This window comes from Anaerozeibacter quisquiliarum, assembly GCF_051162045.1.
Taxonomy (GTDB): Bacteria; Bacillota; Clostridia; order Christensenellales; family Aristaeellaceae; genus Anaerozeibacter; species Anaerozeibacter quisquiliarum.
In genome coordinates, this window is the sequence record NZ_JBISDI010000003.1 from 1 (window position 1) to 113,432 (window position 113,432).

Sequence of the window (113,432 nt, forward strand, 5' to 3'; positions counted from 1 at the left end):
TCTGGCTTTACCCCTACGAATAGTTTAGAGCCTCAAAATGCGCAATCCCAAGAAGCTGATCGTGCTGGACATGAACGGCATACGCTTGAAAAAGGCCGAGGAATTTGGCGCAGACGAAGTGCTGAACCCCGGCAAGGTCGATGCGATTTAGCGGGTGCTGGACCAAACGGACGGCTATGGCTGCGATGTGTACATCGAAGTCACGGGGCACCCCAGCTCGGTCGGGCAGGGCCTGGAGCTGATCTGCAAGGGTGGGCGCTTCGTGGAGTTCTCGGTATTCAGTGCGCCGGCGACCGTGGATTGGTCGATCATCGGCGACACCAAGGAGATTGTCATCTACGGCTCCCAGCTCAGCCCGTACTGCTATCCCTCCACCATCGAAGGGATTGTTTCGGGGAAGTTGCCGACGCAAGGCGTGGCCAGCCACGTCTATCTGCTCGAAGAGTGGGCCGAAGCGTTCCAAATGGCGGAAAGCGGCAAAGTTATCAAGGTTGTGCTGAGGCCGTAGCGCACAAAACAAGGATTTATTCGAAACACACATTCGATTTTCCACAATTACCGGGCAGCCTCGATACACCCCTGCGAGGTTGCCCGCCATTTCTCTCCCTGCCTACACCCCCACGGCCTGCCGGAGGGTGTCGTCGATTTCGCCCTCGAAGAAGTGAATGTATCGGTTATAGGTAATCTCCACGCTGGCGTGGCCGAGGAGCTTCGAGATGACCTTGACCTCTACGCTCCGAGCGTATAGATTCGAAGCGAAGGAGTGTCGGAGTGCGTGCAGGCCCCGGTGCTCAACCTCCGCCGCTTCGCAGGCCTTCTCCATGGTGGCGAGCAGATTCCGGTAGCTCAGGTGCTTGCCGGTCTGGGTGGCGAACACATAGGGGCATCCCGTCACTTGCTGGGCTTTTAGGTGCTGGATGGCCTCCAAAGCCCGGCCGTTGAGGGGAATCGTCCGCTTGCCCGAGTCCGTCTTGGTGGTGCGCTGGACGGTGTTCTTCCCGTTCACCCGAACCATGTTTTTTGTAACCTTTAGCGTGCGCTTCTCCTCGTCGATATCTCCCCATTCCAGCGCCAGCGCCTCACCCGCGCGCAAGCCTGTCTCCAAGATAAGGACGGCTCCCCATCCGCAGCGGAAGCGGAGCTGTCCGTTTTTTTCCTCGGTAAAGGCGGCCGCTAGTTTCTCCTGTTCGTCCTTTTCGTAGGGGAGAACCACCTTGGTGTTGTGGGCCATGGGCGGCATCTGTACGCCCTGCGCGGGGTTGCGCTGAATCACCTCAGTCAGCATCGCGTGCTCCAGTACCTGGCTGAGCAGCAGCTTTTGCTTCTTGATGGTGGACGCGCTCATGTCCTCCAGGCGGTTGACGTACTCCTGGATATCCTCCAGCCGAATCGCCCGGATGTCCATCTGGGCGAGTTCGTCCTTGCAGAGGAGTTGGAGGCAGAACTGGTAGCGTTCGTAGGAGCTTGGCCTGATCTTGCCTTTTTTGAACTTCTCCAGCCAGTTCAACATGTAGTCGGCCAGCGGCATGTATTTGTCTGGAGATGTGGCCTGGGGGATTCTATCGGAAGATTGAGCCTGCGCTCCGCTTTTTGGCCGCCCTTTCTTTTTCTCAGGTTCTACCTTGCCGCCCTGCGCCAACTGGAGCGCCTGGAAGCGTTCGAGCACTTGCTCCTTCGAGTTGCAGGTGATGAATTTCCGCTTGCCGTCCACATCACGATATCCGGCCTGGTATCGCCCGTCGGTGCGTTTGGTGATCTTGCCCAGCTTCAAGTGAACGATGGCCACTGATTTTCCCTCCCCGCCTTTGTTGCCATCCGGAGAACCAGTGACATGATAGATCACTCGGATCACAGTATCCACTCGCTTTCAGATCGTATTCGGATCATAATCGGCATCATGGGGTGAGAAAGGAATCGCCGGGATTTGTTCTGTATCCACAAACAAATCCCGGCGAGGCGCGATGGCTATCGAACATAGTTGGTGATCGTCTGGGGCGCAACGAACCCCTCGCAGCCGCGCACCGTGATGTACTCCTCAAAGCTGGGCATGAACGTCGCCTCCTCGGTTTTGATTTTTGATTTCCAAAATGCACGCGCGACAGGGCGGCCCGCTTCGGCACGGTAAAGTGGTAGAGATGTAATGCCCCCTACCGGTGTCCCCAGCGGTCGCCGTCGCGGGCGGAGATGCCCGAGTGGCAAGGCTTGCACAGCGCCATGAGGTTCTCCTCGTCATGCGTCCCGCCGCGAGGGAGCGGCAGGATGTGGTGCACCTCCGACGCGGGCGTCGCTCTTCTGTGCGCCAGGCATTCCGCGCACAACGGGTGCGCCGAAAGGAATCGCGCGCGAATCTTCTGCCACCGGTACCCGTAGCGCTTCTTGGAAGCCGGGTCGCGCTCGTAGCGGTTGTAATGGGAGGACACCAACTTCCGGTGCTCCGGGCAATACTGACGGTCGGTCAGCGCCGGACAACCGGGGTAGCCGCAGGGATGGCGGGGCCTCTTGGGCATAGCGTCCTCCATACGGAAAGCCCCTGCGGTTTCCCGCAAGGGCCTCTTGATCTGTTTGGTCAGTTTTCATAAGAGCACATTGGCGGCTCTCATTCAATCACATTTCCTCTCATCCTTGGAGGAGCCGAACAACCCAGTCGCCAGAAGGAGCTTCTTGAGGGGCTTGCATCGGTCGCAGGTGTAGCGGATGTCGGAGCGGTAATTCATGGCGAAGAACTCCCGTCCGCAGAACTGGCAGCGCGGGTAGTAGCCGCTCGGTCTGTTCGGCCCGCTCATGCGGATGCCGTCCCGGAGTGCGTCGTGATACCCCATCCGTTCAATCCTCCACCATGTACGAGAGCACATTGGCGGCTCCCATACAATCACATTTCCTCTCATGTGGAGGAACGAGAAGGGGAACGGCCACGGCGCGGAGGGCTTGATCGTGCATCCGATAGGTATGCTGGATACTGTACGCCATCGCCACCGCGATTTGCTCCCAAGTCTTGAAGCACAGGTATCGCAGCTCCAACAGGGTCTGGTGCTCGGGCTGTTCCACCGCGCCGATCACGGCCCGCATTTCCCGTTTGAGGTCAATGAGCCTGTCGATCTCGGCGTTGATCTCGCTTTCAGATTCCACGATCTTGAGGATAATGTCCTCCATGCGGCAGACGTTCGGGGAATCCGCGCGCGGCATGTCGGAAAGCGTGCCGGTGGCTTTGGTCGCCAACTCCCGGAGGGCCATCACCTGCTCCAGCTTTGCGTTGATGCGCTGGTCGATCCGGTACGCTTGGGAGAGGTATTCCTTGGCGGTCATTTCACCGCCTGTGGCTCTATTCATAAGGCTCAACCTCCATTTGTTTGAGTATCGCGGCGACCTCCGCCGCCGAGGTGACTTTGAAGGCTTGTCCTCTTGCATTCCTGATTTTTTGTATCGTGATCTCTTGAAGCTTTGTCAATTTGCCGGGGGCGGTGCCCCTTCCGCCTGGGGTCTTGACCTCGAAGGCCACGAACCTCCCGTTAATGCAGGCAATGATGTCCGGGGTGCCTGCGACTCCATACATGCCGCCGTGCTCTTTCCACGCATAGCAGCAGGGCGTTTTCTTGAGCAGCCGCAGGATCGCGGCCACGATGTCGCGCTCGGCCATATCATCATCCATGCCAGGAGACCATGAAAACCACGTGTTTGGTGGTTCCTTATATTATCTCTCTTTTCTCTATATATTTCTTTATTTTAGTATATATAGAAGAAATCGAGATCACGTGGTTTTCGTGGTTTTCGTGGTCATCCGCTACGCCTGCGGTCTCCCTTCCTCATGGAATTGGATGCCTTTCCAGGCCCGGCGCTTGGAAATTGGATCGCGCGATTCCGTGGCGCTGGGAAACGCGGTGGCAAGGTCGCGGATGAACGCCTTCTCGGATAGCGGCTTGAGCCCGGTTTCGATGCAGTACTCCCGGTAGCGATGATACAGCTCCGACCGCACAACGTAGCCATTCGTGGCTTCTTCGCAGTATTCGTCCGCGAAGGAGAGCACGCTGTTGCTGTCGATCCGGTAACGCTGCAGCTCTGCACGGGTCGCCTCAGTTTCCGAGAACTCATAGTTCCGCGCGATCAGGCGGCGCAGCCCGCCCAGCGCCCACATGAGAAGGCCATCGCGCTCCGCTGCCAACTTGTCCAGAAGGTTCGGGTCGCGTCGCGCCTTGGGCACGGAGTGATCGAACCGGATGATCACGAGCCTTCGGTAAAACCCCTCGCTCCGGTCGCCGTAATTGCGTGGGATTTCGTTGCAGGAGAACAGGAACCGCGCGTAGGGCTTGAAGGAGAACGGATCCTTGTTCTTGCGTTCGGCCGTGATGTAATCCTCGCCGGTCAGCGCCTTGAATAGCCCGTTGTCGTCAATGGCTTTCGAGGGCAGGTCTGCGAAGATATTGGCCAGCTTCCCGAACAACTCCGCCTTGTTGAAGCGGTCGCCGAGGCTCTGCCACGCGATGTTGCTGACGTTTTCGCTGCCCAGCAGGATTTCCTGGGCCACCGCCAGCAGCGTGGACTTGCCCGCGTTCGGGGCACCGACGAACACGAAGGACTTTTGCGCCTTGTTGATAGGGATCAGGAGATATCCGAAAATCTCCTGCATCAACTCGATCTCAGGTTCTCCGAGCACGCTATGCAGGAAGGCGTGGAACTGCGGGCAGACAGCGTCCTCGTCGTAGGTCGCACCTAGTTGCACTGTGGAGTAATATTTCGGCGTGTGGGGCTTGAAGGAACCGTCGAGCACGTTGTACAGGCCGTTGCGCGCGTTGATGATGAACGGGTTGCTGTTGATCTCCCGGACGGGCTTGCGGATCAGCATGCGCCACTGGCCGACCACGTCGTTGATGGCGTTCAGCGTCGCGGAGCGGGTGATCATGAATCCCCGCGCCTTGGCTGAGGCCCACAGATCCTCATAGGCGTGATAGACGCCGCCGTCATAACCGTAATAGCTGCCCGCGCCATAGAACGCGTTCACGTCTCCAGCCAGATGATTGGCCAGCACGCCGGGCAGAAAACGCAGCCCGCCCTTCTCCGTTGGCTCATACCAGTCCGGCAGTTCATCGCCCGCGCTTTCGCGCTTGGTGTCCTTGGCATTTTTCCAGGCGCGGTACAGTTCCTTCTGCAGCCCCTCCAGCGGCTTTATATCCATGGCTTTCAGGCCGAAATGCGGGCGCAGCTCATATTGCAGGAAGGTTGCGGCCATTAGCGCATCCACGTTGTAGAGGTGGTCCTGCACGAAACGCTGGGCCGCCAAGGCATCCTCGACCGTCTTGCCCGTCGTCGGGATCTCCAGGAGCAGCGTCCGGAGCGTCTCCAGGTCCAGAGGCTGATAGCACATGGCGGCCGGCGCCTTGCAGGCGCAGGTGCCATCCTGCAGGTGCGAGCAGACAAAGCCCTTTTCAGCGATGGTCCTGCAAGTCATGGGCCGGGTGCCGGACTCAAGAAAGTGCTGGATTTTCTCCTGCGTTTCCCCGGCTTTGTATCCGGGATAGCCGGCAGACAACGCATGGATGGCTTGCTCGCCGTCCTCGAACACCGCAAGGTTGGTGATCATGGCATACCAGTCCGCTTCGGACAGCGTGGCGGCGTTTTCCGCGCAATGGCGGATGAATTGGCAGCGGCGGCGGACCAGTGCCAAACCCTTTCTGGTGCCATGCAGCGCAGAATCGGCGAGGCGCAGCGGCATTTCCACCTCGATCTCGGGCAGTACGGCTTCCAGCTCAGCTTGAGTGTAGCGCAGTTCCGGGTTGAACTTGACGCAGTCGACCATGACCGGCTCCAGCTTGCAATGGTTGAAGCCCGGAAGCCGGAGCACCCGGCTTTCATTGACACAGGTGCGGTCGCCGCCGAACTGTGCGGCCAGGCGCTTCTGCACGCGACGGAACGCGGCCACATCGGCGTCGTGCAGAAGCCAGTAGGTGTGCAGGGACTTCCGTGTTTTGACGATGATGGACGGTTCCAGCGGAAACGCCTCGATCCGCGCCCACTGTTCCTCCAGCGGAATATCGTCGCACTCCATGAACTGCGCGTTGACGCGGATGATGTCCGCGTCCTCGTGCCCGCCCGCATTGACCACGAAGTAGATGCCGCGCATGAGCGCGTTTTGCTCCTTCAGCATGGGAACCATGGCGCCCATCTGGGCGAGCGTCGTTTCCAGCTTCATGCCCTTGAACACGACGCCTTCCTTTCGATCGGCAAACACGCGCAGGCAGATTTTGTCGATGGGGTCGAAGAAGGTCGGAGGAACTCTTCCACGGGGATATTCAGCGGCTTCATACCGGCACCTCCTTGCAATCATCGGTGAAATGGCGTACAACCATGTTGCGATGGCGCGCGCGGTTCAGTTCCCGCTTCATGCCCTCGCTGAGGGTATCCCCGAAATACCACACCTCCCGGCAATGGCAGAGCAGGATCAGGCCCATGTGCAGCGCCAGCTCGCGGGTCTCCTCGGTTTCCTCGCCCGGCAGACGGCCTCCGTCCATGAATTGGGGGAACAGCAGATGCGGTGCGACGGGCAGCGCTCTCTGCGTCAGGGCAAAGGCGCACTAGCGCCGGGCATTCCGAACATTTTGCTCAACGTCCCCCGCATACGGCGAGCAGATGTAGGTAAGCGGCATGTAGCCGAGGCACTTGGCGCGTTCCCCGCGGATGATGTTTTCCAGCGCCTCGCAGGCCGTGGGATCGACGTACCCCGAAGCGTTTTTCATGAGTTCGTTGTCCATGGTCACTCCATCTCCGCCATGTGCCCAAAGTCCGGCCCGCAGGCGGTCTCGGCCACGATCGGCACGTCGAATTCCAGGAAGGGTTGCGCCTCCATGCGCGAGCGGATGAACGCCACCGCCTCATGAAGCCGGTCGGCGGGCAATTCAAACACCAACTCGTCGTGGATTTGGAGCAGCGGTTTCAGCCACGGGCGCTCCGGTAGCCCGGCGATGATGGCGGCCAGTGCCAGCTTGAGGATGTCGGCGGCGGTGCCCTGGATCGGGGTATTCAGCGCGCAGCGCTCGGCGTAGCTTTTCTTTCCCCAATCCTGGGACCGGATGCCGGGCAGATAGCGCCGCCGGCCCAGGAAGGTCTGCGAGTATTGGCGGATGGTGGCAGCTTTCTTCGCCTGCTCCTGCCAGCGGGCCAGCGCTGGATACCCAGCCTTGAGGTTGCGGATGACGCCCTCGCAATCCTCCAGCGTCGCCGCCAGCCCCGCCTTGAATTTCAGCGTGCGCTGGAGGCCGCGCGCGAACAGGCCGTAGAAGACGCCGAAGTTGACGTTTTTGGCAATCGTCCGGCGCTCTTTATAGTCGAGCGCGCCCTTGTCCACGGCCTGCGCGTAAGGGATGCCAAAGATGACGCCGGTGGTCTGCGCATGGATGTCTCCGTCGGTGCGGTAGGTTTCCAGCATCTTTTCGTCCCGGCAATAGAACGCGCCGACGCGCAGCTCAATTTGTGAAAAGTCGCAGGACACCAGCACATGACCTTCGGGCGCGACGATGAAGGAGCGGATGCCTACCGGGTCGTTGGTCTTGCGCGGGCAATTCTGCATGTTGGGGTTCCGCGCAGCAAACCTGCCTGTCTCGGTGGCCAGCGGCATGAGATCGGGATGAATGCGCCCGGTTGCCGGGTTGACAAAGCGCAGATACCCGTCGATGTAGGTCGTTTTGAGCTTCGACCACTTGCGGTATGCCTGAACCAGCTCGAACAGAGGCACAAACTCCGGGCGGTTCTCCACGCACCATTCCGCGAGCATCACCATCACCTGATCGTCGGCGGCCTCGGCGTTCTTCCCCGTCGTTTTCAGAACCGGCAGGCCGAGGTCTTTGAACAGGTAATCCTTGAACGCCTGAGTCCCCGCATTCGCGCCAATGTCAACGTCGCCGATTAGGCTGTGGATTTTGGCCTGCAGGTCAATGAGCCGGGCAGCGCACTCGCCCTGTTTGCGGATCATTGCTTCCTCATCCATCAGCAGGCCGTTGTACTTCATCAGGCCGCAATAGACAGCCGTGGGCGATTCCACCTGCTCCACGATGAAACGGTGCCTGGGGAGGAAGGCATCGAACCATTGATTGAACCGACGATACAGCCGGAGCGCATAATCGGCGTCGGCGCAGGCGTAGCGGATAGTTTCCGGGTCGTGGGAATCCATCTCGTCGAAGAACCGGCCCTCCGTCACATCCTCGAAGGAAGGCAGCTCGTCGCCCAGCAATTCCGGCACCAGCTTCTTGAGACCACTGTCGGAAAGGCCGCGAAATTCAAAGGTGTTCTTCAAAGTAAGCTGCGCGGCGGCAATGGTGTCGTAGCACGGCGGCTGGAGGATGATGCCGAGGGCATACAGGAACATGCTCTCGAAAGCGAGGTTGTGCGCCACCTTCATGACGGTGGAATTCATCCAGAGCGCATCCTGCAGGAAGGGGATCACCTCGTCCGGGTCGGCGTTACCACCGCCGGCATGCTTCAAGGGAACATAGATGGCGCTGCCTGGAGCCACCGAGAGCGAGATGCCTACGATGCAGGCGCGGTGCGCATCCAGCGCGGCGCGGTTGTCTTCCCGGTATTGCAGTAATGGCGAGGTTTCAAAGTCGAAGGCCACGACCGGCGCGCCTTGAAGATAATCTTCAATGGCCCGCAGGTCGGTTTCCATTCGGTAACTCAGTCGGTAACACTCCTTTCGGATTACCGGAGGATGGGAGGAGGCCCACCCTCCAGCGCTTTTGTTCAGCGCAAGGGACGGGGCGCGGGCTCCGCGTCCATGATCTCGCCGGTTTCGGGGTCGATGGCCTCCACCGGGGCAGCTTCGTCCTCATACCCGACGCGCGTGGCGAACTGCTTCACCTGCTCGGCCATCGAAAGGATCAACGGCAGCTCCGCGTCGGTCAGCGGACGATCCACAGCGAACTGTGCCTGCGAGTAGGCGATGCCGCCCGCGTTGACCGCCTTCTTGAGTGAGAAGCGCGTCACCACGGAGCAGGATTTCCGACCCTTGCCCAGCAGCCGCTTGATGTACACGCTAAACTCCTTCATGGAACCGGTGGGCAGCGTCAGCACCAAGGGAATCATCTCGCCTTCGCGCAGGATGAAGATACGGCGCTTGTTCTTGCAGGCTTTGCCGCCGTTCTCGCCGCTGCCGAACTGGTTGAGAGGGCATCGTGCGCAAACCCCGCCGGGGTCGCCGACGCCGGTCACGCCGTCGTAGCTGCCGCAATCCGGGGGATTGCTGCCGCCCACATACTTTTCGCGGTAGTAGGTGAACAGCGGGTGGTGGAACAGGATCACACCGGTGAACTCCTTCACCGTATCGGTTTCGCCGGGCAGCGCGCCGGGCACCTCGAACACGGTGCCGCCGGCGGCGGGGATCGTCACCCGGTCGAAGGTGATGTTCATGCCGACCATTTCCTCGAACAGCGCGTCGGCCAGATTAAAATTCTCCAGGGAGGTGTAGCTATTGGTGATTCTAAGCTCGTTCTTGCTCATGCCGAAATCCTACCTTTCTTTGTTCAGCGCGCTTTTCGCACGCCCACAGTCGTTTTCTCGAATACGTTCACGAGGCCGTCCAGCCATGAGGGGAGCGAATCGTCGTTCTCGGAAATCTGCTCCTTTACGAAGGCCGAGAGCGAATTTGCGTTGACGGTTTCGTAGATCAGGTCGCCGAAGCCCTCGGCGCGGAGCGCGCCGAACAGCTCGTCCTTCATGCCCTCCGTGGCAGAGGCGCGTATCTTGGTGGTCAGGCAGAACATGGTGCCCGCGCGGGTAAAATTCTGCGTCTCGGTTTCCATCATCACCGTGGAGAGGTGCCAGTCCACGTTGTCGATGTCCATATTGACCTGCTTCAGCTCGGCCTCCAGCGCGTCCTTCCGGTCGCGCAGGGCTTTCAGCCCGTCGGCCAGATCAAAGAGATGCTCTTGTTCCATGTATGACTCCCTCCAGTTCTCGAATCCGATTGTGCGCCGCCTCGAGCGCCGCCTCCAACTCGGAAACTCGGTTTTTGAGGCTTTCGATGATGCTGTCCCGGTGGTAGATCTCGTTGTGCTGGCGGTACTTATAGGCGTCGAGCTCGCGCTCGGCGCGGATCGCGCGATCCAGATCCGTTTCGCGGGCGGGCGCAGGCGCAAATTCGTCGGAAGCGGTTTCCGATTGCGGCCGGGGCTTTGCAGATCGAAGCTCTTTGTAGGCACCAAATATGGTCTGCCGGCCGTGATCCAGTTCGTCGATCACCGCCTGCGATCCATGGTCGGCCACATACTTTGCGCGGTCGTACTGTTTCGCGCTGAGACCGATTTTCGGGCCAATCTTATCGCGGGTTCTGCCCTTCTGGGAACCCTGTGGCCGTCCGACCACAGGGTCAGGCTCCTTCTTCCCGGCAAGCATGCGCTCTTTTGCCTTGGCCTTCTCGATCTCTGCGATCAGCCGGGCGTAGTCCATCTTTTCGGAGAAGGTGAACGCCTCGCGCTGCTCGTTCTCGCTGTGTTCGATGAACAGCGCGGCCTCGGCGTCCCTGGGTGCGGCGACCGTCGCCTCGATTTCCGTCCAGCCGAGCGACTGCGCCGCACGCAGTCTGCGAAGCCCCGCGAGCAGCTGGTAGCCACCGTCAACCGTCATCACGGTGATGGGGTTGATCAGACCGTTTTTCTGAATGTCCGCCGCGAGCTCCTCAATCTTTGTGGTCTGCTTTCGGATGCGCGCCGCGACCTTGATGCTTTCAATCTCGATTCGCATGATCAGCCCTCCATTTTGAGCCGCTTCCTGCTGTTCGCGACAAGCCCCTTGTTGTAGTGCCGGACCAGCACGCGGCAGAACCCCTTGCGCATGGCCGGGTCGGACGAGGTTCGGTTCGAGTGGCCCGCCTCGGCAAGGAAATCCTGCCAGATCTCCGCGATGCTCTTGAAGCGCATCCGCTCTGCGAACTGCGCGGGGCCAAACCGATGTACGAACTCCGCTGTGCCCACGAGGAACTCGCGGCGGGTCACGTCGTTGATGCCCTCCCAGGTGGCACGCAGCAGTTTCAGCGTCTCGTCGAGCGTCTGAACCCCGTAGACCGTGCAGATGGTCGTCAGCGCGAAGATCGCGGGAATGTTGTTGAAGCCCCGGGCCGACATCCCAACCGTGAACCCATTGGCGCGGGTGATCCGGTCGATCTGGACGCACAACTCGTCACCGGCCTCTAGGCCCGCCTTGAACAGGCTGTACTTGGTGAGCGGCCGGGTGTTCTGGTTCTGGGTACGGAAGTAGTCTGCCTCGTCCTGGTAGGTGAGCCCGGTGAGCACGTTGCACATGGCATGGGTGTACCCGATCTTCCGGAGGGCGGCCACGCGGTGCGCGCCGTCGAGCAAGTGGTATTTACCGCCGCGCTCGCTGACGATGGGGAGTCCGAGCTTCGCCTCGTCGAAGTGAGCGGCAATCTTCTCGACCTGGGCGGTGCTGGTCGGGCGCTGGTAGCCGCCCACTTGAAGGACTCCCACGGGGAGCAGGCGGATGGTCTGGTTCGTTGCTCTTTCGGTCATGATCTTGTCCTCCTGTTTATGGGTTAAATGGATTTCGTCCGGCGCGGTAGTCGTCCACGAGCGCTTTTGCGAGATTGGCCTTGTCATGGAGCGCCCGGAGCACCTTTTCGTCCACCGTATCCCTGGCGACCAGGTGAATGTAGGTGCAGGGCCGGTGCTGCCCGACGCGGTGGATGCGCGCGCGGGTCTGTTCGTAGTTCGACATGGAGTAGTCGAGGGAGTAGAACACCATGGTGCTGGCGGCGGTAAGCGTGATGCCGAGGCCTGCCGTGGCAATCTGGCCGACGAACACTGTGACATTCGGATCATTCTGAAAGGCCGCCACCTGCGCATCTCGGTCCTTGATCTCACCGGAGATTTGCGCGTACCGGATGCCCTTCTTGGTCAGCAGCTTGCCGATGGCGTGGATCTCCGGGATGAATCGTGCGATGACCACGAGCTTTTTGCCATCCTGCTCAGCGCTGTCGAGGATATCCGAAAGCGCCTCTAGCTTGGCGGAGGATACCTGCTCGGTGGCCGAGGTTTCGTCGCCGCCGAGGAACCCACCTGTGAGTTGCGACAGCCGCAGAAGCCTCGTCAGCACGTTGGTCGCGGTCACGGTGTCGCCAGCCAGTTCCGCATAGCTGTCCTTGACGAGTTGGCGGTAGATTCGCATGGCGGCAGGCTCCAGCTCCACGCGCTGCACGATGTCCGTGGTGTCGGGCAGGTCGAGGCATTCCGCCTTCGTCGCCCGGTACGCGATGGAGTGCAGGCGCTCCGTGAACTCCGGCTCCATCGACCGCTTCATGACCGGGGTGTGGTTTCCGTAGCCGGTCATGTCGAAGTAGCGGTTGCGGAACAGGTAGAAGCTCGGGCCGTACACGCGCGGGTCAGCGAATTTGTACTGGCTGAATACGTCCACGGGCTTGTTCGTGATGACGGTGCCGGTGAGGAGCAGGCGGTACTTCGCCTTTGCGCCCAGCCGGTGCAGCGCCTTCGAGGCTGCGATGTTGTGGGTCTTGATCTTGTGCCCCTCGTCCGCGATGATAAGGTCGGGTTTCCACCGGCCCAACTCTGCCTCAAGCCGCCACGCGGATTCGTAATTCACCACGAGGACTTGGAGCGCAGTGCCGTTCATGTGCCGGATGGTATCGGTTTTCCGGGCGGTGGTACCTTCGAGCACGGTCAGCGCGTAGTCGAAGGCGGCGAATTTGGCGAACTCGTCTGCCCATACGCCAAGGATAGACAGCGGCGCAACGATCAGCAGGCGCTGGGTGTGCCCGGCATTCCACAGCGCGCCGGTGATGGCGATGGATGTCAAGGTTTTGCCGGTGCCCATTTCCATCAGGAGCGTGGCCCCGCCGCCCTGTGTCAGCCTTTCCAGCGCGAATCCCGCCGCCTTGGTCTGGTGCCGATAAGGAGCCGCGCGAATTGGAAGTATCATTTCGTTCTGCAATGATATCGCCTCCACTCTGTTTTTTCGGCGCCATTCATATGCGCCATGTGCATGGTAGCGGATTTTGAACCACTCAAACAGGGCAGCTGCTGCACCCCTACAAAAGCCTTGTACCATAAGGGTTTTCACTGTATTTGGCATCAAAAAAGGCCCCAAAAGGGCCAAAATAGGGGCGGCGGCTGCACCCCTCGGGAAAAGAAAAATTGCAAAAAATACCGGGCATTTTGCCCGGCAGCATGTGATTTGATTTGTGTTACGCGATGGAGTTCAGGTTCAGCGGCTCGAGTTTGTTTTCCTTCAGGAATCGCTGCACATCCTCGATGCGGTCCATGAACAGGCAGTCCAGGATATACCGATATGCCCGGTGCTCCGAAATATCACGCAGTGTAAGTCCGGCCCGTGCGGTCAATTCGCACGACAGCCACGGCGGCAGATGCAACCCGACGCACAGGGCGACGACTTGATCCATCGTGTAGTTCTTGCGCTCTGCACGCCTGAGGCGCTTGATGGTGTCCACAGACATGGACGCGGATTCCGCCAGTTGTTCGATGGTCATGCGCTTCATCTTCATCAGCGCGATCAGCGCTTCGTGGAATGTGTCCGGCAGGCTGCTTACAATGTCGCTCATTTCCGCGAAGCTGACGGGTTTCGTCCGACCCTTGTCGTTGTCGCCCAGCATGAGGTAATGGCGGTTGTATTCCTCGTCGCTGTTGAGCGTGCCGAAGCGGTATTCCGCGACGCCGCACTGCTCGTACACGCTGATAAAGCGCAGGCAACATTCGTCCACGTGGGCGTTGGCCCATTTGGTGAGCCGCGCTCCTGCCGAGGTGAACACGACATACTTCGGATCGTTCAGGCACAGATGCCCGTCCACATAATTCAGCGCCCCTTTTGCCATGACATGGCCGAGCTGGATCAGGCGCGCCCGGACGCGGTATTTGGGAAAGCTGTTCTCGCGTGCAATCTTTCTTGCGATAAGCTCCATTCTGCGGCCGAGATGCCAGCCCTGAGGGGACGTTTTCTCCAAGGCGGCGCTGATTTCCGTCCGTATTGAGGAGGCCGGCATCCTTGATTTGCAGTAGTCTCCTCTGAGACGGTTCTCCTTAGCCCTAACCATCGGCAATCGGTTTTAGGCATATACATGGAGTATCATTGGCATACCTTTATTACGATGGCGGAATAATATTATACAATGATAGCCGGGATATGGGTTGATAATCCTTGGATAATGTGCTAAGATATCGGTTATCTAGAAAGGCGATTATGTTAGAGTCACTGCCTTAAAAATGGATTATATTGTGACCTAAAGTCCTTTTCCTATGCATAAAGGGATTTGGATGCTCTGTGTTATAATATCATAAGAACAACCAGCCAAAATCGGAGGGCGTCGGTATGTTCGATCAATCGACGGCGACACTGTCGCTCTGGGCAAAAAAGGCGAGGGATGGCAACCCTCATTGGCTGCCGCTCGTCGTTCACCTCGCGGACAGCGCTGCGGTCGCGGAGCGCCTATGGGACGGGTGGCTCTGTGGGGGTGTCCGGCGCGCGGTCGAGCAGGCGTCGTCGACCCCTGAGGATACCAGGCGGCTGTTTATCTTTTTGGCGGCGGCGCACGACATCGGCAAGGCGACGCCTGTCTTCCAGGCCAAGAGCTCCGCATATATCCCGCTCGATCTCGATCTGCGCATCGGGGAGAGCATCCTCGCCGCGGGTCTCCCCACCCGACCCTTTCGGGAGTTCTCGCATCCATCCGCCTCGCCGCATGCGTTTGCCACGCAGCTTCTTTTGCGGCGCGAGGGCGTGAGCGAACAGGTCGCGGCGATTCTCGGCGCGCATCACGGCAAGCCTGCCTCTGGCTTTTCCATCGTAAATCATCCAATCGAGGCACATCCGACGAACTACCATATGGGTCCGATCGGCAGGGAGGCATGGACATCCGTCCAGCGCGAACTTTTGCAGTCTGCGCTACAAATGGCCGGTTTTGAGGCGCCGGAAAAACTACCTGTTCCCAATTTATCCGCGCAGGTACTGCTGAGCGGACTTCTCATCATGGCCGATTGGATTGCCAGCAACGAGAGATTGTTTCCCTATATTCGCATCGAGGACAATGTGCGCCGCCTCGATTCGCAGGCGCGCGCGGATGTGGCGTGGGAGAAACTGCGCCTCCCGGAGCCCTGGGAAATCAGCCACGATTGGATGCAGCCGGAGCTGTTCTACCCATATCGCTTTGGCGTTGGCTTCGACCCGCGCCCGATGCAATTGGCCGCGCCGACCGTCGCCCTTAACATCTATGAGCCGGGCATCTGCATACTCGAGGCCGCCACCGGCATCGGCAAGACGGAGAGCGCCCTCGCGATGTCGGAGGCCTTTGGCAGCAGGGCGAAACGCAGCGGCGTGTTCTTCGCGCTGCCCACGCAGGCCACGTCCGACGGCATCTTTCCGCGCGTGCGCAAGTGGTTGGACGCGCTGGAGGACGGTGGGCATGCGATGGTTCTCGCCCACGGCAAGGCGCAGTTTAACGAGGACTATCGCGCGCTCTTTGAGGGTGGGCGCGGCATTTACGATGAGGATGCATCCGGCGCTTATGTGCACGGCTGGTTCGAGGGCCCGAAAAAGGCACTTCTCGCGGACTTCGTCGTCGGCACGATCGACCAGTTGCTGTTGATGGCGCTCAAGCAGAAGCACGCGATGCTCCGGCACCTTGGGCTTGCCAACAAGGTCGTAATCATCGATGAGTGCCACGCCTATGATGCGTATATGAGCCAATACCTCGACATGGCGCTTCGGTGGCTGGGCGCGTACCGCGTGCCGGTGATCGTGCTCTCGGCGACGCTGCCCGCGAAGCGGCGCGCCGCGCTTGTCGAGGCGTATCTGAACGCAAAAAAGCCTCCTTCGGGACGGCGCGATGTGCTTGGGCGCGGAAATCGTGCGCCCGAGCAGGTTCGGGAATGGGCGGACAGCCGCGCCTATCCCCTGATGACCTACACCGACGGGCGCGAAATCCGCAGCGCGGCGCTGCCCGACGACGGGAGTGCGCACGAGGTATCGATACAATACATTGACGAAGAAGGGCTGGCGGACAGGCTCTGCGCGCTTCTTGCGGACGGCGGCTGCGCGGGCGTGATCGTCAACACCGTTCGGCGTGCGCAGGCCGTGGCGCGGGCGATGCGCGCCCGCTTCGGAGAAGAGCGGGTAATGCTCCAGCACGCGCGCTTTCTCGCCCCGGATCGCGCGCGGAACGAGGAGCAATTGCGTGGCGCGTTGGGGAAGCCCACCGAAGCCAAGCGGCCGTCGCTTTGTGTCGTCGTCGGTACGCAGGTTCTGGAGCAATCTCTCGATATCGATTTCGATGTGCTGGTCACCGACCTGTGCCCGATGGATTTGCTGATCCAGCGCATGGGCAGGATGCACAGGCACGACCGGGAGCGGCCCGAAAAGCTGCGCCGCGCGCTCTGCCTGATTCTCCGACCCACGGGTGGAGGTTTTGAAGAGGGCACGGAGCAGATATACAAGTCCTACCCGCTGATGCGCACGCAGGCGTTTTTGCCGGATCACATCGTGCTGCCGCGCGATGTGCCGGGCCTTGTGCAGGATGTGTACGACGACGACATACCGCCGCCCATAGAGCCCCCGGGCTATGCGCAGGCGAAGGAGGAGTGGCTGAACCTGACCGCGCGCAAGGAGCGGCGTGCCGACGCATTCCGCATCCATCCGCCGTGGGATGGGCCGGGCAATGTGCTCACGGACTGGCTGAACGCGGGCGCGGAGGAATTGGAGGGCGGGGCGGGCCTCTCCGAGCAGAGGGGAGAGGCAAAGGTACGCGATTCAGATGAATCCTTCGAGGTGCTGCTCTTGATCGAGTCGGGCGGGAGGCTGCGGTTCCTCCCGTGGATCGAGGGTGGGCGAGAGATTCCCGAGGGCGAGATTCCCGACCGCCTCGCGCAGGCAATCGCCCGACAGCGCCTGCGCATGCCGCAGCCGCTGTGCGCGCCCTGGGCCATCGAGCGGACGATCAAGGAGCTCGAGGAGATCCATGCGGAACGCTTCGCCGCCTGGAGCGCATCCCCCTGGCTCAAGGGCGAGCTGATTCTGCCAATGGATGAGAATTGTACCATGCGGCTGGGAGGCTATTGTTTGCGCTACGACCGCCTAGACGGCCTTACCTATGAAAAGGAGGAGAAACGCGATGGGGGATAGGGAATTCAACCTTATCCGAGAGAGGTGGATACGGGTGATGCGGCCGGACGGCGCGGTGGAGGAGCTATCGCTGCTTGAGCTACTGCGAGATGCGCACCGATGTCGCGGCCTCTGCGGCGAATTGCCGACGCAGGATGTCGCGATGCTGCGCCTGCTGCTGGCCGTGCTGCACGCGGTGTTCTCGGTCTATGAACCGGAGGGGGAGTATGTCGAGCTGCACAATCCAGAGGAGGCACTCGTGCGCTGGAAGGCGCTGTGGGAGCACGGTGCATTTCCCTACGAAATTCTCGAGGCGTATTTGACGCATTTTGAGGAGCGCTTTTACCTGTTCCATCCGACGCGACCGTTCTATCAGGTGGCGGGGATCGATAGAGGCACGGAGTACGCCTCCGCGAAACTCAACGGCGCGCTGGCCGAGAGCGCGAACAAGGTGCGCCTTTTTCCGCTGCGCACGGGGAGGGAAAAGGAGCGATTGCGCTATCCCGAGGCGGCGCGCTGGCTCCTATACGTCAATGCGTTTGACGACACATCCTCGAAGCCTTCGGTGCGCGGCGCGTCGATGCCGAGCCCCGGCGTGGGCTGGCTCGGCAAGCTGGGGATCATCGTCGCCCTCGGGGGGAATCTCTTTGAGACGCTGATGCTCAATCTCGTGATGGCGCGGGATGCGGCGCAGAATCTCTGGGGTGAGGAGCGGCCGGCCTGGGAACTAGAACGGCCGCACGCCGCCGAGCGCACCGAGATCCCACTGCCCGACAACCTCTCCGAGCTCTACACGCTACAGTCGCGTAGATTGCTTTTGAAGCGGGAGGGGGAGTATGTCACCGGCTATTTGCTTCTCGGTGGGGACTTCTTCCCCAGGGAGAACGCACTCGTGGAGCCGATGACCGTTTGGCGCCTGGATGCCAAGAAGACCCCGGCGGAGTATCTGCCGCGCCGACACGACCCCGCGCGCCAGATGTGGCGGGACTTCTCCGCACTCTTTTCCTCCGGAGATTCGCGCAAGTTGCCCGGCATCGTCGAGTGGCTGGTGGAGCTTCGCAAGCGGGACTGGATTTCGCGCGCGCAGTTCCAATTTGAGATCACGGGCGTGAAGTATGGGGACAAGGACTTCTTTGTCGACGATGTCATGCAGGATTCAATCGCCTTCAATGCCGGGCTGCTTACGGCGATGGGCGACGCGTGGATGGGGCGCATCGTTGAGGAGATCCAAACGATCGAACTACTGGTGAACCGCGTCGGGCGGTTGGCGCAAGATCTTGCCAAGGCGGCGGGGGACAGCGATGGCGGCCACGCCCGGAACATGGCCAAGGAGCAGGCCTATTACCGGCTGGATTTGCCGTTTCGCGCGTGGCTCGAGGGCATCGACCCGGCAGAGACCGAGATCGACGCCGCTTGCGATGCGTGGTGGGAGCGGGCGCGCGGAATTGTGCGTGCGCTCGGTGCGGAACTCGTGCACCGCTCCGGTGCGAATGCCTTTGTCGGGCGGACGATCACCGAGAACAAAAGATCCCGGCGCTATACGGCGCCGGAGGCATACAACTGGTTTCTTTACGGCACATCCAGCCGGGAGGCATTGAAGGGAGGACAGGACGATGGCGGACGAGGCAAGACGGACGGGGCTGTTCGTAAGCCATAGGATCAAGGCGCTCGCGGGCGGAGGCGAATCGGCGATGCGCGCGACGCTGGCACAGCTTCGGCGCGGAATCGGCAAGCCACCGGGAAGCGCGCCGGAACTTTGGAACGCAACATTTCAGGGCCTTCCGGAGGACCTGATGGGCGCGGGCAACAAACCCACGCGCGCCGAGTGGGCGGTGCACACCGCGCTCACGCTCTATGCGCTGCACCAACAGGGGAAATCCCCGCGGGAGAAGTCCATGCACCGGCAGGGGCACCGGCTGGGCATGGCAGTGCGCGATCTGGTGCATGGAGAGGACGAAGAATCCCGCATCAAACGCCGGTTCGACGCCGTCGCGACTGCGGGCGGCCTGATCGAGCTCTCGAACCATCTGCGGGGGCTGATACAGTTGCTAAAGAGTGAGGATATTGCGCTCGACTATGCGCAATTGACCGAGGACATCTACCGCTATCAGTTTTCCGGTGCGCGCGATTCCGTGCGCCTCAACTGGGGCAGGGATTTTTATCGTTTCAAACAGGCGCAGGATGGCGAATAAAGGAGGAATTTCTATGAACGGCAACGAGAGGTTGTTTCTGGATGTACATGTGATACAGACTGTGCCCCCGAGCTGTGTAAACCGCGATGATACCGGCAGCCCCAAGACCGCCTTCTACGGCGGCGTCACACGCGCGCGCGCATCGTCGCAGAGCTGGAAGCGCGCCATGCGCATGATGTTCCGCGATACCTTCACCGAGGACAGGCTCGGCTATCGCACGAAGAAGATCGTCGGCCTCGTGGCGGAGGAGATCCGCAAGCTCGGCGACGAGAAGCCGGAGGCAAGCGCGCGGAAGATTCTCGAGACCGCGGGACTCAAGATCAAGTCGGAAGACAAGGGAACCGACGCCCTGTTCTTCATGAGCGCCGCGCAGGCGCAGGCACTGGCGGAGCTAATCGTGCAAAACCCGAAGGCGGACAAGAAGATGGCGCAGGCGGCTTTGCGGGAGAGTCCGAGCGTGGACATCGCGCTCTTTGGCCGCATGGTGGCCGACGATCCGACACTCAACAACGATGCCAGCGCGCAGGTCGCGCATGCCATCTCGACCCACAGGGTAGCCAATGAATACGATTACTTTACCGCCGTGGACGATATGTCGCCCGAGGACAACGCCGGCGCCGGCCACATCGGCATGGTCGAGTTCAATTCCGCCACGCTCTACCGCTATGCCACCATTGCGGTGCACGAGTTGTATAGGCAGCTCAAGGGTGGCGCAATCGACGTGGCGTGCGAGTTCGTCCGCGCGTTTGCAACCTCCATGCCAACAGGCAAGCAGAACACCTTCGCCAACCGCACGCTGCCGGACGCGATGCTCGTGACCCTCAGGACGGATCAGCCGCTGAATCTCGTCGGCGCGTTTGAAAGGCCGGTGCCCGCGAGCGACGAGGGATATGCCGCCGCGTCTGCAAAGCGGCTCTCAGCGCATGCGATGGAATCGTACATGAGCTTCGCAGGCGAGCCGGAGGCGGCCTATGTGGTCGGCAAGCTGCTGAGCGATCTCGGCGAGGCCGTGCCCATGTCCTCGGCGCTGGACGCACTCGCCGTCGATCTCAGTGCGCGCCTGACGGGCGAAGGAGCGGCCAAATGAGCACGCTTTTGATGCGGCTGGCCGCGCCGATGCAATCCTGGGGCGTCGACGCAAAGTACGACCGCAGGGGAACAGAGCGCGCGCCGACCAAGAGCGGCGTGATCGGGCTCGCCGCGGCGGCGCTTGGCAGGCATCGCCATGCGGGTATCGAGGATCTCGCCGCGCTGCGCTTTGGCGTGCGCATCGATCGCGAGGGCGTGCTGCTGCGCGACTATCACACGGCAAAGAGCAGCAAATCCGCCTATGTGACAAACCGCTATTACCTCTGCGGCGCGATCTTTCTGGCCGGGCTCGAGGGGGAGGAAATGCTGCTTCTTGAGATCGAGCGCGCGCTCACAAGCCCCCGGTTTCCGCTGTTTCTGGGCAGGCGTTCGTGCCCGCCGGAGGGCAGAATATCGCTCGGCCTGCGCGAAGGATCGCTGGGCGAAGCGCTCGCGAGCGAGCCGCCGCTTGCAGAAGACGGGCAATCCCGGATGCGCATTCAAATGGATGGAGAGGCGGGAGGGGATGCGCGCTTCGCTTGCGATGTGCCGCTGTCGTTTGATCAAAGGCGGCGGGAATATGGATTTCGGAGCGTATGCGAGGCGTATGCCGCGTCGAACACAACGCCCGCGCAGCCGCCGACGCTGCACGATCCGATGCGCGAATTGGAGGGATGACGATGTATCTATCGAGAATTGTCCTCGATGCGGGCAGGAGCGAAACCATGCGGCTGATGGCATTTCCAAATCTGCTGCATGGTGCGGTGGAAGGGTGCTTCAGCGGCGCGCGGCGGCGCAACCTCTGGCGCGTCGACGCCCTCGGCGGCCAGCCCTACCTGATGATTCTAAGCGAAGTGCCGCCGGATTTTGAAGCGCTTGCCAAGCGATATGGCAGGGAGGGTCTCTCGCCCTCGTGGGAAGTGAAGCCATATGACGCATTTATGAATCGCCTCGCCGCTGGCCAGCGATGGCAGTTCCGTCTGCGCGCCAACCCCGTGCGCAGCAGCACGCGGGAGCGCGAGGGGGAGAGGAGCCGCGGCAGGCTGTACAATCACGTTACGCTTGACCAGCAGAGGGCCTGGCTTGTCGAACGCGCCGAAGCGCACGGATTCGCCGTGGAGGAGAATGCGTTCGATGTGGTGCACAGTCAGTGGCACAAATTCCGCAAAGGCGGCGGCGAGGTGTCGTTGCTTGCGGTGACCTTTGAGGGCAGGCTGACCATATCCGATCCCGCGCTATTCCGGGAACTGCTCGCGGGGGGCATCGGAAGGGGCAAGGCATATGGCTGTGGCCTGATGACGATTGCGCGCATCGGAGGGCGATGAAGGTGGCGGATATTCCCGGAATTGAGAAGCCCGATCTGCATGTGCTGCCGCAGATTCGCGACAGGATGTCCTTCCTGTACCTTGAACGCTGCCTGATCAACCGGCAGGATGGGGCGATCACCGTCGCCGATGCGCGGGGCACGGTGCACGTTCCCGCAGCATCGCTCGGCGTGCTGCTGCTCGGCCCCGGCACTTCGATCTCGCACCGCGCGATGGAATTGATCGGCGATACCGGAACCAGCATCATTTGGGTGGGCGAACATGGCGTGCGCTTCTATGCGCACGGCCGCCCGCTCACCCATTCGTCGAGATTGCTCGTCCGGCAGGCGGAACTGGTCTCGAACATGCGCCGGCGCCTCGCCGTCGCGCGCAGGATGTATCAGATGCGCTTCCCGGACGAGGATGTGTCGACCCTTACCATGCAGCAGCTGCGCGGACGCGAGGGCGCGCGCATTCGCGCCACCTACAGGGCGGCCTCCCGAGAGACCGGCGTGCCTTGGCATGGGCGCGAATATGACCCGGCGAACTTTGAGGCCGGTAATGCCATCAACATGGCCCTCTCGTCGGCGCATGCCTGCCTCTACGGCGTCGTTCACAGCGTGATCGCAGCGCTCGGCTGCTCGCCTGGGCTGGGTTTTGTGCACACCGGGCACGAGCGATCGTTCGTCTACGACATCGCCGATCTCTACAAGGCGGAAATCACGATTCCCATCGCGTTCAGGGTCGCGTCCGAAAACCCCGCCGACGCCGGCGGCGTCACGAGGCGCGCCGTGCGCGATGCCATTTCCGATGGCCGCATACTTGAGCGGATCACAACGGATGTGCGAAAGCTGCTGTTGGGAGAGGAGGCCGCCCTTGAGGAGCCGCAGGCCAATGTGCTCTATCTCTGGGATGAAAAGGGCGGATTGGCCGCGAGCGGGAACGCCTATGGGCGGGATATGGATGCCATGTTCCTGCACGCAGATGCGGTGGGAAGTGGTACGCTGGTGCATAGTGATTGAGGTGGTGAAGCGATGCTCGTCCTGACGCTCACAGATTGTCCTCCCGCGCTGCGCGGGGATCTGACGAAATGGCTGCAGGAGATTGATACAGGGGTTTATGTGGGGCATGTCAGCGCTCGCGTGCGGGAGGAGTTGTGGAAGAAGGTTTGTGACAATGCCAAATGCGGCCGTGCGACGATCGTGTTCAGCGCCCGGAACGAACAGCGAATGGACTTTCGCGTGCACAACGCACGCTTAAAGCCGATTGACTTTGATGGGTTCAAGCTGATGCTGCGCCCTGCGCCCGCTTTTACGCCCGTCGCAGAGGTCAAACCCAGCCATAGCAACGCGTCGAAGATGCACATGGCCCGTGCGATGAGCGGAAAACCGCGTCGAAAAAGCCCCGCCCTAGAGCGATATGCCGTGATCGATCTTGAAACGACGGGCCTTTCGCCCGAGCACGATGAAATCATTGAAGTTGGCGCACTGATCGTCTGCGCAGGACAGATCGAGGCGGAATTTCAAGAACTCCTGCGTCCCAAAGCGCGCATTTCGCCGGAGATCGAACGCCTCACGGGGTTAACCGGGGCATTGCTGGAGGCGGAGGGCAAGACTCTGCAGGAGGTAATGCCGGCATTCCTGCAATTCATCGGCCCGCTGCCGGTCATCTCGCACAATGCGGAATTCGACTGCAATTTCCTGCGCGCCGCATGCGGAGATTGCGAATTGCCTCTGTTTTCGAACCCATCCATCGACACATGCGAACTGGCAAGGCGGACGGTAAAGGACGTCCCCGATTGCAAACTGCAGACGCTGGCCGAACACTTCCAACTGACCGTGAGTGCAAAGCACCGCAGCCTAGCGGACTGCCTGACCACAAAGCAGCTCTACGAGAAACTAAATGAAATGAGGGGATAAGCTTTCCAAAAAGGTACGAATTTGTTGACTTTTCCAAGCCTGCTCCCCGCGTGTGCGGGGGTGATCCTGCAAGACCACAGGTCGCAGCATGGCGTGAATACTGCTCCCCGCGTGTGCGGGGGTGATCCTTGGATAACACCGTCCACAAGCTGCGCATTTGCCTGCTCCCCGCGTGTGCGGGGGTGATCCTCCAAGGTCAATCGCTCGGCTGTCACCCAACAGCTGCTCCCCGCGTGTGCGGGGGTGATCCCAAGTATTTCCCATTGGCACCTCAAGATAGCCGCTGCTCCCCGCGTGTGCGGGGGTGATCCCATATAGGAAATGACGTCACGATTGTCACGCTGCTGCTCCCCGCGTGTGCGGGGGTGATCCTATCGCGTCTACCCGCCCTAGCGCGAGGAAATGCTGCTCCCCGCGTGTGCGGGGGTGATCCTTGTACGATATGCTTGCAGTTTTTATAAGGGACTGCTCCCCGCGTGTGCGGGGGTGATCCCCAGTGGGAAAAAGTAAGGCGGATGTTACAGGACTGCTCCCCGCGTGTGCGGGGGTGATCCCCCGAGCACATCGAGCGATGGCTTGGCGACCTGCTGCTCCCCGCGTGTGCGGGGGTGATCCTCCGACCAAGATGGACTACATTGCCGGTGAACTCTGCTCCCCGCGTGTGCGGGGGTGATCCCCAATGTTCCCACGCTTCGTCTATGTTATTCGCCTGCTCCCCGCGTGTGCGGGGGTGATCCTTCGTATACCACCGGCTTTGCGGCGTCGTAGTCCTGCTCCCCGCGTGTGCGGGGGTGATCCTTCGTATACCACCGGCTTTGCGGCGTCGTAGTCCTGCTCCCCGCGTGTGCGGGGGTGATCCCGATGAAGCTAATCAAAACGGGTCGTGCAAGTCCTGCTCCCCGCGTGTGCGGGGGTGATCCCTGTATCCGCAAGTCGTGATCCATGGCGTTGGCCTGCTCCCCGCGTGTGCGGGGGGTGATCCTCTTTTAGGCTATCTGTTGCTTGTACTGGCTAACTGCTCCCCGCGTGTGCGGGGGTGATCCTCTTTTAGGCTATCTGTTGCTTGTACTGGCTAACTGCTCCCCGCGTGTGCGGGGGTGATCCCGCCGCCAAGGTGGCAATGATACAGCACTCATGCTGCTCCCCGCGTGTGCGGGGGTGATCCTCGCGACTATCGAAGCAATCGCCAACGCAATGGCTGCTCCCCGCGTGTGCGGGGGTGATCCCTGCGACAGGGCCTCGGCTGTCGTTCGGTCAAGCTGCTCCCCGCGTGTGCGGGGGTGATCCCCCCATGTTCGTACCGCTTGTGATAGTATGGCTCTGCTCCCCGCGTGTGCGGGGGTGATCCTAGGCCAGTGTCAAGAACCAGCGCGCCGGAAGGCTGCTCCCCGCGTGTGCGGGGGTGATCCCGCCACCGACGTAGACGTATGGCTGCCGTGGTGCTGCTCCCCGCGTGTGCGGGGGTGATCCCCGCTGGAGTACAGGCATTGAGGACTTGGATGCCTGCTCCCCGCGTGTGCGGGGGTGATCCTTTCTGCATCAAAGGGCCAGGACGGTTCATACTCTGCTCCCCGCGTGTGCGGGGGTGATCCCGCGATCACAATCGAGATGGCGGTCATGATCCACTGCTCCCCGCGTGTGCGGGGGTGATCCTATCGTCAGCCGTCCAGTAGTCCGTACCGCGCACTGCTCCCCGCGTGTGCGGGGGTGATCCTAAGAGAGTGGAGGACACTGGAATGAACACGAACTGCTCCCCGCGTGTGCGGGGGTGATCCTCGCCGGGCAGCAGCTGGGGGATATAAGGGACGCTGCTCCCCGCGTGTGCGGGGGTGATCCCCGCGCAGGATCGGCGGCGGACAGGACGGTCACCTGCTCCCCGCGTGTGCGGGGGTGATCCCTGTATCCGTATGTCGTGATCCATTGCGTTGGCCTGCTCCCCGCGTATGCGGGGGTGATCCTACCGCATAAGCAAACGGGTTAGCCGCCACCTTCTGCTCCCCGCGTGTGCGGGGGTGATCCCGGGCATTGGCCACCATTGGCGCATATACGCGTCTGCTCCCCGCGTGTGCGGGGGTGATCCTCCACCACCCGCCGCACGATCAGCCGCCACAGGCTGCTCCCCGCGTGTGCGGGGGTGATCCCGGCATACGAAACTTGGCAGGCGGGGCTGCACACTGCTCCCCGCGTGTGCAGGGGTGATCCTATGCGGATCAACAAGACGTTGCGAAGCCCGTCTGCCGATTGGTCGCTGAAGTATGTGCTGAAAGCCTTGGCCATGTGGCTGAGTTTCAACTCCCGCAGTTTGGAGGCGGTTGCTTTGTCGAGCATCAGTCCCGCCCCCTTCCAAAATAGGCGGCTCCCCGCGTGAAGCCGACATTGGACGGCTTGGCGGGTTCTGATTCCTCTTCGAGGATCAAGTCCTGCCCGGATTTGAGGATTGTCTGGACGCTTTTCCAGCTGGGGCGCGGCGAGTAGCGCAGCGCCTTCGCGCAGGCGGCGTCCAACCGCTGGGGAGCGTATGTTTCCGCCATCTGGAGAAGGCCCATGCAGGCCTTGTACCCCTGCTGCTCCACCTTGTGCCCTGCGAGGATCGCTTCCACCATGCCGGCGGCGCTCGGCCCGATCTTCGCCGCCCACTTTCTGAACCTGTCCCCGTTCCACTCCAGGAATTTCCGCTGGTTCGGGGTCAAGTGGTCGTCAGCGGTGCTGTACTGCCCCTTGGGGCCGTACAGGCGCGGATGGGAGCAGATGCGGTTGCCGTCGCAGAGGACTTCGACCGCATACCGCGTGAGCCGCACATCCACCTTGCGCTTGATGTAGTCGAATGGCACGGAGTAGTTTTGGAAATCCACCTGGATATGGCCGCCTAACTGAACCGTGGCTTTCCGGTACTCCGCCAGTTCGAACGGATGGCTCGGTAGCTTCTGCAGATAGGTCTTCTCCTGCGCGAACAGGCTGGCGCGGCTGCCCTCCTTTTTCTGGAACGGCCTTTCGACAGCTAACGCGCGCCCAGCCCGTATTCAGTCTTCGCGTCGCGCGTGTCCATTCCACGCGACGCCCGTGTTCAGTCTTCGCGTCGCGCGTGTCCATTTTCACGCGACGTATTCATATCATTTTATAGCAGCCAAGGAAACCATCATCAAAGCAAGTACCTCCAATTGGGTTGTACTTCAACTTTGGCTACGCTGCCGCTCCAGCTTATCGCGTTCATGCCGGGCTTCCTTGAGCTTGCGGATCGCCTCGTCGTCCTGCGCCAGCATCAGCTCAATGCGCCAGTCCTCGTGGGCGAGAAACTCACTGGTCGGTATGCGAGTTCTTGTCAGAGTCTTTCAAGCCCCTGCATCAATTCTCGTATAAACATCCTCGTTTTTCGATTCGCGGGATTATTGAGCGGTTACTCCTCATCTTCTCGCCCCCGTACAAACCCGTTTCCCTTATTGTACAACAGGGGCTTTCTGAGGTGTCGAGCTTGGCCGATTCTTATGCGTACGACTGCCCGAATGTCATGCGAATGGGTGACCGAATGCTGTGTGATTGGCTGCCCGAGTTGCGTGCGAATACTCAGTTCAAGTCCGCCGGAATACGCAGACAAGGTCGAACGCAGCCACAGGGAGGACCAGAAGCGTTTCTATACCACCCACCGCTTCTTCTCCCTCGCTGACCTCGGTGAGCAGCTCGCTGCTCACCAAGCCCGCTCCAACAACCTCCCGATGCGCCCTCTTTCCTGGCGTCTCCCCAAGGAGGTCCTCGCTGCCTTCACTGTCCAACATGTTTGACAATCTTACAGTAGCTATAATAAAAAAGACGAGCGCCTCCGCCATCCCAGCAGAGCCGCCCGCCTTGTCGTTCCTCATGCCCCAACTGCCTGCCGAAGCGTATCATCTCCCCACTATTTTTCAGGGAAGATGATTTCTAGCTCCTTATCATTTTTGTCCCAGGAATCCCATATCGATGAATCCCAAGGGACTTCACCTGTGACCCTTTGCTCGGGTATTGTTTTTGCGCGCCCACCTATGCTTACCTTGAAGTACTGCGGATCGTAGGTATACAGAAGTTCCTCTTTGTTGTCTGCCTTGAATGTCATCGTGCTTTTCGCCTGAAAAGTGGCACCTTCAACAGCATGATCCATGCTTCTTTCTATCGTCCGATCAATCTCTATTATTTTATAATCGTCAACGTCGGTGAAATCCATGGGAATCTTCCCGCGCCCCATCGTAAATATATGAACGCTGTAATGCTCGGGCTCCATCAAATCTCGGTAGATTTTTGTGCATGAACCTTCATTGTTATAAGTCCACTTAAATCCGATCTCTTCATTCACAGCCGAATACAATCCTTCGATCCAATCTTGGTATTTATCTGGTATCCCTTCGTCAAATTTGCTCATTTCATACTTGATTTCAATTTCGATATGACCTATATATTTCCCCTCAGGCCCTCTCGTAACCCCCTTGTCATCTTTATCGAGCGACATATTAACTGTCCACGTTTCCAAATTGCCTGGTATTCCAAAGAAAGTAAAATATCTGTTGTTCATCGCATCCACCATAGATATTCTCCAGCCCTGGGGAAGTTCGTCTGCCATAAACCCCAAGTTTTCGTTCAGTTTCTTGTAAAAATCCATCAGCAGCCGGTTAGCGTTTACGGCATCTGCTCTGTCTTTCCATTTTTGCTTATCCTGCTCATACTTTTCTGATAAGAACATCAAGCCCTCGGCGACCTTCGTTACGGGCCCGCCGACCTCACCCAATATCAAATCAACCGTCTTATCTTGCAGCGCGTCCTCTGCCGTATCCAGAATAAATTCATCCAGCGGACGATCGTTCAGACCAATAATATGCTCTATGACCTCCACGGGCGTATCAAGGTTTGTCGCCTTCAGAATGAACTCGCGAATTTCCTTTCCTACGCGTTTTGAGTCCTCTACTGTAAAGGTATTGTCGCGGGTAACCTTTTCCACCAAAGCCGCTGCCTCGCCAATCTCCGCCTCGGTTTTTTCGAATTGTTTCAGCGTTTTCTCGATGGCTTTTTGAATATCTTCTTCTGTTGGCTGCCGCAAGCGAGCCAACTGCCCTTCAAAAGAAAGCTTGCCCACTGTGAAAATGACGGGATAACGCTCTGACAAAAGAGGCTTAATCTTGCTGCGGTCAACACCTTGGGGCGGCGCACCATGCGCCGGAACAGCAATTGGAATAAGCAGCATCAACAAAACAAGTACGGAAACCAATCTTTTCATCATGGTGAAACCCTCCTATTTCTGATTCTGTGTACGAGACCGCTTAGACCTGCAGCTTGCCTCCGCAGCCGCCGCAGAACTTGGTGCCGGGTGGATTCTGCTCCCCGCACGAGCCGCATTTGCCGCTTGACGTTTCCGCCTGCGCCAGATTCTGCCCACAGTTATTGCAAAAGCGAACGGTTTGCGCGTTTTTTGCGCCGCATTTGGGGCAGGGTTTCAAATCCATCGAGGCCCCGCAGTTGTTGCAGAATTTCCCTGCACCCGCAGGCTTCCCGCAGGTTTGGCAGACAGTGGTTTTGCTGTCAATCTTGCCCTGCCATACGGTTGTGGTCTCACTTGCTTCTTCGATATTGCGCCGCATAGCATCGGCGCGGGCTTTTGCTACTGCAATTTCCTGCCGGGGGGCGCAGTTGGTGCAGAGCCCCTCGTCCTCGTTATGACAGGAATCGCACGCATAGCTGTTGCAGGAATGGCAGCGGTGGAAATGCCGTTTTGCTTCGTTCTGCCCGCGCTCGAAGGCTTGCTCGTGTTCCTTTTGCCAATCGGGTGACTGACCATGAAATCGCTCCGATAGAATATCCGACGCGCGGCTTGCACCCCAACCTAAGTTATGGAATGCACCGCCCGCCAGATTGCCCAAAATATATGCTCCTTCCCCGATGCCGCGCATAAACCCACGCTTTTTGTAGGTGCTGCTCTCGATAAAGCTGGATTTGTAGCCATCGTTGCAGATGTCGCAGTAAAAGGTGAACTGGAATCCGGCATCGGTTGAATTGTCCTCGTAGTTTCGCGTAAATGCTTGTAGCACGATTATCTCCCTCCAACTTATCGCTTTATTTTCTTACCACAGGTCGTGCACTGTGTATTTTCAAAGAATTGCACATCGCCGCAGCGGGGATTCACGCAGGAAACCAGCAAACTTGCGCCGCAAGCCTCGCAACACTCACCCACAAATGTCTGCTGCTTACAGGCGGAGCAACTTACATAGAGCGGTCTGCCGCAGCCGGAGCAGAGCATCTGCCCTTTTTGTATCTCACGCAGGCAGGTCGGACAGTAATATCCAAATGGGTTGCGACGATTGCATTTGGCGCAAAGGCGTGAATCCCGTTCGATCAATTCTCCGCAATGGATACAGGGCTGCTTGCAACTCGCCATATCATTACTCCCCGCTTTTCATATACTGGATACACACGGATTTTTCCGAACCCTTATAACCAATGTTGATATAACTAGCGTTACTTGAACCATCAAACTCCATGTGCTCGTCTTCCAAGTTCTCGGGAGATGGGAGATTCCTAAATCCTGCATTTTCAAGTTCTCCAACGTAGTTCCTCACCGCATCGGCGCTATCCACGATTACATCAACTCTGACAACATGGTCATCTTCATCGATTTCGACGCTTTTGATATGTCCCTTAAGCTCAGGAACGCCGGGCAAATCTGCGGAAGGCCATGCCTTACCCTCGCCCTTGGGCTTATCGCTGCCATCGGAGATTTCTTTTAGCCCCCTAACGCTCAAGTGTACGGATGATCTTCCGGTATCCGGGCCCATGGTTAGTTTGAGGATCGTTGCGATATAATCAATATCGTTTATCTTGGCGGAAACGTTATATCCATCCCCAAATTCCGTCGAAGAGAAGTTTTTGCCATCCTTCAGTGCGGCCTTATAAAAGTCCCGTAGCGTTTCGAGGGAACTGTCACTGAGATATGTGATTTCGTATGCCTTTGCCGGCGGGTGTTCGCGTCCATCAACGATCACGGCACCATCCGGAAAGAGCCGAAAATCCTTGGGCAGATAGTCCGGAAGCGTTATCATAGACTTAAGTTCCATCGTTGCTTTCCCTCCAGTTTCTTTGTTTCCCACAGGTTCTTTTGTTCCGCACCCGCCGAGCGCCAACATGAGTGTAGACGCTAAAATAAAAGATAGAATCCGTTTCATATAAAATACCCCCTCATCGTTTGTCTTGATTGCTCTTTTGAGCGGCTCGCCTTGCGGCCTCCAGCCTTTTTCGGATCGGGTGCTGTATGTCCGGCCACGCCTCCTCAAATTGTGCGCTGGTCAGTCCGGTCATACCTTGTGCCGAAGCACATGCGGTACAAATGCCGATGCCATTGCCTTTTCCATCGTCGATCAAAAAGCAGTCCTCGCATGCCCACTTGCCGCAGATGCCGCAAAACAACAGCTTCCGGCGCAGATTTAGGATCGTTTTGTCGCGGCTGTGAAACCACCGTTCCCTTTGTTGTTTCGCCTGTCCGCAGACAGCACAATGCGCCGTAAAGGTTTGGGTGGACGAGTCATATTGGATTTGCCGCTCAAACGCTTGCTGCGATGGCCGCATAGGGGGCGTTAACCCTTTACTGCTCAATGGTACTCACCCCGCTTTCCCGCACGAATGCTACGGTCAGAATAGCACGTTTCCCCAGGGAAACCATCCATAAGGTATGGATGAGACGTGCAGTTCTCTGAAGAAAACCAGCATTCCGTTGACTGAACCTGCCCGATCCACTATAATATGGGCATTGAAGAAAAAGGGGGCAAGAATGAATCGCCATCCGATGCTCGCCCTGAATGAAGATAAGCGGCTAAGCGTGGGGTTACCATGGCTCCTTTGCCTTTCTATGTTTACAACGTGGCAGATGGGGGTCATGCTGTTTTCCGGCAAAACCCTTTCAATCGGAGCCAGAACGCCGATCCCCTTTGCGGTAGACAGCGGGGTGATCGCCACCCTTGTTGCGGCAGGATTTATTTTAGACATTCTGTTTCTGGTCTTCTTACAGCGACACAGCGTGATGGCGGCAAGGATAAGCGTCGGCACTGCCTTACTTTGCGCACTGATGCTCTATTTGCCGCTCGCGCCGTATATGGCAGCGACGCTTTTTTATGTACAAGCCTTATGCTGTATCTTTTTGATCGGTAGCCTAATGGCAGTCATCGTCAATCTGCTTACGGAGAAAACGGCGATTGAGGAAGTGGTCATTTCCTTGATTTCCTCCGGATGTTTGATCGCCATCCTGCAGAATGATGTGGTGCCCGTATCCTTTGGCGTATTTCATAGCTTCATGATCGTTGCCCTTATCATGCTGTTGCTATTTTTCTGTAAGATGCCTACAAGCATTTGGCCAGACCATGCGAAAAAATCTGACGGCCTTGTCAAGCCGAAGGCATTTATGGTTCAGCTTTTTGCGCTGATTGGATTCTCGTCGGTCATTGCGTTGTTTGGCAGTGCTGTTGCATACAGCGTGAAACATGGCATCTCCGTATACTACCTGTCCTCCGCTGTCTGTGGCATAAGCCTTGCGGCGCTTTGGAAAAGGCTTCACATCGTGCCTCTGAAAAGTGCGGCGGCCATGATCGCCGTGGGAGCGTTCGGCTTTCTCCTAGCCATTGCTTCGCTGTATATCCCTGTGCTGGCACTTCCTGCTTGCGCGCTGCTCGGTGCGGGCTGGATTGTTAGCTGTATGTCATCCTACCTCGGCGTTGTCATGGCGCGGCAGTATCCCTCCCGGTTCATTACGCCGGGCATCATGGGGCTTGGGTTCGCGGCATCTCTGATACAGGCGGCGTTGCTTGACGCATTGCGCGACAATCTGACTGTTCTATATGTAGTTTATCTCGTCATTGCCGTTGCGCTTGCTATTCTATATCTGCTGTTGGAACCATATTTGGAATATAGCCTCCGTAGTCGCACATTGGAGAATTTGATTGGGGTTGTTGCGGAGAAAGCGGACGAGGTCACCCAGCCGGACCCTGCCCCCGCATTGGTGACCGTCAACGGATCGGATGACGCACCGCAAATTGAGGAGGACTCCCTTCATGCCCTGCGCATGAGGACCTTATTGCAACACACGCTCTCCCCGCTGACTCGCCGCGAACATCAGCTTGCGGATTGCATCATGCGGGGCTTGCGCCGCTCTGAGGTTGCCGAAGAAATGGGTGTGAAACCTGAGACGATCACCAAGTACACCAACCAGATGTATAACAAGTTTGGTATCCACAGGCGACAAGACCTTTTCAAGCTTGCCGAACAGCTTGACCGCGAATGGCCGGATGAGGAACAGTTGTGAAATCCTTCGTTAGTGCATCAAGTCAAAAAAAGGCGAGCGTCTCCGCCGTCCCCAGCAGAGCTGCCCGCCTTGTCGTTCCTCACGCCCCAACTGCCTGCCGGAGGGTGTCGTCGATTTCGCCCTCGAAGAAGTGAATGTATCGGTTATAGGTAATCTCCACGCTGGCGTGGCCGAGGAGCTTCGAGATGACCTTGACCTCTACGCTCCGAGCGTATAGATTCGAAGCGAAGGAGTGTCGGAGTGCGTGCAGGCCCCGGTGCTCCATGGCCGCCGCTTCGCAGGCCTTCTCCATGGTGGCGAGCAGATTTCGGTAGCTCAGGTACTTGCCGGTCTGGGTGGCGAACACGTAGGGGCATCCGTGAACCTCCTGTGCCTTTAGGCGTTGGATGGCCTCCAAAGCCCGGCCGTTGAGGGGAACCGTGCGCTTGCCCGAGTCCGTCTTGGTGGTGCGCTGGACGGTGTTCTTCCCGTTCACCCGAACCATGTTTTTTGTAACCTTTAGCGTGCGCTTCTCCTCGTCGATATCTCCCCATTCCAGCGCCAGCGCCTCACCCGCGCGCAAGCCTGTCTCCAAGATAAGGACGGCTCCCCATCCGCAGCGGAAGCGGAGCCGTCCGTTTTTTTCCTCGGTAAAGGCGGCCGCTAGTTTCTCCTGCTCATCCTTTTCGTAGGGGAGAACCACCTTGGTGTTGTGGGTCATGGGCGGCATCGGTGTCGAAGGAGTCGAAGTCTTTGAAAGTGGGGATCTGCGCCTGCTTGATTCTGCGCTCCTGCGCCTTCTGCTCGCGGTAGGCGACTTCACCGCGGAGGCAGTCAAGCAGGTAGAATACTTCAAATCCAAGCCTGAACCGCCTCGGCTTACGCCTGTGATGCTGCCGCTGAAATACAGCCTGGTGGTCGCCAGTCAGCGTCCGATCCAGGCCTACTCTAGCCTGCTGAAAAGCGGTGATCCGCGTTGAATCCCGTCGTTGAAATCCGCACTCTTGCCAAGCAGCTCGCCCTCACAAACCTTGCGCAGCGCCCGTTCGATTTCCTCTCTGAGCCCGTTTCCAACGAGCAGTAGGGAATTCTTCAGCCGACGGCTGAATCCAGTAAAGCCATATCAGTATACAGCCATTTACCCTTGCCATCAGAATTGCCCCCGAAAAAATAAACACCGATGTCAAACATCGGCGAAAGCCCCCGTATTTGCTGGGTTTGTACGCTCATCTAGGACTTTCAAGACCAGCGCCTTCAACCACTCGGCCATCTCTCCAAGGCAAAAACCAGCGTAGATCATTATAGCAGGGTTTTTAGGCAAAGTCAACGCCCAAAATGGGGTTTTGGCGGGTCGGATGGGGTGTTTTCGGAGTGGGTTTGGCGGATTCGCGCATATATCGGCGCGATTTCGACGGAATTTGGGTGGATAAGGGCAGTTTTGGCTTGAGAGCGCTGGTCTGGAAGGTCTATGCTACCGAGAGATAAGACCAGTGAATTTCGCATAATTGCATAAAGTGGGCGACGATGCCTGATGTCCCGTGATGTCGGGGGGATTTTCGGTTTTTGCGGGTCGGTATTGGGATATCGGGTGGCGGTGATGCGCAGACCACTTCATCACGGGTCTTTCGGGTCGGGGAAACTTGTGAAAAGATCGAATAAGACCAGCACCCTATATCCAATCCCTCAATCCGATCCTTAACGGCTGGCCTCCCCTCCTGGTATCCTTGCACCATGAACCAAGAACCACAGGCCAACAGAATGGTCAGGATATAGCGCATGCGAAAGGACGTGACTTGCCCATGTGGAAATGCCCGAAATGCGGACGGGCATTTAAGAACGCAGAACAGGATCACTTCTGTGGCAATATCAGCACCATTGACGACTACACCGCCGATCAGTCCCCAGATGTTCAACCGCTTTTGCACGCCATCCGCGAAACCATCCGTGCCGCCGAACCGGAAACCATCGAGAAAATGTCGTGGCAAATGCCTGCCTTCCGGCAGGGTGAGAATATCGTCCATTTTGCGACGCGCACCAAGCATATCAGCATCTATTCCGGCGGCGAAGCAACCGCCGCTTTTGCAGAGCGACTGGTGGGATATAAAACATCCAAGGGGCAGTTCAGTTTCCACTTGGCAATCCAATTGACCATGCGCTGATTGCCGGCATCGTGCATTGGCGTGTGGAACAGGCGAAAAGCGGCAAATCCACCTTCGCCGAGCCGACTGCGAGGGAGCGGTATCCCATGCCGGATTATATCGCCGCTGCGCTCGATCATCACGGTCTGCGGGTGCGTACGATGCTCGTCCACCGTATCAGCGCAATGGCTACATCGGATGGATCACCCGCGCCAAACGCGAGGAAACACGCCAAAAGCGGCTCTCCCAGATGTTGGACGAATTGCAGGCAGGCAATGCTTATATGGGCATGGGGTACAATGCGAAATGAAGCCGTTTGATTGAGGCATATATGACGAAGATCGGGATAAAAAAGTCGGCGCGTGTTCTGGAATTATGGGATGACTCGGTGGTGCTGGTGACCTGTTTCCCGGCGGGGCTGGGGCCATCATCCGAAGGGCACAAAAAGAAGGCGGGAGACGGTAAAACGCCAGAGGATGAGTACTGCGTGTGTACCCGAAACGACAACAGCCGCTACTACCTCTCCCTCGGCATATCCGACCCAAACAAGTCAGATGCTGAAGCGGCGCGTGACAGCGGCCTGATCGATCAACCCACTTACGCTGCCATCGTCCGCGCCATCGACGAGGGTAAGCGGCCCCCCGTGGGGCACGAAATTGGGCGGCGAGATCATGATCCACGACCACGGCAGTGCCGGTGACTGGACGGCGGGATGCGTGGCCGTGGACGATCAGTCTTGTCCCGCCTTGAAGTTGTACAGCGGTTTGATTGCCCGGACAATTTCCGCTGTGTCGCCGATATTGCGGATGATTTCCTCCATCGGCTTGTACGCGAACGGCGATTCGTCGAGGGTGGAGCGGTTCACGGTGGTGGAGTAGATACCCTTCATCGCCTTTTCAAATTGCGAGAGCGTGACCTGTTCCTTCGCGGCGAAGCGGCTCATCAAGCGGCCTGCGCCGTGCGGGGCGGAGCAGTTCCAGTCGGCGTTGCTGCGACCTGTGCAGATCAGACTGCCGTCGCGCATGTTCATGGGGATCAGCACCCTTTCGCCCGCCTGTGCGGAGATCGCGCCCTTGCGCAGGATCATGGTGTCGAGGTCGATGTAGTTGTGTACGGTTGTGAACTGTTCGGCGATCTTAAGTTTCACGCGCTTCTCAAGTTCGTGCGCGATGGCCCTGCGGTTCAGGTCGGCGTAGCGCTGCACGATGGCCATGTCGTGCAGGTAGTCGGCGAGCGGCTCTCCCTCAAGATACGCCAGCACCCGGTCTGCGCCCTTACTTGTGCGGTTCAAGTTGTCGGCGGCCATGTTCTGATAATGGTCGCACACCTGCTTGCCGAGGTTTCGGCTGCCGGAGTGGATGACGAGGTATAGCCGCCCCTCATCGTCTTTATCCAATTCAATAAAGTGGTTGCCGCCGCCGAGCGTACCGATGGAGCGCGCCGCCCGGTCGAGATCGACATGCTTGGCACAACGCAAAGCGCTCAGGTCGATCTCATCATTGTAATGATGGGGCGTTTCCCGAACATCAAAGCCCGCCGGGATGTACGCGTGAATCGCCTTGTCGAGTTGGGCAAGCTCCAAGCGCTTGTCCTTGAGCAGCACGGTCTCCATGCCGCAACCGATGTCCACGCCGACGAGGTTGGGCACAACCTTATCCGTGATCGTCATGGTCGTGCCGATTGTGCAACCCATCCCGGCGTGAACATCCGGCATGATGCGTACCTTGCTGCCCGCCATGAACGACTGACTCAGCAGATGCTCAATCTGCGTGATCGCACTCAGCTCGGCGGTGTCGGTGAAGATCTTGGCAGTTCCGAATTGGCCTTGAAATTCGATCATTGGGGTTCCTTTCTTATGGATTTGGCAAAGAGTCAATGGTTATTTCCATGCATATGTCATGCGTATTTACAGTGCCATCAAACATGATTCTATCGTGCTCGTACTCACGCAATGCCGTCAGGGCTCGCTGGAGGGCAGGGTGTTCCTTTCCCTTTTCGACCAGTGTATGAGCGCATACTGCTGCAGGGCGGCGGTTTAGAATCTCTTGGTATCCTCTAATCCCCAATTCTTGGTTTATGGTGAATGCTTCGCCGCCAAACCTGCCATTGCAGAACACATCATAGGCATAATTGGCATAAAAGAACATTTCGGATATGATGCCGAGTTTCTTGTTGCCGCCTGCCTTGAGTTCAATCAAATGGAAAGCATCACCATCAATCCCCCATAAGTCAATCGCAGATTTGCCGCCTGTGAAGATGTTGTTGTTTGATTTGACGTCGCTCTTAAACAATCCGACAGGCAATTGTCGATGCAGATCAACCTCCGGCAAGAAAGAGACGCCCATTTCCTCTAACACTTTCTCCACTTGTGCTTCCAGCTTGTTTGAATCACCCTCGTCATTTTTTGAATTCGGGACATTGTTGATGGTTCTTTCATCTTTCAAGAGTTTCTTCAAATCGTCTGCCTTTTTCTTGATTGGCTCGCTCAATTTGAACCAACCAAAGCCCTCGGAAAACCGAAGCGCTCGGTAAAGAAAGCGGCCATAGTGTTTGTGTGGAAGTTGATCGATGTCCTTAAGATGAACCCCTTCCTGCACATCAAGCAAGACCTCCCTCTGGGTTTTTTCGTGAAACAGCAGCACCCAAGTCTCAAACGCCGCTTCGTCCTCCTGCATATTGGCGTTCTTCTTGTTTGCACAACCAACCGCTCTTTCGCTCAGTTTGATCACAATCCGCTTGCCGTCTTGCTCGCAGTGGATATGTTCCGGGAACTTGGGGACATCAATCGACTTTGCAACTTCTTTGCTGGTCATAAGAAACACACTCCTCTATAATTTGTGATTAACAAAATTATACCACAAACACCCATGACGCGCAATGGATTTTTTAACAATTCACCCCACCGCCACATCATCAATATACGCCGTCGCATCGTTCAGCACCGTCAGCCAGAACTTCGCGCTCTCGTTCTCCCCGATGTACATGCCCAACACGTCTCGGTGCCCTCTCATGTCGAGGCCCAGGACGAGGTATACCGCCTTTTCACGATCTGACCTTCTACGAACGTGGAAGTGCACCGCATCCATATAAACCACCGCATAGATTTCCTCAAGCGGCCGCGCCTGTCATTCCTTCACCACGGGGAGAATCTTGTCCGTGATCCGGCTGATCGTCGTGTCCGATACCGAAAGACCGTAGATCTCCCGGATGTGCGCTTCGATATCCCCGGTCGTCATTCCCTTGGCGTACATCGACAGGATGGCCTCTTCGATGTCGCCGCTGAGCGTGGTCTGTTGCTTCTTGATCAGCCCCGGCTCGAACTCGCCATTCCTGCCCCGCGGAACCTGGATTTCCACGTCTCCGTAGCTCGTTTTGAGCCTCTTCTCACTGTGCCCGTTTCGGCTGTTATCCGTATCTTTGTTCCGATAATCGTACCTCGAGTAGCCTAGCTGCTCGTTCAGTTCGCCTTCCAGTCCCTGATCCACGAGTCCGCCGATCATCTCCCGAAACAGTTCCCGGATATCCTCCACGGATTGGATCCCCGCTCCCGCCATGAGCGTGCCGAGCTGCTTGCGCAACTCCGCTCGTTCCGGCGTCATTCTCCGCTTCCCCATGCGCCTAACCTCCATGCCGGTTTATTCTACCACAGCTTGGAGGTTTACTCAAAATTCGGGACGGTCTCTCAATGGCTTCAATCGTCGCGCAGTATCCCTTTTTGACATGCCGTCCGCTTTCCTCGCAGTCCTCTCAGGGCAATTCCTCCACCATTCGGTATCCCACGCCCATTTCTGTCAAAATGTATTTGGGCTCACCGGGGTTCACTTCTATTTTTCTTCGGATATTGGCCATGTTGACGCGCAGCGTATGGCTGTCGCCCGAATACAGGCCCCATATCTCCCGCATGATATAGTCATGCGTAAGCACTTTCCCCGCGTTTTTTGCAAGCAGCGCCATGATTTTGTATTCGACGGGCGTCAGGTGTATCTTTTCTCCTGAAAGAGAAACCGTCCGCTTTTCATAATCGATTTCAAGCTCGCCAATGGTGATTCTCTCCTCGCCGCTGGGGGCGGCGCCTATGCTTTGTGGGCTGTGCCGAATCGCCGTACGGATTCTGGCCAACAGTTCCGGGGTCCCGAAGGGCTTGACGACATAATCGTCCGCACCCAGATCGAGAGCCTCCACCTTTTCGCGTTCGTGTCCGCGTGCCGATACGATCACGACGGGGATATTCGACCATGACCGTATCCGCTTGAGAACCTCCACGCCGTCCAGATCCGGCAAGCCCAGATCCAGCAAAATGACATCGGGCACGTAAGAAGCAGCCATGGAAAGCCCCTCTTTTCCCGTGACCGCTCTCATCGTCCGGTAGCCATTTGAGTCAAGGACCGCCAGGATAAAGTTGCAGATAGCCGCCTCATCCTCCACGACCAGAACCACGGGTTTTACATCCATGATCATCGCTCCTTTTAGACCAAGGGCAGGGTGAGGCGGAATACCGCACCACCCTCTTTCCTGTTTTCAGCCTCCATTTGACCGTTGTGCGCCTTGACGATCGTCATGCAAATGGATAGGCCGATGCCCATTCCCCTGGAGGAATCCGGGCTTTTGACTCCGTTGGGCACATAGCTCGTAAACAGATAGGGGAAATCCTCATCCGCGATCCCTTTCCCATGATCCAAAACCTCAAACTGAGCTGAATCGCCTCTTTTCTTTAGATGCACTTCGACGGGCGCCGTACTTGGAGAGTACTTGATGGCGTTTTCCAAGAGATTGATCAGCACCTGCGCAATCAGGGTCGCGTCCATAGGAACCTCCAGAAGCTCCTCTGGTACGCGAACATTGACAGCACGCTGTGGAAACCGCTTTTTGATACGACTGACCGCTTCCGCAACCACTTCCTCTGCCGCTTCCGGATGTTTCGTCACCTTTGACGCAGTTTCATTGATTCTGGTCACCGATAGAAGATTCTCCACCATGCGAATCAGCCACTGGGCTTCCTCCTGGATGTCGGCGTTCAGCTTTTCCCGGATGCTTTCGTCAAGTGATTTGCCGTTTTCACGGATGGCGGAGCTGGCACCGAGAATGCCGGCAAGCGGCGTGCGCAGGTCGTGGGCGATCGCGCGCAGGAGATTGCTGCGCATCTTTTCCTTCTCCGCCTCGACGATGATGCCGCGCTGCTCATCCGAGAGATTTTGACGCTCCAGCGCCATGGCCACTTGCGAGGCAATCATGCGCAAAAACAGGCGGGCGCTGTGATCCAGCGTGCCATTTACACAGGATACCCCCAAAACCGCCAGCGTGCGCCCCTGCGAAATGACAGGCATGTAAAACGCCACTGCGCCCATCAACGTATCAGTTCCCGCGCCCGCGTATTTTTGATTGACAAATACCCAATGGGCGACCGCCTTTTCGTCGGCGGAGTTCAAAACAGTGGAATCGGCATCCTGCGCGGCCTGCAGAGCGCGGCCATCCGAACCCTGTTCGGGGTCCGTGGTGAAAAAGACGACTGACCGGTCAAACAGATTGACAAGGTATTCGTTTGTCAGGGCGACAATATTGTCGAGCCCGCGCGTGGCGAGCAGTTTTTTGCTGATTTCATACAAAACCTCGGTACGGTGTTCCCTTTGCACCGCCAGCTTCGCCTGTGTTTTAACCCGCACCGTCAGCGTGCTTGTGATCAGTGCGGCGAATAACATGATGACGAAGGTGATCGGGTAGCCTGCCCGGATGGCGTTAAAGGTAAAATAGGGCTCTGTAAAAAAGAAATTGAAAATCAGCACGCTGATCACGGAGGCGGCGACACCGTACGCGTATCCCTGAGTGATCCTCGAGATAATCAAAACGGAGAGAATGAAGGCCATAATGATATTTTGATCCCCGATGTCCAGCCTGCGCAGCGCAAAGGAGAGCAGCGTAGCAACCGTCAGAAGACCAAGCGTCTTGGCCGCGTCCACCCAGGAAAAACTAAAATCCAGATTGCGAACCGTCTGACGAGGCCTTCTGTAGCCGGCCCGCGCCGCGCCGCCGGGTATGATATGCACTTCGATGTTGGGCAAAAGGGAGATCAGCCTGTCCTCAAAAGCCATCTCAAACAGGCCCCTGATCGTCTTTTTGTTTCTGCTTTTGCCGACCACAATGTTGGTGATTCCGGAGAGCTTCGCATACTCAGATACGGTAGCGACAATATCGTACCCGGTCAAAGTGACGACTTCCGCACCAAGTTTTGTAGCCAAGTCTATGTTTATGCGGATTGTCTTCTGCTGCTCCTCGCTGAGGCGTTCGCTTTCAACGCTTTCGATATACAATGCTGTCCAGTGCGCGTGGAAAGCCTCTGCCGCCCGTGCCGCCCATCGGATGCATCTTGTGGACGAGGGGGAAGGGCTGATGCAGACAAGCAGCTTCGTATTCGCCATTTTATCCAATACGCGCCGCTCGCTCTGGTTTTCATTGCTAACCCTGTCCGCCGCCTTGCGCAGAGCAACCTCGCGCAGCAGTTGAAGGTTCTCCCGCGTAAAGAAATTGCGCATGGCCGTTTGGGCTTGCTCGGGGCGGTATACCTTTCCTCCTTCAAAGCGCCTGAGCAGCTCGTCAGGTTCGATATCGATCAGCTTGATTTTTTCCGCGCGGTCAAAGACGTAGTCCGGCACCGTCTCCTGAACCCTGATCTTTGTGATGTTCTCGACTACATCGTTGAGACTTTCCATGTGCTGAACATTGACGGTCGTATACACGTCGATCCCGGCGCTGAGCAGTTCCTCAATGTCCTGATACCGCTTTCGATTGCGCACGCCTTCCGCGTTCGTATGGGCCAGTTCATCCACAAGGATCAGATCCGGCTTGCGCCTGAGCGCTTCGTCCAGATCGAACTCCCGCAACTCGATGTTCCTGTACAGGATCTTCCTGGGCGGCAATGCCGGCAAGCCCGTAAGCAGTTGCATGGTTTCCGGGCGGGTATGCGGTTCGATATAGCCGACCAGGACATTTACGCCGCATCCGTATCGCTCCCGCGCCTCGTCAAGCATGGCGTAGGTCTTTCCGACACCCGCCGCATATCCAAAGAAGATCTTCAGCCGTCCCGGCCGCATGTCCTGATGCGCCTGGATATCCTCCAGTATGGCGTCGGGATCAGGCCGCCCGTCCATTCCATTCATTCCGCTTCACCGCCCTTCTATCGAATATCATACCACGTTTGCCCGCTACAGTAAGCCATCCAGCGCCAAATTCACCTTGAGGATGTTGACGGCAGGCTCGCCCCAGAAGCCGAGGAACCGTCCTGTAGTACACCTTTCAATGATTGCCCGCACGGCATCCTCGCTCATGTTCCGCTCACGCGCGATGCGCGCCACCTGATAGGCCGCGGCCTCGGGTGAGATATGGGGGTCGACGCCGCTTCCGGACGCGGTGACCAGATTCATCGGGATATCCGTGTCATTGTCTGGATCAATAGAATGCAGCCATTGGATGCGATTTTGGACGAGTGTTTTCTGCGCCTCGCCTACGGGCGACAGATTGGTCGTACCCATCGGACGCCCGATGAGGTATTCCGGCCTGGTGAACTCCTGCGCAATGAGCGCGGAGCCATAGGCTTTTTCCGTTCCATCTTCCATTTTCACCGTGATAATGCTGCCGTTTGCCTTGTGCCCAAATGCTCCCTGTGCGATTCCAGTCACAATGCCGGGGTAGATCACGCCGCACAGAACGGTCATGATCGCAAGGAGGATAAGCGCAGGCCTCAGCGTTTTGATCATATTCTTCACAAGTCATCCTCCTTAGGCGATGCCGCACGCGGTTAGCAGCATGTCGATCAGTTTGATGGCGGCAAAGGGCGCCGCGATACCACCCAAGCCGTAGATCATCATGTTCCGCTTGAGCAGTTTCCCGGCCGGCAGCTCCCGGTATTTCACACCCTTGAGCGCCAGCGGAATGAGCGCTACAATGATCAGTGCGTTGTAGAGGATCGCCGAGAGGATCGCGGTGGTGGAACTGGTCAGTCTCATAAAGTTCAAGGCGGTCAATTGCGGGTAGATCCCAAAGAACAATACTGGTATGATTGCGAAATACTTCGCCACGTCGTTCGCCACGCTGAAGGTGGTCAGCGCGCCGCGCGTCATCAGAAGCTGCTTGCCGATACGCACGATGTCTATGAGCTTGGTGGGGCTGGAATCCAAGTCCACCATGTTGCCCGCTTCCTTTGCCGCCTGAGTGCCGGTGTTCATGGCGACGGCTACATCGGCCTGCGCCAATGCCGGCGCATCGTTGGTGCCGTCTCCCGTCATGGCCACCAGATGTCCTTTGGCCTGGTACTCGCGAATAAGCCTGAGCTTCGCCTCGGGCGTCGCTTCCGCCAGAAAATCGTCCACCCCTGCCTCCGCGGCAATCGCGGCCGCGGTCATGGGGTTGTCGCCGGTAATCATGATGGTCTTAATGCCCATCTTGCGCAGATCTCCGAAGCGCTCCTTCACACCGTTTTTGACAATATCCTTGAGATGCACCACACCCAGCACTTGACCGTTTTTTGCGACTACGAGAGGCGTACCGCCGGAACCCGCCACGCGCCGCACGATCTGCTCACACTCCTCCGGATATTGGCCATCCCGCTCGAGTACGAATGCTTTGACCGCCTCGGCGGCGCCCTTGCGAATCTCGTTTCCCTTATAGTCGATGCCGCTCATCCTCGTCTTGGCCGTGAATTCCACAAAGGTGGCGTTCAGCCCGGAAAGCTCCCTGCCACGTATACCAAATTTTTCCTTTGCCAGCACCACGATGCTTCTTCCCTCGGCCGTTTCATCGGCGAGCGAGGAGAGCTGGGCCGCGTCCGCCAGATCGCGCTCCGGCACACCGCCGACCGGTAGGAACTCGCTTGCCTGCCGGTTGCCCAAGGTGATGGTACCGGTCTTGTCCAGAAGCAGCACGTCCGTGTCTCCGGCGGCCTCAATGGCGCGCCCGCTCATCGCCAGCACGTTGGCTTGGTTTAGCCGGCTCATGCCCGCGATGCCGATGGACGAGAGCAGCGCGCCAATGGTGGTCGGGGCAAGGCAGACCAGAAGCGCAATAGCATTGGTGACGGAAATGGCGGAGCCGGCTCCGGCCTGGGCGCTTGCAAAAGCCGAGTAAGGCAGCAGGGTGGCCGTGACCACGAGGAAGATGATGGTGAGGGTCACAAGCAAAATCTGCAGCGCGATCTCATTGGGTGTCTTCTTCCTGAACGCGCCCTCCACCATAGAGATCATCTTGTCGAGAAAGCTCTCGCCTGCCTCCGCCGTCACGCGGATGACCAGCCAGTCGGATACCAAAGTGGTTCCCCCGGTCACGGCGCTGCGGTCTCCGCCTGATTCGCGGATAACGGGCGCGGATTCACCGGTGATCGCGCTTTCGTCCACAGAAGCCGCACCCTCGATTACCTCGCCATCCATGGGAATCTGTTCCCCGGATTTGACATAGACGATATCGCCTTTTTTCAAGTCGGCGGACAGAACCTCGGTGAATTCGTCCACATTCGCCTCGGACTTGAGCTTCCTGGCCTTAACGTCCTTTCGCGCCTTGCGAAGGGTGTCGGCCTGCGCGCGCCCACGGCCCTCGGCAATCGCCTCCGCAAAGTTGGCAAACAACACGGTAAACCATAGGATCAGGGAAATGGCGAGAATATAGCCGCGGCTTTCATCTCTGATCCCGGCAAAGGACAGGAAATAGAGGATGGTCGTCAAAATTGCCCCGATATAGGCCACCAACATGACGGGGTTTTTCACCTGCACGCGGGGCGCGAGCTTTGCGAAGGACTGCTTCAGCGAGTCCACAAGCATGCCTTTGTTGATGCTTTTCTTTTCCATAAATACACACCCTTTTCTATCGTGCGGAGAAATAATCGGCAATCGGACCAAGCGCCAGCGCCGGCAAAAAGCTCAGCGCAGCGACAATGAGAATAATCCCGATCAATAGCCCGACAAACATGGCGTTGCTGGTGGACAATGTTCCCTCGCTGACAGCTACCGTCTTCTTTTGCGCCATGTTCCCCGCCAGGAAGATGGCTGCCGCCATTGGGACAAAGCGAACCAGCAGCATAATGATCCCGCCCGTTACGTTGGTAAAGACCGTATTCGCGTTGAATCCGGCAAACGCACTGCCGTTGTTGTTGGCCATGGAGGAAAAGCCGTACAGGATCTCAGAAAACCCATGAGCGCCGGGATTGGTCAGCCACGCCGCCGCCTCCGGCATCACGACGGCGGCAGCAGTGCCGATCAGCGTAAGCAGCGGAGGCATCAGCACGATCAGGCATACCATCCTCATATCGTAGGGCTCGACCTTTTTCCCCAGGTATTCCGGCGTACGGCCCACCATCAGCCCGGCAATAAAAACGGTCAGAAGCACAAAGGCCAGCATTCCGTACAATCCGCTCCCCACGCCGCCAAACACAATTTCACCCAACTGCATCAGGAACATGGGGATCATACCGCCCAGCGGAGTGAAACTGTCGTGCATCGCATTGACGGAACCGTTGGATGCCGCGGTGGTCGCCGTGGCCCACAGGGCGGATGTACCCACGCCATGGATTACCTCTTTGCCCTCCATGCTGCCGGATGACGCCACACCCGCAAAGTCCGGTGCGGTGAATACCTCGCTCACCGTTACGGCCGCGAGAGAAGCCACAAACAGGATCAGCATGGCGATATAGATCGCTCTTCCCTGTTTGCGATCCTTGACCGCCTTCCCGAATGCCACGCAAAGCGCAGCCGGAATCAGCAGGATGGACAAAAGCTGGATCAGGTTGGACAGTGGCATGGGATTTTCAAGCGGAAAGGATGAATTCACGCCGAAAAATCCGCCGCCGTTTGTGCCGAGCTGTTTTATCGCGATCTGGCTGGCCGCGGGACCCAGCGGTATGCTCTGAACGGCGCCGCTCTCCAGAGCCACAACATGCTTATAGGGTGCAAGCGTCTGCACCACGCCCTGGGACACCAGCACAACCGCGACGATCAGGGAGAGCGGGATTAAAATGTACAGCGTCGCCCTCGTCAGATCCACCCAGAAATTTCCGAGGCCATTCTCCTTTTTGAGCACAAAGCCCCGGATCAGCACAAACAAAACGGCGATCCCAGTTGCCGCGGACACGAAGTTCTGGACGGTAAGCCCCAGCGTCTGTGTCAGATACGAGAGTGTGGACTCGCCCGAGTATGCCTGCCAGTTCGTGTTGGAAACGAAGCTTGCGGCCGTGTTAAAGGCCAGATGCCAGCTTGGCCTCTCTATTCTCTCAGGGTTCAATGGCAATATGCCTTGCAGCATTTGAAGCATCCACAGGAAGATGAGGCAAACAGCACTGAACACAATGACCGACAACGTGTATTTCCTCGCGCCCATTTTCTCCTCGCTCCGGATGCCCATGACCTTATAAACTCCCTTTTCGATCGGGGCGAGTGCCGCAGACAGAAGCACTCTTTCTCCGGCCATTACCTTGTGTATATAGACGCCCAGTGGAATGGACAAGCCGATCAACAGCACAAGATAGAATATGTCCTGCCATACATAAAGGCTCATAGATTCTCCCCCCGAAACAAGACGTAAAACAGATAGGCCAGTAGGGCGAGGCCGCTCAGGCCTGAAACCGCCAATACAACTCCCATGGTCTCAACTCCTCAATAACGCCCGGATAACACGACTCGGAATGGGTTCTCCAATATGACGAATATCTCACGTAAGCCTCTCATCCCTTTGCCGTTTTGCCTTCGTTTCGTCGCGAGTGACCCGTACAGAGCATTGAACACTGTAACAGCTTGCTCACTCAGCGTGTGGATTGATCCGCCACTGAATGATGCACAAAGCGAATAGGATAATGACGATCGCCCAAATGACAATTCCGATCCAATCCAAGACCAGCCCCCTAACAAACTTCTGCTCCATCGGAATGCACCAATCGCCGGACTGATAACCGCGCTTCCGGTAATTGAGATTATGTCAGAATGAAGATCAAGGAGGCGTCAATCTAATGAGCCCAAGCGTCAAGAAAGCGTCCAGATATCGCCTGGATATTCATCGCGCCAGCATAGTCCGCCTCCCGCTCATCGATCTGCGTGTCAATCTCCCGCTCCAGCATCGTTTGGATCGCCTCCCCGAGCAGATCCTTCAGCGCCTCCTGCAGGTCCGCCGTCGCCCTTACGTCGTACGGTCTTAATCAGCTCTGGCAAAAGGGCTTTCTTCTCACCCGGGATCGCATGCTTGCTTTTCCGTGGCATATTTACGCCTCCTGTGTATTATTCTTCCACGGAAGGCATCCTCTTTCACAGCAAATTTTGAACAGGCTCGAAGCCTCGGTAAAACCCCTTATGCTACTATCCTGAATCGGTATCTTCCGTTAGTTAAGAGCGTTAGTTGCACAACTTACGTGCGAACATCGGCGCCGCTTGCTTTAATACGTCGTTTCCATCCGCGGCCGCTGATTCTCTTTCCGGAGCCGGTCGCGTTGATCCGCTTCGCCCATTTGTCAAACGCGGACGCGGTCAGATCGTATTCCTGGATGATCTCGCTTTGGGGTTTGCCGTGGTTCAAGCGCCGGGGCGTTCGCATCGAGTGCGTGCAGACCGACAACGGCTTTGAGTTCACCAACCGTTTCTCCCCTTCAAAGCGCGCATCCCCAACACTCTTTGAAGAAACCGCCGCTGCCCTCGGCATTCGCCACAAGCTGATCCGGCCCCTGCACGCCCAGGCACAACGGCTGGGTCGAGCGTAGCCACAGAGAGAACCAAAAGCGTTTCTACGGCGCACACCGCTTCTTCTCCCGCCCAGACTTTTATCAGCAGCTCGCGGCTCGTCGATCCCGCTCCAACAATCTCCCGATGCGCCCCCTTTCGTGGCGTCCCCCGAATGACTTCCTCGCTGCCTTTTCGGTCCGACATGTTTGACAATCCTACAAAAACGGGATTTCGGTGGACCTGGTGGGGTGCTTTCGGGCTGTTTTGGCGGGTTGGGATGGTTTTCGGGCGTGATTGGGTGAGCAGTATTGATCATCCTAGATAAGATAAATGGGGGAATTTGGCGGAAAAATAAGTGATACCAAGCGAGAGTGCTTACAATGAGTGATGTCAGCGGATGCCAGGGGAATAATTAGACTCTTGTATAACAAAAAGGACTCAGTCATTTTACCTTAGACTGAGTTCCTTGCCCGGTATCAAGTTGACTTGGGACTCTATCAGGAGTTGACGACGTTGGTAGGCTCGCCCTTTAGGAACGCGGCCAGATTGCCCACTGCGATGTCCATCAGCCGCTTGCGGCTCTCCCTGGGCGCCCAGCTGATGTGCGGGGTGATCAGGCAGTTGGGCGTGTGAAGCAGCGGGTTGTCGGCGCGGATGGGCTCGACGGAGACCACATCCAGCCCCACCGCGTAGACCTTTCCGCTTTCGAGCGCGTCCGCCAGGTCCTGCTCCACGATGAGAGGCCCGCGGCTGTTGTTGATGAGGATGACGCCCGGCTTCATCTTCTCGATGGTCTCTTTGCGGATGATGCCCTGCGTCTCCGGCGTGAGTACGCAGTGAAGCGAGATCACGTCGGCCTCAGAGAGCAGTTCGTCCAGCGAAACGTATTCGGCGATCTCCGCCCCGGCGGGGCTGGGGACCTTGTCCACGGCGATCACCCGCATGCCCAGGGCTTTCGCGACACGGCCCGTGCTTTGACCGATCCGGCCAAAGCCGATGACGCCCATAGTCTTGCCGGAAAGCTCAATGAGGGGGTAGTCCCAGAAGCAGAAATCCTTGCTCTCCGTCCAGCGCCCGGCGCGCACCGCGTCGGCGTGGTGCGCCACGTGGTGGCAGATTTCGAGCAGCAGCGCGATGGCGTACTGGCCTACGGCGTCGGTTCCATAGGTCGGCACGTTGGCGACGGGGATGTTCCGGGCCTTGGCGGCCGCCGTGTCCACCACGTTGTAGCCGGTGGCCAGCACGCCGATGAAGCGGATGCCGGGGCAGGAACTGAGCACTTCTTCCGTCAGGAGCGTCTTGTTGGTGTAGACGATCTCCGCGTTCCCGATGCGCTCCTCTACGAGTTCCGGCGGCGTGCGGTCGTACACAGTCAGTTCGCCCAAGGCTTTCAGGCCGTCCCAGCTCAAGTCCCCGGGATTCAGCGTATATCCGTCCAGCACAACGATTTTTGGCATTCCGTTTCGCCCCTTTCTCAAAGACGGCTTAAGGGCGCCGCCGTGTATCCACATTGATTGTACTGCGGCGCCCTTGCCGCTTCAGCGCATATTGGTATTACTCCGGCTGGCGAGATTCCAGGGATATCGCATCGGCCACCGAACGCATTTTTGCGCCTTCGTTTGTCCAGAACTGCCGCAGCACCGCGAACTGATCGCCCAGGCAGAAGTGCCGGACGCCCAGGTCGATATAGTACTGTGCGGCATCGACGGTGGGTATTTCGCAGCGTGGCTGGACGCCATGTTTCAGTGCGACCTCGATCATGCGTCGTTCGGCGGCTTTCGCCTCCGGGACATGATCCGCGAAATCGACACCCATGCTCATCGAGTAGTCCGATGGCCCAAACTGTACCATATCCACGCCAGGAACGGAGCAGATCTCCTCGATGTTCTCCATCGCCTCGGCTTTTTCAATCATGAAACACAGCACGACTTCGTTGAGCCGTTTTGCATGCTCCAGTTGGGACATATGACTCTGCGTACCGATAAAGCGGCGGTTGGGGAAGCCGAACATGCCGCCCAATTCGGGGGTTTCGGGCTTTAGCATCTTCACGGACTCGGCCACCTGTTCCGTGTTTCGGCAGTCGGTGAAAAGAATCGCTTGAAAGCCCGCCGCGACGGCCTTCTGGGCAACATAGCCGCGGTTCAGGAAGTCCACCTTGATCATCGACCCCATGTCGTGCAGTTCCGCCGCCCGGGCCAGGTTTTCCAGATCGGCTTGTGTGAACGGCGCGTACTCGGCGATGAACTCGGCATAGTCGAAATGCCCGATTGCTCCCAGTGCCTCCATATAAAACGGCCAAGTGCTCCACAGACGTGTCGCGGTGGAGGGAAGATTTTGATTCAACAGGCGCCGCAGTTTGTTCTCCTTCATGTCACCCTTCCTCTCATCCTGAAGGGCGCCCCTCCAAAATGGAGGGGCGCTTGATGCCGTCACGGATTGAGCCAATTGGCTGGTTCTTTGCCGCTCATGACGTCGATGATGACTTGTGCGTCAAAGTAGCTGACGGCGTCGAAGGTCTCCTTGGTGTCGCCCGCCTGGTGGGGGGTGATCACGATGTTGTCCAGCGCAAAGAGTGGATTGTTCCGATCGGTGGGTTCGACCTCAAAAACATCGAGACCCGCTCCGGCAATCCAACCTTCCTTAAGCGCCCGATAAAGCGCGCTTTGGCTGACCACCGGACCCCGCGCCACGTTGACCAGGATCGCGTCCTTCTTCATTTTGCGGAAGACCGACTCGTTGAAAAGTCCGGTCGTCTCCTTCGTGCCAGGTACGTGTAGCGAAATAATATCGCACTGGCTGACGATGGTGTCGAAGTCGGTCGGCGTGACGTGGAGCCGTTCGGCGGCTTCTTTGTTGGGGGCCATGTCGTAGGCCAGGATATCCTTGACACCGAAGCCGGACAACAATTTTGCCACATTCTGCGCAATGGCGCCGAAGCCGATCAGTCCGTACACTTTGTTGTGGATGGTACGGCCCGCGTTTCGCATCCAACCGCCCTCACGGGTGGTCTTATCCAGATTGATCAGGTTGCGGTATACCGCGAGCGCTTGAAGGATGGTCATTTCGGCGACCGAGTCACTGTTCATGCCCCGGGCGTTGCACACCTTGACGCCGTGCCGCTTGGCCGCTTCGAGGTCGATGGACTCAACGCCGATGCCAAAGCGAGCCAGCACCTTGAGCTTGGGGCACGCTTTGATGAGCTCCTCAGTCCACGCATCGCAGCCGACGATCGCGGCACAGATATCGCCGCCCACCGCCTTGATTTCATCCGGCGTCATGACGAGCTCACCCTGATAGGTGAGGACTTCAAAGCCGTTGTCTTCCAGCAGCGCCTTGGCCCGCTTGCAGTGCGTCTCAAACAGTGATTTCGGAATGGTGTTTAGTACCTTATGTTTCATCGTGATACGCTCCTGTCCCTTGTTGGTTTATCCCTTGACCGCCCCTGCGGTCAGGCCCGCGATGATGTAGCGCTGGAGGAAGAACGAGATGACGATGATCGGCAGTGTGATGACGACCGACGACGCCATGATGCCACCCCAGTCCACATTGGAATAAGAGATGAACTGGTAGATCGCCAGCGGCAACGTCAGCGTCTTTGTGGAGCTCAGAATCAGCGCGAACATGAAGTTGTTCCAAGAGAAGATGAACGCCAGGATGCCACAGGTCAGGATGCCGGGCGACGCCAGCGGCAGCAAGATGCGCGAAAACGCACCAAACTTCGAGCAGCCGTCAACCCAAGCCGACTGTTCCAGTTCCTTGGGCAACGTTTCAAAGTACGGGATCATGATCCAGATGATCAGCGGCAGCGAGACGATCAGGTGGCACAGGATCAGCGCAGTGTAGGTACCGGTCAGGTGCAGCTTTGAGAACATCGTGTACCACGGTACCAGGAATGAGATCGCCGGGATGATGCGGATCATCAGGATGATGCCGGAGAAGAAGTGCATTTTCTCGCGCGCGATCGAATAGGAGGCCGGAAGGCCCATGACAAGCGCGATGATGGTCGACACGAAGCTGATGATAAAGCTGTTCAGGATCGGCGCTACGAAGTTGTACTTCACAAAGACGTTGTAGAAATTCTTGAGCGTTGGCGTGAAGCTGAACATTCTCTTGACGTTGAGGATCTGCGCATTGGTCTTGAAGGACGCCAGCAGCATCCAGACCAAAGGGAACAACACCGCTACAAGGATGACGGTCACCAGCGCGTAAAACAGGATTCGGTTTTGAAGTCTCCTCGTGCGCGAACGGGCAAAGGCGTTCATTAGATATCCACCTCCGTCCGGCTCTTGATCTTGATGGTCAGCGCCGCGATCATCATGACGATCAGGAAGAAGACGATCAGCGTCGAGGACGCTTCCCCAAATTCCATGAATTCAAACGCCTGTCGGTAGGCGAGGATGTTCATCGTCTCGGTGGAGAAACCAGGGCCGCCCTGCGTCATGGAATAAAGGATGTCAAATGTCTTGAGTACGTCGATCAGCCTTAACAGCGCCGCCGTGTAGATCGTGGGGCGCAGGAGTGGCAGCGTGATTTTGGTTGTCGTCTGGAACGGCGTCGCGCCATCCACCAGCGCCGATTCGTAGGATTCTGTCGGGATCGCGGACAAGCCAGCCAGCACGATCAGCATGACCATCGGCGTCCACTGCCAGATGTCCACCGCGACCAGCGCGTACAGCGCGTTGGCCGTGGAGCCCAGCCAGTCGATCTTCGGACCGCCAAGACCGCGGATGATGTAGTTCAGGATGCCGATGGACGGCTCGAAGATCAGCTTCCAAACCATACCGATCGCAACCGGTGTCGCGACCATCGGCAGCAGGAACGCGGTCTTGGTCAGGTTTTTGCCCTTGAAATTACGGTTTAGGAACAGTGCGATCAGAATGCCCAGGGACAACTCAAAAAACAGCGCGATTATTGCGAAGATAAAAGTGCGCCATGCGGCCATTGGGAAGCGGCTGGACGTGAACATCTCGGTATAATTGCCAAGGCCGATATACTCCCATGGAATGTTGGCCGACATGCGCCAGGAATGGAAGCTGAGGATCAGTGTATAAATAATAGGGAACAGCACCATCAAAAGCACAAAGATGATGGTGGGCACGGTGAACAGGTACTTCAGGTTCCTGTCCGCCCAACTTCCGGCTTTTTGCATGTTGCTTCGCCTCCATTTCATCAGCGTAGAGCCCTTGCGGTGCTCGGTTCGCCCCGAGGCCACTGTACGGGCGACCTTTCTTATCTAAAAAGCGCGCGCAACGTTTGCCGTTAAGCAAGCGCTGCGCGGCGTACCGGGGTGGAATGGTTACTTCTTCTCGGAATCCAGCAGTGCCTGGAACTCGGCGTTCTTCTCGTTGGCGAGGGCGGCGATGTCTGCGTTGCCCTCGATGGCGGCGACGATCACCTGGCCGATGATGTCGCGAGCCTTGGCGACGTTGATCATGTACGGGCGGTCCGTGGAGACGGCCACCTTGGCGGCGTCGTCGGTCACTGTCTGGAGTTCGGTCGGCCAGGTGCTGTAGCTCTCGGCCCAGCAGGAAGCGCGGGCACCGGAGCCGCCCTTCTTCTGCACTTCGATCTGCATCTCGGGGCTGGCCACCCAGTTTGCAAAGGTGTACGCAGCTTCCTTGTTGGCGGAGCCGGAGCTGACGCCGACCGCCCACGCGGTGATCAGGAAGTCGCCGTGGGTACCCTTCGGGCCGACGGGGATCTGGAAGTAGCCGATTTCATCCAGCGTGATCAGCGAGTTGTCCGGATCCCAGCTGCCGATGTTGGTGTTGGCGTCTAGGCGCATCGCGGCCTTGCCCTGGGTGAACAGGTTCCAGGTGTCGGTCCAGCCCATGTTCAGCACGCCGTCCGGGCCGTAGTCGCGCAGCAGCTTTCCGTAGAACTCGAACGCTTCGATGGCTTCGGGCGTATTGATGGCGGCATTGCCTTCCGCGTCGAAGAAGTCGGCGCCGAACGCGCGCAGGAAGGTTGAGAACTGGGTGACCGCCGGGTTGCCTGCGCCGCGGCACGCGAAGCCGTAGATGTCGTTGTCGGGGTCGTCCAGCTTGGCGGCCGCGTCATACATCTCCTGCATCGTGGTGGGGATCTCGATGCCCTTTTCCGCGAAGAGGGTCTTGTTGTAGAATACGACCGCGCTTTCGACCATCAGCGGGAAGCCGACGATATCGCCGGTGGCGGGGTTTTTGCTAAGGCCCAGCGAGGCGGGGTAGTAGTCGTCAATCTTGGCCGCTTCGGGATTGGCGTCGATGTAGGGCTGCAGGTTCTCGAGCCAGCCGTTTTGTACGAACAGAAGCGTCTCGTCCAGCGGGCGGAACATGAAGGCGTCGATGTCGCTTCCGCCTGCCGCGAAGCTGACCGCCAGCTTGTTGGAAGCCTGCTCGTTGCTGAACTGCTGAAAGTTGATCTTGATGCCGTACTTCTCATACAGTTCGTCCTGATGCGCCAGGATAACTTCGGAAATAACGTTGTTGACACCGACGACGTTGAGCGTCACGTCGAACTTCTTGGCTTCCTCCGCCATCGCGGGCGCCGCAAGCAGCGTAACCATCAAAAGCATCGTCAGCAACATGGACAACATGGATTTGCCGATTTTCATTGAAGTACACCTCCATATTAATCGATTCTGCCATCAATACCATCATATCATGTTCCGCTTTCGTCAACAATTCGATGTTATCATCGGTCGATTCACAAATGGAATGCTTGCGCGCGCTACGCCTCGGATACTTCCGTGTAGCCCAGTCGGTCAATTGCTTCGAAATACTCGGCACGCTCTTTGTCTGTGAGGGTGCGCAGTGGGCTGCGGACGGCCGCACACCGGATAACGCCGCGGCGCTTGAGGCCTTCCTTATATCGCGCGATGTTGTTGGGTCCGCTGATGACGTCGATCAGCCGGTTGGTCTTGCGCTGGAGATCCTTCGCCAGGCCGTGGTTACCCGCCATGAAGGCGTTGTAGATGGCGACGAAATACTCTGGAATAACGTTGGAATTTCCGGAAATCGTCCCGTCGCCGCCGGTGGCCAGCGTGGGATAGAACAGGTCGTCCGGACCGGCAAGCACGGAGAAGCGGCCACCATTGATATTCATAAACTTCATCAGGCGCGGCATATCCGGGTAGCTGTACTTGATGCCCACCACATTCTCCGCGCCGTCAGCGATGCGCTGCGCGAGCGCCGGCGTGATGTCGTTGACGGCGAGCTGCGGAATGCCGTAGAGGTAGATCGGGAAATCGGGTGAAACGCTCTTGGCGACGCACACGAAGTGCTCGATCAGCTCGTCCGCGTCCAGCTTGAAGTAATAGGGTGTCACAACGCCGACGCCATCCGCGCCGCACGCCTGGGCATGCTGCGTCAGTTCGATGGTCTCGGCGGTGGACATCGCGCCGACCATGGAGAATACGTTCACGCGGCCCGCAGCCGTTTTCACGCACACCTCGAGGATCTTCTTACGCTCATCCGTTGAAAGATAGCCCATTTCTCCGGTGGAGCCGTTGGGGTACAAGCCGTGGACGCCCTTTTGGATCAGGAATTCGCAAAGGCTGACGAGGCTTTCGTAGTCGATCCGCTGATCCGCGGTCATGGGCGCGCAGATCGGCGTGTTGACACCGACCATCTTCTTCATAAATCCACCCTCCTCTGTTTGCCGCGGCACTGGCGGCAAGTCCATCATACGGTACGGTCCTTTCACTGTCAACCAATCTAGGCGTTGATGGAAGTCAAAAACGGAATCAACCGATACCGAAACGGAAACATTCAATTGAATTTGAAGGAAACTATGATATAATCCCTGTATGAGAGGATGAGGGACGACGTAACTTGATTCAAATTTGGAGAATATGGGGATTCTCAAGAAAACCCGTCCGGGAAGAAGAAGATCCTGACGGAACGGAAAGGATGCGGTCCGCCAATGGATATGTTTCAGATCCGCTACTTCATATCTGCCGCCACCATCGGGAATTTTTCGGCTGCGGCAATTGAAAACAACATCTCCCAGTCATCGTTTTCAAAGCAGATCATGGCGCTGGAAAACGAGTTGGGCGTCGAGCTGTTTTCCAGAAAACGCCGAAACATCACCTTGACGCCGGCCGGCGCGTGTTTCCTCGATCACGCGTATTCCATTTTAAGCGCTTTCAATAAAATGCAATCCGATATCGCAAAATTCATTGAGGACAAAAACGACGTCATCAACATCGTGGCCATTCCGGTGATGCCGCAATACCACCTGACCGACGCGATCTCCGAATTCCGCTCGATGCATCCGAAGATCGGCTTTAATTTGATTGAAACCGAGAGCGAGTTGGTCCTGGCAAACCTCCGAAGGATGGAAAGCGATTTCGCGATCATGCGCACCGATTATCTGGATCCGGCGGTTTTCAACATCACGCCGCTGGTGGTCGACCACTTGATCGCGCTCGTCTCCGAAAAACACCCGATCGCAAGACGCGACCGCGTTTCACTGACCGAGCTTAAAAACGAGCGGTTCCTGTTGCCCACAACCCAGTCTGACCTGCACAGAATCTGCGTCAACGCATGCGCCAAGGCCGGTTTTGCGCCCAATATTGTCTACGCCGTCAGCGGGAAACCAGAGATTACCTTCGGCTTCGTCCGCAAGGGCGACGCGATCTCGCTGGCGATGGAGAAGGTGATGAACCACTACGAGATGCCCGGCTGCAGGATCATACAGCTGGAAGAGGACATCCCGAGTACAACCGCGCTCGTCTGGCTGAAATCCACCACGCTCAACCCGGCCTGCCGCGTGTTTGAAAACTACCTTTCAATCAGAAAAAGGATCTGACCGGTTAAACGCTTATTAGAATCCTTCCATGCGCAATTGGAATCGATGCCCGCGCGTCAGCCCTTGACAGCCCGGCCGCCAAGGGCTTATCGTAGTATACGGGACATATTTTGTGCGGGGTGTTATGATGAGTATCAGAGTGTCCGAGGCACAGTCGCGAGACTATCTTTCCCGCTTGTTTCAGCACATGGGAAGTTCCGCGGCGCAATCGGAGATCGTTGCCGATCATCTGACGCTGGCGGAAATGCGAGGACTCGCGTCCCACGGACTATCGAGGATCCCGTTCTATACTCGAAAGCTGCGCGCAGGAGGATATAACGCGCAGCCGAACTTCACGGTATTGCGGGAGACGCCCTCCACGGCGCTATTGGACGCGGACAACGCCATTGGCCTCGTCTCCGGCACTTTTGCCATGCAATTGTGCATTGAAAAGGCGCGCAATACAGGCTGCGCCAGCGTGTCGGTCACACACGCCAACCACATCGGCTACCTGGCCTATTATACGATGATGGCCGCAAAAGAAAACATGATCGGGCTGACTGTGTGCAACGCGGGCGCGTGTACTGCGGTGTGGGGCACGAACCAGCGCGTATTGGGAACCGACCCGGTCAGCATCGCGATACCGGCAATGCAAAACCCGCCGGTGGTTTTCGACGCCGCGACCAGCATCGTCGCGCAGGGGAAGGTGGCGGTGGCTAAAATCGAGGGCAAGCCCATCCCCGACACCTGGGCTTTCGGGCCTGACGGGCAACCGACGGCTGTCGCTTCCGAAGCATTGGAGGGTGCCATGCGGCCCTTCGGCGACTACAAGGGCTCCGGGCTTGCGATCATGATTTGCCTGATCGCCGCGGGACTGGGCGGCGTGGCGTTCGACATGGAGGAGGAGAATCTCAGGAGAATCCGCGAGGATGCGCTTGGCTCGGATCTTGCAGATTTCTTCACGGTGATTGACCCGTCCGCCTTTACGGACGTTTCGACGTTCCGCGCCCGGGTTGACTCCTTTATCAGCCTTGTCAAGGCGTTCCGTCCCGCTCAGGGCTTTGACGAGATCCTGATGCCCGGGGAAATCGAGTGGCGCAGATATGAGAAGGCTCGCGTCAATGGATTTGAGATCGGGGAGAACCTCTATCAGGCGCTTACGGAAACCAACCGCAGTCTGGGCTTCGAGTACGATACCAGCGCTTGGGCGCACTAAAAAACGGGAGGACGTTGCCAATGCAACCAATTGAAATGCTGGAACAGCTGGCCAGGTTTGACACCGCCTCGATCACCAATGTGGTCGCCAGTTACCCTGGCGACAAAAACGGCTGCCTGGGCCTTTACAACCCCTGGGCGGTCAACTGGTACACCGATCAGCGCATCCGCTGTATCTTCCCCGAACTCGGTCCGCGGGCCGGCTACGCAGTGACGGTGCGCTACGGCATGCCTGACGCCCACTTCGGCCGCCTGAACTTTGGCGATGTGCTGCGCGCGATCGACGCTTCCCCGAAACCGGTCATCGTCGTCATGGAACAGGCGCTGCCCGAACACATCAAGAACAAAAACGGCCTGGCCGGTGGCAACATGACGACCGCAATGAAGCGGATGGGCTGCGTAGGCGTGGTCTCCGATGGCCCGTCGCGGGACATGAACGAGATCCGCGATATGGACTTTCAGTACCTTCTCACCGGCGTGTGCCCGGGCCACGGAGATTTCCAGATCGACGCGATCAACGTGCCGGTTTCCGTCTGCGGCATGGATGTGGCCCCGGGCGAGATCATTCACATGGACGAGAACGGCGCGTGCAAATTCCCGGCGGATAAAGCCGCCCAGGTTCTCGAGTTGGTATCAAAGCTTTGCGCCGAGGAAGCCGGACAGATGAAGCGGATGCGCGAGGCACGGGGCGTTGAGGATCTGGTGGACATCTTCCTGCACAAGACAGATAAGATGTAACTGACAGAATACCGCCAGATCGTTAAACATCAGGCGGCATAAGTGGACCAGAGCATGCATGCCGTCTGGGTTATATGGATTAAGTGGGCAGCCTTGCCAAGGCTGCCCGCTCTTTCCCCGCTACTCACGCCCCAACCGCCTGTCGAAGCGTGTCGTCGATTTCGCCCTCGAAGAAGTGAATATACCGGTTGCAGGTGATCTCCACGCTGGCGTGGCCCGGCAGTTTTGAGATGATCTTCACCTCCACGCCCCGCGCGTATGGGTTGCTAGCCAACGCCTTGGATTTGTCGCATAGTCATGAGCAAATCCCGGCGTGGAGAGCGGTTTGCTCTTTTGGCGGACCTATGAGAGGGAATTTGGGGTTGGGAGACGAAAAAAGGGCTTGACCATATTGAGGGGGACGTATAGACTGTATGTGGTCAGACCACGGGATGGGGTTGGGGCGTGCGCGGTTTTGGGGCGCGGGATTGTATGGAAGGAGGGGTGTTTTGAAGATGGAGGGATATGTTCCGGATACGGAGAATCGCAACCCGGCGACGATGGGGATTGACGAGGGTGGGATTCTTGATATGCTCAGGATGATCAATGAGCAGGATATGGAGGTTCCGCGGGCTGTGGGGCGGGCGCTTGGTGAGATTGCGTTGGTGGTGGAGCGCGCGGAGAAGGTGATTCGAGGGGGCGGGCGCGTCGTCTATATTGGAGCGGGGACTTCTGGGCGGCTGGGGGTGCTGGACGCGTCGGAATGCCCGCCTACGTATGGGGTATCGGCCGATCTGTTTGTGGGCGTGATTGCGGGGGGCGAGGACGCGCTGGTGCGCAGCAGCGAGGGCAAGGAGGATTGCGGCGAGCTGGGCGTCAGGGATTTAAAAGGGATCGGATTTTCCGCGCGGGATATGCTGATCGGCCTTGCGGCCAGCGGGCGCACGCCGTATGTGATCGGCGCACTCGAGTATGCCCGGGCGCTGGGCGCGGCGACTGCCTGCGTCGTCTGCAGCAAGGCGTCGCCGATGGAGGCGGTTAGCTCCATCGCGGTCGTCGTCGACGTGGGGCCGGAGGTGGTGACCGGGTCGACGCGGATGAAGTCGGGCACGGCGCAAAAGCTGGTGCTCAACATGATTTCGACCGGCACGATGATCCGCTTCGGCAAGGTGTATGGCAATTTGATGGTCGATGTCAGGCCGACCAATTCCAAGCTTTTGGCGCGGGCGAAGCGCATCATCATGGAGGTTACGGGATGTACGCAGGACGAAGCCGGGCAGACCCTTCAAGCGTCGGGGGACAGCGTCAAGACCGCGATCGTCATGCTGAAAAAGCACTTGCCGCCGGAGGAAGCCGCAAAACTGCTTGCACAGAGCGAAGGCCGTCTCAAGCAGGCGTTGGGGGAAGCATGAGCGCGGAAACGTGGATCGTCGGCATCGACGCGGGCGGCACCCGTACCCGCGCGGCGCTGTATGACAAAGAAGGCAACCTGCATGCCGAGGCGCAGGGCGGCTACGGCAGCATGCTGGTGGATCCAAGGGCCGCGATGGAGCACATCGGCGACGTGACTGAGGAATGTCTGCGCGGGGCCGGGCCAAACGCGCGCATCTACGTCGGAGCCGCAGGCATCTACGCAGGCGACAACCGGCAGCGGTTGACGGCGTACCTGTGCCGGCGCTTTGCCCAGGCGGCCGTTCGGGTCGAGGACGACGCGCTGATGGCCTTATACGCGATCACCCATGGCGCGGACAGCATCCTGGTCATCGCAGGCACCGGCTCCATCGCCTACGGCAAGCGCGCGGACCGGATTTGCCGGCGCGGCGGTTGGGGCAATATACTGGGGGACGAGGGTAGCGGCTATGACATTTGCCGCAAGGCGCTCGTTCAGATCACCCAGGATTACGACGGCGGCGGGGCATACAGAGCGCTGTCCCGGGAGATATTGTCGTCCCTTGACACCGACGTATGGGGGGTGGTCAAGTGGGTCCATACGGCGCCCAAGGGCGAGATCGCGGCGCTGCTGCCGCTGATCAATCGAATGGCCGCGGCGGGAGATCTCCTTGCCCTGGCGCTATTGCGCGAGGCCGGCCGGTCGCTGGCCACCCTTACAGAAAAGCTTTATGCGCGCATGGGCTTTGACGGGCGGGTCTTGGTGGCGGTCAAGGGCGGCGTGCTGGAGAAAATCCCGACCGTGCTGACGGAATTTGCCCGCAACCTTCCCACATCGCGCTTCCATGTGCGATCGCAAAGCGCGCCTTCCGAGCGCGGCGCATTCTACTTATATTTGGAAGAAACACAGAACGCGAAATGAAGGGAGCCGTGGAACCGATGACGGCAGGCGGCGAAGGAAGATGCAAGGTCTCTCAAGGGATTGTCGAAAGCGTCATGGGCATGATGAAGACCGGCGCGCTCAAGGTGGGCGACCGGCTCCCGGCGGAGCGGGTCCTGACCGAGCAACTGGGGGTCTCTCGCGCGTCGCTGCGCGAGGCGCTGGCCGCGCTGGAGATCATCGGCGTCATTGAAGTGCGCCATGGCGAAGGCAGCTTTGTCAGCGATTTGAATGTGACCCACTTTCTGAACACCATTTCGCCGCTATTCCTCAAGGTCGACAAAATGGAGGAGGATCTGCTGGATTTCCGCAGGCTCTTGGAATGCGAGGCGGTTCGGCTGGTGATGGAGAAGCCGGTTCGGGATACCGCGGGGCTGAGGCGGTGCCTCGCCGATATGCGCTGGGCGCTGGACCACGGGGACATTGGGTCGAACGTCAGCGCCGACGTGGCGTTTCACCGCGAGATCGTGGAGATGAGCGACAATTACATCCTCAAGCAGGCGCTGTCCTGCGTGCAGTACATGATGGCGCAGTCGGTTCGCTTCAACGTATCCAAAATCATGCAACAAAACGACAATGGAGAAATTCTCTACTTACAACACATGCAAATCGCTCAAAAGATCGAAAATGGGACGGTGCAAGAAGCGCTGGATTTATTGACCGAGCATCTTGACTTTGTAAAAAAATTATGATATCCTTCAAGTGGTCAGACCACTGGGCGGGGCTCGGAATCATAATGGATTATGGAGGTAGGGGAAACATGAAGTTAAGCAAGAAGGTTCTGGCGTTATGTCTGTCCCTCACGATGGTTCTCTCCTGTGCGACATTTGGAATGATGGCCTATGCCGATGACGGCGGCGAAGTCGAGCTCAACTTCTGGACCTGGCGCCCGGAGGACACGGAGTTCTTCGATGGGGTCATCGCCGAATTCGAGGCCGCGAACCCCGGCATCAAGATCGTGCAGAACGCGATCAAGAGCACCGATTACAATACGACACTGGCCGCGGCCCTGGCGGGCGACAGTGGCCCCGATGTGTTCATGAGCCGCGCTTACGGCGGACTTCAGACCTTTGCCGATTCCGGCTACATGGTGGCACTCGACGAACTGATGCCCGAGCTCAAGGACTTTGACGCGGCCAAGCTGGCGGGCGCGACGTCCTCGGACGGCAAGGTTTACGGCGTCCCGGCGCTCAGCCAGACCATCTTCTGCTACTACAACACGGAGATCTACAAGGAACTGGGCCTGACTGTTCCGAAGACTTGGGATCAGTTCATCGCAAACCTAAAGGCCTGCACTGACGCGGGCTACACAGGCCTTGCCAACGGCACCAAGGAAGGATGGATCTGCGAGTTGATGCTGGGCGGCGTGGGCGCCACATGGTACGGCGGCAATGGCTTCTTTGACAAGGTGGTCGCGGGCGAGACCAATTTCGCGGATCCCATCTTTGTTAACGCGGTTGACAAGCTCAACGAACTCAAGCCCTTCATGCCCATGCAGTTTGAGGGCGTGCCCTATACCGACATGCAGACCAGCTTCTCCATGGGCATGAGCGCCCACTTTATCGGCGGCTCCTTTGAAGCGGCGACCTTCCTGAACATGAATCCGGACATCAAGTACGACATCTTCGCGGTGCCCGGCGAAACCGAGAGCACGCCGAAGTACGTATCGGTCTACGCCGACATGAACTACTCGATCAATGCGGCGTCGACGCACCAGGCCGAATCGCTGAAGCTGCTGAAGTACCTGGCCACGCCCGAGTTTGGCAAGAAGGTCGTGGATGAGCTCCAGATGATCACGTCCGTCCCCAACGTCGATGTTACCACCAACCCGTTCATCGCCAAGGTGCTCGACCTACAGGCCCAGGGCAACACCCCGTACGTCTTCCTGGTCGGTTTCCGCTACCAGCAGCCCACCGGCTCCTCGCTGTTCCAAGCGGCCGCGCAAGCCATGTTTACCGGCGACTACACCGCCGAGCAGGTGTGCAAAGAGGTGCAGGACGGCATCGCGGTCTACTACGCGCCATTCCAATAAGCGTATAAACGGCGATTGAATGAAGCCTCAGCCGTGGGAAAACCAGGTGCGTGCGCCCGCGTTTCCCACGGCGTTTCTATGGCTTATCGCGCGATTGCGTATGAGAAGAGGAAGTGTCTATGGACAATCAACGAGCGATAGCAAGGCGCCATAAGCAATGGCTGTGGATTGCGTTCTTTGTCGCGCCCGGATTGCTGGTTGTGGGCGTCTTTATCCTGCTGCCCCTGTTTATGTCGCTGGCCAACAGCCTGTTTTCGTGGAATCAGTTGATCCGCGGCGATTTTGTCGGTCTGGAAAACTTCAGGAACCTGTTTACGGCCTACCCCTTCAAGGAGCGGTTCTATAACGCCCTGGGCAACAATGCCAAATGGTTTTTATCGACCATGTTGATTCAAAACACCGTCAGTTTGCTAATCGGATACGTGATGAGCCGCCAGATTCGCGGTTCGCAGGTATACCGGCGGCTGATCTTCATCCCGGTCATGTTTTCGATTGTCGCGGTCAGCTACCTGTGGGGATTGTACATGCGGCCCAGCGGGCTGCTCAACACCTTCCTGCGGGCAGTTGGACTCAATGATCTGGCGCTCAGTTGGCTGGGCGACGGCAAGGTCGCCACCTACTCGATCATCGCCGTCAACATCTGGCGCTGGATAGGCTTCCCGTCGCTCGTGTTCATGACCGCGATTGACGCAGTAGACGAAGAATTGATCGAGGCCAGCACGCTTGACGGTGCCGGGGAATGGCGCACGTTCTGGAAGGTGATCTTTCCGCTGATCATCCCCTCGATCACGGTCATTACGGTGCTGACGATCATCGGGAGCCTCAACGTGTTTGAGCAGGTCTACACCATGGCGGGCCTGGATGGTCCGCCCAATTACGCGACGGACACCATCAGCACCCTGTTCTACCGGACCGCCTTTGGCTCGGTCGACTCGGGCGCGCCGCAAATTGGCATGGGTTCGGCGATCGCGGTCATCATCTATGTCGTCACCTTCTTCATATCGCTTTTGTCCATCTGGGTCACGCGTTCCAAGGAGGTGCAGGTGTAGATGATGACGATGCGTTTTAAAGGGGCCGGTGCCCTCAAAAGGACCGTGATCATCCTGGTGCAGATTTTGCTGATTGGATACGTGCTGCTGATTCTGTACCCGCTGTTCAATATGCTCATGAGCTCGTTCAAGCGTTCCAAGGACATCCTGATGCACCCGTTTGACCTGCCCACGGAATTTGAGTTTGGCAACTACGTCAAAGTATGGGTCGATCGGGGGTTCGGCCGATATTTCTACAATAGCCTCTGGATCACATGTTCCGCCATGGCCATGGTGCTGCTGTTCGGGTCCTTGGCGGCCTACGGCATTTCGCGCTTCCGGTTCCGGGGCAACATCCTGGTGTACATGCTGTTTCTCAGTGGGATCATGCTGCCGCTCAAGGCGGCGGTCATCCCGCTGTTTCAGATCGTCAAGGCGCTCGGCATGTACGACAAGCCCATCGGCGTCATCTGCATCTTCATCGCCATGGGCCTGCCCAGCACGGTGTTCATCCTGGCGGGATCGATGCGCACGATCCCGAGTTCATTAAGCGAAGCCGCCACGATCGACGGTTGCGGCGAGCTCAGGATCTACCGGCGCATCGTCATGCCCGTCATCATGCCGTCGGTGGCGCTGGTCACCATCTACAACGCGGTGCCGATCTGGAACGACTTTTTCTTCCCGCTGGTCTTCATCAAAAGCGACAAGTTCAAGACGTTGCCGCTGGGCCTGACCAGTTTCATGGGGCAGTATGCCACCGCGTGGGATATGCTGTTTACCGGGCTGGCCATCGCAATCGTCCCGGTGATGATCCTGTACCTATCCATGAGCAAGTACTTCATCAAGGGCATGACCGCGGGCGCGATCAAATAGGAGGACACCAAGATGCAACGACAGAAGATTGAGGCGTATCACAAGCAATTTCGAGATGAGCTGTTCAGATCGGTGATCCCATTCTGGCTCAATCACTCGATAGACCGGGAAAACGGCGGGTATCATAGCTGCCTGGAACGGGATGGAACCGTGTTTGACACCGACAAATTCTCGTGGATGCAGGCGCGCGAAATCTGGATGTTCTCGAAGCTCTGTCAGGTGTATGGCACCCGGCCCGAATGGCTGGAGGCCGCGCGCCATGGCGCCGAATTTATGCGCGCTCACGCGAAAGCGCCGGGCGGGGATACCTACTTCTCCTTGGATAACCAGGGCAACCCACTGATCGCGCCTTACAACATCTACGCCGATTGCTTTTTGTGTACCGCCTACGCGCAGTACGCCCGGGTGTCCGGCGAGGCTTGGGCCAAGGACGAGGCGCTTCGGCTCTACCGGCGCATTCAGCAGCGCCAGCACAACCCCAAGGGCCAGTGGAACAAGCAGATGCCCGGCGCGCGCAGTTTGTGCGCCATGAGCTTCCCCATGATCCAGATGACGATGGCGCGAGAACTGATGGGCTATCTGCCCGACGATGTCGTCGAACCCGTGGTGCAGGAAACGCTCCGCACCTTCTTCGCCCGCCATGTTGACCGGGAGCGCAAGCTGGTCTTTGAGCGGGTGCTGGAGGATGGCGGGCACCTGCTCGACGTCATGGAGGGGCGGCTGCTCAACCCCGGCCACGCGCTGGAGATCCTGTGGCTGATTATGGACGTGGCCCATGCCCGGGGCGATCAGGCGATGGTCGAGGATTGCGCCGAGATGATGCTTTGGAGTGTCGAAAACGGGTGGGATGAGAAGCACGGCGGCATCTTCTATTACCGGGACTACAAGGGGTACCCGCTCGACAAGATCGAGGGCAATATGAAGATCTGGTGGGTTCATGTAGAGGCCATCAACGCCATGCTGCTGGCCCATAAATTGACGGGCAGCGCCGCCCATGAAGCCTGGTTCGAGCGGCTGTGCGCATATAGCTTTGACCACTTCTCCGACCGCGCGGGCGGCGGCGAATGGTACGGCTATCTGGAGCGGGACGGCTCGCCCGCGTTTACGCTCAAAGGCGGGAAATGGAAGGGATTTTTCCACCTGCCGCGCTCGCTGATGCTGTGCGAGCGCTGGCTTGCCGAAATGGCCGGTGAGGGCGTGGACTAAATGAGGAATGCGCAAATGCGAATCCTGGTTTGCATCAAACAGGTGCCCAGCACCGACAAGGTGGAGATTGACCCGAAAACCGGCGTCATCATGCGCGCCGGGCTGGAAGGCAAACTGAACCCTTACGACGAATACGCCATCGAAACCGCGCTTAACATTCGCGCGGCGGTGGCGGGCAGCACCATCACGGCGTTGACCATGGGCACGCCTGATAGCGAGGCCATCTTGCGCGAAGCCTACGCCATGGGCGTCGATGAAGCGATTCTGTTGACCGACCGCGCGCTGGCCGGGTCGGATGTGCTGGCCACCAGCTACGCGCTGTCTCAGGCCATACGCGCGAAGGGCCCGTTCGACATCATCATCTGCGGCCGCCAGACCACCGACGGCGACACCGCACAGGTGGGGCCCGCGCTGGCCGAGCAGTTGGGGATGCCCCACGTAAGCTGGGTGCGCCGCATTCTGAATGTGAATGAGCGGCGCATCGTCGTCGAGCAGGACATGCTCAACCTGACGGCCGATGCCGAAATGGGTTACCCTTGCTTGATTACGGTGGAAAAGGGGATCTTTCGGCCGCGCCTGCCTTCCTACCGGCTGATGGTGAAGACGCGGGATCGTCCGATTGCGCGGCTGGGGCTTGCCGATCTCGTGGATACCGATCCCGCCCACTATGGGCTCAACGGCTCACCCACCCAGGTGGAGCGGATTTTTCCGCCGGAGATGGGCCCGCCGCCGGAAATGTTCACGGGAAGTGGCGAAGCGGTGGCGGCGCGGCTCTACGACAAGCTGGTCGAGCTCAAATTGCTGGTGCGGGAATAACGTGACGGGAGCAGTCTTATGATCCGAGTAAACGACCATGCATGTGACGGCTGCGGCCGGTGCGCCGCGGCCTGCCCCTTCGGGGCGATAGAGATCCGAAACAATCGAGCGCACATATCGGCGGCTTGCCGGCTGTGCAAATTGTGCCTGAAGGCGTGCCCGAGGCAGGCGCTCAGCCTGGAATTGGCGTCGGCCCACCAGGGGGCGGACATCGGGGCGTCAAAGGGCGTGCTGGTGTACGCCGAGCACAGCCAGGGCAACATCGCGCCGGTCGTCTACGAGTTGATCGGCAAGGCGCGCCACTTGGTCGAAACTGCGGGCGGGCAGGTGTCTTGCCTGTTGGTCGGATGCGGCATGGAGAGGTCGGCCCAGGCGCTGGTCGGCCATGGGGTCGACCGCGTGCTTGTCTACGAAGACGAGGCGCTTCGCTACTTCCGCGCCGACACCTACGCCAATGTGTTCGAGGACTGCGCGCGGCGCGTCATGCCCGCGGCGGTGCTGGTTGGGGCTACCAACGTGGGGCGCAGCCTGGCGCCGCGCGTGGCTGCCCGCCTCAAGACGGGCCTCACCGCCGATTGCACCGGCCTTGACATGCGCGAGGACTGCGAGCTTGTGCAGACCCGCCCCGCGTTTGGCGGCAACATCATGGCGCAGATCGTGACCAAGCACACGCGGCCCCAATTCGCCACAGTCCGGTACCGGGTCATGCAGGCCGCCGAGCCGCAATTTACCGGTGGCGTGATTGAACGGGTGCCGATTGAGGCGGCCTTTCTGGTTTCAAACATTGCGTTATCCGGAATCAGGCCAAGGTCGGTCGCGCCCGGCATCGAGCACGCCGACTGCCTTGTCGTGGCGGGCCGCGGCATTCAAAAGGCGAAGGACATCGCCATGCTGACGGAGCTGGCGCGGCTCCTGGGCGGGAGCCTGGCCTGCACGCGTCCGCTGGTGGAAAACGGCATGGCCGACTATACCCGGCAGATCGGCCTGTCCGGGCGCTCGGTGCGCCCTAAGCTGATCATCACCTGCGGCGTGTCGGGCGCGGTGCAGTTCACCGCCGGCATCAAGGGCGCGCAGACCATCTTCGCCATCAACAAAGACGCGGGCGCGCCGATCATGCGCCTGGCGGGCTACGCTGCCGTGGGCGACCTGTATGAGATTGTGCCCAGGCTGATCGCCCAAATCAAGTCGGCGCGAATGAGGGATATATCATGACATTTCGCAAATTGACCACGGAAGACGTGGATTTCCTGATCGGGGTGACCGCAAAAGACCGGGTATTGACCGGCGAGAACATCCACAGCGACTATTGCCGCGATGAGATGCCGCTCTACGGCGTTCACGCGCCGGAGGTGGCTGTGGAGGTCGTGTCCATGCGGGAGGTTGCGGACATCCTGCGCTACGCCAACGCCCAGGGCCTGCCGGTGACGCCCCGGGGCAGCGGAACCGGGCTGTGCGGCGCATGCGTGCCGGTATTGGGCGGCATCCTGCTGGTGTTTTCCCGCATGAACCGAATCCTTAGTGTGGACGCCGACACGCTCAGCGTTACCGTCGAGCCCGGGGTGCTCTTGATGCAGTTGGCCGAGCACCTGGAGAAGCAGGGCTTATTCTATCCCCCCGATCCGGGCGAGAAGAGCGCCACGATCGGGGGCAATTTGATGACCAACGCCGGGGGCATGCGGGCGGTGCGCTACGGCGTGACCCGGGACTACATCAAGGGGCTCGAGGTGGTGCTTTCAGACGGCGAAGTGCTCGAGCTCGGCGGCGATACCGTCAAGAGCAGCAGCGGTTACAGCCTGCTTCAATTGATGGCGGGCAGCGAAGGCACGCTGGGCATCGTCACCCGACTGACGCTCAAGGTGATCCCAATGCCCAAGCGCTTCGTGTCGCTGCTGGTGCCCTTTGACGACATCGGCGACTGCATGCCTTGCGTCAAGCAGCTCCTCCACATCCCCGCTATCCCCGTAACGCTGGAATACGCTGAGCGCGAGGTCTTGGACGAGGCCGAAAAGTACCTGGGCAAGGGCTTCCCCCACACGTCGTCCGGCGCCTACCTGATCGTCTCCTACCACGCCAATTCCGACGTGGAAATCAAAAAAATGGTCGAGGACGCCGCCGAGATCTGCTTGGGTGCGGGCGCGCAAGACGTGTTCATCTCAGACACCCAAGACCGGCAAGACAGGATCTGGACCGCCCGAGGCGCCTTCCTCGAGGCCATCAGCGCCTCAACCCCGGTCATGGACGAATGCGACGTCGTCGTAGGCATCAACCGCGTCGCGTCGTTCGTCGCCTACACGAAAGAACTGTCAGCGCAGTACGCCGTGCGCATTCGCAGCTTCGGCCACGCCGGGGACGGCAACCTGCACATCTACGTCTGCAAGGACGACATGCCGCAGCAACGCTGGGAATCAACGGTCAAGGAGGTCATGGACCGCCTCTATGCCCGCGCTGCCCACCTCGGCGGTCAAGTCTCCGGCGAGCACGGCATCGGCCACGCCAAACGAGACTACCTCCGCCAAAGCGTAGGAGAACGCCAAATGGCCCTGATGCGCAGCATAAAAACCGCCTTCGACCCCAAGGGCATCCTCAACCCCGGGAAGGTAATCCTATGAGATGGCTTTGAGAAGCACGCGCTCGGGCAAGCGGGAACAATGAACCAAGTGACTGGTAACCCTGCAGTCGGTGGCGCGTCTGCACAAAGGCCTGATCCCGGCACCCAATTCGTCGTTATTATCAATATCGGAATTGACCCTCTACGGCCATTTTGATGGCAGAATGGGCATAGAAAGGGCGGACATCTCTGCCGTTCCCGGCAGAGCCGCCCGCCTTGTGCTCCTTGTTTACGCCCCAACTGCCTGCCGAAGCGTGTCGCCGATATCGCCCCCGAAGAAATGAATGTACCGGTTGCAGGCGATCTCCACGTTGGCGTGGCCGAGCAGCCTCGAGATGATCTTCACCTCCACACCGCGCGCCCTGTTCTTGTTGACCTTGCTGACATCAACTGATTTCCAGACAACCACCCCTCTGGTGGTATTGACTTGAGCAGAAGCGAGGTCTTTCCCAAGTGTTAAGTCAGACAAAGCTATGGTGATCGGCCTGATGGAACCCGCATTATCCTCCCTGGGCACTTCCGCCTCAGTTAACGTCCATGGGATTGGGTTGATCGCGAGTGCGCCATTGCGTACGACCGGACTGCTTGTTACCCCTTCCGCCTCGGTGCTGCAGGAAATAATCACGCCAATATCATTGAGGCCTGTAGGCGATGCCGTCCGCCGCCGGGATTCTGTATGCCAACGCGGCTGGCGTCCGATCACTTACGCAAACCAAACGATGATGTTGCCGGTTCTTGCAACATACCATAGCTCGCAGTATACTGATGAAGTGTATGTATAAAGGTGGTGCGGGCCATGGAGTATATGACGGTCAGGGAAGCCGGAGATCAATGGGGGCTTGGGATCAGGATGGTGACGCTTTACTGCACCGAGGGCAGGATCGATGGCGCAGTGAAAAAGGGCAATATGTGGCTCATTCCCAAGAATGCCGTAAAGCCGGCTGACGGAAGGCGGAAGATAGCCCCTGTACAGGAAGAAGGCATAACGGAGCAAAACGAATGGCCTTTCCAGTCGCTGTATGAAAACAAGGACTTGTTTGCGGAGATCGTGAAGCGGTTTCCCTATCCGATGCACATATGCGCGGCGGATGGGACGATGCTCTTGGCGAATGACGCTTTTTTGGAGTTTGCCAGAATATCAAACCCTGAAAAATTGTATAAGAAGCAAAATGTCGCGCAAGATCCCGTGCTGGAGGAATGGGGCGTGAAAGACTTCGTCGCCAAGGCCTACCGGGGCGAGGTGGTTCACGCGTATGACGTGAAGGTCCCATATCAGGAAATCGTCGAACGATTGGGCCACAGCAGGGAATTGGTTTCCGGCAGTATATATCACAACATGACCGCGTTTCCGATCTGCGATGATGGGAACCGATTGCAATATATCGTGACGGTTTTTATGACGTCCCGGCATTATCAGGGAAGAGACGAAATCATGAAGGGCAAAGAGTATATCGAGGACCATTGGAAGGAGGAATTTGACGCGGACAAACTGGCGGATATCGTTCATATGAGCAGATACCACTATGCCCGCCTATTCAAAAGACATACCGGAATGACGCCTTTTACCTTCTATCAGCGCGTTAAGATCGAGAAGATCAAAGAAAAGCTGTGCGATGACAATCTGTCCGTCGCCCAGGCTTTTGCCGAATGCGGCGCAGATTATAACGGAAATTACGCAAAGGTCTTCAAGCGGAAAACGGGCCTGACCCCGTCTCAATACCGTGCCGAAAATACTCGATTCTAGGTAACCGCCGATCAAATCCCACGCGCGGAGGCGGCTGCCTTTGCGCCATCTTGCGCCTGCAAAATCCTCGACGTAGCGCCGCTACGCCTTCAAATTTTGCAAGCGCAATCTGACGAAAATTCAGCGCGCCACCGCACGCGTGCTTTAATCAGCGCTTACCTAGAAAATGCAGCAGAAAATGCCGGAAATCAAGCACGATTCCGGTAGCTACCCCCCATTTGTTACCATACAATATTTTGGTGATGGAATAGAACCGGGACGCTGAAAGCCGTAGGTATGCGCCTGCCTTTGCGCGCCGGGCTTGCCCGACGGTTTTGGCATAACACGGTACCAGGTTCTCGTGATGCCGATTCTTTGATCTCTCGAAGATCGTGCCTGCGGCGGCTAAGGCGATCAAGAGGTATAAGGACGAGATACGTCCGTAGGGGCCGATGCCCACATCGGCCCCTACGAAGGGAGTAGTCCGCATGAGCGAGAAGATATTTCGCAAGAGAAGCTTGGACCGGGTGACCGGGCCTGAGCAGCTGGACGACTATATCCGCGTGGCCGGGCCGAGCTTGTGGGTGGCGCTAGGGGCGGTCGGTGTGCTGCTGGCGGCGGCGTTCGTGTGGGGAATGTTCAGCGCGCTGCCCACCACCATTCCGGCATCGGGGGTGGTGAAGGACGGCGAGGCGACGATCTACCTGCCCGTCGAGCAGGCGGCGAAGGTGCGCGAAGGAATGCCTGTAAAAGCGGGCGGCGTGGCGGGCATGGTCAAGTCGGTGGCAAAGATGCCGCTGTCCGGGGCCGAAGTCAGGGTGGCGCTCCAAAGCGACTATCTGGCTGAAATGCTGCATCTCACCGACTGGAGCATCCCGGTGACCGCCGACGTCCCCGGCCTGCCCGACGGCGTGGTGCCGGTAGCGGTGACGGTGGACTCGGTGCGGCCGCTGGACTTTCTGACCAACTAGGGTGGCGCGATGAGCAAAAGTTACGTCAAGGTGCCGGTCGTGATGCAGATGGAAGCGCAGGAATGCGGTGCGGCCTGCCTTGCGATGGTGCTGGCTTATCATAAGAAGTGGCTGCCGTTGGAAAAGGTGCGCGGCGACTGCGGCGTGTCGCGCGACGGCTCCAGCGCCAAGAACGTGCTGCTGGCCGCGCGCAGCTACGGGCTGAATGCCAATGGCTACCGCATGGAGCCGGAGCAATTGGCCGCGCAGGGTACGTTCCCCTGCATCATCCACTGGAACTTCAACCACTTCGTGGTGCTGAACGGCTTCAAGCGCGGGAAGGCGGTACTCAACGACCCGGCGCGCGGCACGGTGGAGGTGCCGCTGAAGCAGTTCGATGAGGCCTTCACCGGCGTGGTGCTGATGTTTACGCCGACCGCCGCGTTCCAGCCGGGCGGCAAGCCGAAGAGCGTGATGAGTTTCGTTCAAAAACGGTTGCGCGGGGCGGGAGTGGCGCTGGCGTTCGCCATTTCCGTAAGCGTCATCGGCGCGCTGACCGGCGTCGCTTCCACGGTGTTCTCCCGCGTGTTCATGGATCGGCTGCTGACAAGGCAGAACCCCGATTGGCTGATGCCGTTTCTGATCGCGCTGACGGCGTTCTCGGCGCTTACGTTGATTACGGACTTTATACGAACGCACCACGCGCTGAAAATCGAAGGGAAGCTGGCGGTCACCGCCAACGCCAACTTCATGTGGCATGTACTGCGCCTGCCCATGGAATTCTTCTCGCAGCGTATGGCCGGGGACATCAGCATGCGGCAGGGCGAGAACGAGGCGGTGGCTTCTTCCCTCGTCGCACGGATCGCGCCGCTCTTGCTTGATTTCGTGATGCTGGTGTTCTACCTGACCGTGATGCTTCGGTACAGCGCAATGTTGACGCTGGTGGGTATCGCGTCGCTGGCGATCAATCTGCTGGCGGGGCGCTATGTCGCCCAAAAGCGCGTCAACCTGACCCGCGTGACGATGCGCGATAGCGGCAAGTTAGCCGGGACGACGGTGGCTGGCGTGGAGATGATCGAGACGATCAAGGCCAGCGGCGCGGAAAACGGCTATTTCGAGCGCTGGGCGGGGTATCAGGCGTCGGTCAACGCGCAGGGCGTTGAGGCTATGAAGCTGACGCAGTATTGGGGCAGCATTCCGGGACTGGTCGGTCAGTTGACCAATCTCGCCATCCTGATGCTGGGCACGATGCTGATCATGAACGGCGAGTTCACCGTGGGCATGCTGCTGGCCTTTCAGGGCTTTCTTTCATCATTTATGGCCCCGGCGCAGAGCTTCCTCAACTTGAATCAGAGCATCCTCGAAATGCGCACAGGCATGGAGCGTATCGAGGACGTGATGGAATACCCGGCGGATGTTCACTACACACCCGCCGAGGAACTGCTGAAGCAGGACTTTTTCAAGCTTTCCGGGGCGCTGACAATGGAGAAGGTGACCTTCGGCTACTCACCCTTGGGAGAGGCGCTGATCGAGGACTTTGATCTCACCTTAAAGCCGGGCAGCCGCGTGGCGTTTGTAGGGCCGTCGGGCTGTGGAAAATCGACGCTGGCGAAGCTGATCTCCGGGCTATACCGGCCTTGGCGCGGGGCAATCAAGTTCGATGGGAAATCCATCGGGGAGATTCCGCGCGAGGTGCTCACCGGCTCGCTGGGGGTGGTCGATCAAGATATCATCCTATTCGAGGACACGATCGCCGCAAACATCAAGATGTGGGATTCTTCCATAGAGGATTTTGAGATGATTCTGGCCGCGCGCGATGCCAGTCTGCACGAGGTTATCATGGGCCGCGACGGCGGCTACCAGTACAAGATCATGGAAAACGGCAAGGACTTCTCGGGCGGACAGCGCCAGCGCATGGAGATCGCGCGGGTGCTGGCGCAGGATCCGACGATCATCATCATGGATGAGGCGACTTCTGCGCTGGACGCCAAGACCGAGTTCGATGTAATTAAGTCGATCCGAGATCGCGGCATTACCTGCGTCGTGGTTGCGCACCGGCTGTCGGCCATCCGTGACTGCGACGAGATCATCGTCATGGACAAGGGCAAGGTGGTCGAGCGCGGCACGCATGACGCGTTGTATGCGCTCAATGGCGTCTACACCAACTTGGTCAGCAACGAATGATGGGCCGTTGTAATAAGCTGAAAGCCGGCTGATAGATTGCACTTTGCCTCCCTCCTCAGAGGGAGCCAAGGAGTCGGGCCTAGACAAAACTCGTTTTGCTTAGGCCCCATAAGGGGGCGCGTCATGGGCTGGTTTGATGAACAAATCAAGGACCGTATCCGGAACGACGAGGACGGCTTTGCCCAATCGCTCGCCGCGCTATCCGGGGCGATCATGGGCAGGCGCACCGCCGAAGCGCGGATGGACGAGCGCACCCGCGCCGCCAGCGCCATCGGCGAGATATTGAAGTATTACCGCGTGAAGCCGGTGGAACTCCCAGACAGCCTGACCAACCCAGACGAGCAGCTCGAGTTTCTGATGCGCCCGTCCGGCATCATGCGCCGATTGGTCAAGCTGACCGAGGGGTTTTACAAGGATGCCGTTGGGCCGCTGCTGGGGCGAACGAAGGAAGGTTCGCCGGTGGCCATCCTGCCAAACGGCCTCGCAGGGTACGCGTACTACGACTACGGCTCGGGCAGGCAGGTGAGGGTAACCCGCGAGACTGCTGGAAATCTGGATGAGGCGGCGGTTTGCTTTTATAAGCCATTGCCCTTGCGCAAGATCGGCATCCGCGACCTGCTGATCTATATCGCCCAGACGCTTTCGGCTTCCGATCTCATCCTCATCTCGCTGGCGGCGCTGGCAGCCATGCTGATCGGCATGCTCTCGCCGTATGTCAACAACCTGTTGTTCGGCGCGGTCATCCCTGGCGGAGATGGAAGCCTATTGATTCCGCTGGCGGCGCTGATGATCGGGGTGACGGTCTCCACACTCTTAATCGGCATTACCCGTTCGCTGATCTTAGGCCGCGTGCAGACCAAGATGAACATCGCGGTACAAGCGGCTTCGATGATGCGGGTGCTGTCGCTCCCGGCGGCATTCTTTAAGGAATACAGCTCGGGCGAAATGTCAAGCCGCGCGCAGAGCATCAATAGTCTATGCGGCATGTTGGCGAACACGATCTTGTCCACCGGGCTGACCAGCCTTTTTTCCCTTGCGTACATCGGGCAGATCGGCGGCTACGCACCGGGGTTGGTCGCGCCCGCGCTCGCAATCGTGTTGGCGACGGCTGCGATCTCGCTGGTCACGACGCTGCTTCAGACCGAGCGCTCCGAGCGATCGATGCGGGTGGGGGCCAAACTTTCGGGCTTGGTGTTTGCGTTGTTTTCCGGTGTGCAGAAGATCAAGCTGGCCGGGGCGGAGCGGCGCGCGTTTGCCAAGTGGTCGGGGGTGTACAGCCAGGCGGCGGAGATGCGGTACGCGCCGCCCTTGTATCTTGAGCTGCTGGCGCTGATCTCATCGGCGGTGACCATGCTGGGCACCATCGCGATCTACTTCTACGCGGTCACTTCCGGGGTGGGCGTGGCTGGCTACATGGCGTTCAACGTGTCCTATGGCATGGTGTCCGGGGCGTTCATGTCGCTGGCAGGCATCACGCTGACGCTGGCAAATATCCGTCCAACGCTTAAGATGGTCGAACCGATCCTGAACGCCGAGCCGGAGGTGTCCGAGGGCAAGCGGGTAATCACCCGTCTGTCGGGCGGCATCGAGGTGAACAACGTCTCGTTCCGCTACGCCGAGGAAATGCCGCTGGTCTTGGACAACATTTCCTTAAAAATAAAGCCGGGCCAGTACGTAGCCATCGTCGGTGCGACCGGGTGCGGCAAGTCCACGCTGCTCAGGCTGCTGCTGGGCTTCGAGAAGCCTCAAAAGGGCGCGGTGTACTACGATGGCAAGGACATCTCGACCATCGACCTGCGTTCGCTGCGCCGCCACATCGGCGTGGTGATGCAGGGCGGCAAGCTGTTCCAGGGGGACGTCTTCAGCAACATCACCGTGTCCGCGCCTTGGCTCACGCAAAAGGAGGCATGGGCCGCGGCGGAGCTGGCCGGCATCGCCGATGACATCCGCGATATGCCGATGGGCATGCACACGATGATCTCGGAAGGTTCGGGCGGCATTTCAGGCGGGCAGCGCCAACGGCTGATGATCGCGCGCGCCGTCGCGCCGGGGCCGAAGGTGTTGATGTTCGACGAGGCCACCTCGGCGCTTGACAACATCACTCAGAAAAAGGTGTCCCAATCGCTGGACGCGATGAAGGCCACCCGCATCGTAATCGCCCACCGGCTGTCTACAATACGCCAGTGCGACCGCGTGATCGTGCTGGAAAAGGGCCGCATCGTGGAGGACGGTAACTACGACGAGCTGATCGCAAAGAACGGCTCCTTCGCCGCGCTGGTCGCACGCCAACGCTTGGACGACACGGCCTACGTGGGGCACACCACGACGTATTGAAATATTCTTCCATGCCGCCTAACAAACGCGTTTGGGCGGCATATCAACAGGTAGAGTAACCCAATTTGAGAAAGGGGGCATTCACATGACGGAGAACAATTAACCGTTGAACCTTAAGCACGGCGAACTGGACAGGGCGACCGGGGGCTTCGCGGAACCATGGAACGACCCGAACAAGCGGTGTGTTTGACCATACGACAATGCAAAGGAGTATAGGACATGAGTGACGAGAAAAACGTACACGCGTTGAACGACAACGAACTGAACGAGGTGACCGGCGGTTTTCGGTTTCTGGACAATGGAGATACCGCCATCATGAAATGTTCCAACTGCAAGCGCAACTGCCGAACTCCGGTAATCCGGCGAGGCGAAGTCCTTGAGATAAAATTCCACTGCCAGCACTGTGGGTGGGATTTCGACAAGTCGCATACACCCAAGGCAATTGGGCCTTAGGGGGGGCGCCAGCCCAACTTGAGAAAGGTGGCATTCACATGACAAAGAACGACAACCTACCGAACGATATCAAAGGGGAAGCAAATGAGGCGCCGATGACCGAGGAACGGTTGGATTCCGTTACGGGGGGCAGGGCTCGCCCGCCTGCACCCGAAAACTGTTGCAGAGTCTGCAAATCAACGAATGTAGTCAGAAGCAAGGAGGATTCGTGGAATCGCAAAATCGTGTGCAACGATTGCGGCTTTATATACATCTACGCCGATTGAGATGGAGGAGTGTAGCACATGAGTAGCGAGCAGAAGGAACGGAACGAGAAAGTGCTGAACGACGGTGACTTGGACGCGGTGTCCGGCGGCAACGATGACGGCTTTCGGAAGTACAAAAGGAAGGACTGCCCCGTCTGCAAGCGCGAGGAGTGGGCGTCGCTCGTTATGACGGCCCGCTATGACGGATACTACCGCTGCGATTATTGCGGGTGGAAGTACCCAATGGAGCATCACGAATACTAGGTAACCGCCGATCAAACCCACCGCACGCGTGCTTTAATCAGCGCTTACCTGGAAAGCGAATAAGAAACCCAATGGGAGAAAGGCGGTATACACATGGCGGATAAAAACCAACCGTTGAACCTTCAGGACGGCGAACTGAACGAGGTGACTGGGGGTGCCGCGGGTATAATGGATCTTAAAGCGCTTAAAGAGCGTGCGAGGGCGAAGGCTGCGAGCCTTCGATTAAGATGCAGCAGCTGCGGTCATGAGTGCGAGGGGCGCCTGCTCGAGCTGGATGTCATCGACATGATTGTGGGAGAAGTCTCGCTCAGGATGCGCTTCTATTGCGGTCCATGCATGAATCCTGTTGTTCGCATGTACACGTACAATGATTCGCTAGGCAGCCTGCACTGACGTAGTTTGGGTTCAAATGATGAAAGGGGTGTCGGAAATGAATGATGAGCAGAACAGGCAGAACGCACAGAACGAGCAAGCGCTGAACAACGATGAACTGGATGCGGTAGCCGGCGGCGCGGGCGACTTCTGGGCAAAGCGCTGCCCTGCCTGCGGGCACGAGTGCATGGCCCCGGTGATCTGGGCGCCGGGGGCCAGCCGCCCTGCTCCGGCGGAATTCCACTGCGAGCACTGCGGAAAGGATTTTTGAAGTGACGCGACAATATGAAAGGAGTGCAGGAGATGAGTAACGAGCAGAACGAGACGAACGTGCAAAACGTACGACAGGCGAACGACGGCGAACTGGACGCGGCGACTGGCGGCTGGTTTTCGGACCCCAGCAGGATGTTCAGGGCAAAGAAATGCCCTCTCTGCGGTGGGACTGCCGCGCCTATGCTGATGGCCGATGAGTCTGGGAAAAAGCACTACTGCGATGAATGTAAGCAGTATGTCTGACCATATGAACGAACACAAGATCGAGCGCCTGATGGACTTCTTGCGCTTTCGCGGCGATGGGCGCCTCGCGCGGTTGGCGGCGGAAGCCGAGGCGCGCCATCCCGCCGGGGTGCGGACGCTTGCAGACGACGACCTCGATGCGTTGTTTGCGGCGGGGGATGGCGCATGGAACGCCCCGCAGGAAAAGGACGATGAACGCTGAGCCGGTCCATCTGCCGGGCGTGGAGGCGCTGTATCTTGAATATCGCGGTAAGGTACGCGCCTACGCGCGACACCACTTGAGGAATGAGCAGGATGCCGAAGACGCCGTTTCTCAGGTGTTTCTCAATGCGCACAAAAACTGGGACGCGTATGACCCGGCGCGCGGTTCGCATAGCACGTGGCTATACGCCATTACGCGGAACGTGGTGCGCGACATGCTGCGCCGGTCGAGTTGCGCCCACGTGGATGCGCGCTTTGACAATTGGGAGGCGATCCGGGATACCCGCCCGCTGCCGGAGGACGCGCTGATTTTTGAGGCCGAGGCCGACCAACTGGCGGCGGTGCTCCTGCGTCTGCCCGAGCGAGAGCGAGACATCCTGCTGCTTCGGTTTTACAGCGGCTTGCCCTCAAAGGAAGTGGCCGCCCGCATGAACCTTTCCGACGCAAACGTGCGCTATTTGCAGTCCAAGGCGATCGCACGGCTGCGCAAAATCTATGAGGGAGAATGAATGTGCAGCGAAGGGCAACCGGCCACATCCAGACGCTGATCGATGTGGACGCATGCCTTCTTGTTCAACCTTTGGAACCCGCTGTTTCCCAATTTGCGAACTTATTGGACCTTATCTCTGGGATAATGCCGCCAGCGGAATACACTGGCGGCATTATCCCTACCTTTGGTCAGTGCGCCGCCCGGAAATCCGTGAGGATCTCATCAGGCGCACGAAGGGCCCTTCCTTTCGTATCGAAAGGGGCGGTTCTTCGATGCGAAAAAGCGCTTACGATATGCCCAGGTAGGTCTTCCGGACGATGTCGTCGTTTGCGATCTCCTCGGCAAGGCCGGATTTTACGATGGCGCCCAGTTCCTGCACGTAGGCGCGATTCGCGATCTTGAGCGCCGCGTTGGCGTTCTGCTCGACCAAGAGGATCGTCACCCCGTCCCGGTTGATCTTGGAGATGGTGTTAAAGATGTCCTGCACGACCAGCGGCGCGAGGCCCATGGAGGGCTCGTCCAGCATCAGAAGCCTGGGGTTGCCCATCAGCGCGCGGGCCACGGCCACCATCTGCTGTTCGCCGCCGGAGAGGGTGCCGGCGTGCTGCTTTTCGCGCTCGAGGAGCCGCGGGAACAGGTCGAAGCAGTACTGCAGATTCAGTTCGATCTGCTTTTTGTCCTTGATGAGGTAAGCGCCCATCATCAGATTTTCCCGGACGCTCAGAAGCGGGAACACCATGCGGGTCTCCAGCACCTGCTCCAGCTTGAGGGCGGTGATTCTGTGGGGCGCCATGCCGTCGATGCGCTTGCCCTCAAAGGTGATCGTGCCGCCGGAGTTCTTCCCGAGGAGGCCGGAAATGGTTCGAAGCAGCGTCGTCTTGCCCGCGCCGTTGGAACCGATCAGCGACACGATCTCCCCTTCGTATACGTCGAAGGAGACGCCGTTCAGCGCGTGGATTTTGCCGTAGTGGTAGTTGAGATCTTTTACGCAGAGGATCGGCTCCATCGGTTAATCACCTCCACCAAGATACGCTTCGATGACCTCGGGGCACTTCTGCACTTCCTCCGGCGTGCCCAGCGCGATGCGCTTGCCGTAGTTGAGCACGCATATTCTGTCGGTGATGCCCATCACAAACTTCATGTCATGCTCAACGCACAGGACCGAAATGCCCTTCTCGCGGATCGCCAGCACCAGCTTGGCCAGCCTGGCCTTTTCGGTGGGGTTCATGCCGGCGGCGGGCTCGTCCAGGAGCAAAAGGCAGGGATCGCTGACCAGCGCCCGGGCGATCTCCAAGAGCCGCTGCTCGCCGTAGGACAGCGAGCGGGCCTCGTCGTTCTCGCGCTCTGGAATGCCCACGAAAGCCAGGGTCTCCCGCGCCTTTCGACGGGTGGCCGCTTCGAAATCCCGGTACTTCTTCGTATGGAAGAAGGAGTCCAGGGCGCCGTAGGGGATCCGGCAGTGCTGCCCGATGAGCAGGTTGTCCATCACGGAAATCGTGTTGAACAGGTTGATGTTCTGATAGGTTCGCGCGATGCCGAGTTTGTTGGTCTCGAACATGTACCGGCCGTCGATGCGCTGGCCGTTCAAGTAGATTTCGCCGCCCGTCGGCTTGAAATAGCCGCTGACCATGTTGAAGACCGTCGTCTTTCCCGCGCCGTTTGGGCCGATCAGGCCGAATATCTCGCTTTTCTCCACGGAAAAGTCCAGGTGCTGAACCGCCTTCAGACCGCTGAATTCAATGGACAGGTCCTTGACCTCAAGCATTGCCACGGCTCACGCCTCCCTTCCCGTCAAAGAGACCGCCGATCGTCTTGCCCAGGCCGGCGAGGCCGGTGGGCTGGTAGAGGATGACCACCAGCAGGAACACGCCGTAGATCAGCATGCGGTAATCCTGAAGGCTCTGGAAGCTCTCCTGAACGAAGGTGATTACCAGCGCGCCCAGGATTGGGCCGAGCAGATTGCCGCTGCCGCCGAAGAGCAGCATCGTAATGAAGATGACCGACGTGTTCTGAACAAAGGTGTCCGGGCTGATAAAGCCCATCATGTGCGCCAGGAGCGCGCCCGCGACGCCCACGTAGAACGCGGAGATCGCAAAGGACATCGTCTTCGCCTTCATGATGTTGATGCCGCAGCCGTTGGCGGCGGTCTGGTTTTCGCGGATGGCGATCAGCGAGCGGCCCAGCTTCGAGTGGACGATGTTCTGCTTGATGATGAGCAGCACCACCAGCACAAACATCACCAGATACACGTAGGCGTACTTGGACTTGATGGTCGTAAAGTCAAGCAGCGTCGTGCCCAACAGCGTAAGCTTCACCGGCGGAACGCGGGTGATGCCGATAAAGCCGTTGGTCAGGTGCGAGAAGTTGGCCACGATCAGGTACATGATCTGGTTGAACGCGATCGTCAGAAGCGACAGGAAGTGGAACACCAGCTTCGATGCGGGCTTTGCCAGCAGCGCGCCGATAAACGCCGAGATAAAGCCCACCACGAGGATGCTCAGGAGGGGCGGCAGCGGTGTCAGCCCCAGCTTCGCGATGCCCCATTCCTCGTGGGACAGGAGTACCGAACCGTATGCGCCGATGCAGAAGAAGCCCGCGTGGCCGAAGGAAATCTGACCGGTGTAACCAAAGAGGATGTCCAGGCCGCTGGTGGAAATGGCGTAGATGCCGATGTAGCACAGCAGCACGTAGATGTACTTGTTTCTGGACAGGAGAATGTTGTTCTCCATCATTACAAGCACCAGCGTGACCAGCGCGATCGCGCCGACCGCCATCGCCCTGCGCCCCCACTTGCCGCCGAATCTGTTTTCAGGAATCGTCTTCACCGTATACCTCCGTTCGTTACACGCTGTAGACATTCGCGTTGCAAATGCCCCTCGGGCGCAGGATCATAAAGAGTATCATAACGCCGTACACGATGAATTCCTTGTATACGGAGGACACGTACGCGCCGACAAAGGTTTCGAGCAGGCCGATGAACAGCGAACCGATGATCGCCCCGTAGATATGGCCGTAACCGCCGATTACGGCGCCGGCAAAGCTCTTTGCGGCCAGGTTGTTGCCCAGTTGGTAGGAGACGTACATGGTGGGCGCCACCAGTACGCCGCCCAGGCAGGCCAGCGCCGCCGCGATGCCGTAAGTGATGCCGATGGTCGTGTTTACGTTGATGCCCATGCAGCTGGCGGCCATCTTGTTTTGGGCGGCCGCGCGCATGGAGGTGCCGAACTTGGTCTTGTTGAGGAAGAAGTGCAGCACGACCATCGCCAGAAGGGCCGCGGCGATGCAGGTGAGCTGCTCCTTGGAGACGGAAGCGGGGCCGATGGCAATCGGCGCGGAGTTGGCGTACAGTGGGGGGAAGTACTTCATGTTGGGGCCCCAGATCAGCATCGCCGCGTTCTCAACGATGGTGGACAGCGAGATGGTGGCCAGCACCACGTAGACGTTCTGGGCCTTTTTTTTCACCAGCCTGCGGATGACGAAGCGCTCCATCATCCAGCCGATAAAGAACATGACGATTTCGGAAGCGAACAGGGCGATGATGAAGGGAACCTGCCATACCGCGTACAGCTGATATGCGATGAACGCGCCAAACATCAAAAGGTTCGCCTGCGTAAAGTTCATGTAGCCGGATGCCTGGTAGATGAGGCTGTATCCCAGCGCCAGCATACCGTAGGTGCATCCCAGTACCAATCCGCCGATCAGTACATTAATCAGCATTTGCATGGGGGTTCCATCCTTTCGCCGCGTTGATTGCTGCCAAGCCAGAATACGCCTGCTCTTCGAGCGGGAACGGGCGCGGCCCCCGCGGTGCGGATTCCCTGCGGCGACGCATTCGCATTGGCAAGGAAGGGTGCGCCGACCGGAGGCGGAAGCGACTGCTCGCCTCCGCCTCCGGTCTCATGCAGTCCTGATTACTTGTAGGTGTCGGCGCTGCCGCCGGATTCGAGGAACTTGGCCCAGCTGATGTTCTTGCCGCCGTGGGTGGCGAAGATCTGCTGGCCGCTCATGCACTCGCCGTTGTCATAGGCCGCGAAGTTGGCATGGCCGGCGAGGATGTCCATCTCAAGGCCCGCGATGGTATCGCGCACGACGGGGCCTTCCTTGGTACCGGCCTTTTCGACCGCGGTGAGGAGGATGTTGGTGGCGTCAAAGGCGCGGTAGGCGACGTCGGAGATCGGCATGGTGCCGTACTCCTTGACCCACTCGGTCAGGAACGCGATTTCGGCTTCGGTGTTGCCCTCTTCCGGCGCGTCCGGCACACTGTGGGGCGCGAAGAACACGAGGCCGTTGGCCGCTTCGCCCGCAACTCTGCGCATGTCGGAGGAGGAGAAGGTTTCGCAGCCGTAGATGTAGCCGGTGTAGCCCAGGTTGCGAATCTGCTTGACCATGAGGCTGCCCTGCTCGGCCTGCGCGAAGATGATGACGCCGTTGGGTTTGGCGTTGACGATCGCGGACAGCGCGCCGGTCCAGTCGGTCTCGCCGACCATGGCCTGCTGCTCGTCGATGATCTCGATGCCTTCGCGTCCTTCGATCTCTTCCTTCACCTTGGTGTAGGCGGAAATGTTTCCGTCATCCTGGTAGACCAGCGAGGCGACCTTGTCGCTCTTCAGCTCCAGCATGGCGTCCACCAGCGGCGCCGCGCCGCCCGCGGAGTTGGGCAGGGCGCGGAACAGGTAGGTCCAGCCCTTTTGCAGCCACGCCGGGTTCATGCCGGTGGCGACTTCGGGGATCTGATAGGCTTCGACCAGATCGCCGGTGGCCTGGATGTTGCCGGAGAGCTGGGAGCCGATCAGGCCGTCCACGCCCACCTGATCCAGGAGGTAGGAGACGCCCTTGACGGCACCCTCGGTGGTGGAGCCGTCGTCGTAGAGTTCGATGCCGATCTTGCCGCCCAGCACGCCGCCCTTTTCGTTCCAGAGCTTGATGGCGAGCAGGATCGCGTCGCGGCCGTTGGAGCCGGCGGTGGCGACCGCGCCGGTGAATCCGCCGTAATGGCCGATCATGTAGGCGTAGTCTTCCGCCAGTGCCAGGGACGAGGTCATCAGGAGTACCAGTGCCACAAGAGCCGTCAGGAATCGTTTCATGTTCTTTCCTCCTTAAATATTTAAAGATCGCTCTTTAAATGCATCGGTCGCAAGGGGAAAAGCCGAGGGGATGCCTGTGCGGGGAAGACGCGTTACCGGCTGATCGCGCAGCCGCAAACCTTCTCGTAGTACTTCGCGATTGCGCTGTGGTCGTCCTGGCCGCAGCCGTCGTGGTGCAGGGTCTGGAGCATCTCCATCACCGCCGCGGTCAGCGGCAGCGGAGAGCCCACCGCGTGCCCGGTCTCCAGCGCATTGGCGAGGTCCTTGATGTGCAGGTCGATCTTGAAGCCGGGATTGAAGTTGCGCGAGAGGATCATCGGCGCCTTGGCGTTCATGACCGTCGAGCCCGCGAGGCCGCCCCTGATGGCCTGGAAGACCAGCTCGGGATCCACGTGGGCCTTCGAGGCCAGCAGCATCGCCTCGGACAGCGCGGCGATGTTGACCGCTACGATGACCTGGTTGGCCAGCTTCGTGGTGTTGCCCGCGCCGATGCCGCCGCACCAGACGGCGCTGGCGCCCATGGACAGGAGCACTTCCTTGTATTCCTCAAAGACCGCCTTGTCGCCGCCGACCATGATGGAAAGCGTGCCGTCGATGGCCTTGGGCTCGCCGCCGGATACCGGTGCGTCGATCATGTTGACGCCCTTCTCCTTGCAGGCCGCGCAAACCTCCTGGGAGATCTGGGGCGCGATGGAGCTCATATCGATGATGGTCGCGCCGGGCTTTGCGCCCTCGAGGACGCCGTTTTCACCCAGCACAACCGCCTTGACGTGGGGGCCGTTGGGCACCATCGTGATGATCGTCCGGCACTTTTCGGCGACCTCCCGGGAGGAGGCTGCCGCTTCGGCGCCCTCCGCGGCCAGCGCGTCCACGTTTGCCTTGAGGACGTCAAACACGACCAGCCCGTGTCCCGCCTTCATCAGGTTGCGCGCCATGGGCTTACCCATGATCCCGAGGCCGATGAAACCAATCTTCATCATCCGCGTCTCCTTTTTAAGTATGTTAATACGCGAGGGGAAGGTTTTGAACCGGTAACTATATCCATCGGGCGGATACGCGCTTGGATAGGTAAGTTTCAAGCGGCGCCCAACCGGTTTCGTTGAACTGGGACAGAAGTTTCTGGGTCACGCCGTAGGTGATGAACTCGTGAGGCTTCATGCCGTCCGGCTCGTAGGCGCGGACGAATTCGGGAATGCGCATCAGGTTTTCAATCGCCTTCGGATCCACCGGGTTGTCGATGCCGGGGGTCTGCGGCGGGTCGGCTTCGAGGATCATGTCCTGCACACGGGTGTTGATCGTATAGATCACCTTGCCGCCGGACATCTCGGTCACGTGGTACGCGCCGCGGAGGCCCGCGGGCATGATGACGCTGTCGTAGCCCTTTTCCTCGAAGATTTTGTAGGTGCGCTTGGCGACGGCGAGCCCCGCCAGCGTGATGTGCTCCTCCGGGATGCCCAGCTTCATGTCCATGGCCACATCCCTGAGGTAGTCGTCCAGGCGGCCCACCTGCTGAACCGCGATGCACAGAGGCGGGTTGACGCCGCTTTTAACGGCTTTGCGCGCGCCCCGCTGATATGCCTCGGCCACGGCCAGCGCCTGGGCCACGGAGACGTTGATGGTGGCGCAGATCGGGATGCCTTCCTCCGCCAAGTACTCAATGACCTCGACGCCCGCAGCGGTGGTGGGCAGTTTGACCGCGATGTTGTCGCCCCAAGCGTGCACCCGGCGCGCCTGGGCGAGCATGCCCTCGGCGTCGCCCGCACGGCCGGGGTTGAGCTGCCCCAGCGCGTAGCCCTGCCTGCCGCCGGTGGCCTCGTAAATGGGGCGGACCCTGTCCGCCGCGTATGTGGCGACCAGCCTCAAGAGGGCCTCCGCTCGCTCCTCCAGGCCGAAATCGTCGCCCAGCGCCTCCACCCTGGGCAGCCAGAACTCCGGCTGGTTTTGGAAGGAACGGTATGTGAGCACGGGGTTCGTGGTGACGCCGGTCGCGCCGCGACGGATGGCCAGGTCGATTTCGTCGGGGCTGCCCGAGTCATGCCACCAGGCGGTGGGCGTACATTGATTGAGCCATTCCAGGTAATTCAAGGCGTTTCGCTCCTCGCTCCGCGGTTTGGCGTTTTTAGTAGTTGAAGCTCACGATGGGGTTCCAGCCGTCGTTGATGAACTGGTCGGTGGTGCGGTTGGCGGAGCCGAAGGTGATGAACTCGGAGGGCTGCATGCCGTCCGGCTCGTAGGCCTTGCGGAATTCCGGCATGGTCATCAGCCGGTCAATGGCCGCCTGATCCACCGGCACATCAATCCGCTCATCAAACCGTTCCACGCCGATGAGCAGTTCCGCGATCTTGGGGGCGATGGACATAATCATCCTCGCGCCGGCCAGGTCCACAATGTGGTGCGCGCCCCGGCAGCCGGCGGGCATAAGGAAGGTGTCATAGCCGCGCTCATTGAAGATCCGGTAGGCGCGCTTGATGCAGGCAATGCCGGACTGGACGATGTCGCTCTCCCTGACGTGGGGGTAGGAATCCTGGGCTACGTCGCGCAGGTAATCGTCCAGGCGGCCGACCATCATGACCGCGATGCCCAGCCCCGGCTTTACGCCGTTGGCCGCGGCTTTTTTCTTGCCGCGCTCGCGGGCTTCCGCCACGGCGAGCACCTGCGGCACGGTGAAGCTGACGGTGGCGGCCACGTTCAGACCCTCGGCCACGCAGGCCTCGTAGACCTCGATGCCGGCCCGGGTGGCGGGCAGCTTGACGCAGATGTTCTCGCCCCAGGCAGCCAGGCGTTTGGCCTGCCCGATCATGTAGCGGGCGTCGCCGGTCTTGTTGGGGTTGGTCTGGGCGCAGACAATGCCCTTGCCCTTTTCGGGATCGTAGAGCGGCCTGACCATTTCGGCGTAGTAGGTGGTGACGCATTTTGCCAGCGCCTCGGCCTTTTCGTCGCCCTTCAGACCCTTGGGGATCGTGGCGAGCCGGTCGCGCCAGAATTCGCGGTCGCTTGTCAGCGTCTGGCTGACGAGGAAGGGGTTTGTGGTCATGCCGACGGCGCCGTTTTCGAAGCCTTCCAGCTGCTGGGCGCGGATCGCCGAATCATGCCAGTAGACCGACCGGGTGTTTTGGGTCATCCACCTGAGAAATTTGTTTTCCATGCCTATTGCCTCCTGTGATCGTGCTTCTCCGTCAAGACGATCGTCTCAAGCGCCTTGAGGTACTTCAGCCCACGTTCGCCGCAGGCGCGCTGGGAAGGGTAGGGCTGGCATTCGAGATCGATGTATCCTCGATAGCCCACGTCGCACAGCGCCCGCATAATGGGCTTGAAGTCTATGTTTCCGGCGCCGGGATAGCCCCTGTTGGAATCCGGGAAGTGCACGTAGCCCAGGATGTCCGCGGTTTCGCGCACGCTTTGGGCGAGGTCTTTGTCCTCGAGAATCATGGAGTGGGTGTCGATGTGCAGCGACACGTTCTTCAGCCTCAGTCCGCGCAGGTATTCGGCCGTCTCGGTCGCGCTGTTCAAGTAATTGTTGATGTAACGCAGGATCGATTCCACGACGATGCTGCCGCCCGACTGCTCGGCGTAGGCGTCCAGTTCCGCGAGGGCCCGGGAGAAGCGGTCCACGTACTCCTGATAGCGGCTGAAATCCGGGATGTTGCCGCGCATGATGCCCACGATCACGGGACACTTGAGCGCCGCGCCCAGATCGAGGTGCTCCTTGAGCCGCTCAATCGCCGCCGAGCGGTTCGCCGCGTCGTCGCTGATAAGGCACAGGCCGTTCAGACTGTACTCCATGCCGGTGGCGATGCCGCAGTATTCCACGTTCGCACGGGCCGCGGCGGCGGCCAGTTCCCCGGCGTCGTACCGTGCGGGGTTTCGGATGAACAGCTCCACGCCGTCGTAGCCGATTTCCCCGGCCACGCGGGTCACATCCGAAATGTCGCCCCGGAGGATCACCGGCTGGCGTTCCGGTTGCGGCTCCAGCGCGCAGGATATGCCGTATTTGAACACGCCGTCCCCTCCCGTCATCCCATGTACATGCCGCCGTTGACGTCCAGCAATTCGCCGGTGACGAAGGCGGCGTCGTCCGATGCCAGGTACGCGACCGCTGCGGCCACGTCCTCTGGCTTGCCCAGCCGCCTGAGCGGGATGCGGGCGTACAGCTTTTCCATGGCTTCGGGCGAGAATTCCCTGGTGATGGGCGTCTCGGTGGTGCCGGGGCAGACCGCGTTGACGTTGATACCCAGCGGCGCCAGCTGCCGGGCGAAGCCCATCGTCAGTGCAAGAATGCCGCCCTTTGAGGCGGAGTAGCCCAGGCCCGTCTCAAACCCGCCCATGCGGCCCGCCAGCGAACTGATGTTGATTACCCGGGGACAGGCTGACTCCTTCAAATAGGGGATGGCTTTTTGCACCATGAAAAATACGCTTTTGAGGTTGACCGCCATGATGAGGTCCCACTGGGCCTCCGTGACCTCCGCAATGGGCGTGTTGTTCAGAATGCCCGCGTTGTTGACCACGATGTCGAGCCCGCCAAACGCGGCGGCGACCTTTTGTACGGTTTCGTCGATGCCCGACACGTTGGACACGTCGCAGGCGAAGCCCGCGCTGCCCGGCAGCGATTCGGCGGCGTCCCGGAGCTTTTCCTCGTTGACGTCCAGAAGGGCGATACGCGCGCCTTCCTCGGTCAGCCGCCTGGCGATGGCGTAGCCGATGCCCTGCGCCGCGCCCGAAACGATGGCCTTTCTGCCTTCCAACCGGTGCATGCTGCATTCCCTTTCATGTCGTCCAGCGCTCCCGTCAAAGGAAGGATGTATTACATCTAACCTCTAACAACTGCATATTATCACAATCCAAAACCGTTGTCAATGCATTTTTGGAGGTATCATCGATTCTTGCGCATTATTTTGAGGATATCCCCCATGACTTCGACAAGGAATGTGATAAAACGGCGCATTTCCGCGAGGTACCGTCCAAAAACCGGTTATTGTTAGAAAATTGTATCGCCTCATTTTTGCCCATCGTTTTACTCTGTTTTAATAAAAACGCCGGGCGGATCTTCCGCCCGGCGTCTCGGCGCCGAGAAAGGCACCTTGCCGCTATTCCTTTTGGCCCGCCCGCGTCAAATAGGTTTTGTAGAATTTGTACGCGCTTTCCAGGTGCTGCTTCATCAACTCCCTGGCCAGAAACGCGTCCCGCTGCTCCATGGCCTCGCAGATCTTCTTGTGAAAGGAGAGGCCGTCGTTCTCGCCGACCACTTTCGTCAGCGTGGTGATGCTCTCCAGCAATACGTCCTTCAGGATGGTCTGGGCCTGGATGAGGATCGGGTTGCCGGTCATGTGGGTGATGAGCTGGTGGAACTCGAAATCCGCGGCCAGGTACTTGTCCACTTCACCGTAGTAGGAAATCATCTTTTCCAGGTTCGCGCGCAGCGCCCGAAGGTCCTTCGAAGTCGCGCGCTGGGCGGCGAGGCTGGCGCTCTCGACCTCGGTAATCAGCCGGAATTCCCAGACATGGCGAATGGAGTCGTCGCTCAAATAAATGGCGGGCAGTAGGCCGTTGGCATAGGTGCCCACGTCAATCTCCTTGACGAAGTTGCCCTCGCCCCAACGCGTTTCCACAAGGCCCACCGTGGCCAGGCGCGAAAGCGCCTGCCGGACGGTGGCCCGGCTGACGTTGAAAAGACCGGCCAGCTCGTTTTCCGGCGGAATGCGGTCGCCGGACTTCCATTCTCCGTCCAGAATCATCTTTCTGATCTGTTCAAAGACCTGTTCGCTGGCGCTGACGCGCTTGATAGCCTGAAATGCCACGTGAACCCCTCTTTTCGAAAATCGCTTCAACCGAGAAAGGACTCCCCAAAACGACACGGGATTCAAGCGCTTGTTCAATGCGGCGCAAAAGAAGCCCGTCGCAGCGGCCCGGATCTGCCGGTTTCCGTTCGGCGGTTGTCTACTTATGAATTATCATACATATGTCGTCAGATGTCAATGCGGTATTATTGATTAGAACCGGGTAACGGCGCAAAAAGAGCCGCGCTCCGCCCTTCATGGGCATGGCGCGGCTCGCGGCCCGTGGTTTTATCAGCCGACGAAACTCAGGATCGCCCGCTCGACGTGCTCGACCGTCAGGCCGTAGTAGTTCAGCACGTCCTTGTAGCAGTGGCCGGAGCTGCCGAAGCAGTCGTTGATGCCGACGAACTCGACGGGGACCCTTTCGCGCCGCAGCGCCCCGGCCACCGCGCCGCCCAGTCCGCCCACCACGCTGTGCTCCTCACAGGTGACGACGCCCTTCATGCCGCGGGACAGCTCGATGATCCGCTCGTCGTTCAGCGGCTTGATGGTGTGCACGTTGACCACGCGCACGCAGACCCTGTCCTTCAGGTTTTCGGCGGCCTGGAGGGCCATGTGGTTCATGCCGCCGGTGGCGAACACGGTGACCTCGCCGCCCTCGCGCAGCACCTTGGGCTGGCCGATGACAAAGGGCTCGCCCTCCGGCGTGATGTTTTCGTTGTCGTTTCTGCTCACGCGGATGTAGACGGGGCCGTCGTAATCGCGCATGGACTTTACGGCTTCCACGGTCTCGTTGGCGTCGGCGGGGCTGAGCACCACCATGTTCGGGATGGCGCGCATGATGGCGATGTCCTCGACGGTCTGGTGGGTGGCGCCGTCCGCGAAATCCGAAAGGCCGCAGGAGGAACCGCAGAGCTTGACGTTGAGCTTTCCGATGGCGACGGCCTGGCGGATCTGGTCAAAGGCGCGGCCCGCCAGGAACACCGCGAAGGTGCTGGCGAAGGGGATCAGGCCGGTCTGCGCGAGTCCCGCCGCGGTGGAAACCATGTCCGCCTCGGCGATGCCCATTTCAAAATGGCGCTCCGGGAATTCCAGTTCAAAGAGTTTGCCCATCGTGGAACCGCAAAGGTCGGCGTCCAGCGCGACGATGCGCGGGTCCGTCTTGCCCAATTCAACCAGGGTCTTGCCATAGGCCGTTCTTTGGTTGGTGTACATCGCTCTTCCTCCAATCCTATGCTTGCGCCGACAGCTCTTTGAGCGCCTGGTTGTAGGTTTCCTCGGTCAGGGCGCCGTTGTGGTAGCCGACGACGTTTTCGGCAAAACTGATGCCCTTGCCCTTCACGGTGCGGGCGATGATGACGGTGGGCTTGCCATTGTACCGGTCGACACGATCCAGCGCGTCGACGATCTGCTCCATGTCGTGGCCGTCGATCTGGATCACGTTCCAGCCGAAGCTCTGCCACTTCTCCGGCAGGGGGTTGGTGTCCATGCGCTCGGAGACGCGGCCCATCGCCTGCAGGCCGTTCTGGTCGATGATGCCGATCAGGTGATCCGCCTTGTGGGCGGAGGCGGCCAGCGCGGCCTCCCAGATCTGGCCCTCGGCGATCTCGCCGTCTCCCATCAATACATACACGTTGCTGCCGATCCCCTGCAGCCTGTTGCCCAGCGCCATGCCCAGGCCCAGCGAGAGGCCCTGCCCCAGCGAGCCGGTGCCCGCCTCGATGCCGGGGGTCTTGCGCACGTCCGGGTGGCCTTGCAGGTGAAAGCCGATTTCCTTCGTCTTGGCCAGGTCCGCCACCGGGAAGTATCCGGCCTCCGCCAGCGCGGCGTACTGCAAAATGGCCACGTGGCCCTTGCTCAAAAGGAAGCGATCCCGGTCAGGCATCTTCGGATTGGCCGGGTCGTGCTTCATCTTGTAAAAGTACAGCGCCGCCACCAGATCCGCCGCGGAGCAGGAGCCACCCACGTGGCCGGCTACGCCGACGCCCACGCTGATGATGACGTCCCGCCTGAGCCTCTGGCCCATCTTGCGAAGGTATGCGATGCGTTCCGTTCTGTTCATGTCCCTACGCCTCCCTAAATGCTCTGTCTGAGGAATCTTAGCGCCGCCGGCGCTTCGGCATCGAAATCACGGGTGTAGGCCTCCAGGCTGACGCGCGCGTCGTAGCCCGCCTGCCTGAGCGCGTCAAAGTAGGGGAGGTAAGCCGGGTCCTCGCCCGTTTCGCGGGGGAACGAACGCCCCTCTACCCGGGCAAAGTGGGAATGGCGGAGGAATTGCCCGCCGTCCCGGATGAGGTTTTCCACCGGCTCGCCCTCGGTCATGAAGTGGTAGTAGTCCACCAGCACCCTTACGGCGTCGCTGCCCACCGCGCGGGCCAGCGCGCAGCCCTCCGCAAAGGTGTTGATGAGGTTGCATTCCGCCTTGCGAAGCGGCTCGATGGCGATCACGATGCCGTTGTCCCGCGCGGCGGGCGCGATCCCGGTCAGCAGCTTTGCCACCTGCTCGAAGCCCTTTTCCAGCGGGTAGCCCTCCGGCACGTTCTTCGCGCCGCCGCTGCCGAACACGACCGCCTTCGCGCCCAGACGCGCCGCTCGGCTCAGCGCACCGGCGGCGTACTGAAGCGCGCCGGGGATGTCCGCGGCCTCGCCGGTCAGCCGCATGGTCTTGGGGAAGAAGTTGTTGCAGGTTTCGCAGGGCACGCCGGAGGCGCGGACCCGCCCGGCCATCGCCTCAAATTCCGCCTCGGAGAGCGCCATCATCTCCGCCAGCGGAAGCTCCACGTAGTCAAACCCGAGCCGCGCGGCCTTCTCGATGTACTCGATGCCGGTCCCGTCCGGCCCGGTCGCGTTCATATTCAAGCAGATGCCAAACTTCATTGGTCATACCTCTCATGTATGTTGTCCTACATGTTGTGGCCTGAAGCGCCTTTCCCTCCGCCCATGCCCGCCACCCGGCGGCCGAAGCCGCGGGGCGGACATTGCGCCGCGCGGCGGTATGCCGAAGGGCGCGGCTTACGGCCCCTCGAACAGCTTCAGCGATTCGGCCAGGTGGTCGTTCATCAGCTTTCGGGCCATCTGCGCATCGCGGGCCTCGATGGCTTCGATGATCCGGCGGTGGTATTCGATGCCGTTGTCGCGGCCGATCTTGAGGGTGATCTTGCGCATGGTCTCCTTCAGGATGTCACGAAGCAGGTAGTGCAGCTGGGTGACCAGCTGGTTGCCGACGATGGTGGTCAGCATGCGGTGGAATTGGAAGTCGTTGCTGATGTAGTCCTCCAGGTCGTCCCGCTGATCCTTGAGCCGCTCGTAGGACGCCCAGAGTTGCCGAATGTCCTCCGCGGTGGCGCGCTTGGTGGCCAGCGCGACGGTCTCCACCTCGGTCATCATGCGAAACTCCCACACGTCGCGCACCGCGTTCTCGTTCAGGTAGATGCTGGGGACCAGCTCGTTGAGCTTGATGCCCACGCCCATCTCCTGCACGAAGGAGCCCTCCCCCTGCCGGGTGCGTATCAGGCCGAAGGTGTTCATCTTTAGCAGCGCCTGCCGGATCGTGACGCGGCTTACGCCGAATGACTCCGCGAGCTCGTTTTCCGACGGCAGGCGGTCCCCCGGTTTCCAGACGTTGCGGAGGATCATCTCGCGCATTTGGTCGTAGACCTGCGTGCTGACGTCATTTTTGCGGATCTTGCGGATGGCCATATTTTCCCCTCATTCGCCGGCGTCGCCGCCGGATGGTTATTTGGACGGATCGATCACGATCTTGAGCAGGTCGTCGGGGTTTTCGAGAAGATCCCGGAAGGCCTGAGGCGCCTCCGGAAGCGTCACCACCCGGGACAGAAGCTCGCCGGTGGCAAGCCTGCCGGAGCCGAGGAGGGCCACCACCTCGCCAAATTCCTCGTGCGTGTAGTTGAACGAGCCGACCACGCTGCGGGCGGAGCACACGATGTCCTGCATGTTGATCTGCATCTCCCGCTGGCTCATGCCGACCCACACCGCCGTGCCCGCCACCTTGAGCGCCTTGACGGACAGGTTCGCCGTGGGCTCGACGCCCACCGCTTCGATGGAGAGATCCATCATCAATCCGTCCGTGCAGTCCGCAATCCTGGCGAGGGCATCCTCTTTGGCTGAGTTTATCACAAAATCAGCACCCAGGTCTAGCGCTTTTTTCAGCCGCCTGTCGCTGAGGTCGGCGACGGTAACGCTTTTCGGGTTGTGGAGCTTCACCATCTGCAGGATGCAAAGGCCGATCATGCCCGCGCCGACGATCAGCACGTCCTTGCCCGCGATCCCGCCGCACTTGGCGACGCTGCCGTAGGCCACCGCGTAGGGCTCCGCCATGGCGCCCGTCTCGTAGGAGCAGCCCTCCGGCAGCCTGTAGAGGAGCTTCTGCGGCACCGCCACATACTCCGCCATGGCGCCGTCCACCGTCAGAACGCCGAAGAACTTCTTGTTCAGGCACATGTTGGTCATGCCGCCCCGGCAGTTAACGCATTCGCCGCAGAAGTTGATGGGCTGAACCACAACGCCGTCGCCCGCCTTCCAGGCGTCCACGCCCGCCCCAACCGCCGCGATCTCGCCCGCGAACTCATGGCCCATCGTCATCGGGGGGATGCGCCTGCCTGTCTTGCCCAGCCAGCCGTGCACGTCGCTGCCGCAGATGCCGCAGGCGCGCACTTTGATGAGCACTTCGCCCGCGCCCGGCGCGGGCGCGCCCACGTCCTGGACCTCCAGGACCTTCGGCCCGAGGAACCTCAAACTCTTCACCGATGCCACCTCTCTTCGTGTTTGGAACCAGCGTGGTTAGATGTATGATGTATTACAACTTAACCGGCAAGGTTATTCTATCATAGAGTTGACGGTTTGTCACCTACAATTTGCACGGAAATTTGCAAAATCGACAGAATTTCTGTTTCCCCCTGTGACTAAGGCCCTATTTGCATAGGAGAACGGTCAGGTCGTTCACATTGGTGCCGGTGGGGCCTGTAAAAATGAGGCCGTCCGCAGCGCCGAGGATGGCGTAGGCGTCGTTGTTTTGAAGATGGGCTTGCGCCGAAAGGCCCTTCGCCCGGCAGGCTTCGACGAAGTCCCCGGTCACGATCCCGCCGGCGGCGTCGGTGGGGCCGTCGGTGCCGTCGGAACCCACGGAGAAGACCAGCACGTCCGCCATGCCCTGAATGCCCAGCGCCGCCGAAAGCGCCAGTTCCTGGTTGCGACCGCCCCGGCCGGAGCCCTTGAGATGCACCACCGTCTCTCCGCCCAGAATCACCGCGCAGGGCGCTTTGACAGGGTGTCCGGAGGCGCGCACCTCCCGCGCGATGGCGGCCAGGAAGCTGCCGGCGTCCCGGGCTTCGCAGCCAAGCGTCGTGGTGAGGATCAGGGGCTCGTACCCCAGCGCCCGGGCGGTCTCCTTCGCCTGGGTGCACAGCCGGGTCACGTTGCCGATGATCCGGGTCCTCACGTTGCCCAGCGCCTTGGGCGTCTCTCGGCGGAGCGCTTCCATCGCGCCCCGGGTCAGTTCGATGCCGTATTTTTGGACGATGCGCAGCGCGTCCTGGCCGGTGGTTCCGTCCGGATGGGCGGGGCCGGAGGCGATGGCATCCAGCGAATCGCCCAATACGTCGCTGAGCACGATTGAAACCACTTCCGCCGGCGCGCACGCCTCTGCAAACCGGCCGCCCTTGACGGCGGAGAGGTGCTTGCGGATGGTGTTGATTTCGGTGATGTCCGCGCCGCTGGCCAAGAGCTGCCGGGTGGCGGAGGCAATGTCCGCAAGCGTCACGCCATCAAGCGGCATCTCGAACAGCGCCGAACCGCCGCCGGACACCAGAAACAACACCCTGTCCCCTGCGCCCAGCCGGTCGACCAGCGCCATCGCCCGCGCCGCGCCGCGCACGCTGTGCTCGTCGGGCACCGGATGGCCCGCCTCGATGATTTCGACCCGCTCCAGCGGGGCCTTCGCGTGGCCGTACTTGGTGACGACGACGCCGGCTTTCAGCCGGCCGCCCAGCGCCTCGCAGGCGGCCTCCGCCATCTTCCAGGCCGCCTTGCCGATGGCGACCATGTATACGGGCCGGTCTCCCGGCATGTCCGAGAGCGCGTTTTTCACCGCTACGTCGGGCAGCACCGCCTCGATGGCGGCGTCAATGATGGCGCGGGCATCCTGGTGGATTGTCATGCGCTTTGCTCCCATCGTTTTCATTATGCTCAATGGCGATCCGCCTCCGGCGGCAAGGTTCTCCCGATAAGGGCGTCCGGCCGGGCATAAACGTAGGATGTCCTACAACAAGCCCCGGCACGATTATACCGTGGAATGGCGCCGCTGTCAATGGCGACGCGCCGCCGAAAGTCCAAAAAGGCGGCCGGTGGCGGTGAAAAAATGATAAAAATGCCGTGGAAAAGAATGTAATAAAGTGGCGGCGGGGGTTGGGCAGGCCATCTCCCTCGACACCGAGGAGGAAATCGGCGAACTGGAGCAGATGATCGCCATAGCAAAACTGGCTGAGCCACCTAACCTTGAGGGCGTGATGCGGCGCGTTCAGCCGCTCTACCCGCCCACCCACACATGTGGCCCGCCACCGCAAATCCTGATGGAGACGGGACGCGGGGGCGCTGTCATCGGCGATGGCAACCATCCCGCCGCCGGTACTGCGCAGCGGCAGAAGCATGGGTGCAGTTGTACACGCGCAGCGCTGCGTTACGCAATTGCGCCTTTTCTTTTCTGCCCGATTCTGCTATACTACCTTGAGAACCAAACTGAGGTGTACGCATGACCATCGAACTCAACGGCGCGACCGTATACTACGAGCAGCACGGCCAGGGCCAGCCTACGCTGGTGCTGCACGGTTGGGGCGGCAAGTGCGAGAGCTTCGCCCCGCTGCTGCGCGACTGTGCCGACGCCTTGCATATGACCGCGCTCGACTTCCCCGGCCATGCCCGCTCGAGCGACCCGCCCGAGCCTTGGAGCGTGACCGAATATATGGAAATGACGGCTCAGCTGCTGCGCGCGCTTTCCATCCCCCGAGCGCACATCGTCGCGCATTCGTTCGGCGGGCGCGTCGCGCTGGCGCTGGCCGCCACCTACCCCGAGCTGGTCGGCCGCATGGTGCTGACCGGCGTTCCGGGGCTGAAAACCACGCCCCCGCCCGCGCGGAAGGCGCGCTCCGCGATGTACCGCGCGCTCAAGGCGCTGCTTGACAACCGCCTGACCCGCGCCTGGCTCGGCAACGCGCGCATAGACGCCCTGCGCGGTCGGCTGCAGGAAAAGTTCGGCTCCGCCGACTACAGGGCGCTCTCGCCCGAGATGCGCAAGACCTTCTCGCGCGTGGTCACCCAGGACCTGACGCCCTACCTTAGCCGGATCGCAGCCCCCACCCTCCTGTTCTGGGGCGATCAGGATACGGCCGCGCCGCTGTGGATGGGCCGCGCGATGGAAAAGGGCATAACCGACGCGGGGCTTGTGGTGATGGAAGGCGCGGGCCATTTCGCCTACCTCGACCGGTACGCCGATTTCCGCGCGGTGGTCCGGAATTTTTTGTGCGAATCCGCCGGGGGTGAACGCTGATGGATTTTATGGGCTGGCTGTCGGCCGCGGTGGTGGCCGGCGTGTGCACCGCATACAGCCGTTACTACCTGCATATGCTGCAGCTTGAAAGCTATCAGCTCGACGGGTATCGGCGTTGGCTTTCCAGGAACCGCGACAAGCTGATGGGCGCGACGCAGGGCATAGGCGTGCTGGCCGCGATCGCCGATGTGCTGCTTGGGCTGATCTTGACCATGCTGATGGGCGCGGACGCCGCGCGGATCACCGCCGCGCTCGTCGTGCTCGCCGGGTTCGGCATTGCGGCCTGGCGCGTGGGCATCCGCCAATACAAGGCCCCCGAGAAGAAGCCGTTCGCGCTGACGGCGCGCATGAAGCGGCTGTACATCTGCCTCGGCCTGTGCGCGTTGCTCGCAGCCGCGCTTTTGAGCGCGCTGAAACTGCCCGCCTACCTGCTGTTCGTGGGCGTGCCCTACCTGACCCTGGTGGCGGGATTCATCATGCAGCCGATCGAGACGAGGGTCAACGCGTTCTACCTGAACGACGCCGCGCGCAAGCTCGCGGCGCGTCCCGACTTGGTCAAGGTCGGCATCACCGGTTCGTTCGGCAAGACCTCGACCAAGTTCATTTTGGCCTCCATCCTGTCCGAGAAATACGCCGTGCTGGCCACCCCGGGAAGCTTCAACACCCCGATGGGGCTGACGCGCGCGATCCGCGAGCAGCTCGAGGTGCACCATCAGGTATTCCTGGCCGAGATGGGCGCGCGCCATGTGGGCGACATCCGTGAGCTGTGCGAGCTGGTCGAGCCCGAGTACGGCGTGCTGACCAGCGTGGGGCCGCAGCATCTCGAGACCTTCGGCTCGGTCGAGGCCGTGGCCAAGACCAAGTACGAGCTGATCGAGGCGCTGCCCAAGCACGGCGCGGCCTTCTTCGGGGCCGACGGCGGCATCGTCGACGAGTTGTACCGGAAGACCCCGATCGAGAAGTACCGCGCGGGGCTCGGCAGCGGGTTCCTCAACATGTACGCCGAGGAGATCGAGGTGGGCCCGCGCGGCAGCCGTTTCACATTGTGCGACGCCGAGGGCGGCCGCGTGCGCTGCGAGACGCGCCTGCTCGGGCGGCACAACATCGCCAACATCGTGCTGTGCTGCATGGTGGCGAAGCGCCTGGGGCTGACGCTGGACCAGATCGCGCGGGGCGTAGGCCGCGCCGAGCCGGTCGAGCACCGGCTGCAATTGCTGCCGGGCGCGAACGGCATGACCATCATCGACGACGCGTTCAACGCCAATCCGGTGGGTGCCGAGGCCGCGCTCGACGTGCTGCGCGCGTTCCCCGGCCGGCGGCTGATCGTGACGCCCGGCCTGGTCGAGCAGGGGGAGCAGGAGGCCGCGCTCAACCGCAGGTTTGGCATGCAGTTGGCCGGCAGCTGCGACCATGCCATCCTGATCGGGCCGAAGCGCAGCCAGCCGATCCTCAAGGGCGCGCTCGAGGGCGGGCTCGCCAAGGATCAAGTTACGGTGGTCGCCGACCTCGCCGAGGCGACGGCGGTACTCGCGCGCATCGGCCGGCCCGGCGACGTGATCCTGTTTGAGAACGACCTGCCGGACAACTACAGCGAAGGGTAGGGGGGCTTTATATCATGAAACTCAATCTGGCCGTAACCTACGGCAGCCGCACCTGCGAACACGACGTTTCGATCATCTCGGGGCTGCAGGCCGCCGACGCGGCGCGCGGCGCAGGCTATCAGGTGACGCTCGTGTACATCGATAGAGGCGGCGCGTGGTACGCCGGCGAGGCGCTGTGGGACATGGCGCTCTACCGCGATTTCGACCCCGCGAAGGTCACGCGGGTGCTGCCGCTGGGCGAGGACGGCAAGCTGGTCCTGATTAGGTACCCCGAGGAGAAGAAGGTGCTGTTCGGCTCGGGAAGGGCGGTGGTCGCCGCCTGCGACGCCGTGCTGCCGGTGATGCACGGCATGAACGGCGAGGACGGCACGCTGCAGGGCATGCTCGAGATGCTGGACGTGCCCTACGCCTCGGCGGGCGTGCTGGGCTCGTCGGTGGGCATGGACAAGATCGCGATGAAGATGCTGTTTACGGGCTGCGGCTTCCCGGTGCTGCCGGGCGAGTGGGTGGATCGGTCCGACTGGGCCGAGCACCGCGAGGACACCCTCGCCCGCCTCGAGCGCGCGCTGCCCTATCCGGTGTACGTCAAGCCCGCGAACCTCGGCTCCTCGATCGGGATCAGCCGCGCCGACGACCGCGCGGGCCTCGCGCAGGCGCTCGACGTGGCGGCGGCGTTTGACCGGCGGCTGCTGGTGGAGAAGGGCGTAGCCGATCTGAAGGAAGTCAACTGCTCGGTCATGGGCTACGCGGGCAACGTGCGCGCGTCGGTCACCGAGATGCCGGTGCGCTGGGATGAGTTTTTGACCTTCGACGAGAAGTACATGCGCTCGGCCAAGGGCGGCAGCAAGGGCATGCAGTCGCTGAGCCGCCAGGTGCCGGCTCCCATCTCGGCCGAGCTGACCGCGCGCATTCAAGCGCTGTCGGTCGATATCTTCAAGGCGCTCGACTGCAAGGGCGTGGTGCGCATCGACTTCATCCTGGACGGCGCGGACGGCGCGCTCTACGTCGAAGAGATCAACACCATCCCCGGCTCGCTCGCGTTCTACCTGTGGGAAGCCAGCGGCGTGAGCTTCCAAAATATGATCGACAAGATGGTCGAATGCGCGCTCAAGGCCTACGCCGACAAGCGCCAGAGCGTGTTCTCGTACAAATCGGATATTTTGAACCGGCAGGGCGGCGGGACGAAGGGGAAACTGGCGAAGTGAAATTTGCCCGCGGCGCAGGGGAGGGGCTCCTCCCATGTGCCGCGGGCAAATGTCATTGTGCCGCTTACGGCGCAAAGGCCACGTCAATCGACCCGTTGACGCTCTTCACATTGAGCTGCCGCGGCCCGTTGCCGCCGGACGTCAGGTTGTTGTCCCCCAGCGCCGTCCGCGCGGATACGGTGTACTCCGACGCCGCGCCCGCGAGGCTGCCCGCTATGCCGCCGTTGGTGGTGCGGTAGTCGCCGCGCCGGGCGTCCACGGCGGTAAAATTGATGGGGCCGTTGACCGACTGGCCGAAGACCGACTGCGCCGTCGAATCGGTCAGCAGCACCGCCCCGTTTGTCGTCTCGGCGCGCATCTCCCCCGCGCACCGCACGCCTTTCGCCGATATATCGCCGTTGGTGGTGGACATCGAAAGCGCTTGCGCCGCGACATCCTCGACGCTCACCGCGCCGTTCACGGTGGACAGCGTCATCGGCACGTTCACGCCCGCGGGCACGTAGACCAGCACATCATGGTCGCTTTCACCGCAGTATGTGATCCCCACGCGTTCATACCAGGGCCGATCGTCCACATAGTGCAGGCGGAACACGCCGTCATTGTGCAGATCCGCCTCGTAGCGCCCGTGTTTGCGCTCGTAGCACACCGCGCGCCACTGCCCGTCCGCGGACGGCCGCACGATGATCGAGTGATCCTCGTCCGTAACCATGAGCGCGGTCACGCGTTCGGCCGGATAGGCCGACTGCCCATCCGACTCGCGCAATTCGCCCACCGGCCGGATCGTCCGCTGCTCGGACGGCCCCCGCGTGTCCAGGTTCTCCAAACTGAACCCCGCCATGGCAAAACCGGCCAGCGCAAGCACCAGCCCCAGGCCCAGCAGCCTCAACGCAAAGCGCGCCAGATTGTTCATCTACATGGCCTCCCTTCTGTGAAACCCCCGCCGCAGCGCGCGCCACGCCCGCTGTGTCAATCGCGCCGCGCGCGTCGCCGAGCGCGTCATGGGCCGGTACAGCAGCAGCCCCAGCGCCGTCAAGGTCAGCCCCAGGCCCAGCATGAACAGCCCGCTGGCCGGCTGCCTGACCAAAAAGGACAGCGCGGCCAACGCCGACGCCGCGCCCGCCGCCAGCATGCTCACCGTCGAGATGGCCAGCCCCAGCCACAGCATCCACAGCGCGAGCAGCAGCATGGCCGCTGTGAGCAGCGCCGCCGCCAACAGCGGCATCCACAGCGGCGCGCTCAGGATCAGCAGCGCGAGCCGCCAGCCGCCGGGCTCGCCCGGCGCGCTTTCCTCGGACGCGGCTTGCCGATTGGGTACGCCGGAACTGATGATGCGCCGCGCGATTTCGTCGATCGGCTCCATGCCGGCGACCGCCGCCTGCTCATCCATGCCCTCCTCGATCCGGTCGGACAGCATCTCGTCGTAGTAAGCGGCGCACTTCGCGCGCTCCGCCTCGCCGAGCGCGCCCAGGCGGTCCGTCAGCGCGTTCAAGAATTCATCCTTTGTCATCTGCGTTGCTCCTCTCGATGAATGCGTACACGGCCATCATCTGACGCCATTGCATAAGAAACGCGCCGATGCGCGCGCGGCCCTCGCCGGTCAGGCGGTAGTACTTGCGCAGCCGCCCGTTGTGTTCCACCGAATACACCGCCACGCATTCCGCGCCTTCCAAGCGCTTCAGGATCGGGTACAGCGTGGATTCGGAAATCTCGATCACCGGCGACACGTCCTTGATGATCTGATACCCATAGGAGTCGCGTCGTCTGAGCGCCGCCAGCACGCAAATCTCGAGCACCCCCCGCTTCAACTGTGCGTCCAAGGCAACACCTCCCGTCGCACAATACTATACTTCGCATAGTATATCGCGTCAAGTTAAATTGCCGAAAAGCGCGCGCCGGCCGATAGGCGTGTTTGTACATACAATAGGTATCCGAACAACGGGGGGAGCGGGACGAATCGGTGCCGGGAGAGCGCGAGTTTATGGAGGGGCTCCACGCCCATGGGCGCGCGCTGTACCGCGCGGCCCGCTCGATCCTGCCCGGCCGCCTGATCCGGCTCAACCGCGTGCAGCGGAATCGGACGAAGGTTCCGGTATCGATGAAAGCGCAGGTTTGTCCAACGTGTTTGACAAACCCACGCCAGAAATGATTTTCATGATTTTTAATACAAGTTTCAATTGACACGGCAGCCAGAATGCGGTAGACTATACGGTGCGTCGATGGGATCACTAGCCCCGATACCATGGATGTAGGTGGAAGGCGCGTTGACCTCGCGCCGGAATCCGTCCGACAGATAATGGGGAGGAATTCTACGTGAACACCTATATGGCCAAGAAGGGCGCCGTGGATCGTCAATGGCTGGTCATTGACGCCGAAGACCTGGTGCTGGGCCGCATGGCCTCGCAGGTCGCCTCGATGCTGCGTGGCAAGCACAAGCCCTGCTTTACGCCCCACGTGGACACCGGCGACTACATCATCATCGTCAATGCGGACAAGGTTCGCTTCACCGGCAAGAAGCTCGATCAGAAGCTGTACCGCCATCACACCGGCTATCCGGGCGGCTTGAAGGAAGCCACCGCGCGCCAGATGATGGCCAAGAAGCCGGAATTCGTCATCAAGGAAGCCGTCCGCGGCATGCTGCCCAAGGGACCGCTCGGTTACGCCATGCTCAAGAAGCTGCATGTGTACGCCGGCCCCGAGCACAAGCATGAAGCGCAGCAGCCGGTTGCCTTTGAAATTAAGTAAGGGAGGAGGGCTTTGGTCATGTCTGAAGTTTGCTACAGCGCCGTAGGCCGCAGGAAGAAGGCGATCGCCCGTGTCCGCCTGATCCCCGGCGAAGGCAACATCGTGATCAACAAGCGCGCCATCGACGACTATTTCGGCGTCGAGACGCTCAAGACCGTCGTGCGTCAGCCCATGACGCTGACCGACACCTTGGCCCGCTTTGACGTGCTGGTCACCGTGACCGGCGGCGGCTACACCGGCCAGGCCGGCGCGGCGCGCCACGGCATCGCCCGCGCGCTCGTGAAGGCGGACGAGGAACTTAAAGGAGCGATCAAGCGCGCCGGCTACCTGACGCGCGACCCGCGCATGAAGGAGCGCAAAAAGTACGGCCTCAAGGCCGCCCGCCGCGCGCCCCAGTTCTCGAAGCGCTGAGTTTGCCTGCCCATGGAGTCTCCCTTGCGGAGGCTCCATTTCATTTTGCGGCGGAAACGGGGAAGCATGGCGGGAAGCCTGAGCATGCGCCCTCCAAACGATTCCAGGTAACCGCCGATCAAATCCCACGCGCGGTGGCGGCTGCCTTTGCGCCATCTTGCGCCTGCAAAATCCTCGACGTAGCGCCGCTACGCCTTCAAATTTTGCAAGCGCAATCTGACGGAAATTCAGCGCGCCACCGCACGCGTGCTTTAATCGGCGCTTACCTAGCCATTCTAACCAATCTCATCATGAGGTTGGTTAGAATGGCTAAAAAGAGCCGGGGATTGTGCCGGCAACAGGTTACACCCCGCCTGCGGGGAGGGGAATGGAGGAATCAGCCCCAGAGCAGCGACAGCATCGGCACCACTTGCTTCTTGCGCGAGACGACGCCGGGGAGGAAGGCGTGGTGGTTCTTGACTTCCACGCCGAAGGCCTGGCGGATGATGTCCTCGTCGCCGAGGATGATTAACTCGGTGCCCTCGCGCAGCACGTCGGTAATCATGAACAGCTGCATGTCGTAGCCGTGGGTCTTGGCGCGCTCGTTCATGACCTGCAAAAACTCGGGCAGCCGCGCCAGCACCCGCGCGGAATCAAGGCAGGTAATCTGGCCGATCGCGATGTTGTGGCCCGCGATGCGGAACTCCTTGAAGTCGGACAGGTACAGCGCGGAAGCGGGCTTTTCCTCGGTCGAGGAGGCCGTGAAGATGTCGTGGCCCAGCGCATCGATCGATATGTCGGCGATGCGTGCCATGCGCTCGGCCATGCGGTGGTCGCGCTCCGTGCAGGTGGGCGACTTGAACATCACCGTGTCCGACAGGATTGCGGCGCAGATCAGCCCCGCGAGCTTGGGCGGCGGCATCAGGCCGCGCTCCTGGTACATTGTGGCCACGATCGTGGCCGTCGAGCCCACCGGTTCGTTGCGGAAAAAGATGGGCGCGCCGGTCTGCACGTCGGCCAGCCGGTGGTGGTCGATGATCTCGCGGATCTCCGCCTGCTCGAGGCCGGGCACCGACTGCGCCGACTCGTTGTGGTCGACCAGCACCACGCGCTTGCGCGAGGGCCGAATCAGGTGGAACCGGGACAGCGTACCCACCACGAGGCCCTGCTCATCGAGCACCGGATAGCAGCGGTAGCGGCTCTCGAGCATCTTCTCGCGCACGTCGTCCACGTAGTCGGTCAGGCTGAACGCCACCAGCGCCTCGGTCTGGCACACGCGCCCGATCGGGATCGACTGATAGATCATGCGGGCGGCGCGGTACACGTCGCAGGGCGTCACGATCGCCAGCGTATCGCCGAGAGAACGCGCCATCTCCTCGGTGAGTTCGGCCTGGCACACGATCACGCAACTGGCCTTGGCCTCGGCGGCGCGCGCGATCGCGTCGGGTTGGTTGCCGCACAGCACGATCGCGCCGGGCCCCAGTCCGAGCGGCGGCCCCTCGGGTCCGGGCAGCGCGATCACCACCTCGCCCGACACCGCGCCCACGAGCTTGTCCTCGCCGTTGGCGATGCGGCCCTCGAGCGCGCTTAGGAGGTTGCACACCGGGACAGCGTCGGCGGCCGGGTCGTCGACCGAGCGCATGTCGTAGGCGGCGATGTCGTCCGAGGTCAGCATGCCGTACAGCCGCCCGCCGTCGTCGGTGACCGGGATCGCCAGCACTGAGCGGTCCGCCTTGAGCACCGACCAGGCCCGGCTGACGGTGACGGCGGCGTTCAGCGCCGGCGGGGTGTCGAATTTCAGGTCCATCACCTGGTTGCGCACGTCGCGCAGCAGAGGCGGCGCTTCAAAGCCGAACCGGTCGAGCACCATCTGCGTTTCGTCGCTGACCGGACCCAGCCGCACCGGCGTGTAGCTTCGACCGCCCAGCGCGTTGCGCAGCGCCGCGTAAGCCATGGCCGATACGATGGAGTCGGTGTCGGGGTTGCGGTGGCCGGTGACGTAGATCGGTTCCATGCGCGCCCTCCTTTTTCCTATGAAAGCCTGTCGAGCAGGCCGTTTTTCTCAAGTGCCGACATCAGCGGCCCCGCGATTACGAGCGACAGCGTGACCGCGATCGCCGCGTTAATTGCCGACACGCCGAGCTTGGGCAGCATGGCAATCGCGGCGCTTTGAACGGTCTGCGTGTTGCCGCTGATCTGCTGGACGACGTTGGACAGAAAGTACAGCGCGATGTAAGTGGCCTGGCCGCTCACGGCGGCGAGCAGGTTTTGCCGGAAGTTGCGCCCGCGCGCGCCGCGCGCGTGCGCGATCAGCCCGCATACGCAGCCCATCGCAAAGAAGTTAATCAGCGTCACGTAGAACATCGAAGCGTAGCGCGCGTCGGTCAGGTCGTAGAGCATCGAGCCGATGCCCGCCGCCAGCCCCCCGTGCCAGCCGCCCAGCAGCATACCGGCGAGCAGGCAGAAGACGTTGCCGGTCTTGATGCGGGAAAAACCTAGGTCGATCTGGATGAACCGCGTGGTCACGAACACGATTGCCGCCATCAGCGCGGTGGCGACGAGTAGGTTTTGTGTGCTTCGGTCGCTTTTCATGGCGCTTCGATCCCCTTCCAATGATATACAGCTTCATTTTAGCGCAGAGGGTGGCGGCAGACAAGCCCATTTCGCCAAACGGATGATTAAAGGTTGAAGAACCCGATCGGCTACCGCTTGCCAAGGCCGAGGGGCGCGGGGTATAATGAAAAGAGATGTTGCTGAAAGCTGGTGACGGGATGGAGCTAAGGGGTTTTATTGAGGCGGCGGCCGCCTTGCCGGGACTGCCGGGATACGAGCGCGCGGTGGCGGAACATATCGCCGAGGCGTTTGGGCCCATGGTCGATGAAGTGACCATCGACCCGCTCTACAATGTGGTCGCGCGGTTGGGCGAGCGCGGGCCGCGCGTGATGGTGACCGCGCACCAGGACGAGATCGCCCTCGTGGTGCTGGGCATCGAGGAGGACGGCGCGCTCAGGGTAACCAACATCGGCGCTCTGCCGGCGCGCGTGCTGCCGGCGAGCGAGGTCACGGTGCATGCGGCGGGCGGGCCGCTCTACGGCGTGGTGGGCGCGAAGCCGCCGCACCTGCTGTCGGCCGAGGACCGGAAGCAGGCGGTGCAGATGAAGGACCTGTACGTGGACGTCGGGATGAGCGCTGAAAAGGTGCGCGAGCGCGTGCGCGTGGGCGACAATGTCACGATGCGCGCGCCGCTTGTCGCCCTGCAAGGCGAGCGCCTGGCCGGCAAGACGATGGACGACCGCGCGTGCGTGGCCGCGTTGCTCTTAGCCGCAGAGCGGTTGTCGCATGCCCGCTGCGCGGCGCAGGCGCTGTTCGTATCGGCGTCGCAGGAGGAGCCGGGCTGCCGCGGCGCGGCGGTGGCCGCCTACGCGCTTCGGCCCGACATCGCGATTGCGATCGACGTCACCCACGCCGAGACGCCGGACGCGGACAAGTGGGAGACCTTCCCGCTCGACAAGCTGACGATCGCCGTGGGGCCCAACATGCATCCGGGCCTTACGAAAAAATTGATGGAGGTGGCCGACGCGAACCGCGTCGCCTACTCGGTCGAGCCCTGCGGCCACCCCACCGGAACCGACGCGCGCTCGATTCAAATTGCCGGAGCGGGCGTACCCACGCTGCTGATCGGCGTGCCGCTCAAGTACATGCACTCCTCGGTCGAACTGATCGACCTCACGGTGCTGCGCGAGGTGGGACGGCTGGTCGGGCTGTTCATCGAGGAAATCAGCCGGGCCGGGGAGGTGGACCTGTGGAACTGAGGGAATTGACGCGCCTCGCCGGTGTATCGGGCGATGAGGGCGCGGTGCGCAACTACATCTTGGAGCAAATCAAACCGCTGGCCGACGAGGTCAAAATCGATCGGATGGGCAATGTGCTGGCGTTCAAGCGCGGCACGGCGGCCCGGCCCAATCACGCGCTGCTGGCCGCCCACATGGACGAGGTGGGGCTGATCGTCCTGGGCTTCAAGGACGACGGGCTGATCGTCTACGAGCCGGTGGGCGGCATCGACGCGCGCATCATGGTCAGCAAGCGCATGCGCGTGGGCAAGGACCTGATCCCCGGCGTGATCGGCTGCAAGGCCATCCACCTGCAATCGCCCGATGAGCGCAAGCAGCCGCTCACCCACAAGCAGCTGTTCGTGGACATCGGCGCGAAGGACAGGGAGGCCGCCCAGAAGCTTGTATCCTTGGGCGATTACATCTCGTTCGAGCCCGGCTACGTGGAGTTCGGCGACGGCTTCGTCAAGGACAAGGCGCTCGACGACCGGGTGGGCTGCTACAACCTGCTGCGGCTGCTTGCCGGGCGCTATCCCTGCGACGTGACTTTCGCCTTCACCGTGCAGGAGGAGGTCGGCCTCAGAGGCGCGACCGTGGCCGCGCGGCAGGTAAAGCCCGACTGCGCGCTCGTGCTCGAGGCCACCACCGCCAACGACCTGGGCAAGGTCGATCCCCACTTCCGGGTGTGCGTCCCGGGCCGGGGCGCGGCCATATCGTTCATGGACAACGCCTCGATCGCGCACCCGGCGCTGAACCGGCGGCTGCGCGAGCTGGCGGACGCGCGGGGCATCGCCTGGCAGGTCAAGGCCTTCGTCGCGGGCGGCAACGACGCGGGCGCGCTGCAGCGCGAAGCGGGCGCGGTGCCCGTATGCCCGGTTTCGATCCCCTGCCGCAACATCCACTCGCCCGCCAACGTGGCGAATGCAAACGACATCGAAGCGCAGTACCGGCTGGCCGAGGCGTTCCTCAACGAGGGCGCGGCCATTGAATCATCGAAAGGACGTTGATCGATATGAAAGAAACGCTGAAGAAGCTGCTCTACGCGTTCGGCCCGTCGGGGCGTGAGGACGCGGTGCGCGCCGTTGTCGAGCAGGAAATCAGGCCCTATGTGGACGAGATGCGCACGGACGCGCTGGGCAACCTGATCGCGGTCAAGCAGGGGAAAGGCCGGCGCATCATGTTGGCGGCGCACATGGATCAGATCGGCTTTGTGGTGACCGAGGCCGACGAGCACGGCTTTTTGCGCGTGCACAACGTGGGCTATCCGCGCCGGCTGCACTCGCTCAACCGCCACCTGGTGTTTGAAAACGGGGTACGCGGCGTGCTGTCCTACGAGGCCGAGGACCACGACCCCAAGGACGCCTCGATGAAGGCCATGTTTGTGGACATTGGCGCGGCCTCGCGCGAGGAAGCGCTTGCGCGGGTTGAGATCGGCGACATGGCGACCTACGTGCCCGAGCTGTGCGAATTGACCGAGAACCTGCTGAGCGCGCCCGCGATGGACGACCGCGCCGGCTGCGCGCTGCTGATCGAGGTGCTGAGGCAGCTGCGCGACTGCCCGAACGAGGTCGCCTTTGTGTTCACCACGCAGGAGGAAGTGGGGCTGCGCGGCGCGGGCCCGGCGGCCTACGACGTGCGGCCCGACGAAGCGGTGGCGATCGACGTCACGCCGGCCGGCGACCCGCCCAAGGCTGACCGCCTGCCGGTCAAGCTAAACGCGGGCATCGCGGTCAAGATCATGGACAACTCGCTCGTGTGCGCGCCGAGCGTGGTGGCGGCGCTCGAGCGGGCGGGCGACGAGGCGGGCGCTCGGTACCAGCGCGAGGTGCTGACCTACGGCGGCACCGATGCCGGGCGCATCCACCTGTCGCGCGGCGGCGTGCGCTCGGGCGTGCTGTCGATCCCCTGCCGCTACGTGCACTCGGCGACCGAGGTGGTGAGCCTCGAGGACATGGAAGCCGGTGTCAAGCTGTTGACAAAATATCTCATGAAGGTGTGAACTGCGTATGCTGGGCATCCTGATGCTGGGCGCGTTCCTCGCGCTGGGCATTGTCTGCGCGCAGGCGCTCTTTGGGCGGCTGAACGCGCAGGCCCGCTCGCTGTTCGGCTGCGCGCTGGGCCTGATGATGATGATGTGGCTGCCCAGCCTGTTCGCGTTCGGCGTCGGGTTCACCATGGGGGCGCAGCTGTTTGCGCTGCTCACCGCCGCGCTGCTGGCGGCGCTCGCGCGGCTGATCCCGCGCCGCTTGACGCTGCCGAGCGATGACGCGCACGATCAGGACGGCCCGCCGCTATGGCTGACGCTCGTGCTGGTCGTGCCTTTTTTCCTGCTGTCCTGCTACCTGATGTACACCCATGTGCTCAGGCCGGAGGGCGGCGCGCTGCACGTGGGCCAGTCGACCTACGGCGACCTGAGCCTGCACCTGGGGATCGCGACCGGGCTGCGCGGGGCCAGCTACCCGCCCGAGTACACGCTGCTGCCCGGCACCACGCTCGGCTATCCGTTCCTGTTTGACGCGCTGTCGGCCAGCATGCTCACGCTGGGTACGCCGCTTGCCTGGTCGTTCATCGTGCCGGGCGCGCTGGCGATGGGGCTTGTGTTCTGGGGCTTTGTATTGTTCGCCTGGGAACTGACGCGCGATGCCCAGGCGGTGGCGATTGCGTATCTGCTTACGTTCCTGAACGGCGGGCTGGGATTCGCCTACGTGCTCGACGGCTGGCCGTCAAACGGGATGGCGCTGCGCGAGATGATGGAGGGCTTCTACCGCGCGCCCGCCAACATGCCCGACCTCAACCTGCGCTGGGTCAACGTGGTCTGCGACATGATGATCCCTCAGCGCACGCTGCTGGCCGGTTGGGTGCTGCTGATGCCCGCGCTGATTATGCTGGCGCGCGCGATCCGCACCGAGGACCGGTTCTGGTTCGTCTGCCTGGGCGCGTGGGCGGGGGCGCTGCCCATGGTGCATACCCACAGCTTTCTGGCGCTGGGGCTTATCAGCCTGGGCGCGATGCTGGCGAGCCTGAAAGGCGCGCGCAACCGCGGCCGGCTGCTTATGAGTTTTGTGATTTACGGTGCGCTGGCTACGCTGCTGGCGCTGCCGCAGTTGCTTTTGTGGACGGTGCCGCAGACGCTCGGCGGGGGCGTACTCAGACCCTGGTTCAATTGGGTCAACCGGACCGAGTCCGGCTTCATCGACGGTTACTTCTGGTTCTGGATCAAGAACGTGGGGCCGGTGTATCTGCTGATGCTGCCCGCCGCGCTGAATGCACCCCGGCGGGTCAAACCGCTCACCGTTGGCGCGCTGGTGCTGTACGCGGTGGCCGAGCTCGTGCTGTTCCAGCAAAACGAATACGACAACAACAAGCTGTTTTACGTGGCGTTTCTCGTCATGATGCCGCTGGTCGGCCGGTTTCTGTCGCTGATGTGGGATCGGATGCACGGCGTTCGGGCGCGCGCGCTGCTGGCGGCGGCGTTCATGGCGGCCTGCCTTATGTCGGGCGCGATGACGGTGGCGCGCGAGGCGGTCAGCGACTACCAGCTGTTTTCCGAGGGCGAGACGCGCGCCGCCGCCTACGTGGACGCCCACGCGTTCCCCGACGCGGTATTCCTGACCGGCACCCAGCACAACAACGCCGCGGCGGCGCTTGCCGGCCGCAAGATCGTGTGCGGCACCGGCAGCTACCTGTTCTATCACGGCGTCGGCTATCAGGCGCAGCGCGAGGCCGCGCGAGACATGTTCGAGCGCCCGGCGGACAGCCGCGCGCTGCTTGACCGTTACGCGGTCGACTACATCTACCTGTCGGACAACGAGAAGGCCGAGTTTTTTGTGGACGAGGCGATGCTGCGCGCGCTGTTCCCCCTCTGGCATGAGGAGGACGGCGTCGTCATCCTGGCGGCATCCGCGCGCGCCCGGGCGCAGCGCGCCCAAGATAAGTTGGGAGAGAATGTGGCAGGCGCTGCAACTTTCGGCGCGCCGCGTGCGTCCTAAGAAGTACCAGTGCCAAATACCCCAAGGCCCGACGGGCAATTGACACCAGTGAGGGTGATACGGATGAAGAAAATCGTTTCCTGGACGCTTTTTATACTCGCGATGGCCGCGCTGCTCTTGCTGGGCGGCTGTTCAAACACGCCCGACAAGGTGGAGGATCCGCTCTCGGCGTTTGGCATCGACGAGGTGCTGCCGTTCCCGACGGTCTCGCCCGAGCCGACCGCGACGCCCGCGCCCACGGCCGACGTAGACAACCTGCCCACCACCGATGTGGGCCAGGGCTGGAAAGCTGACAACACCGTGAGCGGCGAGACGCCGATCGACACCACCGATGAAGATGTGTTTGCGACGCCTGCGCCCACGGCCAGGCCCCGGCAGACCCCGAGGCCCAACGCGCAGGACGGTTACGAGCGGCTGTCGTCTGACTACGAGCAGCTCTCCTCGGGCGACAGCGGCGGCGCGGTGCGCGACCTGCAGAACCGGCTCAAGGCGCTCGGCTACTATACCGGCACCGTGGACAGCAAGTACGGCAGCGGCACCACGAGCGCGGTCAAGCGCTTCCAATCCATCATGGGCTACAGCGAGACCGGCGTCGCCACACCGTCGCTGCAGGAGGCGCTGTTCAACAAGAACGCGCCCCGCTACGAAGCGCCCCTTAGGACCCCTTCCCCGACCAAGAAGCCCGATCCCGCCCCGCAGTACGAGCAGCTGTCCAGGGGTGACACCGGCTCGCGCGTGACGCGGCTGCAGAACCGGCTGCGTACCCTCGGCTATTTCAGCGGCAAGTCCGACGGCGACTACGGCTCGGCCACCGTGACCGCGGTCAAGCACTTCCAGAAGGCGCTGCGCCTCGAGCAGACCGGCGTCGCCACGGTGGCGTTGCAGAAGAAACTGTTCTCCTCAAGCGCGCCCTACTACGAGGCCGCGCCCACCCCCGCGCCCGACGGGTATGAAAAACTGTCGAAGGGCTCGAGCGGCGCGACCGTCAAGAAGCTGCAGGCGCGGCTCAAGGCGCTCGGTTACTTTGGCGGCACCGCCGACGGAAAGTTCGCAAACAGCACCGTGAACGCGGTCAAGCTGTTCCAGCGCGCCGTGGGCGAGAAGGAAAGCGGCGTGGCCAGCGCCGCGCTGCAGAAGAAGCTGTACTCGAAGACCGCCCCGTTCTACGAGGGCGACGACCCCGAGGAGCCGGACGAATACCCGGTGCTGTCGCCGGGCGACACCGGCGCGGCCGTCAAGAAGCTGCAAAAGCGGCTCAAGGAACTGGGCTATTTCGACGGCGACATCGGCGGCAACTACCTCGCCAAGACCACCGAGGCGGTCAAGCGGTTCCAAAAGGCGATCAATGTCAAAGAAACGGGCACCGCCACGACGGCGCTGCAAATAAAGCTGTTCTCATCGAACGCGCCCAAGTACAAGCCCGACCCCAAGCCCGATCCCGACTATGTGGAGATCAGCGAGGGCGACACCGGCGCGCATGTCAAGCGGATGCAGCAGCGGCTCGCCGACCTCGGCTACTACGGCGGCAGCGTCAACGGCAACTTCGGCCCCCGCACCTCCGACGCGGTCAAGCAGTTTGAGGCGCGCTACGGAAAGCCCAAGACCGGCATCGCCTCACCCGCGCTGCAGAAGAAACTGTTCTCCGACGACGCGCTGCCCGCCGAGGGCGAGCCCGAACCCGAACCCGGCGCCGACTACGTAAAGCTCAAACCGGGCGATTCGGGCACGCAGGTCAAGAAGCTGCAAAAGCGGCTCAAGGCGCTCGGCTACTTTGAGGGCAGCATCGGCGGCAACTACAAGAAGCTGACCACCGACGCGGTCAAGCGTTTCCAGAAGGCGCTGGGCTTCAAGCAAGACGGCGTGGCCACGGTCGAGCTTCAAATGGAGCTGTTCTCGGACAGTGCGCCGGTCTATGAGAAGTCCTCCTCCGCGCCCGAACCCGGCAGCCAGTCGCTCAAACGCGGCGACACCGGAGACGCGGTGAAAGCGCTCCAAAATCGCCTGATCGAGCTCGGGTACATCAAGAACGAGGGCGATGTCAAACTCGGCACCTTCGACAAGAACACCATGCTGGCGGTGATCGACGCGCAGAACGCGCGCGGCCAGGATTCCGACGGCATAGCCGACGAGGCATTCCTGACTTACATCTACTCCGACGACGCGTGGACGTACGCGCTGGCAGAATACGAAGGCGGCTGAAGCCGCCTGGCCTCGAAAGACTTCCGCCCG

The 113,432-nt window shown here is 60.1% G+C and carries 109 protein-coding genes, 2 pseudogenes and 1 CRISPR repeat array; of the genes and pseudogenes, 50 read left to right on the forward strand and 61 right to left on the reverse strand.

Features of this window, described 5'->3' with window-relative positions:
• Positions 1-154: 154 nt before the first annotated feature.
• A complete protein-coding gene (locus ACH6CV_RS01715; protein WP_456356428.1) occupies positions 155-508 on the forward strand; it encodes a zinc-binding dehydrogenase in 354 nt (117 codons plus the stop codon).
• A gap of 102 nt (positions 509-610) precedes the next feature.
• On the opposite strand, the gene ACH6CV_RS01720 is transcribed toward ACH6CV_RS01715, so the two are convergent.
• The 15 genes from ACH6CV_RS01720 to ACH6CV_RS01790 form a co-directional block, all read right to left on the reverse strand.
• A complete protein-coding gene (locus tag ACH6CV_RS01720; RefSeq protein ID WP_456356429.1) occupies positions 611-1,786 on the reverse strand; it encodes a tyrosine-type recombinase/integrase in 1,176 nt (391 codons plus the stop codon).
• A gap of 361 nt (positions 1,787-2,147) precedes the next feature.
• Positions 2,148-2,507, reverse strand: coding sequence for an HNH endonuclease (locus ACH6CV_RS01725; RefSeq protein ID WP_456356430.1), 360 nt, complete (start codon positions 2,505-2,507; stop codon positions 2,148-2,150).
• 93 nt (positions 2,508-2,600) lie between these two features.
• A complete protein-coding gene (locus ACH6CV_RS01730; protein ID WP_456356431.1) occupies positions 2,601-2,819 on the reverse strand; it encodes a hypothetical protein in 219 nt (72 codons plus the stop codon).
• Between the two features lie 4 nt (positions 2,820-2,823).
• Complete coding sequence (locus tag ACH6CV_RS01735; protein ID WP_456356557.1) at positions 2,824-3,303, reverse strand: DUF1492 domain-containing protein; 480 nt, start codon at positions 3,301-3,303, stop codon at positions 2,824-2,826.
• Positions 3,304-3,319: 16 nt separating this feature from the next.
• On the reverse strand, positions 3,320-3,634 hold the full coding sequence (locus tag ACH6CV_RS01740) for a VRR-NUC domain-containing protein (protein ID WP_456356432.1): 315 nt from the start codon (positions 3,632-3,634) through the stop codon (positions 3,320-3,322).
• Between the two features lie 144 nt (positions 3,635-3,778).
• The gene (locus tag ACH6CV_RS01745) at positions 3,779-6,193 is read right to left on the reverse strand and encodes a phage/plasmid primase, P4 family (RefSeq protein ID WP_456356433.1); all 2,415 of its coding nucleotides are present in this window, start codon (positions 6,191-6,193) and stop codon (positions 3,779-3,781) included.
• A 97-nt stretch (positions 6,194-6,290) separates the two neighbouring features.
• Positions 6,291-6,551: a DUF7768 domain-containing protein gene (locus ACH6CV_RS01750; RefSeq protein ID WP_456356558.1), complete on the reverse strand. Its 261-nt coding sequence runs from the start codon at positions 6,549-6,551 to the stop codon at positions 6,291-6,293.
• A 12-nt stretch (positions 6,552-6,563) separates the two neighbouring features.
• A complete protein-coding gene (locus tag ACH6CV_RS01755) occupies positions 6,564-6,740 on the reverse strand; it encodes a hypothetical protein (RefSeq protein ID WP_456356434.1) in 177 nt (58 codons plus the stop codon).
• Positions 6,741-6,742: 2 nt separating this feature from the next.
• Positions 6,743-8,650 (reverse strand): bifunctional 3'-5' exonuclease/DNA polymerase, encoded by a 1,908-nt coding sequence (locus ACH6CV_RS01760; protein ID WP_456356435.1) that lies wholly within the window; start codon positions 8,648-8,650, stop codon positions 6,743-6,745.
• Positions 8,651-8,724: 74 nt separating this feature from the next.
• On the reverse strand, positions 8,725-9,480 hold the full coding sequence (locus ACH6CV_RS01765) for a hypothetical protein (protein ID WP_456356436.1): 756 nt from the start codon (positions 9,478-9,480) through the stop codon (positions 8,725-8,727).
• Between the two features lie 23 nt (positions 9,481-9,503).
• Positions 9,504-9,917, reverse strand: a complete 414-nt coding sequence (locus ACH6CV_RS01770) for a gp33 family protein (RefSeq protein WP_456356437.1) — start codon at positions 9,915-9,917, stop codon at positions 9,504-9,506.
• A complete protein-coding gene (locus ACH6CV_RS01775; RefSeq protein ID WP_456356438.1) occupies positions 9,895-10,722 on the reverse strand; it encodes a ParB/RepB/Spo0J family partition protein in 828 nt (275 codons plus the stop codon). Before ACH6CV_RS01775 ends, ACH6CV_RS01770 begins: the two co-directional genes overlap by 23 nt.
• A 2-nt stretch (positions 10,723-10,724) precedes the next feature.
• Positions 10,725-11,507: a DUF6551 family protein gene (locus ACH6CV_RS01780; RefSeq protein ID WP_456356439.1), complete on the reverse strand. Its 783-nt coding sequence runs from the start codon at positions 11,505-11,507 to the stop codon at positions 10,725-10,727.
• A 16-nt stretch (positions 11,508-11,523) separates the two neighbouring features.
• The gene (locus ACH6CV_RS01785; RefSeq protein WP_456356559.1) at positions 11,524-12,930 is read right to left on the reverse strand and encodes a DEAD/DEAH box helicase; all 1,407 of its coding nucleotides are present in this window, start codon (positions 12,928-12,930) and stop codon (positions 11,524-11,526) included.
• 265 nt (positions 12,931-13,195) lie between these two features.
• Positions 13,196-13,927 (reverse strand): helix-turn-helix domain-containing protein, encoded by a 732-nt coding sequence (locus ACH6CV_RS01790; protein WP_456356440.1) that lies wholly within the window; start codon positions 13,925-13,927, stop codon positions 13,196-13,198.
• A 407-nt stretch (positions 13,928-14,334) separates the two neighbouring features.
• On the opposite strand from ACH6CV_RS01790, the gene cas3 reads away from it, so the two are divergent.
• Genes cas3 through cas2e form a run of 8 tightly spaced genes read left to right on the forward strand, consistent with a single transcriptional unit; the run spans position 14,335 to position 23,601 of the window.
• Complete coding sequence (gene cas3 / locus ACH6CV_RS01795) at positions 14,335-17,139, forward strand: CRISPR-associated helicase Cas3' (RefSeq protein WP_456356441.1); 2,805 nt, start codon at positions 14,335-14,337, stop codon at positions 17,137-17,139.
• Positions 17,129-18,775 (forward strand): type I-E CRISPR-associated protein Cse1/CasA, encoded by a 1,647-nt coding sequence (gene casA, locus ACH6CV_RS01800; RefSeq protein WP_456356442.1) that lies wholly within the window; start codon positions 17,129-17,131, stop codon positions 18,773-18,775. Before cas3 ends, casA begins: the two co-directional genes overlap by 11 nt.
• The gene (casB, locus tag ACH6CV_RS01805) at positions 18,732-19,310 is read left to right on the forward strand and encodes a type I-E CRISPR-associated protein Cse2/CasB (protein ID WP_456356443.1); all 579 of its coding nucleotides are present in this window, start codon (positions 18,732-18,734) and stop codon (positions 19,308-19,310) included. The genes casA and casB overlap by 44 nt, the downstream gene beginning before the upstream one ends.
• A gap of 13 nt (positions 19,311-19,323) precedes the next feature.
• Positions 19,324-20,397, forward strand: coding sequence for a type I-E CRISPR-associated protein Cas7/Cse4/CasC (gene cas7e / locus ACH6CV_RS01810; protein WP_456356444.1), 1,074 nt, complete (start codon positions 19,324-19,326; stop codon positions 20,395-20,397).
• The gene (gene cas5e, locus ACH6CV_RS01815; RefSeq protein WP_456356445.1) at positions 20,394-21,056 is read left to right on the forward strand and encodes a type I-E CRISPR-associated protein Cas5/CasD; all 663 of its coding nucleotides are present in this window, start codon (positions 20,394-20,396) and stop codon (positions 21,054-21,056) included. The genes cas7e and cas5e overlap by 4 nt, the downstream gene beginning before the upstream one ends.
• The gene (gene cas6e, locus ACH6CV_RS01820) at positions 21,053-21,703 is read left to right on the forward strand and encodes a type I-E CRISPR-associated protein Cas6/Cse3/CasE (RefSeq protein WP_456356446.1); all 651 of its coding nucleotides are present in this window, start codon (positions 21,053-21,055) and stop codon (positions 21,701-21,703) included. The genes cas5e and cas6e overlap by 4 nt, the downstream gene beginning before the upstream one ends.
• Positions 21,700-22,704, forward strand: a complete 1,005-nt coding sequence (cas1e, locus tag ACH6CV_RS01825) for a type I-E CRISPR-associated endonuclease Cas1e (protein ID WP_456356447.1) — start codon at positions 21,700-21,702, stop codon at positions 22,702-22,704. Before cas6e ends, cas1e begins: the two co-directional genes overlap by 4 nt.
• 12 nt (positions 22,705-22,716) lie before the next feature.
• The gene (gene cas2e, locus ACH6CV_RS01830; protein ID WP_456356448.1) at positions 22,717-23,601 is read left to right on the forward strand and encodes a type I-E CRISPR-associated endoribonuclease Cas2e; all 885 of its coding nucleotides are present in this window, start codon (positions 22,717-22,719) and stop codon (positions 23,599-23,601) included.
• 39 nt (positions 23,602-23,640) lie between these two features.
• Positions 23,641-25,803: a CRISPR direct-repeat array (repeat unit 28 nt; unit sequence CTGCTCCCCGCGTGTGCGGGGGTGATCC).
• 125 nt (positions 25,804-25,928) lie between these two features.
• Here cas2e and ACH6CV_RS01835 read toward each other — a convergent pair.
• The 6 genes from ACH6CV_RS01835 to ACH6CV_RS01860 form a co-directional block, all read right to left on the reverse strand.
• On the reverse strand, positions 25,929-26,621 hold the full coding sequence (locus tag ACH6CV_RS01835) for a Mu transposase domain-containing protein (RefSeq protein WP_456356560.1): 693 nt from the start codon (positions 26,619-26,621) through the stop codon (positions 25,929-25,931).
• 546 nt (positions 26,622-27,167) lie between these two features.
• On the reverse strand, positions 27,168-27,455 hold the full coding sequence (locus ACH6CV_RS01840; RefSeq protein WP_456356449.1) for a hypothetical protein: 288 nt from the start codon (positions 27,453-27,455) through the stop codon (positions 27,168-27,170).
• A 35-nt stretch (positions 27,456-27,490) separates the two neighbouring features.
• Positions 27,491-28,840, reverse strand: a complete 1,350-nt coding sequence (locus tag ACH6CV_RS01845; RefSeq protein ID WP_456356450.1) for a hypothetical protein — start codon at positions 28,838-28,840, stop codon at positions 27,491-27,493.
• Positions 28,841-28,880: 40 nt separating this feature from the next.
• Positions 28,881-29,645 (reverse strand): zinc ribbon domain-containing protein, encoded by a 765-nt coding sequence (locus ACH6CV_RS01850; protein WP_456356451.1) that lies wholly within the window; start codon positions 29,643-29,645, stop codon positions 28,881-28,883.
• Between the two features lie 351 nt (positions 29,646-29,996).
• Positions 29,997-30,776, reverse strand: a complete 780-nt coding sequence (locus ACH6CV_RS01855) for an LptM family lipoprotein (RefSeq protein WP_456356452.1) — start codon at positions 30,774-30,776, stop codon at positions 29,997-29,999.
• A 13-nt stretch (positions 30,777-30,789) separates the two neighbouring features.
• Entirely contained in the window at positions 30,790-31,203 is a 414-nt protein-coding gene (locus ACH6CV_RS01860; protein WP_456356453.1) for a hypothetical protein, read from the reverse strand.
• A gap of 175 nt (positions 31,204-31,378) precedes the next feature.
• Between ACH6CV_RS01860 and ACH6CV_RS01865 the strand changes: the two genes are divergently transcribed.
• A complete protein-coding gene (locus ACH6CV_RS01865; RefSeq protein ID WP_456356454.1) occupies positions 31,379-32,902 on the forward strand; it encodes a LuxR C-terminal-related transcriptional regulator in 1,524 nt (507 codons plus the stop codon).
• Between the two features lie 79 nt (positions 32,903-32,981).
• On the opposite strand, the gene ACH6CV_RS01870 is transcribed toward ACH6CV_RS01865, so the two are convergent.
• A complete protein-coding gene (locus ACH6CV_RS01870) occupies positions 32,982-33,611 on the reverse strand; it encodes a site-specific integrase (RefSeq protein ID WP_456356455.1) in 630 nt (209 codons plus the stop codon).
• On the opposite strand from ACH6CV_RS01870, the gene ACH6CV_RS01875 reads away from it, so the two are divergent.
• From ACH6CV_RS01875 to ACH6CV_RS01890, 4 genes are all read left to right on the forward strand, one after another.
• Positions 33,586-33,861, forward strand: a complete 276-nt coding sequence (locus ACH6CV_RS01875) for a hypothetical protein (protein WP_456356456.1) — start codon at positions 33,586-33,588, stop codon at positions 33,859-33,861. The two genes, ACH6CV_RS01870 and ACH6CV_RS01875, sit on opposite strands and share 26 nt — an antisense overlap.
• Before the next feature lie 819 nt (positions 33,862-34,680).
• Positions 34,681-35,040 carry an iron chaperone gene (locus ACH6CV_RS01880; protein ID WP_456356561.1) on the forward strand — a complete coding sequence of 120 codons (360 nt, stop codon included), beginning with the start codon at positions 34,681-34,683 and terminating at the stop codon, positions 35,038-35,040.
• A 16-nt stretch (positions 35,041-35,056) separates the two neighbouring features.
• Positions 35,057-35,329 (forward strand): YdeI/OmpD-associated family protein, encoded by a 273-nt coding sequence (locus ACH6CV_RS01885; protein WP_456356457.1) that lies wholly within the window; start codon positions 35,057-35,059, stop codon positions 35,327-35,329.
• 21 nt (positions 35,330-35,350) lie between these two features.
• Complete coding sequence (locus ACH6CV_RS01890; protein WP_456356458.1) at positions 35,351-35,719, forward strand: hypothetical protein; 369 nt, start codon at positions 35,351-35,353, stop codon at positions 35,717-35,719.
• A 30-nt stretch (positions 35,720-35,749) separates the two neighbouring features.
• Here ACH6CV_RS01890 and ACH6CV_RS01895 read toward each other — a convergent pair whose 3' ends face one another.
• From ACH6CV_RS01895 to kdpA, 8 genes and pseudogenes are all read right to left on the reverse strand, one after another.
• On the reverse strand, positions 35,750-36,859 hold the full coding sequence (locus tag ACH6CV_RS01895) for an RtcB family protein (protein WP_456356459.1): 1,110 nt from the start codon (positions 36,857-36,859) through the stop codon (positions 35,750-35,752).
• A gap of 13 nt (positions 36,860-36,872) precedes the next feature.
• Entirely contained in the window at positions 36,873-37,832 is a 960-nt protein-coding gene (locus tag ACH6CV_RS01900) for a hypothetical protein (protein ID WP_456356460.1), read from the reverse strand.
• Positions 37,833-37,949: 117 nt separating this feature from the next.
• Positions 37,950-38,633 (reverse strand): annotated as a pseudogene (locus tag ACH6CV_RS01905) (IS256 family transposase); the annotation flags it as partial.
• 133 nt (positions 38,634-38,766) lie between these two features.
• Positions 38,767-39,471, reverse strand: a complete 705-nt coding sequence (locus ACH6CV_RS01910; protein WP_456356461.1) for a response regulator — start codon at positions 39,469-39,471, stop codon at positions 38,767-38,769.
• A gap of 14 nt (positions 39,472-39,485) precedes the next feature.
• Positions 39,486-42,170 carry a DUF4118 domain-containing protein gene (locus ACH6CV_RS01915; RefSeq protein ID WP_456356462.1) on the reverse strand — a complete coding sequence of 895 codons (2,685 nt, stop codon included), beginning with the start codon at positions 42,168-42,170 and terminating at the stop codon, positions 39,486-39,488.
• 45 nt (positions 42,171-42,215) lie between these two features.
• Entirely contained in the window at positions 42,216-42,776 is a 561-nt protein-coding gene (gene kdpC, locus ACH6CV_RS01920) for a K(+)-transporting ATPase subunit C (protein WP_456356463.1), read from the reverse strand.
• A 12-nt stretch (positions 42,777-42,788) separates the two neighbouring features.
• Entirely contained in the window at positions 42,789-44,846 is a 2,058-nt protein-coding gene (gene kdpB / locus ACH6CV_RS01925; RefSeq protein ID WP_456356464.1) for a potassium-transporting ATPase subunit KdpB, read from the reverse strand.
• A gap of 16 nt (positions 44,847-44,862) precedes the next feature.
• Positions 44,863-46,548 (reverse strand): potassium-transporting ATPase subunit KdpA, encoded by a 1,686-nt coding sequence (kdpA, locus tag ACH6CV_RS01930; RefSeq protein WP_456356465.1) that lies wholly within the window; start codon positions 46,546-46,548, stop codon positions 44,863-44,865.
• 922 nt (positions 46,549-47,470) lie between these two features.
• Between kdpA and ACH6CV_RS01935 the strand changes: the two genes are divergently transcribed.
• Entirely contained in the window at positions 47,471-47,737 is a 267-nt protein-coding gene (locus tag ACH6CV_RS01935) for a hypothetical protein (RefSeq protein ID WP_456356466.1), read from the forward strand.
• A 459-nt stretch (positions 47,738-48,196) separates the two neighbouring features.
• Here the strand turns inward: ACH6CV_RS01935 and ACH6CV_RS01940 are convergent, their stop codons facing one another.
• From ACH6CV_RS01940 to ACH6CV_RS01970, 7 genes are all read right to left on the reverse strand, one after another.
• The gene (locus ACH6CV_RS01940; RefSeq protein ID WP_456356467.1) at positions 48,197-49,156 is read right to left on the reverse strand and encodes a D-2-hydroxyacid dehydrogenase; all 960 of its coding nucleotides are present in this window, start codon (positions 49,154-49,156) and stop codon (positions 48,197-48,199) included.
• A 97-nt stretch (positions 49,157-49,253) separates the two neighbouring features.
• Positions 49,254-50,069, reverse strand: coding sequence for an HpcH/HpaI aldolase family protein (locus ACH6CV_RS01945; protein ID WP_456356468.1), 816 nt, complete (start codon positions 50,067-50,069; stop codon positions 49,254-49,256).
• A gap of 59 nt (positions 50,070-50,128) precedes the next feature.
• A complete protein-coding gene (locus tag ACH6CV_RS01950) occupies positions 50,129-51,097 on the reverse strand; it encodes a phosphoglycerate dehydrogenase (protein ID WP_456356469.1) in 969 nt (322 codons plus the stop codon).
• Between the two features lie 27 nt (positions 51,098-51,124).
• Positions 51,125-51,961, reverse strand: a complete 837-nt coding sequence (locus tag ACH6CV_RS01955; RefSeq protein ID WP_456356470.1) for a carbohydrate ABC transporter permease — start codon at positions 51,959-51,961, stop codon at positions 51,125-51,127.
• On the reverse strand, positions 51,961-52,848 hold the full coding sequence (locus ACH6CV_RS01960) for a carbohydrate ABC transporter permease (protein ID WP_456356471.1): 888 nt from the start codon (positions 52,846-52,848) through the stop codon (positions 51,961-51,963). The genes ACH6CV_RS01955 and ACH6CV_RS01960 overlap by 1 nt, the downstream gene beginning before the upstream one ends.
• 147 nt (positions 52,849-52,995) lie before the next feature.
• Positions 52,996-54,294 (reverse strand): ABC transporter substrate-binding protein, encoded by a 1,299-nt coding sequence (locus tag ACH6CV_RS01965; protein ID WP_456356472.1) that lies wholly within the window; start codon positions 54,292-54,294, stop codon positions 52,996-52,998.
• A gap of 116 nt (positions 54,295-54,410) precedes the next feature.
• A complete protein-coding gene (locus ACH6CV_RS01970) occupies positions 54,411-55,319 on the reverse strand; it encodes a dihydrodipicolinate synthase family protein (RefSeq protein ID WP_456356473.1) in 909 nt (302 codons plus the stop codon).
• 285 nt (positions 55,320-55,604) lie between these two features.
• Here ACH6CV_RS01970 and ACH6CV_RS01975 point away from each other — a divergent pair, with 285 nt between their 5' ends.
• The 13 genes from ACH6CV_RS01975 to ACH6CV_RS02035 all read left to right on the forward strand — a co-directional run bounded on the left by ACH6CV_RS01975 (position 55,605) and on the right by ACH6CV_RS02035 (position 69,296).
• Positions 55,605-56,492, forward strand: coding sequence for a LysR family transcriptional regulator (locus ACH6CV_RS01975; protein ID WP_456356474.1), 888 nt, complete (start codon positions 55,605-55,607; stop codon positions 56,490-56,492).
• Between the two features lie 124 nt (positions 56,493-56,616).
• Complete coding sequence (locus tag ACH6CV_RS01980; protein WP_456356475.1) at positions 56,617-57,687, forward strand: Ldh family oxidoreductase; 1,071 nt, start codon at positions 56,617-56,619, stop codon at positions 57,685-57,687.
• Positions 57,688-57,707: 20 nt separating this feature from the next.
• The gene (locus ACH6CV_RS01985) at positions 57,708-58,424 is read left to right on the forward strand and encodes an RraA family protein (protein WP_456356476.1); all 717 of its coding nucleotides are present in this window, start codon (positions 57,708-57,710) and stop codon (positions 58,422-58,424) included.
• 494 nt (positions 58,425-58,918) lie between these two features.
• Positions 58,919-59,815 (forward strand): N-acetylmuramic acid 6-phosphate etherase, encoded by an 897-nt coding sequence (gene murQ / locus ACH6CV_RS01990; protein WP_456356562.1) that lies wholly within the window; start codon positions 58,919-58,921, stop codon positions 59,813-59,815.
• The gene (locus ACH6CV_RS01995) at positions 59,812-60,714 is read left to right on the forward strand and encodes an N-acetylglucosamine kinase (RefSeq protein ID WP_456356477.1); all 903 of its coding nucleotides are present in this window, start codon (positions 59,812-59,814) and stop codon (positions 60,712-60,714) included. The genes murQ and ACH6CV_RS01995 overlap by 4 nt, the downstream gene beginning before the upstream one ends.
• Positions 60,715-60,731: 17 nt before the next feature.
• The gene (locus ACH6CV_RS02000) at positions 60,732-61,424 is read left to right on the forward strand and encodes a FadR/GntR family transcriptional regulator (RefSeq protein ID WP_456356563.1); all 693 of its coding nucleotides are present in this window, start codon (positions 60,732-60,734) and stop codon (positions 61,422-61,424) included.
• A 68-nt stretch (positions 61,425-61,492) separates the two neighbouring features.
• Positions 61,493-62,764 carry an ABC transporter substrate-binding protein gene (locus ACH6CV_RS02005; protein ID WP_456356478.1) on the forward strand — a complete coding sequence of 424 codons (1,272 nt, stop codon included), beginning with the start codon at positions 61,493-61,495 and terminating at the stop codon, positions 62,762-62,764.
• A 119-nt stretch (positions 62,765-62,883) separates the two neighbouring features.
• Positions 62,884-63,813: a carbohydrate ABC transporter permease gene (locus ACH6CV_RS02010; protein ID WP_456356479.1), complete on the forward strand. Its 930-nt coding sequence runs from the start codon at positions 62,884-62,886 to the stop codon at positions 63,811-63,813.
• Positions 63,814-64,665, forward strand: coding sequence for a carbohydrate ABC transporter permease (locus ACH6CV_RS02015; RefSeq protein WP_456356480.1), 852 nt, complete (start codon positions 63,814-63,816; stop codon positions 64,663-64,665).
• Between the two features lie 12 nt (positions 64,666-64,677).
• Positions 64,678-65,871, forward strand: coding sequence for an AGE family epimerase/isomerase (locus ACH6CV_RS02020; RefSeq protein ID WP_456356481.1), 1,194 nt, complete (start codon positions 64,678-64,680; stop codon positions 65,869-65,871).
• Positions 65,872-65,886: 15 nt separating this feature from the next.
• Entirely contained in the window at positions 65,887-66,687 is an 801-nt protein-coding gene (locus ACH6CV_RS02025; protein WP_456356482.1) for an electron transfer flavoprotein subunit beta/FixA family protein, read from the forward strand.
• Between the two features lie 18 nt (positions 66,688-66,705).
• Positions 66,706-67,899, forward strand: coding sequence for an FAD-binding protein (locus tag ACH6CV_RS02030; RefSeq protein ID WP_456356483.1), 1,194 nt, complete (start codon positions 66,706-66,708; stop codon positions 67,897-67,899).
• Positions 67,896-69,296: an FAD-binding oxidoreductase gene (locus ACH6CV_RS02035; RefSeq protein ID WP_456356484.1), complete on the forward strand. Its 1,401-nt coding sequence runs from the start codon at positions 67,896-67,898 to the stop codon at positions 69,294-69,296. The genes ACH6CV_RS02030 and ACH6CV_RS02035 overlap by 4 nt, the downstream gene beginning before the upstream one ends.
• Before the next feature lie 228 nt (positions 69,297-69,524).
• On the opposite strand, the gene ACH6CV_RS02040 is transcribed toward ACH6CV_RS02035, so the two are convergent.
• Complete coding sequence (locus ACH6CV_RS02040; protein ID WP_456356485.1) at positions 69,525-69,920, reverse strand: hypothetical protein; 396 nt, start codon at positions 69,918-69,920, stop codon at positions 69,525-69,527.
• Between the two features lie 171 nt (positions 69,921-70,091).
• Here ACH6CV_RS02040 and ACH6CV_RS02045 point away from each other — a divergent pair, with 171 nt between their 5' ends.
• From ACH6CV_RS02045 to ACH6CV_RS02095, 11 genes are all read left to right on the forward strand, one after another.
• Complete coding sequence (locus ACH6CV_RS02045) at positions 70,092-71,039, forward strand: helix-turn-helix domain-containing protein (RefSeq protein WP_456356486.1); 948 nt, start codon at positions 70,092-70,094, stop codon at positions 71,037-71,039.
• 467 nt (positions 71,040-71,506) lie between these two features.
• A complete protein-coding gene (locus ACH6CV_RS02050; protein ID WP_456356487.1) occupies positions 71,507-71,989 on the forward strand; it encodes a hypothetical protein in 483 nt (160 codons plus the stop codon).
• A gap of 9 nt (positions 71,990-71,998) precedes the next feature.
• The gene (locus tag ACH6CV_RS02055) at positions 71,999-74,152 is read left to right on the forward strand and encodes an NHLP family bacteriocin export ABC transporter peptidase/permease/ATPase subunit (RefSeq protein ID WP_456356488.1); all 2,154 of its coding nucleotides are present in this window, start codon (positions 71,999-72,001) and stop codon (positions 74,150-74,152) included.
• 123 nt (positions 74,153-74,275) lie between these two features.
• Entirely contained in the window at positions 74,276-76,486 is a 2,211-nt protein-coding gene (locus ACH6CV_RS02060; RefSeq protein WP_456356489.1) for an NHLP bacteriocin export ABC transporter permease/ATPase subunit, read from the forward strand.
• Between the two features lie 219 nt (positions 76,487-76,705).
• Positions 76,706-76,939, forward strand: coding sequence for a hypothetical protein (locus ACH6CV_RS02065; RefSeq protein ID WP_456356490.1), 234 nt, complete (start codon positions 76,706-76,708; stop codon positions 76,937-76,939).
• A gap of 284 nt (positions 76,940-77,223) precedes the next feature.
• Positions 77,224-77,448: a hypothetical protein gene (locus tag ACH6CV_RS02070; RefSeq protein ID WP_456356491.1), complete on the forward strand. Its 225-nt coding sequence runs from the start codon at positions 77,224-77,226 to the stop codon at positions 77,446-77,448.
• Positions 77,449-77,541: 93 nt separating this feature from the next.
• Positions 77,542-77,841: a hypothetical protein gene (locus ACH6CV_RS02075; RefSeq protein ID WP_456356492.1), complete on the forward strand. Its 300-nt coding sequence runs from the start codon at positions 77,542-77,544 to the stop codon at positions 77,839-77,841.
• Positions 77,842-77,878: 37 nt separating this feature from the next.
• Entirely contained in the window at positions 77,879-78,091 is a 213-nt protein-coding gene (locus ACH6CV_RS02080; protein WP_456356493.1) for a hypothetical protein, read from the forward strand.
• A gap of 32 nt (positions 78,092-78,123) precedes the next feature.
• Positions 78,124-78,336 carry a hypothetical protein gene (locus tag ACH6CV_RS02085; RefSeq protein ID WP_456356494.1) on the forward strand — a complete coding sequence of 71 codons (213 nt, stop codon included), beginning with the start codon at positions 78,124-78,126 and terminating at the stop codon, positions 78,334-78,336.
• A 4-nt stretch (positions 78,337-78,340) separates the two neighbouring features.
• Complete coding sequence (locus tag ACH6CV_RS02090) at positions 78,341-78,538, forward strand: hypothetical protein (RefSeq protein ID WP_456356495.1); 198 nt, start codon at positions 78,341-78,343, stop codon at positions 78,536-78,538.
• Entirely contained in the window at positions 78,528-79,046 is a 519-nt protein-coding gene (locus ACH6CV_RS02095; RefSeq protein WP_456356496.1) for an RNA polymerase sigma factor, read from the forward strand. The genes ACH6CV_RS02090 and ACH6CV_RS02095 overlap by 11 nt, the downstream gene beginning before the upstream one ends.
• 267 nt (positions 79,047-79,313) lie before the next feature.
• Here the strand turns inward: ACH6CV_RS02095 and ACH6CV_RS02100 are convergent, their stop codons facing one another.
• The 18 genes and pseudogenes from ACH6CV_RS02100 to ACH6CV_RS02185 all read right to left on the reverse strand — a co-directional run bounded on the left by ACH6CV_RS02100 (position 79,314) and on the right by ACH6CV_RS02185 (position 96,060).
• Entirely contained in the window at positions 79,314-80,024 is a 711-nt protein-coding gene (locus tag ACH6CV_RS02100; protein ID WP_456356564.1) for an ABC transporter ATP-binding protein, read from the reverse strand.
• Between the two features lie 12 nt (positions 80,025-80,036).
• Positions 80,037-80,255, reverse strand: a complete 219-nt coding sequence (locus ACH6CV_RS02105; RefSeq protein ID WP_456356565.1) for an ABC transporter ATP-binding protein C-terminal domain-containing protein — start codon at positions 80,253-80,255, stop codon at positions 80,037-80,039.
• Positions 80,238-80,792, reverse strand: a pseudogene (locus ACH6CV_RS02110) (ABC transporter ATP-binding protein); the annotation flags it as partial. The pseudogene ACH6CV_RS02110 and the gene ACH6CV_RS02105, both read right to left, overlap by 18 nt.
• The gene (locus ACH6CV_RS02115) at positions 80,785-81,852 is read right to left on the reverse strand and encodes a branched-chain amino acid ABC transporter permease (RefSeq protein ID WP_456356497.1); all 1,068 of its coding nucleotides are present in this window, start codon (positions 81,850-81,852) and stop codon (positions 80,785-80,787) included. The gene ACH6CV_RS02115 and the pseudogene ACH6CV_RS02110, both read right to left, overlap by 8 nt.
• 16 nt (positions 81,853-81,868) lie before the next feature.
• The gene (locus tag ACH6CV_RS02120) at positions 81,869-82,750 is read right to left on the reverse strand and encodes a branched-chain amino acid ABC transporter permease (protein WP_456356498.1); all 882 of its coding nucleotides are present in this window, start codon (positions 82,748-82,750) and stop codon (positions 81,869-81,871) included.
• A gap of 188 nt (positions 82,751-82,938) precedes the next feature.
• Positions 82,939-84,111 (reverse strand): ABC transporter substrate-binding protein, encoded by a 1,173-nt coding sequence (locus ACH6CV_RS02125; RefSeq protein WP_456356499.1) that lies wholly within the window; start codon positions 84,109-84,111, stop codon positions 82,939-82,941.
• A 92-nt stretch (positions 84,112-84,203) separates the two neighbouring features.
• Complete coding sequence (garR, locus tag ACH6CV_RS02130) at positions 84,204-85,088, reverse strand: 2-hydroxy-3-oxopropionate reductase (RefSeq protein WP_456356566.1); 885 nt, start codon at positions 85,086-85,088, stop codon at positions 84,204-84,206.
• A gap of 58 nt (positions 85,089-85,146) precedes the next feature.
• Positions 85,147-86,196 carry a transaldolase family protein gene (locus tag ACH6CV_RS02135; RefSeq protein WP_456356500.1) on the reverse strand — a complete coding sequence of 350 codons (1,050 nt, stop codon included), beginning with the start codon at positions 86,194-86,196 and terminating at the stop codon, positions 85,147-85,149.
• Between the two features lie 34 nt (positions 86,197-86,230).
• Positions 86,231-87,256, reverse strand: a complete 1,026-nt coding sequence (locus tag ACH6CV_RS02140; RefSeq protein ID WP_456356501.1) for a transaldolase family protein — start codon at positions 87,254-87,256, stop codon at positions 86,231-86,233.
• A 2-nt stretch (positions 87,257-87,258) separates the two neighbouring features.
• Complete coding sequence (locus ACH6CV_RS02145) at positions 87,259-88,110, reverse strand: sugar phosphate isomerase/epimerase family protein (protein WP_456356502.1); 852 nt, start codon at positions 88,108-88,110, stop codon at positions 87,259-87,261.
• Between the two features lie 14 nt (positions 88,111-88,124).
• Positions 88,125-88,862 carry an SDR family NAD(P)-dependent oxidoreductase gene (locus ACH6CV_RS02150; RefSeq protein ID WP_456356503.1) on the reverse strand — a complete coding sequence of 246 codons (738 nt, stop codon included), beginning with the start codon at positions 88,860-88,862 and terminating at the stop codon, positions 88,125-88,127.
• A 333-nt stretch (positions 88,863-89,195) separates the two neighbouring features.
• Positions 89,196-89,906 carry a FadR/GntR family transcriptional regulator gene (locus ACH6CV_RS02155; RefSeq protein WP_456356504.1) on the reverse strand — a complete coding sequence of 237 codons (711 nt, stop codon included), beginning with the start codon at positions 89,904-89,906 and terminating at the stop codon, positions 89,196-89,198.
• Positions 89,907-90,176: 270 nt separating this feature from the next.
• Positions 90,177-91,100, reverse strand: coding sequence for a transketolase family protein (locus ACH6CV_RS02160; RefSeq protein WP_456356505.1), 924 nt, complete (start codon positions 91,098-91,100; stop codon positions 90,177-90,179).
• Between the two features lie 16 nt (positions 91,101-91,116).
• Positions 91,117-91,947, reverse strand: coding sequence for a transketolase (locus ACH6CV_RS02165; RefSeq protein WP_456356506.1), 831 nt, complete (start codon positions 91,945-91,947; stop codon positions 91,117-91,119).
• 14 nt (positions 91,948-91,961) lie between these two features.
• On the reverse strand, positions 91,962-92,762 hold the full coding sequence (locus tag ACH6CV_RS02170) for a sugar phosphate isomerase/epimerase family protein (RefSeq protein ID WP_456356507.1): 801 nt from the start codon (positions 92,760-92,762) through the stop codon (positions 91,962-91,964).
• 135 nt (positions 92,763-92,897) lie between these two features.
• Positions 92,898-93,584 (reverse strand): FadR/GntR family transcriptional regulator, encoded by a 687-nt coding sequence (locus tag ACH6CV_RS02175; protein ID WP_456356508.1) that lies wholly within the window; start codon positions 93,582-93,584, stop codon positions 92,898-92,900.
• 36 nt (positions 93,585-93,620) lie between these two features.
• A complete protein-coding gene (locus ACH6CV_RS02180) occupies positions 93,621-94,649 on the reverse strand; it encodes a zinc-dependent alcohol dehydrogenase (protein WP_456356509.1) in 1,029 nt (342 codons plus the stop codon).
• 166 nt (positions 94,650-94,815) lie between these two features.
• A complete protein-coding gene (locus ACH6CV_RS02185) occupies positions 94,816-96,060 on the reverse strand; it encodes a glycerate kinase type-2 family protein (protein WP_456356510.1) in 1,245 nt (414 codons plus the stop codon).
• Positions 96,061-96,295: 235 nt separating this feature from the next.
• Between ACH6CV_RS02185 and ACH6CV_RS02190 the strand changes: the two genes are divergently transcribed.
• Genes ACH6CV_RS02190 through ACH6CV_RS02205 form a run of 4 tightly spaced genes read left to right on the forward strand, consistent with a single transcriptional unit; the run spans position 96,296 to position 100,252 of the window.
• Positions 96,296-96,655, forward strand: coding sequence for a hypothetical protein (locus ACH6CV_RS02190; protein WP_456356511.1), 360 nt, complete (start codon positions 96,296-96,298; stop codon positions 96,653-96,655).
• Positions 96,652-97,446, forward strand: a complete 795-nt coding sequence (locus ACH6CV_RS02195; protein ID WP_456356512.1) for an alpha/beta fold hydrolase — start codon at positions 96,652-96,654, stop codon at positions 97,444-97,446. Before ACH6CV_RS02190 ends, ACH6CV_RS02195 begins: the two co-directional genes overlap by 4 nt.
• Positions 97,446-99,047 (forward strand): UDP-N-acetylmuramoyl-tripeptide--D-alanyl-D-alanine ligase, encoded by a 1,602-nt coding sequence (locus ACH6CV_RS02200; protein ID WP_456356513.1) that lies wholly within the window; start codon positions 97,446-97,448, stop codon positions 99,045-99,047. Before ACH6CV_RS02195 ends, ACH6CV_RS02200 begins: the two co-directional genes overlap by 1 nt.
• A 14-nt stretch (positions 99,048-99,061) precedes the next feature.
• A complete protein-coding gene (locus ACH6CV_RS02205) occupies positions 99,062-100,252 on the forward strand; it encodes a D-alanine--D-alanine ligase family protein (protein ID WP_456356514.1) in 1,191 nt (396 codons plus the stop codon).
• A gap of 64 nt (positions 100,253-100,316) precedes the next feature.
• Here the strand turns inward: ACH6CV_RS02205 and ACH6CV_RS02210 are convergent, their stop codons facing one another.
• From ACH6CV_RS02210 to ACH6CV_RS02220, 3 genes are read right to left on the reverse strand one after another with little or no spacing between them, the layout of a single operon-like run.
• Positions 100,317-101,162 carry a DUF4097 family beta strand repeat-containing protein gene (locus ACH6CV_RS02210; RefSeq protein ID WP_456356515.1) on the reverse strand — a complete coding sequence of 282 codons (846 nt, stop codon included), beginning with the start codon at positions 101,160-101,162 and terminating at the stop codon, positions 100,317-100,319.
• Positions 101,163-101,759, reverse strand: a complete 597-nt coding sequence (locus ACH6CV_RS02215) for a DUF1700 domain-containing protein (protein WP_456356516.1) — start codon at positions 101,757-101,759, stop codon at positions 101,163-101,165.
• Positions 101,746-102,069: a PadR family transcriptional regulator gene (locus tag ACH6CV_RS02220; RefSeq protein WP_456356517.1), complete on the reverse strand. Its 324-nt coding sequence runs from the start codon at positions 102,067-102,069 to the stop codon at positions 101,746-101,748. Before ACH6CV_RS02220 ends, ACH6CV_RS02215 begins: the two co-directional genes overlap by 14 nt.
• Before the next feature lie 493 nt (positions 102,070-102,562).
• On the opposite strand from ACH6CV_RS02220, the gene rplM reads away from it, so the two are divergent.
• Together rplM and rpsI are read left to right on the forward strand one after the other, a co-directional pair.
• On the forward strand, positions 102,563-102,994 hold the full coding sequence (gene rplM, locus ACH6CV_RS02225; RefSeq protein ID WP_456356518.1) for a 50S ribosomal protein L13: 432 nt from the start codon (positions 102,563-102,565) through the stop codon (positions 102,992-102,994).
• A gap of 18 nt (positions 102,995-103,012) precedes the next feature.
• Positions 103,013-103,405 carry a 30S ribosomal protein S9 gene (gene rpsI / locus ACH6CV_RS02230; protein ID WP_456356519.1) on the forward strand — a complete coding sequence of 131 codons (393 nt, stop codon included), beginning with the start codon at positions 103,013-103,015 and terminating at the stop codon, positions 103,403-103,405.
• 376 nt (positions 103,406-103,781) lie between these two features.
• Here rpsI and ACH6CV_RS02235 read toward each other — a convergent pair whose 3' ends face one another.
• The gene (locus tag ACH6CV_RS02235; protein ID WP_456356520.1) at positions 103,782-105,398 is read right to left on the reverse strand and encodes a putative manganese-dependent inorganic diphosphatase; all 1,617 of its coding nucleotides are present in this window, start codon (positions 105,396-105,398) and stop codon (positions 103,782-103,784) included.
• 17 nt (positions 105,399-105,415) lie between these two features.
• Complete coding sequence (locus tag ACH6CV_RS02240) at positions 105,416-105,976, reverse strand: ECF transporter S component (protein ID WP_456356521.1); 561 nt, start codon at positions 105,974-105,976, stop codon at positions 105,416-105,418.
• 215 nt (positions 105,977-106,191) lie between these two features.
• On the opposite strand from ACH6CV_RS02240, the gene ACH6CV_RS02245 reads away from it, so the two are divergent.
• The 5 genes from ACH6CV_RS02245 (at position 106,192) to ACH6CV_RS02265 (ending at position 113,402) form a co-directional block, all read left to right on the forward strand.
• A complete protein-coding gene (locus tag ACH6CV_RS02245) occupies positions 106,192-107,196 on the forward strand; it encodes a M42 family peptidase (protein ID WP_456356522.1) in 1,005 nt (334 codons plus the stop codon).
• Complete coding sequence (locus tag ACH6CV_RS02250) at positions 107,187-108,221, forward strand: M42 family metallopeptidase (RefSeq protein ID WP_456356523.1); 1,035 nt, start codon at positions 107,187-107,189, stop codon at positions 108,219-108,221. Before ACH6CV_RS02245 ends, ACH6CV_RS02250 begins: the two co-directional genes overlap by 10 nt.
• A gap of 5 nt (positions 108,222-108,226) precedes the next feature.
• Positions 108,227-109,213, forward strand: a complete 987-nt coding sequence (locus ACH6CV_RS02255; RefSeq protein WP_456356524.1) for a M42 family metallopeptidase — start codon at positions 108,227-108,229, stop codon at positions 109,211-109,213.
• A 7-nt stretch (positions 109,214-109,220) separates the two neighbouring features.
• Positions 109,221-111,203 carry a hypothetical protein gene (locus ACH6CV_RS02260; RefSeq protein WP_456356525.1) on the forward strand — a complete coding sequence of 661 codons (1,983 nt, stop codon included), beginning with the start codon at positions 109,221-109,223 and terminating at the stop codon, positions 111,201-111,203.
• A gap of 63 nt (positions 111,204-111,266) precedes the next feature.
• Positions 111,267-113,402, forward strand: a complete 2,136-nt coding sequence (locus ACH6CV_RS02265) for a peptidoglycan-binding domain-containing protein (RefSeq protein ID WP_456356526.1) — start codon at positions 111,267-111,269, stop codon at positions 113,400-113,402.
• Positions 113,403-113,432: the final 30 nt, after the last annotated feature.

What these genes read in the sequence shown, in the direction of transcription:
- ACH6CV_RS01725 (WP_456356430.1), bottom strand. Translation starts at nt 2,507, where the DNA reads ATGCCCAAGAGGCCCCGCCATCCCTGCGGCTACCCCGGTTGTCCGGCG.
- ACH6CV_RS01730 (WP_456356431.1), bottom strand. Translation starts at nt 2,819, where the DNA reads ATGGGGTATCACGACGCACTCCGGGACGGCATCCGCATGAGCGGGCCG.
- ACH6CV_RS01735 (WP_456356557.1), bottom strand. Translation starts at nt 3,303, where the DNA reads ATGACCGCCAAGGAATACCTCTCCCAAGCGTACCGGATCGACCAGCGC.
- ACH6CV_RS01740 (WP_456356432.1), bottom strand. Translation starts at nt 3,634, where the DNA reads ATGGCCGAGCGCGACATCGTGGCCGCGATCCTGCGGCTGCTCAAGAAA.
- ACH6CV_RS01755 (WP_456356434.1), bottom strand. Translation starts at nt 6,740, where the DNA reads ATGGACAACGAACTCATGAAAAACGCTTCGGGGTACGTCGATCCCACG.
- ACH6CV_RS01760 (WP_456356435.1), bottom strand. Translation starts at nt 8,650, where the DNA reads ATGGAAACCGACCTGCGGGCCATTGAAGATTATCTTCAAGGCGCGCCG.
- ACH6CV_RS01765 (WP_456356436.1), bottom strand. Translation starts at nt 9,480, where the DNA reads ATGAGCAAGAACGAGCTTAGAATCACCAATAGCTACACCTCCCTGGAG.
- ACH6CV_RS01770 (WP_456356437.1), bottom strand. Translation starts at nt 9,917, where the DNA reads ATGGAACAAGAGCATCTCTTTGATCTGGCCGACGGGCTGAAAGCCCTG.
- ACH6CV_RS01775 (WP_456356438.1), bottom strand. Translation starts at nt 10,722, where the DNA reads ATGCGAATCGAGATTGAAAGCATCAAGGTCGCGGCGCGCATCCGAAAG.
- ACH6CV_RS01780 (WP_456356439.1), bottom strand. Translation starts at nt 11,507, where the DNA reads ATGACCGAAAGAGCAACGAACCAGACCATCCGCCTGCTCCCCGTGGGA.
- ACH6CV_RS01785 (WP_456356559.1), bottom strand. Translation starts at nt 12,930, where the DNA reads ATGATACTTCCAATTCGCGCGGCTCCTTATCGGCACCAGACCAAGGCG.
- ACH6CV_RS01790 (WP_456356440.1), bottom strand. Translation starts at nt 13,927, where the DNA reads ATGGAGCTTATCGCAAGAAAGATTGCACGCGAGAACAGCTTTCCCAAA.
- cas3 (WP_456356441.1), top strand. Translation starts at nt 14,335, where the DNA reads ATGTTCGATCAATCGACGGCGACACTGTCGCTCTGGGCAAAAAAGGCG.
- casA (WP_456356442.1), top strand. Translation starts at nt 17,129, where the DNA reads ATGGGGGATAGGGAATTCAACCTTATCCGAGAGAGGTGGATACGGGTG.
- casB (WP_456356443.1), top strand. Translation starts at nt 18,732, where the DNA reads ATGGCGGACGAGGCAAGACGGACGGGGCTGTTCGTAAGCCATAGGATC.
- cas7e (WP_456356444.1), top strand. Translation starts at nt 19,324, where the DNA reads ATGAACGGCAACGAGAGGTTGTTTCTGGATGTACATGTGATACAGACT.
- cas5e (WP_456356445.1), top strand. Translation starts at nt 20,394, where the DNA reads ATGAGCACGCTTTTGATGCGGCTGGCCGCGCCGATGCAATCCTGGGGC.
- cas6e (WP_456356446.1), top strand. Translation starts at nt 21,053, where the DNA reads ATGACGATGTATCTATCGAGAATTGTCCTCGATGCGGGCAGGAGCGAA.
- cas1e (WP_456356447.1), top strand. Translation starts at nt 21,700, where the DNA reads ATGAAGGTGGCGGATATTCCCGGAATTGAGAAGCCCGATCTGCATGTG.
- cas2e (WP_456356448.1), top strand. Translation starts at nt 22,717, where the DNA reads ATGCTCGTCCTGACGCTCACAGATTGTCCTCCCGCGCTGCGCGGGGAT.
- ACH6CV_RS01840 (WP_456356449.1), bottom strand. Translation starts at nt 27,455, where the DNA reads ATGAGGAACGACAAGGCGGGCGGCTCTGCTGGGATGGCGGAGGCGCTC.
- ACH6CV_RS01845 (WP_456356450.1), bottom strand. Translation starts at nt 28,840, where the DNA reads ATGATGAAAAGATTGGTTTCCGTACTTGTTTTGTTGATGCTGCTTATT.
- ACH6CV_RS01855 (WP_456356452.1), bottom strand. Translation starts at nt 30,776, where the DNA reads ATGAAACGGATTCTATCTTTTATTTTAGCGTCTACACTCATGTTGGCG.
- ACH6CV_RS01865 (WP_456356454.1), top strand. Translation starts at nt 31,379, where the DNA reads ATGAATCGCCATCCGATGCTCGCCCTGAATGAAGATAAGCGGCTAAGC.
- ACH6CV_RS01870 (WP_456356455.1), bottom strand. Translation starts at nt 33,611, where the DNA reads ATGCCGCCCATGACCCACAACACCAAGGTGGTTCTCCCCTACGAAAAG.
- ACH6CV_RS01880 (WP_456356561.1), top strand. Translation starts at nt 34,681, where the DNA reads ATGTGGAAATGCCCGAAATGCGGACGGGCATTTAAGAACGCAGAACAG.
- ACH6CV_RS01890 (WP_456356458.1), top strand. Translation starts at nt 35,351, where the DNA reads ATGACGAAGATCGGGATAAAAAAGTCGGCGCGTGTTCTGGAATTATGG.
- ACH6CV_RS01895 (WP_456356459.1), bottom strand. Translation starts at nt 36,859, where the DNA reads ATGATCGAATTTCAAGGCCAATTCGGAACTGCCAAGATCTTCACCGAC.
- ACH6CV_RS01900 (WP_456356460.1), bottom strand. Translation starts at nt 37,832, where the DNA reads ATGACCAGCAAAGAAGTTGCAAAGTCGATTGATGTCCCCAAGTTCCCG.
- ACH6CV_RS01910 (WP_456356461.1), bottom strand. Translation starts at nt 39,471, where the DNA reads ATGGATGTAAAACCCGTGGTTCTGGTCGTGGAGGATGAGGCGGCTATC.
- ACH6CV_RS01915 (WP_456356462.1), bottom strand. Translation starts at nt 42,170, where the DNA reads ATGAATGGAATGGACGGGCGGCCTGATCCCGACGCCATACTGGAGGAT.
- kdpB (WP_456356464.1), bottom strand. Translation starts at nt 44,846, where the DNA reads ATGGAAAAGAAAAGCATCAACAAAGGCATGCTTGTGGACTCGCTGAAG.
- kdpA (WP_456356465.1), bottom strand. Translation starts at nt 46,548, where the DNA reads ATGAGCCTTTATGTATGGCAGGACATATTCTATCTTGTGCTGTTGATC.
- ACH6CV_RS01940 (WP_456356467.1), bottom strand. Translation starts at nt 49,156, where the DNA reads ATGCCAAAAATCGTTGTGCTGGACGGATATACGCTGAATCCCGGGGAC.
- ACH6CV_RS01945 (WP_456356468.1), bottom strand. Translation starts at nt 50,069, where the DNA reads ATGAAGGAGAACAAACTGCGGCGCCTGTTGAATCAAAATCTTCCCTCC.
- ACH6CV_RS01950 (WP_456356469.1), bottom strand. Translation starts at nt 51,097, where the DNA reads ATGAAACATAAGGTACTAAACACCATTCCGAAATCACTGTTTGAGACG.
- ACH6CV_RS01955 (WP_456356470.1), bottom strand. Translation starts at nt 51,961, where the DNA reads ATGAACGCCTTTGCCCGTTCGCGCACGAGGAGACTTCAAAACCGAATC.
- ACH6CV_RS01960 (WP_456356471.1), bottom strand. Translation starts at nt 52,848, where the DNA reads ATGCAAAAAGCCGGAAGTTGGGCGGACAGGAACCTGAAGTACCTGTTC.
- ACH6CV_RS01965 (WP_456356472.1), bottom strand. Translation starts at nt 54,294, where the DNA reads ATGAAAATCGGCAAATCCATGTTGTCCATGTTGCTGACGATGCTTTTG.
- ACH6CV_RS01970 (WP_456356473.1), bottom strand. Translation starts at nt 55,319, where the DNA reads ATGAAGAAGATGGTCGGTGTCAACACGCCGATCTGCGCGCCCATGACC.
- ACH6CV_RS01975 (WP_456356474.1), top strand. Translation starts at nt 55,605, where the DNA reads ATGGATATGTTTCAGATCCGCTACTTCATATCTGCCGCCACCATCGGG.
- ACH6CV_RS01980 (WP_456356475.1), top strand. Translation starts at nt 56,617, where the DNA reads ATGATGAGTATCAGAGTGTCCGAGGCACAGTCGCGAGACTATCTTTCC.
- ACH6CV_RS01985 (WP_456356476.1), top strand. Translation starts at nt 57,708, where the DNA reads ATGCAACCAATTGAAATGCTGGAACAGCTGGCCAGGTTTGACACCGCC.
- murQ (WP_456356562.1), top strand. Translation starts at nt 58,919, where the DNA reads ATGGAGGGATATGTTCCGGATACGGAGAATCGCAACCCGGCGACGATG.
- ACH6CV_RS01995 (WP_456356477.1), top strand. Translation starts at nt 59,812, where the DNA reads ATGAGCGCGGAAACGTGGATCGTCGGCATCGACGCGGGCGGCACCCGT.
- ACH6CV_RS02000 (WP_456356563.1), top strand. Translation starts at nt 60,732, where the DNA reads ATGACGGCAGGCGGCGAAGGAAGATGCAAGGTCTCTCAAGGGATTGTC.
- ACH6CV_RS02005 (WP_456356478.1), top strand. Translation starts at nt 61,493, where the DNA reads ATGAAGTTAAGCAAGAAGGTTCTGGCGTTATGTCTGTCCCTCACGATG.
- ACH6CV_RS02010 (WP_456356479.1), top strand. Translation starts at nt 62,884, where the DNA reads ATGGACAATCAACGAGCGATAGCAAGGCGCCATAAGCAATGGCTGTGG.
- ACH6CV_RS02015 (WP_456356480.1), top strand. Translation starts at nt 63,814, where the DNA reads ATGATGACGATGCGTTTTAAAGGGGCCGGTGCCCTCAAAAGGACCGTG.
- ACH6CV_RS02020 (WP_456356481.1), top strand. Translation starts at nt 64,678, where the DNA reads ATGCAACGACAGAAGATTGAGGCGTATCACAAGCAATTTCGAGATGAG.
- ACH6CV_RS02025 (WP_456356482.1), top strand. Translation starts at nt 65,887, where the DNA reads ATGCGAATCCTGGTTTGCATCAAACAGGTGCCCAGCACCGACAAGGTG.
- ACH6CV_RS02030 (WP_456356483.1), top strand. Translation starts at nt 66,706, where the DNA reads ATGATCCGAGTAAACGACCATGCATGTGACGGCTGCGGCCGGTGCGCC.
- ACH6CV_RS02035 (WP_456356484.1), top strand. Translation starts at nt 67,896, where the DNA reads ATGACATTTCGCAAATTGACCACGGAAGACGTGGATTTCCTGATCGGG.
- ACH6CV_RS02045 (WP_456356486.1), top strand. Translation starts at nt 70,092, where the DNA reads ATGGAGTATATGACGGTCAGGGAAGCCGGAGATCAATGGGGGCTTGGG.
- ACH6CV_RS02050 (WP_456356487.1), top strand. Translation starts at nt 71,507, where the DNA reads ATGAGCGAGAAGATATTTCGCAAGAGAAGCTTGGACCGGGTGACCGGG.
- ACH6CV_RS02055 (WP_456356488.1), top strand. Translation starts at nt 71,999, where the DNA reads ATGAGCAAAAGTTACGTCAAGGTGCCGGTCGTGATGCAGATGGAAGCG.
- ACH6CV_RS02060 (WP_456356489.1), top strand. Translation starts at nt 74,276, where the DNA reads ATGGGCTGGTTTGATGAACAAATCAAGGACCGTATCCGGAACGACGAG.
- ACH6CV_RS02065 (WP_456356490.1), top strand. Translation starts at nt 76,706, where the DNA reads ATGAGTGACGAGAAAAACGTACACGCGTTGAACGACAACGAACTGAAC.
- ACH6CV_RS02070 (WP_456356491.1), top strand. Translation starts at nt 77,224, where the DNA reads ATGAGTAGCGAGCAGAAGGAACGGAACGAGAAAGTGCTGAACGACGGT.
- ACH6CV_RS02075 (WP_456356492.1), top strand. Translation starts at nt 77,542, where the DNA reads ATGGCGGATAAAAACCAACCGTTGAACCTTCAGGACGGCGAACTGAAC.
- ACH6CV_RS02080 (WP_456356493.1), top strand. Translation starts at nt 77,879, where the DNA reads ATGAATGATGAGCAGAACAGGCAGAACGCACAGAACGAGCAAGCGCTG.
- ACH6CV_RS02085 (WP_456356494.1), top strand. Translation starts at nt 78,124, where the DNA reads ATGAGTAACGAGCAGAACGAGACGAACGTGCAAAACGTACGACAGGCG.
- ACH6CV_RS02090 (WP_456356495.1), top strand. Translation starts at nt 78,341, where the DNA reads ATGAACGAACACAAGATCGAGCGCCTGATGGACTTCTTGCGCTTTCGC.
- ACH6CV_RS02095 (WP_456356496.1), top strand. Translation starts at nt 78,528, where the DNA reads ATGAACGCTGAGCCGGTCCATCTGCCGGGCGTGGAGGCGCTGTATCTT.
- ACH6CV_RS02105 (WP_456356565.1), bottom strand. Translation starts at nt 80,255, where the DNA reads ATGAACCCCACCGAAAAGGCCAGGCTGGCCAAGCTGGTGCTGGCGATC.
- ACH6CV_RS02120 (WP_456356498.1), bottom strand. Translation starts at nt 82,750, where the DNA reads ATGCAAATGCTGATTAATGTACTGATCGGCGGATTGGTACTGGGATGC.
- ACH6CV_RS02125 (WP_456356499.1), bottom strand. Translation starts at nt 84,111, where the DNA reads ATGAAACGATTCCTGACGGCTCTTGTGGCACTGGTACTCCTGATGACC.
- garR (WP_456356566.1), bottom strand. Translation starts at nt 85,088, where the DNA reads ATGAAGATTGGTTTCATCGGCCTCGGGATCATGGGTAAGCCCATGGCG.
- ACH6CV_RS02140 (WP_456356501.1), bottom strand. Translation starts at nt 87,256, where the DNA reads ATGGAAAACAAATTTCTCAGGTGGATGACCCAAAACACCCGGTCGGTC.
- ACH6CV_RS02150 (WP_456356503.1), bottom strand. Translation starts at nt 88,862, where the DNA reads ATGCACCGGTTGGAAGGCAGAAAGGCCATCGTTTCGGGCGCGGCGCAG.
- ACH6CV_RS02160 (WP_456356505.1), bottom strand. Translation starts at nt 91,100, where the DNA reads ATGTACACCAACCAAAGAACGGCCTATGGCAAGACCCTGGTTGAATTG.
- ACH6CV_RS02165 (WP_456356506.1), bottom strand. Translation starts at nt 91,947, where the DNA reads ATGAACAGAACGGAACGCATCGCATACCTTCGCAAGATGGGCCAGAGG.
- ACH6CV_RS02170 (WP_456356507.1), bottom strand. Translation starts at nt 92,762, where the DNA reads ATGAAGTTTGGCATCTGCTTGAATATGAACGCGACCGGGCCGGACGGG.
- ACH6CV_RS02175 (WP_456356508.1), bottom strand. Translation starts at nt 93,584, where the DNA reads ATGGCCATCCGCAAGATCCGCAAAAATGACGTCAGCACGCAGGTCTAC.
- ACH6CV_RS02185 (WP_456356510.1), bottom strand. Translation starts at nt 96,060, where the DNA reads ATGACAATCCACCAGGATGCCCGCGCCATCATTGACGCCGCCATCGAG.
- ACH6CV_RS02195 (WP_456356512.1), top strand. Translation starts at nt 96,652, where the DNA reads ATGACCATCGAACTCAACGGCGCGACCGTATACTACGAGCAGCACGGC.
- ACH6CV_RS02200 (WP_456356513.1), top strand. Translation starts at nt 97,446, where the DNA reads ATGGATTTTATGGGCTGGCTGTCGGCCGCGGTGGTGGCCGGCGTGTGC.
- ACH6CV_RS02205 (WP_456356514.1), top strand. Translation starts at nt 99,062, where the DNA reads ATGAAACTCAATCTGGCCGTAACCTACGGCAGCCGCACCTGCGAACAC.
- ACH6CV_RS02210 (WP_456356515.1), bottom strand. Translation starts at nt 101,162, where the DNA reads ATGAACAATCTGGCGCGCTTTGCGTTGAGGCTGCTGGGCCTGGGGCTG.
- ACH6CV_RS02215 (WP_456356516.1), bottom strand. Translation starts at nt 101,759, where the DNA reads ATGACAAAGGATGAATTCTTGAACGCGCTGACGGACCGCCTGGGCGCG.
- rpsI (WP_456356519.1), top strand. Translation starts at nt 103,013, where the DNA reads ATGTCTGAAGTTTGCTACAGCGCCGTAGGCCGCAGGAAGAAGGCGATC.
- ACH6CV_RS02235 (WP_456356520.1), bottom strand. Translation starts at nt 105,398, where the DNA reads ATGGAACCGATCTACGTCACCGGCCACCGCAACCCCGACACCGACTCC.
- ACH6CV_RS02240 (WP_456356521.1), bottom strand. Translation starts at nt 105,976, where the DNA reads ATGAAAAGCGACCGAAGCACACAAAACCTACTCGTCGCCACCGCGCTG.
- ACH6CV_RS02255 (WP_456356524.1), top strand. Translation starts at nt 108,227, where the DNA reads ATGAAAGAAACGCTGAAGAAGCTGCTCTACGCGTTCGGCCCGTCGGGG.
- ACH6CV_RS02260 (WP_456356525.1), top strand. Translation starts at nt 109,221, where the DNA reads ATGCTGGGCATCCTGATGCTGGGCGCGTTCCTCGCGCTGGGCATTGTC.
- ACH6CV_RS02265 (WP_456356526.1), top strand. Translation starts at nt 111,267, where the DNA reads ATGAAGAAAATCGTTTCCTGGACGCTTTTTATACTCGCGATGGCCGCG.